This is a genomic window from Enterobacter sp. AN-K1 (assembly GCF_020971765.1).
GTDB lineage: Bacteria > Pseudomonadota > Gammaproteobacteria > Enterobacterales > Enterobacteriaceae > Enterobacter > Enterobacter hormaechei_C.
Map to the genome: position 1 here is coordinate 343,785 of NZ_CP087390.1, position 110,464 is coordinate 454,248.

The window sequence follows — 110,464 nt, forward strand, 5'->3', positions numbered from 1 at the left end:
ACGATGCGCTGGACCGGGCGTTTTACTGGCTGGAGGTGGTGGATCTGGTGGATTGCGCGAACCGTCTGGCCGGGGAAATGTCCTATGGCCAGCAACGACGCCTCGAAATCGCCCGCGCCATGTGTACCGGCCCGGAGATGATTTGTCTCGATGAACCTGCTGCCGGCCTGAACCCGGTGGAAACGCACAAGCTGAGTGAGATCATCCGGTTCCTGCGCGACCACCATGACATCACGGTTTTGCTGATCGAGCATGATATGGGGATGGTGATGGGCATTTCAGATGACATCATTGTGCTCGATCATGGCGATGTGATTGCCAGAGGTAAACCAGCTGAGATCCAGCACAATGAAAAAGTGATTGCCGCGTATCTGGGCACCGACGAAAGCGAGGTAAATCTGTGAGCGAACCGATGCTTCAGTTTCAGGATGTGGATGTTTTCTACGGGGTGATCCAGGCGTTGAAGCAGGTTTCGCTTGAGGTTAACAAACGGGAAACTGTGGCCCTGATTGGCGCTAACGGCGCGGGGAAGTCAACATTACTGATGTCTGTCTTTGGTCAGCCCCGGATCCGCAACGGGCAGATCCTCTTCTGCGGCGAGGATATCAGCCACAAATCCACCCACTATGTTGCCACCGGTGGCATCGCGCAGGCACCTGAGGGACGACGCATTTTCCCGGATATGTCTGTAGAAGAGAACCTGCTGATGGGGACAATCCCCGTCGGCAATCAGCATGCAGCGGAAGATATGCAAAGCATGTTCGACCTCTTCCCCCGCCTCAAGGAGCGACGTAACCAGCGGGCGATGACGCTCTCCGGCGGTGAACAGCAGATGCTGGCTATCGCCCGCGCGCTGATGAGCCGTCCTAAACTTCTGCTGCTGGATGAACCCAGCCTCGGCCTCGCGCCAATCGTGGTTAAACAGATTTTCCAGACGCTGCGCGAACTGGCCCGTAACGGAATGACGATTTTTCTGGTCGAGCAGAATGCGCACCACGCGCTGAAGTTGTCCGACCGCGGCTATGTGATGGTTAACGGGCAGATTCGGTTAAGCGGCAGCGGCGAGGCGTTGCTGAAGGATCCGGAGGTGAGAAAGGCGTATCTGGGTGGCGTGTGAAACGAAAAGGCTATAGTGAGAAAAACTCACAGTGATTGCGATTATTAATCGTTTTTCAAAAACGTACGCCTTCCAATATTATCCTCTCGACCTACCCGGACGGTGGGCCAATTAAAACATTCAGGCGCAAACTGAATAGTCATAATGTGAGGAACCGGGGCAAACATGACACTTGATGCTTTATTTCAGTTAATGAAAATTATATCGCCATCTGAAACCCCATCAGGTGGCGATTTAGCGAATTTTATGACCATGCTTATCTCCACCAAAAATCATTCTGACGCCCTGTTACCGTTTTCGCAGCGCGCGTATATGCTTTCAGTTGCCTATCGCGATCCCCAAAAAGCAGCTGCGTTGCTTTCATCCTGTCAGCCCGAAGCAGGCAACCCTCTCCCGCTGCTCAACTTCTCTGGCTGGCCGGACGTGCGTTACGCCACTTCTGGTGAATTACAGACGCCGGAGTCTGAGGACTATTTTAACAAGATTTCGTCTGCCGCCACGCTATTACGCGCGGCAATTATTGACGCTGAACAGCAGAAAAACACGCCAGCATTTTATATTCTGGATAAGGTGCTCAACCTGAACAGCGCTTTGCCAGAACGTTATAAAAAGATGGCAAATATATCTTATTCATAACGGTATTAATAAATCCGACTGTCATCGTATGCTAGATAATCGATATCCAGCGCCGGAACGACCGGGGTATGGTTTTGCAGCCAGGCCAGAAGATGCTGAATGCTCTCTCTTTTGAGTGAATTTTTTGGCCAGACGAGGTAGTAGCCATCCCCCGTCGCGATAGCTTCCCTGAAAGGCAGGCCCAGCAGGCCACTTTTCAGGGCATCAAGCGTGAGATGCAGGTCGGCGATAGCGATGCCGTGCCCGTTCATCGCGGCAATACTTCCCTGTTCAAGGGTATCGAACACCATACCGCTGCTCATATCGAGCCCCGGGAACAATCCTGTTCTTCGCAGCCAGCGCCGCCAGTCACGTCTGTCCGGTGAAGGATGGATCAGATCGCATTGCGGAAGCCGCTGCCGGGCCGGTTCGATAAGCGATGGAGTACAAACCGGGATAAGCCATTCATGAAATAGCAGTTGGCTTTCCGTTGTGTCACCAAAACGCCCATTGCCGAGAAGAATGGCGCAATCGTAGGGCTCAAGATTGAAATCAACGGTGTCAATGTCCATCCAGACGCTGGCAATCTCAACCTGTGGTTTTGCATGGTTGTTGCGAAAAGATCGCAGCACGTCGAGAAGCCATCTCATGGTCAGGGTGCTGGGCGCTTTTAACCGCAGCAGGTGGTTTTCACTGCGAAATACCCGGCAGGCCCATTCAATGCTCGTGAAGCTTTCGTTCAGCTGCCCGGCAAGCACTCGCCCGGCTTCAGTGACCTCCACGCGAGGACCTTGCCTTTTGAAAAGCTCGCAGTCGAACCACAGTTCAAGGGTACGAACATGTCTGCTGACCGCGCCCGGCGTAATATTGAGCGTTTCAGCGGCTTTACTGAAGGAGTTCAACCGCGCAGCAACTTCAAACGCACGCAGTGCATACAATGGCGGTAAAGACATAGCGTCCCTTAAATGAGGTGATGGCATGGGGGATCAGGATCGCGAACCTGCAAATATACACACTGCAAATCGCGCCCGCTACACGATAGCATAATGTGTATCTGTTTAATTCCGTTGAAAAGGATCGCTGTTTTATTACGTGGGAGTCAGAAATGAAGGTTGTTGATTAGCAGAATGGCAGGCACAAAAAAACCACCTTTCGGTGGTTTCACGACACTGCTTATTGCTTTGATTATTCTGCTTTTTCCCATGGTAGCCGGAGTGGGACTTGAACCCACACAGCGCGAACGCCGAGGGATTTTAAATCACGCGTGTTATCTATAGTAATCATATACATACGTTTAATTTTCACCATTAATTCATAATTTTATGATCAAATGAATCAACTGCTTACGGGTAACAAAAAATCATAATGGCGAAACTTTTTTGGTCCGCTCACCGACAATGGAGTGTTGAAGGCGGAGGTTAAAAATTCTTTCGTTCCGACCAAAACCACACAAAAAAACCAGCCGCTTATGATTGGTTATTCTTCAGTGACGCATGATAAAACTCTACCTATATTGCAGGGCAATCTGAACGTTTATGAATCCGCAGAGTCTAATAAACATGCTCACCAATTAAAGGGTCATCATGACAGCATTCATAATCACTTCTACCGTGGCAGTAGTTCTTGGGTTGATGATATTGGGTCTCATCAAAGTCGGCATTAGTACATCGAATAATCCTGATAACTTTTAATCTTTTTATCTATCAAAACTGTCTTTTAGGACAGAGAAATTCTTATCAAGGATGCAGACAGCAAGATCGCCAGTGCATTCTACGCACCACATATCTAAGTAAAATCTCTTCATCCTCAATTGCTGCTTACACTTCTCTTCTGCCGTTTGCATTTAATAACCCCAATAACCCCAAAATCATTGACACTCGATTAGCGAGGGGTTATTATAACCCCATCAAGACAACACAGAGAGCCGGAGGATGGATAGCAGGAATGCAATAGCAATGATAGAAGCCGATGGGTGGTATCTGGTGAGAGTTAAAGGCAGTCATCACCAGTTCAAACACCCAACGAAAAAGGGGCTGGTAACGGTAAAGCATCCACAGAAAGACATACCGTTACCAACACTGAAAAGCATCAAAAAACAGGCGGGGCTCTAAGCCCCCCTACTGGAGGTTTACATGTTGTACCCTGTTGCTATTGATAAAGGCGATTCATCCTTCGGCGTTCGCGTACCTGATATTCCTGGCTGCTTCTCTGGTGGTGATGATTATCAGGACGCGATCGAAAGCGTACGTGAAGCGATCGAGGCACACATCGAATTACTGGTTGAAGATGGCGAGACCGTTCCCGAAGCTACTACCGTCGAAAACTGGCTATCTGATCCGGAGTACGCCGGTGCGGTATGGGCCCTGGTTGACGTGGATATAACACGCCTGATGGGAAAAGCGGAAAAAATCAATGTGACGCTTCCCTCATTGCTGATCCGCCGTATCGATCAGTTTGTGGCCGCGCATCCAGAATACGGCAGTCGGTCTGGCTTCCTGTCTCGTGTCGCGGCAGATAAAGTAATTGGACGAGAAAAACGATAAGCCTCGAAAGAGGCTTTTAGCGAAGGTGCTCTCTTTGCATTCACAGATACAGTTAGAAAAAGTGAAAACGGGATTATCCAAATGAGTAATCAACTATCAAAATGCCATTTACGTGAGTGCTTACAAGCTGAAGTAATGAAAAGCGATAAGAAATTCAGCTGGTCCCGCGTTTTACATAAAGCATTGAAGTGCCCTGAGAGACGCTTTAATTTTTGGTGGCGAATTGCTTCTTATCTTTATAGCACTGATGTCAAATGGAAAAAACAGTTAGCCAGAAGAATTAATAGAAAGCTGGTCCAAAAATACAATACTGAGATACAGTTGCCAGCTACAATTGCACCTGGTCTTCATATAACTCACTTCACTTCAGTTGTTATAAACGGATGTGTCATTATCGGCCGTAATTTCAAAATAAGACATAATTGTACTATTGGCATTGGTGGAGGTATAAAGAATGAAGACTCAAATCCAAGGATAACAATAGGTGACAACGTTGATCTTGGAGTCGGGACCTCTATTATAGGTAACAATCTCACTATAGGCAGCAATGTTACGATAGGCGCAATGACTTTTGTGAATAAAGACATTCCAGATAACACAGTTGCCTACAATGAGAAGAAATTAATATTAAAATTCAGGCATTCCTGACTATCATGCTGGCAATACAGGCCATTCAATATCAGGCGCATTGCTGGTATCGATGCGGTTTAACGAGATTCGATATTCCCGCCACGCTAACAGGAGCGCCTCCTCTTCCTTTGTGGCTCTGCCTAAATCTACAGCATCTTTCAGGATAGAGATTGTTTCGCTTGCATCAGCTATAAGCGTAGCTTTAAGCGCCTCAGCTTCGGCATTTAGTTGCTCCTTCGTGGGCGCTGGCGGGTCTACAAGAACAGGCTGATCGTAATCATTTACAGTGATTACCATACCTTTCTGTTGACCTTCCAACAGATACAGGAACCACTTCTCTGAAATTTCAAGTAAATCATTCGGCCACGTACCCGCTAGTAAATAAGCTTGTTTATCTGATTCATGATAAAAACCAATTTCGCTCGGGCTAAAATAAATCCTCATTTCAATATCCTTTAGCAATTAACATAAACCTGCCTTCGGCGTTATGACCATATAATGTGCATCCAGTACGCGAATAAGACGGAACATAAATTGCCGAATCATCGCCAGATCCATGCCCTGCACCATTATATGTAATTACAACCCCTACACATGCATTTGGAAAAGCCGCAGGAAATGTCACATTAACATTTGTTTTGTTTGGTACGTTGATATTGCTCATAACAACCTCCATAACACCTGTTGAAGCATCTTTATGCGTCATGGCATTGGCTGATTTGGTTGCGGTATTTTTGAGGTTGTACCGTGCATCGCTTTCTGCTTTCGTGTAAGCCTGACCCGCAGGGGTATAACTCCCTTTCGGCTGAAAACGCCCGTCACTCTCGGCTTTGGTGTAAGCGCCCGTTCTAGGCATATATCCCGCATCGGATTGCGTTTTGGTGTAATAGCGGTTATCAAAATTGGCATAGCTTCCCGGATTCACCTGTCCCGGCGCGTTGAAGTTTCCTTTAGTGTCCCATTTAAAATTAACCTCTGACCCGCCACTGCCTTTCATATGCAGATGCCATGAAAGTTCATCGCCAGCAACCAGAGACCCCATCGAAAATGCCCAGGAGTTTTTACTCACAATGGTCGCTTGTTGTTTGATTGCCGGATGGTATTCACTCGTGGCGGTAGTTGAATACGCATTGAAAAATGGCGCTTTCGCTTTGTACTGTTCAGCCCAGGCAAATGGACCGCTATAACCCGCAACCATTCCTTTGCCTGCGGTAATTTCTTCGCTTGCAGTGATTGTGTTGTAAACCGATAGCGGCGTTCCTGACTGAAGTGCGCCCGTGGTGAGATTCACATACAGCGGGCGAAGTGAGTTGTAATTACCCAGCGAATCGCCAGAGTTGGTTAACATCAGATACAGCGTTGTGCCATCATTTCGCCAGAATGCACCAAAGTTACCGTAGGCGATACGCAGGCCATTCGCAGCCCTGGAAACAATTTCACCATGAGCGGAAATTGCCCCCCGGACTTCTGCTGCACCATTTAAATTGAACGATATGGAACCATTTACATTACGTTGTGAATAAAAATGGTATCCCGTCGCATCTTTAAATTCTAATACAGTTGGTCGGTCAGCATTACCCCAAAGGTTAATAATCCCATCCAGGGTTGAGGTATTTGAAGAACTGATTTCAAGCTTGCGAGTATTACCTGCACGCACATAACCATTCGCAACCACATTGCCCGTAACGGTCCCACCCGTAACAGGCAGCGCTCCAACCTCCGTCGCGGTTGGTTTTTTGGCTGTAGTATAAAACTCACACCATTCTGTCCACGTGTTATCTGCCGGGTTAAAAGATCGAAGGAAAACACGACGAGAACTGAAAGTACGATATTCCTGTACACAGGCCTCCGCTCCATTTGCACTTGTCTGGCGAACATCCAGTTCGCCGGCTTCAGGAATGGGGTAATGTCTGGCAGTAGTGGCATTGGCAGTTAATGCCTGATTAAACCGCCCGTACTGCGTACCTCTGACTGTATTCAAATCGACTGCACCAAGCGCAGATCGATATGGAACGGCACCAACTTCAGTCGCAGTGGGCTTCTGAAACTCTGTGTAAATTTTTCCCCAGTCACCAAAAACGCCTTGTGGCGTTGAGCCTGCCAGCCCGATTAACGGCGCCTGGCCGCCTTGTTTTGCAATAAGGTGCACCTGAGAGCCTGAGTCAAAGCCAAAGCTAATCAGGGCAGAATTTCCATATGTCGGCTCCGACTGCACGCCATAGAAGCCATTCCGCAGAGGTTTTCGGGCATCAGCAGCAGAAAGCAGAATGTCCGAACCATATCCCCCTAATCCCATCCAGCCTACAACCGGCACGCGGCCAGCAGTTGCATCTGTTTTTGATGTGACGACGTCTTCAGATGCGGACGTTCCCAGCGCGTCCTTGATCTCCTTAGCGGCTTCTCTGACAGCTTTCGGTGTCGCAGCCAGCGTCTCTGACGAACTGTCGGTTTCGCTACTGAGCTGCACAAGTCCTTTACGTGAGGTTGTCGCATCATAAACGCCTATGGCTTCGCGAGACCCTTTTTGTGCAGACTCTCCTCTCGCCGCTATTTCAGATAGGTTTTTATCAATGCGCAGGAACAGACCATCTCCGGTCGCTACCTTGAGCTCTACGTTTGCCGCATCAGATACTGCAAGGCGGAATTGCAGATTAACGCTGACACCGTTTTCAGGCTTTTCAATGGCGGCACAGTTCGCAACAGAATACAGTTCGCCAGCATCTGTCAGCAGGCCAACTTCCCTGACTACGAATCCACCAACGGCAACCGGAAGGACCAGCTGAGCAATAAACTGGTTCGCCTGATCAGGAGAAACCTGTAGTGCAGAAATTGCGCTGCGATATACCTCACGCACCAGCTTCGTCTGCGCAGGATCCGGTTTAACGGCCTGCCCGTTCCCGTCCCCCACAACAAAATCTTTAATAATGACGGGCTTCCCGGTTGCAGAGGATTGCGTCTCCAGCTCCTTGCCCCGGTTTGTCAGAATGCTGTAATACTTCTCAGCCATGGTTATTCTCCGGCCTCAATAACAACGTCAATCCAGGCGGTAACAGCACCGCCGGCATAATAAGTTCCCTTCGCACCCAGATCGGCGATCACATCGATAGTGGTCAACAGGCTGCGGAGGTTTTTGGCTTTATCGACCTGGCGCCGTATGCGCTGGTAAAGTGCTTCGTCAACAGCCTGTAAGCTGTAAACCTCCACGCGGAAGGTGTAGGGATCCTTGCGCGGTGTATCCTCCCACCACTCAATCACGGTGGTCGGCAGGCTGACGGCGCTCAGCGACCGCCTGACCGCCCCGGCGGTGCCCCGGTGCTGATGGACATAAGCGGCATCCTTGATCACCTGCCTTTTTTCTTCCTCAGTCCAGGCCTCCTCCCAAGAATCCACCGCAAATTCCCAGGCCAGCCATGGCAGCAAATGTGCGGGACAGGTATCAGGATTTTTCACCTTACGTACCATGTCAGTATCCAGCGCCGCGATCAGCTCTGTGCTTGTCTGCTCCTGCGCCCGTTCCGGGTGAATGGCTGAAGGTGGAAGCAGAGATCGAAATTTATCCACTCACTCCTCCTTTACGGGTCACGTTTATCGCGCTGCACCATGGGGCCTGTCCTGCTGCCGCTTCCAGATCAGCCGTCGGGCTGAGTAACTTAACTCTTGATACGCCGGGCTGCTGAAGCGCCGAGTAAATCGCGGAAAGCGGTACGATGGCATTAATACGATGGGAAAGCTGTGTGTAGCTCGTCAGCGTACTGATCGCGTTTTCCAGCACCGTCTGTGCATCCGGACCGTCTGGAATTTCAAGTTCTGCCTTAACGGTATAGCTGGCGATACTGGCACTCTTCACACTGACAAAATCGGTGAGCGGCCTGACTTCATCCGCGCTCAGTGTGTTCATGACGGTTTCAATAAGAATGAGTCCTGCCTGACCGTTCCCTGTGCGCGAGAGCACGTACACATCCACCTCGCCGGGCCGGTTATGGGTTTCAGGCCCGTAGGCGTCCGCATCCAGCACATCGTTATCCGCAGATTTGGCATGAAAGCGATAAGCGTTACGCGCGCCGGCCGTATTCAGCTGCGCCCACGAAAGCTGTATACGTTCCCGGAAAGCGTCGTCGTCTTCATAAACAGGGTCGACAGGGGGAACCGCATCCGGATCGCCGGGATTAATCACCAGACGGGAAACGTTAAAGGCCGCGCCCAGCTGGTCGAGATCGGCCCCTCTGGCACTGGCAAGGAAAACTGCGCGTACTGCGTCGTTAACCCGCTGGAACGCCAGGGTGAGCTGGTAGGCGCTGATTTCACCCTGTTTATACGCCGGGTCAGATTCCACCAGCGCATCAAATTCCGGATCCAGTTCTCGCAGGCGCGCCAGCCAGCGGGTAAAAATGTCAGCGGCATCCGGTACCACGATGGCATCCGGCACCGCCAGGGCGGACAGGTTAATTACGTCATAGCTGCTTGCCATAAATCGGTATGCCTCCGGTGCTGACAGGAAGATTGTTCTCTTTGTTAATCCCTTCGATATCCACCACACACCCCGTTTCGTCAGCAGGGAAAGAAACGACAACGCGCGTGACCTTAAGCCGGGGTTCCCAGCGTGCCAGCGCCGAGGCGGTCGCGGCGATAATGCGAAGCCTGGTCAGGTCATCACGAGGGTTATCAACCAGCGAAAACAGGTCACTGCCATAATCACGGATCAGTACACGGCTGCCGACGGGCGTGGAGAGAATATCGCTGACGGACTGGCGCAGATGATCGCTACCGGACAGGCGTTTCCCGGTCCGGCTGTTTACACCGTTCATAGTATTTTCCGTATCTGTTTGACAGATGGCTGAGAGTTATCCGAAGTAATCCGGGCCGGTCTTATCCTTGCTGCCGGATTTTTTTGAGGATTTCGCAGGCTTGCGAATATCAACCACCAGGTTGTATGTGAAACTGAAACCCGCAGGTGTCAGGGAAAACACCAGCGACTCAACCAGCCAGGCGCGATCTTCCCGTTCGCCAAAGCCGGACGTGGATACGCCAGACTCTGCCGTGAGAGGAACGTGTCTGGGTCGGCAGGGCCCCGTTACTGTCATTTTTTGTTCATTGCGGCGGGCCTGCGTTTTTTTCGCTTTGGCCTGCTGATCGGCAGTAGCTTTTACAGGCTGGGTATACGGGTTAGCCATTGAGGGACCATCATGATCAACCGTAGTGGTTTTGGTCTTCCCGTCAGCCTCATCGTAATAACGTACGCCGATTTTGCCTGAAGACTTACCACTGCTGGCGGTGGCCTTCCCTGTCGAACTGCCCCGCTCTCCTTCGCTGTAAGACCAGTTTGACACCTCTTCTGGTGTGATAATCAGAGCTGCGGTCTGTTCGCCGGACGCATTTGCCATGGCTCCCTGACGCAGAAAGAGCCAGTATCCGCCCGACGGTTTACTGACAGCATTCCATGTTCGGGCCAGGCGCGTCAGCAGATTGGCGTCCGATTCTGCCACCTGGTCAACGTGATCGATATGGATGTCGGCCAGCTCTGCGGCCACTTTTGGTACCAGTCCGTTTTCTTTCGCTACCGTTTTAACCAAATCCGCCAGTCGCAGGTTATCCCAGCTGCGTGTTTTCTGGCTGATCACATCACCCGGTTGTTTTTGCGCGTTCATTGGCGCAGCGGTGGCATAAATCTCAATACGACGTGGCGGGCCGCTGCTGGCCACGCCGGAAACCACGAACCAGCCCTTATCCACCAGATGATCATTAAAACCCAGCGCCACACGAAGACGAGCGCCTTTTGTCGGAAGGGGGAGCGTTTCCGAGAGCAGGGTGATTTTCAGCTCATCTGCTTTTGCCGTAGCACCGCCGTAATCAGTCAGCGTCAGCTCTGCCAGGCATTGTTGCAGCGCACGGGTAATATCTTTTCCTTCAGCGCTGACGCTGAAAGCGGGAGCATATTCCGGTTTAACAATCTGATCTGCCATTTTTAATCCCACAGGCTGTAAGCAGAAGCCTGAACCGGCGGAGCCAGATCCGGTAAAGTGATAAACAGACCTGAAGGATAAACGGCCCCACGGTCAGCCAGTCCAGGATTCGCTTCAAGAACCTGCGTCACAATATAAGAAAGGTTCTCTGTGCCGTAATGCGTCGCGCAGATCGCATCCAGCACATCACCGTCACGGGTTTGATATGTCATCGGCATAATGTTTCAGCGTCATCGTCCAGTTTTTGTTTCGGTGGCCGCCGCCCGGCAGGAATCGGCTGGTCGTATCTGAGAAGTCGATCACCACCCACCAGCCCAGGACATCTCCTTCACCGCTGACCAGCTGCTGAGGCTGATTCTGGTCTGCCAGGTCGAAGAGATCGTTAACAGCATCCACCCCCTTGCGAAAGAAAGCATGCGATTCCCCTTCAAGCCGGACGGTTCGCCCGGGCTTGCCGGTATACTGCAATAAATCCTGCTTCCCGATCCGCTCCTGTTCGCTCCATCGCCAGCTGGCCTCGCGGGTCAGCTGGTTGTATGCCGTGGTGTCGATCGAAAAGGCAAAATCGCCCAGCATCATCATCACCCGGGCGGCCTGAGCCCCCCGAACAGCGCTGGACTGAAACTGCCCGTAGTCTTCAAAGACAGGAATAATTTCACTCACCAGATTTGTCCTCCGTCCAGCATGCTGCTGTCACCGTTAAATACCGGACTGGTTTTAGTCACCGCGACAACTTCATCCCCGATCGCCTTTTCATCCTGACCAGGTGCGCCATGTATCTCATAATGAAATTCGAAACGACGGTTGTCGGTCAGTTGTCGGGGAGGTGGCGCTTTGTCCGCAAAATCCAGCTTCTGAAGTAAAGTTTCCCAGTAACTGCTTTCCACTTCACCTGACAGTTCTGCCGGTCTGTCTGAAACAGGATCAGGAGACTGTCGGGAGTTAATCTCAGGCGGTAAGTGCTGGACGTCTGCGCTTTTATCCCTGTAACGTTCGTTACCCCTGAATAAACCCTGCGCTTTGTCAGTCCCCGGTAACGAATCGACATCAACATTCACATCCGGGATACGCTGTGCCGGGTATTTTGAATTCCCATCAGATCTTTCCTCTGCTGCTGTCCAGTTAAGGGAAGGATAAACGTCGACATTGACCACCGTCTTATCCGGTGAGATGTTGTCTGCGGATCCCTTCGGTTTTTCCGCTGCGGGCCAGACGCTACTTTTTTCAAACGAGGGAAAGGAAGGCAGTCTGTAATTATTCCAGGCGCCGGCAGTGCTGTCGGTTGTTTCATGTCCCGGTTGCACAGACGTCTCCTGGTTCTGGTTCAGTGCTGAATCCCAGGAGAACGGCGCGCCGTTGCTTTCCGGCGCCACGTATTTATCGAGCGTACTGTTAAAGGTGTCATCGTCGTCGCGGAAAAATCCCCGGGTGTCCCGGTACGATTTTTTCACATCATCAGGCAGGTCCGGCTTTTCCTTCAGTTGCTGCTCAAACCATTCGCCCTGACCGTTGCGCTGCGCCGTCATGCGCGCAATATCAACCGAGCCGGTCATCGCCAGCGATTTGAGTACGTCCCGCTGATCGCTTCGCTCATCCGGTAAAAGCCAGGACAGTTTTTTCGCCAGCGCGTAGGCCACTTTCCCGACGAACACAATGCCCTGGCCGAACTTCAACACGCCGGGGTAAAGATCATTACGCAGGAAACTGACAATGCGTTTGATCCCGCCCCCCTTAAACCACTCCGCCATATCATCCGTCAGCCGGCGGATATCCGGTGCCAGCTCGTTTCCCAGCTGCCCAGAGATTTCCGCTACAGCGGAGGAGAAGACCGTGCGCAGGCTGGTGATGGCGCGGTTGCCCTCCATCGCCCCTTCAGCCCCCTCTTTTGTGACGAGGTTATAGCGCCGCTGCTCGTCCATCAGGTCACGGTAGCTTTTGCCGGACTGCTTCAGCAGCATCAGCAGTTTGCTGGCCTCGCCGCCAAACAGCGAATCCAGTGCAAACGACGCTTTCGACTCGTCCTGCATGCTGAGCGCACGCTCGACGATTTTTTCGAACTGCGCCATATCGCTGAGGCCCGCAAAATCCCCCGCCTTAAATCCCAGCGTTTCAAACGCATCCTGAAGGGAACCCTGCTTGCCGTTCTGCTTGTACTCTCCTGCCTTGTGAAGATACTCCTCGAACAGGTCGCCGATGTTCTCCCCGTTCATGTCGTACTGCTTCGCGAGCGTGTCCCAGGCATCAAACGTCGGGATATCGACGCCATAACTTTTCGCCACGCCGGCCCGTCGGGCCGTTTCTGCGTTGGTGGCCGCAGGTGCAATCAGGGTGCCCAGGGCGGAAGCCACCACGCCACCGCCGCCAATCGCAAGCCCGGGAGCCACCATCCCGCCCAGCTGTCCGGCCAGACCGAGCCCACGGCGAAACAGCCCTTTCCCTGCCCCCTTGAAGGCGGCCAGCCGTTGCGTTTTCTGCATCTGCTGATTCAGCTTCTGCTGTTCGGCCTCCGTTTTGCGGATTTCACGGGAGACGTCGCTGTAACGCCGTTTAAGATCGCCAAGACTTTGCCCGGCCAGCTTCGCGCGCTTAATCTCAGCCGCCAGCCTGGCCTGGTCTTTCGTCAGTTTTTCTGACTGCTTTCCGACGTCCTTCAGGCTTTTTTGCAGGCTGTTCGCTGAACGGCTCCAGGAGCTGTCGATACTGCCGCCAAAGGTAATGACGGCCTTAAGATTCTGGCTTAATCCGGCCACGATTTACCGCCTCCACTTCGTCGGTGAGAAAATCCGAAAACACACTGAACGGCATATCCAGGTATTCCGTCATGGGAAAATGCAGGCGCCGTCCCAGAAAACGTATCGCCCGCATCAGCCCTCTTTCGGTCGCTTCTCGGGCGGGAGCATAAAAACATTAAACGCGTCCAGCAGCTGGGCATAATCTGCCGCAGTCAGTTGCCAGATATCCTGTTCGCTGAGGTTGCACAGCAGCGCAATCATGCGCGCTTCTTTTTCTTCTTCACTGCCGCGGTCTTTGGAAAAGGCAATGCGGTCACGCACCAGCGGCTCGCGCAGCGTCACCTGTTCGAGCAGGCCACCGTTCTCAAAGGAAACAGGGGAATACAGTTTGATAACGCGTGTTTCACCAGGAAAAGACATGTTGATCTCCATATAAAAACGGCCCGCAGGCCGTTGTAAGATTGTTTGAAGTTAAAGCCGTACTTTTGCCGCCAGACCGGACAGAACATCCACGCCATTCACCCGGCGCGAGAAGCGCTCAGTATCTATCTCAAAGAGCTCGCGACCGTCTTTGGTCTGACGGTAATAGCTCACGGCGATTTCCACCGTGACGGCATTTTCGGACAGGCTGTCCTTGCCACGCGCGTCGGGAGTGACGGTCTGCACAAAGCCTTCGATCTCCTCGATAGTACCCAACGCGGTACCGTTAGCCAGATAGCCCTGATAGGCCGTAAAGCGCGGACGGCTGCCGCTGACAAAACCGAAGGCGGTCAGCATATCCACGTCCACACCGTAAAACTTCAGCTGACAGGTGAGTGCTTCCATGCCGTCATCAACGGGGGACGGCGCATCCTGTGCGCCGGTACGCAAATCCGTTTTGACAATGGACAATGCCGGCGGAGTAAATTCATGCGCCCCCTGTATGCGGATCCCCTGCCGGAAGAAGGTCCAGACGCGTAATGTGTTTTTTTCGCTCATGCTGCCAGCATCTCCTCAAGCGCATAGTTGTTATTCACCCGGACGCGCAGGCTGATAAGCTCAGTCGGCGATTTCGGACCAAAGTCATAGTTGATGTACAGCACGCCCGCCGCCATGCTCTCAGCGGTGTTAAGTTCTTCATCCAGCCAGGCGCGACCACCGAAAATAGCGCCGAGCCCGACCAGCTGGCGCATATAGGCGTTGATGGTGCCGATAATGTCGTCGGCATTCTCCCGGTCCAGCGGACGGTCAACGTATTCCAGCATCGTTTCCTGAATACTGTCCTCGATGACATCTGCGGTTCGGCGAACCGATTCGAAGCGCCACTGTGGATCGGTACCGCACAGACGGTTGCCCCAGTGCTTAAACCCTGCCCGGCGGATGATGGTGGAGACGTTCTGCATGTTGAGCAGGTTTGCGTCGCAGTTTTCATCGCCGAGAATAAACTCGTCGATCTGTTCCACTCCGAGGATGTTATTGATGTCCTGGTTGGATTTACTCCACCACCAGCCCTTCTCAAAGTCGATTCGGGCACGCAACCCCGCAGCAAAAGCAGAGTAAGGACGATAGACCAGCTGGCCGTCGGCATTGCTGACCTGTACGCGCGGGCGCAGCAGCTCGGTGCGGGAACCATAAGACTGTCGGCGCTGGACCACTTCTTGCAGCTTAGCCCCAGTGGCACAATCAACATACGCCACCGCCCGCAGCTTGCCGGCGACGGTTTCCAGAGCCTTGCCCACGGCATCATCCTCACTGAATCCCGGCGCGATGACGATACGGGGCTGGTACGTTGTCACCGAGCGAGCAGATGACAGCGCGCCGATCCCGATCAGTACCGCCGCACGCTGTTTCGCGGCATCGTTAACTTCAGCCACGCGTACCACCACCGTCAGGGCATTTCGCTGATCGTTGATTTCCATCAGCGCCTGTTTCAGCGTGCCTTTTTCACCGAGCCGGGAAAGCATCGAGGTACCGACAATCGCCACAGGGGTATTCAGCGGGAAAGGTTCATCCTCGCCGCCTGCCAGCTGCAACCGGAACGGTGTGACCATGCCACTCCCGCTTCCCGTTGCGGTGACTTTCACATCATCCACCGCGCCCACGGCAGTGGCCACGGCTGAAGGGGTTGCCGTCAGCTTGCCGGTTTCATCGCAGCCAAGCGTGATAGTCAGCGTTAATGCCTCCGCATTCCAGGCAGCAGAAGTCTCAATCGCTGCGGGATTTTCTTCATTCGGGATGCCGGGTACAGCCTCAACAACCACCACGTTTCCTGACCTGCCAGCAACTGTCGCGGAAAAATCCACAACATTATCCAGAATCGGGGTTCCCGTGCTCGCACTCGCCGGCGTTCCGGCAGAGGCATCAGGCGCAGTACCCACCAGGCCGATAATGGCCGTCTGGATCGTCGTGACCGCGACCGTACCGGATGTCAGTTCGATCGTTTCCACACCATGTAAATTCGCCATTTATTTTCTCCAGGCATAAAAAAACCTGCCGCGGCAGGTCACATTTTTTGATTGGGGGGATTCGTGGTTCCGCCGCCATCACCATTTTCTTTATGGTCATGGCCGTTGTAGGTTTCGCGGATCCCGCTCATTTTCCCGGTACCGTCCGAAATTTCCTGTGTTGCACCGATGTTTCCCTTCACATTCGTGTCGGAATTGATTTGCGTAACGCTCTGAACTGTTAGGGTGTCGGTGATTTCCACCGGACCATCGAGCGTTCCCTTTCCGATAATTTTGTAGGTCCCGCCCTCGACCAGCGTGATGGTCAGGGCATGCGCGGCGCGGTCATACCGGATCTCGGTACCGTCACCGTAGCGGGTGATATGTTCGCTGTCGCTGCCCTCCGGTACCGGCAGACCGCCGGTATTCCAGCCGGGAAACACCCGGCCATTATTCAGCTCACCCGCCTCCGACAGTACCGTGACCGCATCCCCGACCGCATACGGATTGGAGTCAGCCCGGTTTGCCCCGGAAAAGCCCTGGCAGAGCGGCAGCCAGGTAGTGGTGATGTCGCCCAGATCCACCCGGCACTTCGGTATACCGTCATGCTTAACGGAATGAATAACCCCGCGCCGCACAATATTCGCCAGGCGGCGCTGTAAATCGCCCTCGATATCACTCATCGGGTTTCGCCTCGTAAATCAGCTGATAATCGTCCACATGTGCCTGGCCGATATCCGGTGCCTTGCCCAGCCAGGCCGCTTTCAGCGGGGCATTCAGCTGTGCAAACGGATCCGCACCAAAGGCGGCTGACTGTGTGAAGGAGATTCGCCAGACCAGGTAATCATCCATGCGCGGATCAAACTCATCGCGTGACGCATCGATAAAGACGGCTGGCTCAAGACTGGTCAGGCCGAACTGCTGGCCGTCAATCCACTGCGTGATATCCGCCGCCGCCGTGCGCAGGAAAATTTCGGGTCGGCTGACGCCAGCGCCTGCCGCGTCCACCACAACGAACAAATCGCAGGACAGATTCACATTAAGCTGCCCCTCGTTGCCGCCGCCCTGCTCCCAGCTGTTAATGGAGAAATAGACCGCCGGGGTGGTCAGCCCTGTAAAACGGGGGACATTTTTTTCCGGGTAGGCATCGACGTCACGCACCCACGCAATTTTTTTCAGCGCGCCAGTGACAGCATCGTGATACTGCCCCAGCAGTAATGGCTCAGCCATAGTCCACCTCAGACAGAAATACGGGCTTTCACACGCCCGCGCAGATCGGTTTCAAAGTGATGCATAAAAATCTCCATCGCCTCCGCAAAGGCGTTATCCTCGATGTAGTTCAGCATCGGCTCATAAATATCGACTTCCGCTTCGCGGGTACGACGGGTGTCCGGATCGCGAATAACCACCGTCCGGCGGTTTTCACGGCGGGAGCGCGCCACTTCCCCGTTTTCAAATGTGCGCGGGGATAGCAGGCTGCCCTTTGGGGTGAATCCGGCGTTTTCTGCCTGGCGCCGCGCCTTTATATACCGCCCGGTGGATTTATCCCGCCGGGTATGGTGAGGCCTTACCCGCCCGTTAATCCTGCCTTTCAGGTCTTTTACCTTGATGGCATTGAGACCAAACCAGAGACGAAAATTATCCAGCTGTGACTGAGAAGCGCGATCAAGACGAAAGGAAAGCAGACGCCGGCGCACCAGATCCAGGCTGCGCGGCGCCAGCCCGTCTTTCAGGTCAGCCATCGCTTTTTTACGCAAGGTGGCGGCGGTACGTTTCAGCGCACGGGAATACGCTGCCCGAAACTGTTTATGGGTGGCACCGATGTGCTCCGCTATCCGCCAGATGGCATCCACATCGATATCGACGGGCAAATCCCGCCGCAGTCTGGACTCACGCGCCATATCAGCTCCACTTATTGATGTCCGGCTGCACCTTACCCGGTGCGCCATACGCCAGCGTGACGCGGGTGCGGCCTTCTTCATCAGCGCCAATGTGCGTCACACGATAAGCCGTGCCGTTGATCTCCACGCCGTGGTGTTTCTCAAGCCCCACGATATCGGCGGTCATCGCGCTGAAGGCCGGAGAGCGATCCTGAATTTGCCCCCCGCCGGGCACGTCAACCGGGACATCAGGCGTCTCGAAAATCACAGTAACAGGACGCAACTCAGCGCCGACAGACAGGACAGCAGGCACTTCTTCGGCAAATGCCCGGGATATCCGGGCATCCGCTTTTAACAGGCGTTGCCGAAAGCGGTTCATCAGTAACCAAGCCGGACCGGAACAGAATCCGCATCCGCCGCCGCCTCAGCCCAGGCCGTGCCCGCCAGAGGATTCGGAGCCGCCTCCTCACCCGCTTCCGCAGTCAGTTTACCGTCTGCCAGATAGAGCTTCTGGCCGACAGTAACCGCTTCCGCTGCTTTTGGCAGAACGAACACCCCCGTGGTATGCAGCACACCCCACAACCCTGCCGGAATGTCGTCGTGAGCAACGCCCACCAGCGCACCTGAAAGCACGGCGTCACCCGAATGAATATCTGTCGCACCGGTATTCTGAAAATCAAGGGTGTTGCCATCCTGCTGATAATTTTTCGCCATTTTTCTCTCCAGACAAAAAAGGAGCAGCACGCGCCGCCCCGTAATAAAAAACCGTCAGATGACGGTCGTTATTTTTTGGTGACTTTAACCATGCCGCGCCAGTCAAGCGGTGCCACCCCGGCATCGATGCGTACCTTGAACGCGGCACCGTCAACGGTGAAGCCCTGCTGCTGCTCAAGGTATGGCGTATCAATACCGTCCAGATACGCCACCTCAATGGTGTCGCGTCCCTGTGCAGCGGTCAGGTAGTAATCCGTCGGGCTGCTGTCATCGAGGCGAGCCTCTGAGGACACCGTCACAAAGTTCTGGATCGGGTTAACGATACCGCTGTTCGCGTCCGCGCCCGGTACGCTTGCAGATTTGATCAGCTGGTTAGCGCGGGACTCGATGGCCACTGGCGTCAGCATGTAGGCCGGGCGAATATTCAGACGGCGGTCGCCTGATTTTTGCAGCAGCATCGCCTTACGCGCCGTATCCAGGCCTTCGATACTCAGATCGGCGGAGACCAGGTTGCCATGATCGGCGTGGAACAACGGCTTGCCGTCGGACATTTTTGGGTTGCTGGTCAGAACTGCCCACACCAGATCGCCCACGGTGGCACGCGCGGCAAGGCCCATTGCCTGCGGGATACGGGTCAGCATGTCCAGGTCATCATTGATGATGGTCTGGCGGTCAATGCTGAAAAGTTCGCCGTAGGTCGCAAGCGCAATCGGCTCGCCGCGATCTTTGATGGTGACATATTTATATTCCGCCCCGGCACGGACCTTGCGAAGCGATGCAAGTGATTCCAGACCGACGCGGTGCGCGGTTTTGAAATCAGTCAGGGTGCCTTTACGGGTCCACTGTTCGAATGATTCAGTGGCCTCGTCCCAGCCCATCAGTGCCGCCTTGTGCGCCACATCCATCAGGATATTGCCGAAATCGCTGCTGCTGTGGGTAAACGCAAGGCCGACCATCGCCTGTGCTGTCCCTGCACCTGAAATACCGATCCCGCGATCCACAAGGGAAGCTCGCGCCAGTTCACGCAGGGTATAACCGTTGTAGGCGTTATCTTTTTCAGCCTGCGCATAGCCCGCGCGACTCATTACCGCAGCACGGATGGAGTCACCGACCAGATTGCCGTTTCCGGCATAAAGATGAATAGCACCCGGACCGGCACTCGGCGTAGTTCCTGCCGCCAGCGCCTGGAGGAGTCTGTCTCGGGCTTTTTCCGCCGTGCAGGAGAAGTCGGCCAGACATTCCGCCTTCAGTGTTGCGAAGGTCGGGAACGCCTCAAAAACAGCGGAAACCGTGTTCACGCGTTCAGCGTTTGCCGTCTGCATCTGCTGTTGCAGCTGCTGGGCCAGCGCAGTGATATCGATATTAGTCATCTGCTGCGCGGGCTGTTGTGGCGCTGGCGGGTTCAGGTTCGCCTGTACCGGCGCAGGCTGCTGTACCGGAGCAGGCTGCTGTGGCTGATTCACCGGAGCTTCGGCGCGCGGCGCAAAAAGAGATTTAATCTGTTCTGGCATGTTCTGGTAATCCTTCAGTTTATTTTCATTCACACAGGCCGCAGCCTGTAGTTCAGGTTCAAGCGTGTCAGCGAAACCTTTCTCCACTGCCTCGGCCCCGTTAAGCCAGGTCTCCGCTTTCAGCATCGCTTCCAGCTCCTCCTGCCCCAGTCCGGTTTTATTCATATAGGCGCTGAGCATCAGGGCTTCGTTACGATCAAGCCACGCGGCATAATCGCGCATGTCATCAGAATCCCCGGCGATCCCGCCCCACGGTTTGTGGACCATGATCCAGGCGTTTTCCGGCATGTGCACCGTGGCGCCGGGCAGGCAGACAATCATCGAGGCCATGCTGGCCGCCACCCCATCTACCCAGATATCCACTTTCGCTTTCAGCCGCGACAGGGTGTTGTAAATGGCAAATCCCTGCATGACATCGCCGCCGGGGCTGTGGATATGCAAATCCACCGCGCTGGCGTCAAACACCCCGGCTTCTTTACAGTCTGCGACGAACTGCTGGGCTGTGATGCCCCAGCCGCCGATCACGTCATAGAGGAAGATTTCGACGCGCCCGGCAGACAGCGCGCGGATTTCGTACCAGCACTGACCGTTTGCCGCATCGACACCCGCCAGGCTGGCGCGGGGGTTAATCATCATCGTCCGGCTCGCGCCGATCGTCTTTTGGTTTTGCCGTTGCATCTGGCATCGCTCCTTTGTCGTTGGCGGCGTCGGAATCAAACACCAGCCCGTGTTGACGGTTAAACTCGGTTTCACGCAGTCGCTGGCGTTTAACCTCCTGCGGGTTTTTACCCCGCGCCCGTGCCCATTCCGCTTCGGTACCAGCACCGCCACGAACAATGGCTTTCCAGGCATTAGCCTCTTTACCCGGATCAATCCAAGGCATCACCGGGCCAAGATAAAGCGCGTTATAGAGAGAATTCGGATCCACATCCGGCGGCACTTCAACGCCGCTCAGCAACGCCATCGCCAGCCATGCGCGGTAAACGGGCCGGCTGTGCTGGCCGACAAACCACTGTTGCAGGACGTTGTACCCTTCGAAGCTCTCCACCAGCTCCTGACGCTGAGAGCTGTAGGTGCCGTTATAGTCCCGGGCAATGCTGGAATAGCTGCCGCGCGTGCCTGCGGCCACGGCCCGCATCTGTCCGTTTCGGAATTCATAGAGGTGAACATTCGGGCGATTTGATTCCACCATGCCCAGGTCTTCACCCGGGCGCAGGTCGTCGTAAATCATGCCCGGGGCGATATCGTAATGACGCTGGCCGCCGGGAGGTGAAAACTCCCCGTCTTCACCAAGAGACTGCGCATCTCCGCGCTTGATATAGAACCCCAGCGCAGCGGCAATACGGGCGGCGACGCGTTCACTCTCTTCATAATCCTTGATGTCAGAAAGACGGGTAATGACTCCGTGGATCAGGCTGATACCGCGCAGCTGGTGCAGACGCTTGCGCTGCGCAAGGTGAAGCATGTTTTCAGCTGAGACGGTTTTAAGTTCAGCGCTGAACCCCGTCATATTTGCCGGGTGGTACTTGTAAACGCGGTAGCCGACGGGACGTCCCCAGTTGTTAACGATGATGCCCTGGCGAACCTGCTGGCCGGCGGTGCTGTTAAGGTTGAACGGAACAAAATCCGCCTCCAGCATTTCCAGCGAGAACGGTACGGAGGTGGAATGTTGCAGACCCGGCACATTCCCCCTGACCAGTTGCGTGAACACTTCCCCGTCACGCAGTGCTGAACGCAGCAGCAGACGTTCGGCTTCCGGGCGGGTGAACATGCCAGTCACCTCAGGACGCACGGACCATTCAGCCCAGAGCGCCGAAAGTTTCCCGGCGAAATCGGAATGAAGATTCCCCTCCAGATCGAGGGGCTGAGGCTCAACATGGATCCCGTGGGCACCAATCACCCGGTCTTCCATTTTGTCGAACAGGCCGATCACCAGATCATGGTTTTCATCAAGCCATCGGGCCTGTTCCCGCAGGGACTGACCTGCTGCAAACACAGAGGTGTCCGCCGACTGGCTTTGCTTTTTCGCCTTGTGCAACCGTGACGGATTTGCCGCTTCATACGCATTAAGCCGGAGTCGATCCCGCTCGCGTGCCGCGGCCCACCCGGGGGAAATTGCCCTCAGTGTTCTTTCAAGAATGCCCATAGAACGCCTTACAGAAAGTTAGCGAGTTTGTACGAACCACCACGGCTATTGACCGCGCGCCAGCGACGCTCCCAGTGTTCAAGCTCATCGCGGAGCGCTTTCGGATCGTGGTTAGTGATGGCGCGACCGTTAACGCCGGTGAAAGAAATACTCTTGCCGTCCAGCGAGTCCTGGTAGGCCTGGCGCACCATCACCAGCGTTCTCCAGATGTCGTCTTTCTTCACAGCCAGCCTCCTCCCCTACCGGAAGAACCCAGCCAGCTGCCGGAAAGCGTGTTTTCTTTCTCAGGCTCAGCCCTGACTTGTGGCTGAACGGTTTTGTTTTTTTTCACGGTTATCTCCCTGGGGCGTTCCCCTTCATGAATATTTGGGTTGAGATCCTGCGGCTCAGCCCATGCAGGAGGTTTTTCCCAGTCGCGAATTTTTTCGTAGCCGCGCAGAACCGCGACGGCGTGGGCATAGCAGAACAGGTCAAAGGCTTCGTTGGCGCCCTTGCCTGGCTTACGCCATTTGCCATCCACGCCGCGCTCTTCGTAGGTCAGTTCCTCGTAGAACCACTCCCCCAGCCAGTCGGGAAAATGGATATAGCCTGCTCCGGGAGTCTCACGATCAAGGTTATTGCTGAGCTGATCCTTGAGCAGGTCGGTTTGCAGCAGATACACCGGCACCTCGCCACGCGCATCAGCGCGACGGTCACTGCGTTCGGTATTATTCGGGTGAGTTTTGGTAATAATTTTCTGGCGTTTTGTGCTGTCGCCCTTGATCAGATAGACACGTTTACCCAGACCATCCCGGCGACACTGGCGCCAGAATTTATAGGCATTATCTGTCACCCCTTCCTCACCGCCGCTGTCGATGGCCATAGCCAGCACCGGCATACGCCGCGTCGGATCGGACTGAAGTACGTAAGTTTTTTCCAGCACATCGGAGACCAGCAGCTGCCAGTCCTCCGGATACGCGCCGGGGTGGACTGGCTCCGCCTCGCCATGTTCATTGCAGCGCAGGGACTGGCGGATGTTGTAGCGATCCACCAGCCAGCGTTCACCGTTTTCGCCATAACCAATTATCTGCACGACGAAACGGCGCTTTTTCCCGCCCTGAACGTCGACGGCCGCCAGCAGGAAACGCACCTTCGGCGGAACCAGGCGTTTACCGTAATCCTCCGCACGCTGCATCAGCACATCGGCGCGTCGCTGTTCGCTGGCCGAGCGCGGCAGGTATGGCAGCCCCCAGTCGGTGTTGATAACCGCCTTGAGGGTTTCTTCGCTGCCGGTAGCCTCATACTCCTGCTCAGCAGTCAGCAGTTTGTATACCAGCTGCGCCCAGGTCTGGTACGCGGCTGCGGGCCCCTCCATCCAGAACGATGCTATGCGCGAACGGCGTGGCTCACCGGAGATCTTGCCGTCCCGGTCAATACTCTGACCTTCACGCAACCAGACACCCACCCCGTTAAGCTCGCGCTTTTTATCTGCGGTGATAATGGTGCTGCAATGCGGACAAAGCAGATGAGCCGACTCACTGGCTTTTACCGGATCAGGTACATCACGGTATCCGGTCATCGCCTCCATCGCAGGCTGAAAATATTCACCACAATGCGGGCACGGCCAGTACCAGCGACGGCGATCCCCACGGTTGTACAGCGAAAGCGCGCCTGTCGTTGGTGGTGCTTCATGGGGAGATTTTCGGCGCCATTTGCTGTCGCGAATGTCCCGGCCTGGCGAACACTCCACCAGAGTCATCCCGGCGGACATAAAGGTGGTGGTACGCTTGGAAGCCAGGGTAAAACCGTCACCCTCGCCATCGATGTCCTCAGGGAAGCGGTCATAATCGGTGAGCGCTACACATTTGAAATCTGACGAGGACATGATGTTGATGGAAGGCCAGCCAATCTTGAGATAGTTCCCCGCCAGAAAAGTACGATCATGCACGTTGTTGTCGTTTCGCAACGGGCTCAGGCGTTTCGCCACTTCAGGACTGACACGAAACGTTCTCGCCAGACGTTTTTTAGAGTGCTCACGCGCTTTCTCTTCGGTCATCTGAACGACGAGCATATCGGACGGGTCACAGACAATGTTGTATACAACCCAGCCATCCACCAGGCCTATCGTTTTCCCCGTTCGTGCCGGTCCAACAAACACCACCGCATCGTATTCACGCATCGCGAGGCAGTTCATCGGCTCGATCACATAGGGAGCGACAGCAGGATCCCAAGGTACCGAGTTACCGGCTCCCATAGGTACGCGCATAAATTTTTGAACCGCCTCAGCCACAGGCATACGGCGCGGGGCTTTGAGAATGGCGGAAGCGTTACGCCTGACTTCCGCTGCCGTGGCCTGTCGCATGATTTACTCCTCTTCTGGCATATCCTCCTGTTCTGATGAGTCGGCCTGCTCAACTTTGAGGGCTATCTGGTCGCGCAGATCGTCAATAACCTGCTGCACCCTGACAACTGCGGAAGGGGTCATGGCGCAGTCTCGTTCAAGAATGTCGGGTAACGTCTCCAGCACCTGAACCATTGCTTTTGCCATGGAGGAAAATTCTCTGGTGACTTCTGACGCCGGGATCAGCTCCCCTGTTTCCTGCTGAAACTTGAGCCTTTCACGCTCCGACTGAAACCAGGCTTTACGATCGGGGGGAAGCATTTTGTCGACGTCCACCAGCTCCGACGGTGTGGTACTCGTCAGCAACTCCCTGAGGATATCGGTGATGGCATAAAGCTTAAGTTTCGGATTGCTGCCCGGGGCCGGCTGAACATTTGCAAGCTTGCTCGCGACCGTCTGGCGGTGCAGATCGGTAATGGCTGCCAGCTGCGTGATGTTCAGCCGGAAATTTTTCAGTTCGTTATCCATGATGGTGAACAAAAAATAATCATTTCGACATCCTGCAAAAGATCAGGACTGAAATATCAAGAGGTTAAACAGATGATGATGAAACCTATAAAATGCAAAAAACTAGCCGTTTCCCGCGTGTCCTCGCCCCCTCGGTGTTCAGGATCCCCAGGAGTACCTTTTAGCAATAGGATCAATTCTCGTTTAACGATATGCTCAATAGCATTGAGAACACCTAATGTGGCCAATAGCGCGAGTGTTGCAATCAATAATCGAATCACTCTAAGGAGACAGAAATGGAATCACTCATCGCCAATCTTATTGAAGAGCTATCCAAAGAAGGTAAAACACAGAAGCAGGCTTATCTTCAGATAAGTGCCATGAGAGTTGTTATTTATGCGATGTGTACTGGGCTGGATGACATAAAACGTCAGGCCATACACAACCAAATCTTTGAGGCATTTGATCAGCTGGAATTAACTGACCGCACGTCAACTGAGAGTGAAGAGCTGCGTAATGCCACTTTAAAACTACTGGGAACAGACATTCTGCGGTAATACGCATGCCAAAAGAAAGTAAGGGAATACTCTTGCGCTAATTCATTTAAGTGATAAGGTTCCAACTCTGCTGAAAAGCAAGAAGCACACAAGAATAACAAAATCCAAATCATGATTTGCCCCGCACCAGGGGCATTTTTTATGGTCGTACGAAACACAAGCCCACCAACAGGTGAGCTTTGCAACGGCTACGATCCCACCGCGTTATGCAGTACTTCCTGACGGGCAATATGCTCGTAACGAGATACCGTCTTCCCGTTCTGGTTCATCACGTAGGCGACCTCGCCAGGTTTCAGTAATACATTTTTGTCCATTCCAGATACCGCGATGCTCTGCTGCCCCGGATTAAACCCTACGCTCAACCCGCAATGAATCTCTTCACCGCCACCTGGCGAGATTACTTTTACTGTTAACATGCTTCTTCTCCTTCTTCTGGTAATAAAAAAGCCCCGCTTACGCGAGGCTGGAATTGATTTGAGTAATGACAATCAATCTTCTTTTTTGATCACCACTTCCTGCGGTCGCATCTGCTGTATCGCCCGGACGATACAGTAAGGAATTACCGCCCAGGCAACTCCCATGGCTGCTCCTGCTGCTTGCTGAGGCGCGCTGACAGCGCCGAAAACCCCAACGATACCTTGAACAAAGCCAATAGCCCCGAATACAACACAAATAGCCCAGAGGATCTTCATCAACCTAACTCCTTTTATTAAAGAACAATTAGGATAATTCCGAATACCGTTTAGTAAAGCTTTATTGCATGAATTGCCGGAACTTATCGCACCGTTTATAGCGACAACCATTATCAAGCCCACCAGCAGGTGAGCTTTGTAATGACTATCAGACCTTCAAGTCATCCGCTTTCACGGCATAAATGGGTGCGCCAGGATGCTCATCATCTTCAACGGCTGCGATATCATCTTCATCGAACCAGCTTTCCTGAGCACGACCATCTGCGGCTTTGTAGTGAACCAGATACTGATTACAGTGATTGATGCTCTCAGCGCGGGATTTGATATGGCCCATTTCGCCACTGATCGACAACTCAACAAACTGATTAAGATCGAACTTAAATTTATCCACTTCATTTCCTCTCATTGGTTGGCTTGCAGTTCGCCTGCCACGCTTTGTTATGCGCCAGGATGTCGCGCTTGGTTTGCTTATCTAGGACGTCAATATCGTGGTTTGTCACGTAGATAATCCGGGTCCACAGGCAGCCCGTATCAATCACCTCCGGGACGGGTGAAGTTTCCGCGCAACTCGCGATCAACATCGTCATCAGGCATGTGATTAACAGTCTGCTGGACATTACTGGCCTCTTTAGTGACTTCAGCTTTACGTTCTGCCGCCGCAACGGCCGCCGCTGCGTTCTCTTCGGTGCGCTGCTGCCTGGCTTTTGCCTCTGCTTTTCCGCGACCGCGAATATTCCCAGCAAAAAAACCACTGAGCGCGACGGCCACCAGCGCAGCAATACTGCCCAAAATCATTTCGATGATGCTCATAGCCACCTCAGACCAGCACTGATTTCGCCAGGTTAAACAGCGCGCGGCGTTTATCCAGCCCGTTGCGGCCTCCATTGATTAGCAGTGTCACGCGCTCCACGTCCCCAGAATGAAGCAGGCATCCGCGGGAGGCATAGAACCATGCGGCTGAGCGCGCAGCGTATTCATCCTGTTCAAGCAGCTCCGGATGAGTAACAAGGTCCAGTTTCAACGCCTGGCCACAACTGCGATAGTTGCTCAGGCCGGTAACCTGTTTCAGCCCACGGCCGCGATATTTCCAGCCATCACCGGCAACCTGATTGCCCAGGTGTTCTTTTCCCCACTCACCACCATAAACCAGATTAGCGATCGCTTTCTGGTTAGCCGGGTGAGCTGCCGTTCTGCCAAGGGCGGCGGACTGCTGTGGAGTGATGCGGTGGCTGCCGAACGTCGGCACTAAGTTTTCAGCAGCATAATTAAGATTTTCCACCACACGGGTAAATCTGGTGCTTTCATGCCCCATCTGGGCAATGAACATGGCCTGATCAAGCGGTGCGGTGATGCCGTATTCCTTCATAGCGGCGTCGATATGCGGAAACCAACGCGCTGCTAACCCGGCGCTGATACCAGCCGCCTTCTGAAATTGTGTTTGGTTCATTAGTGCCTCAGACGATCAACCAGCCGCGCCATATTTCCACGAACCTTCAGGATGGCGGCGAAGATAAGAATGTTTGCGACCACCACCAGCCAGCTGGAATCACGATAAAGGCCGAAGATGAACTGCAAGGGGATCGCGGCGTAAACCAGCACGGTTATATACGCCAGGACAGAAATAAAGGGGCGATGCCGGGCGCCATGTCGCTGGTAAAACATCAGCACGATGACGATGGCCGCACAAATAAACGCATTAAAGACTGCTGACGGGTCAATTACCATTTCCCCCTCCCCCACGTAGCCGCGAGAAAAACTTGAACACGTTGTTCAGGTCCTGGTTGTTAAGATAAGTGAGGATTTTTATACACAGGGCAGACAGAATCACTGCACCCAGTGCATCCAGCGGTTTTTCATAGTGCGAAGCTGCATTTAGCAGTGAGCCAATAAGTCCCGCCCCAAGCACCCCAACGATAAACGACGTCAGGAAATATGCTGCCAGTCGGGCGCGGGACAGGTTTGTGGCTGTCGCGACGTAGAACACCGCACCACCAAACGCCCCGAACACCACACCAAAATCTGTATGAGTAAAGACGCCGTACAGGACTGAACCCAGCAGGCCGCCGCCGAGAACAGCGCCGGTGCCGGTTAATGGATCGGACATTAAGCCCCCTCTTATTGCTGTGATCCCTCTCAGGAAATTTGAGGGGAATAAAAAAAGCCCGCTCGCGAGAGCAGGCTAAAGTGATGATTATCACAAGAAGGTAGAAAGGAGATCATCCGAAAGACAGGTAGTGACGTCCGGGTATCGAGGCCGATTCACTGATGGTTCAGGAGAACCACCTGCCAGCGGATATATCCCCTTCTTCTTTAGAGTAGCCGTAACTTCGGGAACCGAGCAAAAAAAACCTGCTGTTTAAAGCAGGCTCTCAAGGAATTATCAATTCGATATTATTGTTATCGTGGTGCCGGGTGCCTCCCGGTGAGAATTACTCCAGCAAACATTCCCGCGTCTGAGAGGTTTCCTTTTCAGGTAACTGCTGGAACGCCCCTCCGCATAGGGGGATTCACCACAATAAAAAAATAGCGCATAAATCAGAGTTGAGAAACTTCCTCGCTTAACGAATTGGACACTGGTCCGCCATCGAGGGTTCGAACCCCGAACCACAGAGGTAGAAGCTCCGTGCTCTTTCCAGTTGAGCTAATGGCGGAAAAAAAAAGACCAGCATTGGGTTGCTGGTCATGGGTCATGGGTCATGGGTCATGCAGTTGTCTCTGCGAAGTTGGTGTATCCCCACCAAGTGTTATCAGTATCGAGAGCATTATCGAACGCCAGTTTACTATAGCACCGAAGAAAAAATTCACTCTGTCAAAGGCCATCAGAAATGACCTTTTGCACAGTGTTATTTACTGGATTTAAACACGGGCCAGAGTAAAGCAATTACCCCGGCTACCAGCACGCCATCAGCAAGGATGGACATCATTTTGCTGGTGAAGTCGATGGCAACCACCAGGAACATCAATACCCCGGCGGCTACCCAGCGTAATTTCCCGATCACAGGTATTGGTCCAGTGGAAGTTGCAGCGCCTGAGCAATTTTCTTGAGCTGCTTCTCTTCTTCTTCCCCGATGCCGTCGTTGTCAGCGACATCAAGGCACAGGCAAAGAACATCAACAGCATCGTTTGTACCGGCAACGTCAGCCAGTTCGCGCAGCGCCTGAGCATTAGCAGAGCGCGGCGAAGCTTCATAGCGAGCACGGATATTGCTACTCATCTGTGCGATCTCACCAGCGAACGGTGCGAAAGCAGGCAATGCTGAAATGGTTTTTTCCAGAGTGGCGATTTCTTTCGCGTCGCATGTACCGTCGGCATACGCAATGGAGTAAGCCCCCCACACCGTAGCTTCAACCGCGTCGCGGTTTTCCATTTTCTTAACTTCAACAACAGCTTTACGTGCTTTCTTTTTGAAGATACCGAACATAGTGACTTTCCTTTTAGCGGGTGAGCCAGCGCTCAGGAATGATCAGCCCACAGAGACAGTCACACCGACCGTTCCCTATGGCTCACCCCTGAAAGGCTCTGTGGTTGAATTGCGCCGAGCGTGGCGCAGATATGAAAAAGGCCGCCTTTAGGCAGCCTCTGAAATGACAAAACCCCGTCGTAGCGAGGTTTTCGAATCTTTTTAAGTCCGTGACGTAGTAACCACTCTTAACACAGTAAACGATAAAATGCGGACCGCGTTAATGATTTTTGTTTTTTTTCATTGTAAATTGTAGTCATTATTATGCTTTATCCCTATAGGAGGGACGTCCGTGAAAGTGTTCATAAGTTGGTCAGGCCAACGGAGCAAAGTCGTTGCTGAAATATTTAGTGACTGGTTGAAGTGTGTAATCCAAGCATCACAACCATGGATATCAACAAGAGATATTGACCGTGGTGCAATTTGGTTTTCAGAAATTAATGACAAATTGAAGGATGTTTCAGTTGGAGTAGTTTGTCTTACACAAGAAAACAAAAATAAACCTTGGATTCTTTTTGAAACCGGCGCATTAGCGAAAGGTCTTACTACTAATAGAGTTTGTACTTTTTTGATAGACCTTAATCCTGAAGACTTACAAGACCCCCTTGCACAGTTCAATCATACGACACCGAACAATCATAGCGTTTGGGAACTAACAAGAACTATAAATGCCTGCCTTGTGGACAAGGCTTTAGATGAAAGGATATTACGACAAGTATTTGATACATACTGGCCTCAGTTCGAGGAAAGTTTCAATGTGGCCTTGAAGGATAACCCACCACAAGAAGTTGTTCCTCCGCGTACAGAGCAGGATATTCTGACCGAAATACTGAATAACACTCGCACTTTAAATCAGCGAGTTAGAGCACTCGAAGCCAACTCCAACGAATTTAACAATAACAAAATCAATAAAGCAAACATTACTAAGAAAGAGGTTTGGAGATTACAAAATCAATTAGAAAGTATAATTCAATCTGGTCCTTACAATGAAGATGAAATCATGGCTTCTTTAGACAATTACAATCTCCCAGAAGATTACATTAGAGACCAGATTAAATATAACATTAGTAAATTTCGTAACAAAACTCTCAAAGTAAGCATTGAATAAAATACAATTACCCCCATAAATTAATATAATAATTATGGGGGCTGTTTATCAATCCATATCTAATTTAATATCAAGCATGGAAAGGCAACCATCAATAAACCCTTCTGCCATCTGGATCTCTATGCGTATTAGCTTCTCATCCTTCTTTCTCGCTTTCGCGATTTTCCGTTTTGAGATGCCATATAGATAATGAGCAACCAAGAGCGAATGCTCATATGGTTTTCGTTTTTGAAGCCGAGCCAAACACCCTTCTATAATCAGGGCGTCGTCGTCAGTGCAAGAAAGGCGGGATTTACTTGTTTGAGGAAGAAGCCCTTTGAAACCAGCTGCGATTGGTGAGTAATCCACACCAGAACTATCGCTCGCGGCCCAACCTCCCCAACGCTCTAATACCTTCTGAATGTCACGCATGTTTTCTCCACTTTTCATGCTAATACGCCGATTGCCAGCGCACGATCTAAAAACCGAAACAGCAGCGTTAACTGGTCGCCGTATTTCGCTTCAAATGCCACGGGATCAGCGTGTAACTCGTCGTGATGCGCTCTGCACAGCGGTATCACAAACAGGTCATGCGCCTTAGTACCCACTCCACCCTGCCCGTGGCCTATCAGGTGGTGGGGGTCGTCTGCCGGGTTATTACAGCAACAGCACTGCTGCGACTTCACCCAGCGGGTGTATTTCTCGTTTTCCCAGCGTCGGCGCTTTGGCCTCAGCATGAAAGATTCCGGAGTTTCAGGATCAACCTTCACCACCACTATCTTTTTTGCCTTCTCCTGAAAGATTTGCGTAGCCGGTAATGACGGGACAATGTCGCTTTCCCTCATCACCGAACTGTGTTGTTCTGGCTTGATTCTGAGTGCTTTACTCGCCACCGATTCAGGAACAAGGTCAGCCAGATCATTACGTACCATCCACCAGCAGAACTCAGGAAGCGAAAGAGTGTGGTCAGTGCTGAAACCTAAATCAATATTTACCCTTTCCAGCAGCCATTTTACCAAGTTCTGCATGGCAATTCCTGCCAGTCTTTCAGTGGTTTGCTCACGTAAATGGTTATCACATGACCAGCAAAGACGAATGCTCCCTGGAGCGTGGCGCATTACCGTAAAGTCACTGGCATGCCAGTCAGTGTGAGGCCACTGACATTCAAATTTTCTCTCCAGCCAGGCATCAAGGCTACTCAATCCACCAGCTCGCTGAATGACCCTTTCGTTAACGAAAATAGCCTGCATGTTGGCATCGTCAGTCAGGGGCTGGTGGGCTTCAGGGATTAATCCCGATGGCAGATGCTGTATGGCTTCGGATGGTGGCTCAATAACTACCCTTCCCTGACGGAATAGCCAGAGCAGTTCTGTACCAGGGCGGAACAGAACCACCCCGGACATTGGCGCAATTTCAGGCGTCAGTATGGCTCTCACCCAATTCCCCCCATTGTTGGTTGATGCCTGGTTATCGATATTTCTACCCTTCCGCCATGCACTTTAGGTCCCCACTCCACCAGCATTCTCTGCACCTGGCTGTCATCCTCCCAAATGCCTGCGTGCGTGAGCGCGTCAAACAACGCCTTGTTGTAGTTGTCGATGTCGCGGCGGCGGGCATCTGGCGGAAAGAGAAGGATCTCCACCGCAGCTGGTGATGATGATGGTTTTGGAAGGCAACGCAGTTGCTCAATGATCGCTGCACATGCCGCGCTCTGGTATGCCCTGCCCTTCTCGCTGATAAGATGGCGGCCTTTTAACGGCCCCTTGTTCGGGGCTCGCCAGTATGTGTTTACGCTCGGTGGGAACGGGAGCACCAGTTTCATAACGTCACTCCCTGTTTTTTCAGCCAATCCACAGCGTTATCTCTGGCCTTTTCTCCACCGGATAGCAGGTCTTTGATGATCGTCACTGGATCTGCATCCCATTCCGTTTTGACGACGGTAATGCCCCTGGCTGCGCCAGGAGCAACAGTGATGTAACCCTTTTTCTTAAGTGACTTCACGTGCGCTACAGCAGCGTTCGGTGATGCGCAGCCAATTAATCCGGCAAGATCCAGCATCGTAGGTGGGAAGCCAGCCTTTTCGATATGAACCTTGATAGCTTCGAACACTTCATTCTGACGCGGCGTTAATTCGATCATGACTCGACTCCATAACGCCCGTTCAGGCGTCCGATTACGCTGTTGAACATCACCAAGCTTACGCCCATCGGTTTAACCTTCTCGTGGTACTCCTTCAGGATCGGAGGCACTACGACATTCCAGCTTGGCTTTGGCTTCTGCTTTAGGGCTTTTTTGATGGCATCGTTGCATTGACGGGCTACATCACGCACAGCGTTCTCATGCTCGGTAGATAGCTTTTTCATGCGGCGCGCTCCTGTAGTTTTTTCATGGAAACGGCAACTGCCGGTATAAGCTCAACAGCTGGTGATTCAGATTGATTTCCCCAGTGGTCCCATCCAGGCGCACCGCAACGGCTGAATAGTTCGATGCGCGGAACGTCACCATAAAGTTTTTCCAGACGGAAATGCGCCTCTGCTGGCTTCTGGCTGTGCTCACCGAGTGGACTGTAGATAACCTGCTTGATGCTGGCGCACTTGCGTTCCAGTCCATTTCCCCTGGTGGCGATCAACAGGTCTTCGGTATTGGCTCGGGTGTAGTTCCCGCCGTTCATGCGTGTCTGTGCGTTCAGCAGGTCAAGGAAGTCGTAAAAATCCTCCACACGGCCTGCCTGAAGTGCTTTGTTGATATGCTGCTCTGCCAGTGGGTTGAACTTCACCCAGGTAAAGCCCTTCATCGTGCGAACTTTAAAGCCCCACGCTTCAGCCAACTCGATAGCTTCTCGGGTGTGCGTACCGGTGAACCACATAGCCAGAACTGCATCATCGGCAGCCAAGTCCCAAACCGGCAAGCGCTTCATGTCGATAAGCTTCATCGTGCCGTAATGGTTGGTTGCAGCGCCGTTGCTGATGGTGTTCCCGTATTCCCAGGCTGGGTCGGCATAAATGAGTGAGTATTTCCCGGTCATCGCGTTACACCTCAAAAGCAAGTTGTGGCGTGAACCGATCGCGTTCTGCGTCGTAATTCAGCGAACTTGCAGAGTTAAAGGCTTCAATTCGCTCTACTAACACTGCTGCGCGTGTTTCTTTGCTGGCCGGCGCGTAAGCTGATTTATCCCACGCTTTGTCGATTCCGATGTTGCGCGCAACGTTGGTGCTGTCAGCTGACGACAGCGGGATGTAAGTGAAAATATCTTTGTTCAGCATGCGAAGGCCATGAAGCTTTGTTATCGGGTAACCGTTCTTATCGACAACGTGCTGAATCAGGTCACGAAGCTTTGCACGGCAGGCGCGTGGGCGTTTAGCGTCGTACTCTCCCATTGAACCGATACACACCCGGGGGAATTCATGACACAGGCGGATGAAGCGCTCATCAGGCTCGTTGAAGTGGTAGACCGGCGCGCCGACTACTTTGCCGTGTGGCCATTCAGAAATCAGAGCGTCATTCTCTTCGCTGGTACCGCCGATAACATCTGGAATAACAGCGAACGCGAAACGAGGATGATTCATCCACTCCTTAACGAATTCGTAATAGTCGAACCAGTTAACTGGCTGGCCCTTATCGCAGAAGCTAAATGCACCGTTATCCAGCGCGAAAGACTGGGTGACTTCGCTGGCCAGGGCTATTTGGCCGGGGTTAGCGAAGGAGATGAAAGCGTGCCTGCCTTTCCATGCTTTCAGCGCGCATGTGTCCGGTGTGATTGGTCCTCCGTGGTAGTGGATCATCAGACATTCCTCGCTCGGCCAGCAAGACACCATGCATCAGAGGGTGCTTTCACTTTCGGCGCCATGCTCAGGCAACGCTGACGCTCAATCAGTATCTTCATCCGCTGCTCTTCGTTCTTAGAGCGATTGAAGGCATCCATCAGAACTGTGGCCGCACGCTGGTAGAGCCCCTTTTCAAACAGGCCTTGAGCCTTATTCATCATCGTGGTTACAGCTGGATTCGGAGCTTCTTCCTGTTCTGATACAGCTGGTTTATCAGCCCGGTTAATTTTCAGTGCAGAACGCCCCTCGCTAACGTCACCACCCGGCGCTTCGGAAAAATACTGGTAGCACTTGCCGTTATGCTGGCGGGTTGCGCGATTCAGTTTGACCAGATGACATACACCGCGCTGAACAGCGTGAACGTTGTATTGAGGCATTGAAGCTGCGATCTGTTTGTTAGTTAACCCAGGGTTTTCAGCGATGAAAATTTGAATATCTTTCAGAAGACTCATGAGTTCGCTCCTCTGAAGCCCGCCGGGACTTTGCTGTAGTCGGTGTTCTTGAAGCTGGATTTGAAGATTCCATCCTCACGCTCCCACTTCCCGTTAACACGCGCTGGCCTGCCGGCATTCGCCCAGTTGGTAGCAGACTTCAGGTACGCTGGAAACTTTGTTGGCTGGAAAAGCGTTTGTGGGCGCAGGTAGGCCGCCATAGTTAAATCGTCGCTCCACTTGGCGTTGCAGTAGTCCACCACCAGCGACAGCTCTTCAACGGTGAAGCCCTCCCCGATTCGGGCGCGAATGTTTTGCAGCGAGGTTGTAGAAACCTGATAACGCGAACTGGTCACCTGGTTCAGATGGGTTAAAACCTGTTTAGCCTGATCGGTGATCAACACATCACCGTCTGGTTGCGGCGCAACCGGACAAATAGGGTTTTTAATATCTGTAGTATTCTCTGTTGTATTCTCTGTAAGAACATCAGTGCAATTTGACCTGATGAGAGCGGTTCGTTTTGACCCGATGGAACGTTCCACTTTGACCTCTTCCATCGGTTCATTTTGACCTGATGGAAGAGTGCATTTTGAACTCTTCGATTTGGTCACTTTGACCTCATCTAAAAGCTCACTTTCGTAGTTGATCGTGTAATAGTTCGTCATGTCGCGCTGAGACTTGTTTAACTGCTCAACTTTGAGTACGCCAAGGTTTTTCAGGCGGGTGAATGTGCGCTTCAGGGTGGATTCAGACCAGAACGGGAACTGCTCCAGCCACTGCTCATTGGTGTTGTAAATCCAGCGCACGCCGTCACGCTCCAGTCCGGAGGTGGTTTCTTTCAGCCAGTAATTAACCTGCTGCAAAGCAATGGCCTCGTTCAGCCCAATGCTGTACGCAAGGTCAGGGTTAATCACTATCGGGCGGGATGGCATTAACAGGCTCATGGTCGTCCTTTAACTCTGTAAATTTACGCTGGAATTGCTCAAGAGGGCTGAAGCACTCATGATCGTACCCTTCGCGAAGGTATATAACGCGTCGGGTCTCAGGCTCCCATCTGATGACGTGGACGGTGATGCCTCTTTGGTCTCTGAATCGCCGGTCAACTTCAGCCATTCCTCACGCCCCTTCTCGTTCATCAGTGCAAATGCCTCTACCATCGCGTTCTCAGACTGGTAGTTGTTCTGATCCGCCTGGTTGTTTAATCTCTCCACATAGCCGAACGGGGAATCTTTTCCCACCAGAGGAAGGCATCTGAATTGCTTCGCTGGTCTCAATCGGTTTAAACTGTTCATGCGTTAGTTTCTCCACTGAATACGACACGCCACGACGCCCGGAGCTGCACACTCGCGGGCGTCACTTCTTTTGGCTTTTCTTACGGCTAAATAGCGCGACAATCGCGCGGATCTCTTCTTCACGCGCTGCCAAATGACGGCGGTGATATTCGTTGATTTCTTCAGCTTCATGACGTTCGATTACTCCATCTTCGAGAGCTCTCTGGATCACGGTATCAACACGTCCACGCGCTGCTGACGTTCTCATGGCACGATCAAAAAGGTCGACACGATCAAGGTCTTCAAGTTGAGGAACGTCCACCAGCAGCGCGCCACGGCGACGGGCAAAGTAATCTGCCAGGAGGGACGTATTCGAGATGTCTTCCATGGCCTCCAGCTCGTTCACTTCAAAGAAGCGGCAGCCGTTCTTCTCGTACAGGTTGTTGTTGAACTGCGTTACTGACATGCCAAGAGCACCGGCCATAGCCTCGCGGCCTCCTGGGTACGTTTTGCACATCGCTTTAACTACTTCTTTCAGGCTTGGCTCTACCATGTTGTTTTTCCTTTGGTAGTTATGTTTACACCGCAGTTTCACTAGACTTCAGCGGTGGGAAAACATCATCGATACTCACTTCCGCGCCGAAATCATTAAGGGCAGAAACGATTGCACGGCACTGATCGATGTTCATTTTCCTTTTGCTGTTTTCGTAATGACAAACAGCCCCTTTTGTTACACCAAGTGCGCTTGCTAGGTGCCCTTGTGTAATGCCCAGATTTGTTCTGATAGCTCTAAGATTATTCATTTGACTCTCCCTTTAACAAGATAAATATACATTTTGTATCTAAAATCCACAAGCTGCATATACATTTTGTGACTCGATTTAAGGTATACAAGTTGTATTATTTTGGTATGACTATGAAATGGTACGACCTCGCTAAATCCCTGATGAAATCTCAGGGAATTACTCAAGAGCAGCTGGCAGAACATCTTGGTATAACTAAAGGTGCAGTAAGCCATTGGCTGAATGCACGCCGTGAACCTAGCCTGGGGGAGATCGCACGAATCCTAGAGTTTTTAGGAAAAAAACATTTTTCCGTTGGCGCGGGTGGTCTAATAGTTGATGAGACCCTCAAAGGGGATGTTGAGTACGTTGGGCCATATAAGGCTGGTAAAAAGTATCCGGTTTTGAGTAGCGTTAAAGCTGGGGCGTGGGGAGAAGCTGTTGAAGCTTATACCTTGAAAGATATCGATCTATGGCTTGAGTCCGATGCACATATACAGGGAGAGGCATTCTGGCTAGAAGTTGAAGGAGATTCTATGACAGCGCCAGTTGGACTGAGTATACCTGAGGGCACTTTTGTCTTATTTGACACAGGAAGAGACCCTATAAACGGCAGCTTGGTGATTGCAAAACTATCAGATACAAATGAAGCTACATTCAAAAAGTTAATCATTGATGGTGGTCAAAAATATTTAAAAGGGCTTAATCCACAATGGCCACTTATGCCAATCAACGGCAACTGTCGAATCATCGGCGTAGCAGTTGAAACCAAGTTACGGCTTCTCTAAAAATTTTTTTGATACCCAGCTTCCAAGCTGGGCTCTAAAATCTTACTGCACTACATATCTTAAGCCTTAAGCGCAATTCTTTTCATCAATTCTTCCGTTAAGAAACAAATACATAATGTTAACGCAGATTTTTTGTATACAAATCGTATTGACCGCAATGAATACGTTTTGTATATTTCAATCATCAGCAGCGAACATCGTGGTGGCAGGCATGAAGATAGAGTTGAAAGTTGACGGAAAAACTACTGCCGAGTGCAGTGATGAATCACAGTTCCTTGCATTTAATGCTGCCGTTTTTAGTGCCCTGTCAGACATGCAGCTTGCCCTTGAAGTCGAGCGAAGGGCGCGAGCAAAATCAAAAATGGCTTCCTTCAACGAGAAGTTCTTTAAAAAGGTTCCCACGGGTCACAATTAAGTGAATCCAAAAGTTTGATGGTTTGATAGGTAATAGCTTCTTCTTTAACAGTGCTTCCAGGATTTGAAAGTTGCTCGCGTAGTAAACGTATTTGGTTGTGCAAATCATCTGAGAGTGGACCCTCGTTAGCGCATATTGCAGCTGAAATGGTCTTAACCGCAGATTCAATAGCGGAGAGTCTTAACTCAATAAGATCGTTATTCATAGATTTATCTTCTTGGCTGTGTGAGAGCTCCAAGAATACCACCGAGCCTGATGTGGTGAAAAGACAGGCATCAGTTGAAGTACGGTATATGGCACATGTACCGCAGCGGTCCGGGGATTCCTTCAAGTATCCAGATCCAGCGGGTAGCCGGAATGTGCAAGCCAGGCAAATACGACAGCCAGAGACGTTTCACCAGCGTGGCGATCAGGTGTGACACCTCGGAAGAGACGAGGAGAGTGCCGATAAAATAAAAGCGCCCCAAAGGACGCTTAGCTCTTTAACAAAAATCATTCAGATGCTTTTAAAGGGGCAACCTTATTTACTGCGTAATTACTGAAAGCAAATAGGAACACGAACATACTTCCTGCGGTGATCAGGAATGCTTTGAATGTTTTCCAAAAATCATCAACTGTGGTTGATGGATTATCTAACATAGTCAAAGCGTCGAAGAAAAGAGCGCAAAAAGTGCCAATAACGATGTAAAGAAGGATCAAGAAAAAACCAGCCACTCTTGGTCGAGGTGTAGGATCTGTAAAAGAAATCAGTACTCGATTAGTTCTTTTGAAAGAAACTATCCAGATTACGAAACATACAAATGCCCAACCAAGCAAAGCGACCATTGTGTCGAGGCTAAAACTGCTCAATGTTAATTTACCCAATAAGGCAGCATATAGGATAACGCCAAACACTGAACAAATAGAACTGATCATAAGGCCGCGAATGCCTTCATAGTATTGATCATTTCCTTCAAAAGGAACTTCTAGTTTTTTCTTAGACATTACATTGACCATTAATTGTTAAATTAAATGAATGAGAGAGAACAAAAATATAATCGGTAATAAAGACAAAATCTTTAATTATATTTTTGATTTTTCGCGCTGTGCAGAGCGCATGTATAACGGAGAAACTAACCATGAAAAAAACTGAAAACGTATCTGAGTTACCACCACGTATGACCATGGAGCAGCTGATCGACGCAGCGCGTAAGGCCTCCCCTCTTCTTCCGCCAGCTTATCGCGGAATTATGTCCGAACTGGCTAACCGCCTGGACTATACCAGCGTCGCGCTTTGTGAAGCGATGGCTCAGCGTAAGGAACTGGCTGTTCAGAACGTCACCTTGCGTGAAGATGTCGCAAGCTGGGCCAAAGAGTGTGACCGCATTGTTGAACGTCTCACGAAGACCAGAACCAATATGCATTTACTGGAAGCCCAGCGAGAATTGCGTGAGCTGTCACCCATCGTCATTTCCCAAAATAACGAGGTGGCTCTCTGATGGCTAACTCATTCAAGCAAATGACCCGTGACGGGACCATCAAGCGCACAGATACCGGGATGTTCATCAGCCTTGACCAAATCCATGTGCGGGAAGGTTTCAACAAACGCGAAGATGATGAACGAACCCGCCATGCAGATGATAACCTCTTCAACTACCTGATGAACGGTGGCTCCGTTCCCCCGCTGGAGGTTATCGCCCGTGATGAAGGTGGAGTGTGGGTTGTTGAAGGCCACCGTCGGCGTCGCTGCTATGCGCGCTGTGCAGAAGCTGGTAAGCCAGTAGACCGCATCCATATCATGCCGTTCAACGGTAACGATGTTCAGCGCCTGGCGCGCATCATGACCAGTAACAACCAGCTCCCGCTATCCGATATGGAACAGGCAGCTGTTATTCAGGAGCTACATAACGCCTTTAACCAGACCACCAGCGAGATAGCAAAACTGGTGAATAAGTCTGTGGCCACCGTCGAGAAGCTGCTGCTCCTCAGCACGGCGAACCATGACGTTCAGCAGGAAGTTAAATCCGGTGCGGTGTCAGTCGATGTCGCGGTTGATCGCGTTATGGAGTATGGCGAACAGGCCGGGAAAGTTCTCCAACATGATAAAGCTGTAGCTGCTGCCCAGGGTAAATCGAAAGTCACCCGTAGCTCTATCGCGCCGGAGCTGAGCGTAAAGAACGCACGCCGTTTCGTTGAGCTGATGGCTCAGGCCACGATCAGTGATGAAGGTGTCTTCACTCTTGAAGGGGCTGCCCTGGCCGAGGCGCTGTCGATTATGGACGAACATAAAGCGATTGCCGAAGCGCGTGAAACTTACCGCCTGTCACAACCAGTCCCTGAAACTGAGATCAAAGGTAAAACTCTTTACGTCAGACTTGAAGGTACAGAGATCGGGACAGCGCAAATCTATCGCGGTAAGAACGTCATCCTTAATGGGATTGTCACCAGCCAGTCGAAGGCAGTGGCCCACTTCGTTAAGCAACACAAATTGCAGCAGGAGCAAAATCATGACAGCCAATAAACCAATGACCGGCGAACAGCTGGAAGAACTGATGACTATTGCTGTCAACATGCAACGAGACAGTGAAAAGGTGAGTGACCGCCCTGCTGCTATGTTCGCTTATGCAGTGCAGGTAGCTGTTCTGGAACTGCGTAAGGTTCGTAATGAAGCTGCTGCGCTGGCTGCGGAGAATGCGGGGCTGAAAAATGCAATCATCGCAATAAGCAAAACATCAGAAGAGTGTGAGATTAACGGTGACGAATTGAAATATGTCGTCGAGCCTTCCGAATTTGATGCGTTGACTGATTTGCTGGACGAAACACCAGCGACCGACGCTTTGCTGGCTGAAATGCGGGCGCAAGCCCACAAGGAAGGCGCTCACTTTGTTGCCAACCGAATGTTGGCTGCATGGGAGGCTGGGTTTATTGATGACACGGCGAAGAACGCAGCTGACATTGCGAGGATGATCCTTACCTCCACAGAGTTTATGGCTGATGCTCCCGAAGGCGATTTCGATCGCTCGTTCGCTGATGGCGTACTCGAAGACATCGCCGCCCAGCTTCGCAAAGGAGTGCAGTCATGAGCGTAAGTATCAAACATCCAGCAATTCGTTATCATGGCGGTAAATTCCGCTTGGCAAGCTGGATCATCAGCCATTTCCCTGAACACCGATGCTACGTTGAGCCATTTGGTGGCGGAGCGTCAGTGCTATTGAAAAAGCAGGCATCAGAAGCAGAGGTTTACAATGACCTCGACGGAGATGTAGTTAACCTTTTCCGTGTACTCAGAAATCCGGAAACGGCAAAGCAACTTATTGAGGCCTGCGCTCTTACCCCATACTCACGCGACGAGTTTAATTGCGCGTATGAAGACAGTGATAACCGGGTGGAGCAGGCCCGCCGCCTGATTGTTCGTGCAACCATGGGATTCGGCAGCGCAGGTGCAACAAAGGGTAAGACGGGGTTTCGTCTGGATACCAAGCGTAATAGTGCTACCGCACAACGCATTTGGGCGCGACAGCCTGATAACCTCGCCGCAGTGGCCAGTCGTTTTGCTGGGGTACTGATTGAGAATCGCAGTGCCATTCAATGTATGCGTGACCATGATACAGCATCTACCCTGCATTTTGTTGACCCACCTTACGTGCATGAAACCAGAGTAGAGACTGCAAAAAACAGCGCTTACCGGTTCGAAATGACCAATGAAGAACACACGGAACTTCTCAACGCGCTGAAAGAGTTACGCGGTGCGGTAATTGTTTGCGGATATAACAGCGACCTCTATAACAACGCACTTGATGGATGGAAGCGTGTATCGCGAACTACGGCAGCCAACGGCTTCGCTGGTTCAGTTCAGCGCACAGAATGCCTCTGGCTTAACCAGGCAGCACAGCAGAAGCGGGAGGCCGCCCAATGAGCACTACTCTAAAAGAATGGCTCCTGAAGACTATCGCGGAGCTTGAAGAAGAGCGCGATTCTATGCCCGGCGCAGTAAACGAAGATGCGGCCAATGCGCTTGTGGCGATGAAGATTGCTCTTGCATCGCTGATCCATGGTAAAGCCGAACAAACAAACTACCGCGCTATCGTTGAGCGGATAGCTGAAATCATTCACGGAAAGGTTACTGATATCGATCTGCTTACGGTAACAATTAAGAGCATGAAAGATAATTTGCAGAAATAAGCACCGGGTGCAGCCGGTTAAGTGGAGAGCTATACGATGAGCGGACAAAGCCAACGTTTTCTTACCCCTGATGACCTCTATCAGCTTACTGGTTATCGCCGCCCCTCCCTTCAGTGCAGAGCGCTGAAAGAAAGCGGTGTATTTTTTGTACCACGAAAAGACGGCAGGCCGGGAACTACATGGGATCATGTAACTAATCCGGCTTGCCTGAAGCTGGTAGTGAACAATCCAGAGGAAGAAGAACCAAACTTTAAGGACATGTAATGCCTAGAATCCGCAAAAACCCGGAAGATAACTGGATGCCGCCCCGCGTTCGCCGGGGCAAATCAGCCTATGAGTTCAGAACGCCAGACGGCAGAACTGTGAGATTGTGCAATCGCGATCTTACTAAGTCTCAGGTCTGGGCTGCCTATGAAAACTTCATCAACGATATCAGGGCAGGTTCCAACTTCCACGCACTTTGTGAAGAGTTCTTTAACTCGGGCGACTTTCATGAACTGGCCACCGAAACCAGAAAGGACTACAGAAAATATGGTTCAAAAGTAAATGTTGTTTTCGGGAAGATGAAGCCAGACAACATTAAGCCTGAGCATATCAGGAAGTATATGGATAAGAGAGGTGTTAAAAGCAGGGTTCAGGCGAACCGAGAGAAAGCTTTTATATCGAGGGTGTTCAGGTGGGCATATGAGCGTGGAAAAGTGAAGATGAATCCATGTCAGGGTGTGAAGCAATTTAAGGAAAAAGCCAGAACTCGCTATGTCACCGATAAGGAATACGAGGCTTTATTAAGTGTTGCTGGCACACCCGTGAAGGTAGCTATGGAGCTTGCTTATTTATGTTGTGCCAGACAAGGGGATATATTGGACCTGAAGAAAAGCCAGATTCTCAATGAAGGCATCATGATTCAGCAGAGCAAGACAGCCGTTCCTCAAATTAAGGCATGGACGGAGCGGCTTGATAAAGCAGTCAGACTTGCTGAATCTCTCCCGCTAAATACAGGAATGGTTAGTATATACCTGATCCACCAGCCCTCAGGTTTAAGATACACAAGAGATGCCTTTAATGCACAGTGGGGAAAAGCGAAAGCCATTGCCTCAGAAAAATTTCCTGAGCTTGACTTCAAATTCACTTTCCACGATTTAAAAGCAAAAGGGATATCGGATCTGGAAGGCACGCTTAACGAAAAACAGGGAATCGCTGGTCATAAAAACGCGTCACAGACAGCACGTTATGATAGAAAAATTCCTATAGTTCCGGTAGTCGGGGGGCAGTAATGCCCTCTTTTTGTGGTGAAGCCGAATGGCGAAAGAATGGCGAATGGCGAAAATTAGGCAATAAAAAACCACCTTTCGGTGGTTTACACGACACTGCTTATCATTGATTTTATTCTAGTTTTCCCATGGTAGCCGGAGTGGGACTTGAACCCACACAGCGCGAACGCCGAGGGATTTTAAATCCCTTGTGTCTACCGATTCCACCATCCGGCCAGGGAAGAAAGTGGAGGCGCGTTCCGGAGTCGAACCGGACTAGACGGATTTGCAATCCGCTACATAACCGCTTTGCTAACGCGCCTTAAATCTGTTGTCTTTCGACCTGCACCCGCAAACTGCCGATGCACTAATCTGGAGCGGGAAACGAGACTCGAACTCGCGACCCCGACCTTGGCAAGGTCGTGCTCTACCAACTGAGCTATTCCCGCATGTCATCAAGTAACTATTTAACTACTTCCTAACCACTTGATTTCATTGTCGTCCGGCTAACTGTGCCGCCGTTCGATGCGTTGCATTCTACTGATATGACGTTATGAGTCAACGTTATTTTTTGCATCTCAGGATCGTTTGCTGAAAATTAAGCCGAAACGATCACTGTTCAAGCAAATCACCGCGCGCAGCGTTCAAATATTGCAGCATTGACCACAGCGTCAGCACCGCCGCAACCCACAGCAGACCAATTCCAGCCCACTCTACCCAGGCATTGGGACGCCACAGCATCCATACCAGCGCCGCCATCTGTGCGGTGGTTTTGACTTTACCGATCCAGGACACCGCCACGCTGCTGCGTTTACCCAGCTCCGCCATCCACTCGCGCAGCGCAGAGATAATAATCTCACGGCCAATCATGGTCGCGGCAGGCAGCGTTACCCACCAGGTATGATAATGTTCCGCCACCAGCACCATCGCGATTGCCACCATCACCTTATCCGCAACCGGATCGAGGAACGCGCCAAAGCGGGTACTCTGGTTCCAGCGACGCGCCAGATAACCATCAAACCAGTCCGTAACGGCAGCGATCAGGAAAATCAGCGCACAGGCAAAAGGCGCCCAGACGACCGGCAGGTAAAATGCCAGGACGAAGAACGGAATGAGCACAACGCGAAAGAGAGTGAGCAACGTAGGGATATTAAATCGCATGATGACGGTAACTGTCTGTTGTCAGTAAAATTTAGCTCTATGTTGCTACAGAGCCCTCAATGTTTCAACGAGTAGTAGATCTTTTCTGCCAGCCCTTGCGAAATACCCGGCACTTTTGCAATTTCTTCCATACTGGCGTTGAGTAATCCTTGCAATCCGCCCATATACTTCAACAGCATCTGGCGACGTTTTGGCCCGACGCCTTCAATCGTCTCAAGGGTACTGGTATTTTTCACTTTCGCCCGTTTTTTACGGTGCCCGCTGATGGCATGATCGTGCGACTCATCGCGGATATGCTGGATCACATGCAGCGCAGGGGAATCTGGCGGCAGGCTAAAGCCCTCGCCTTCCGGCTCAAAGAACAGCGTTTCCAGGCCAGCCTTACGATCTGCCCCTTTCGCTACCCCCAGCAGCAGCGGATGGTTTTTATCCCACTCCACGTCGAGAGATTCAAATACCGCCTTCGCCTGCCCCAACTGCCCTTTCCCGCCGTCGATAAGGATAACGTCCGGGATTTTGCTCTCTTCAATCGCTTTACCATAGCGACGACGCAGCACCTGGTTCATGGCGGCATAATCGTCACCAGGCGTAATGCCGGTGATGTTATAGCGACGATACTCTGCCCGCAGCGGACCGTTGGCATCAAAGACCACACACGACGCCACGGTCTGCTCACCCATCGTATGGCTGATGTCGAAGCATTCCATGCGTTTCACTTCCGGCAGCTTGAGCAGCGTAGCAAGCGCGGTTAAACGCTGGCTGACAGTCGACTGCTGGGAAAGTTTAGTGGTCAGCGCCGTGGCGGCATTGGTTCGCGCCAGCTTCAGATAGCGCGCGCGATCGCCGCGCGGTTTCGTCTGAACATTCACCCGGCGGCCTGCCAGCTCTGAAAGCGACTCCGCCAGCAGGGTTTTATCGTCGAGCGTGAAGTCGAGCAGGATCTCCGAGGGCAGCGTACGCATCTGGCTGCCCTGCAAATAAAACTGGCCGACAAAAGTCTCCACCACTTCACCCAGCTCAGTGCCGCCCGGCACTTTCGGGAAGTAGCTGCGGCTGCCGAGCACTTTGCCCTGACGAATAAAAAGCACATGAACGCAGGCCAGACCGGCGTCAAAGGCTACGCCGATAACATCGAGGTCGTCGCCCGTATTGGAAACAAACTGCTTCTCGGTCACCCTGCGCACCGCCTGAATCTGGTCGCGGATGCGTGCGGCCTCCTCAAATTCCAGCGCCGCACTGGCTTTTTCCATACGGGCAATCAGTTGCGTCAGCACCTGATCGTCTTTCCCGGCTAAAAACAGGCGGACATATTCCACCTGCTGCGCGTATTCTTCTTCGCTCACCAGCCCTTCAACGCACGGCCCCAGGCAGCGGCCAATCTGATATTGCAGGCATGGCCGGGAGCGGTTGCGATAAACGCTATTTTCGCACTGGCGAACAGGAAAGATTTTTTGCAAAAGCGCCAGCGTTTCCCGCACGGCATAACCGTTCGGGAACGGGCCGAAATATTCACCTTTCGCATGCTTAGCGCCACGATGCATCGCCAGCCGCGGGTGCGTGTCGCCGCTCAGGAAGATAAACGGATAGGATTTGTCATCGCGCAGCAGAACGTTGTAGCGCGGCTGATACAACTTAATGTAGTTGTGCTCAAGGAGCAGCGCTTCCGTTTCCGTATGCGTTACGGTGACATCAATGTTGTGTATAAGTGCGACCAGCGCTTCGGTTTTACGGGAGGCAAGGTTGCTGCGGAAATAGCTGGAAAGGCGTTTCTTCAGATCTTTCGCCTTACCGACATAGATAACCGTACCGCCAGCATCGTACATACGGTAGACGCCTGGCTGGCTGGTGACGGTTTTCAGAAATGCTTTTGAATCGAACGCTTCACTCACTGACTTATTAACGACTCCGCATTGCACAAACCATGGCGAATGGCCAGGTGAGTCAGTTCGACATCACCGTGAATGTTCAGTTTACTGAACATTCGATAGCGATAGCTGTTGACCGTTTTCGGGCTGAGATTCAGCTGCTCTGAGATCTCATTCACCTTCTGACCTTTAGTGATCATCAGCATAATCTGCAATTCGCGCTCAGACAAACTGGCAAACGGAGATTCCGTTTTTTCCGGTTCAATCTGACTCAGAGCCATCTGTTGAGCAATATCAGAAGCAATGTAGCGCTGCCCGGCGTGTACGGTGCGAATAGCATTGACGACTTCCTGCGGCGCGGCGCCTTTACTGAGATACCCGGCAGCACCCGCCTGCATAACCCTGGCGGGCAGCGGATTTTCGGTATGGACGGTCAGCATGATAACTTTGGTATCAACGAACATGCGCGCGATTTTGCGCGTGGCTTCAAGCCCGCCAATACCGGGCATGTTCATATCCATCAGCACCACGTCTGCGGAGTTAGCGCGACACCATTTGACGGCATCTTCGCCACAGCACGCCTCGCCGGCAACTTTAATACCCTTTATATCTTCAAGAATGCGTCGTATCCCTGCGCGCACCAGTTCGTGGTCATCAACAAGAAGGACGTTGATCAAAGGAAATGTCTCCAGAATAGGGATAACGCTACTGACTGCTAATTGGGTTTATATTAACGGTTTTCCATGCAAGTTTAAAACGCTAAAAAATCGGCTATTCGATTCTGGTCTCGTTTTTGGAAATTAAGCTGTACAGTAAGTGGAAAGAAAACCCTTGCCCGCCGGGCTTTTACCGCTATTTTTTAGCATCGACATTCGAAAAGTTACTAAAACAGTTGTTAACTCAAACGAAAAAGAGCGCGCGATTTTTTGTAACAACAATTAACGAATGGCGAACCGGGGATAAACATTTAATTGTCGCTAACATATTGGACAGGGTACCTTCATAATCCGCGCCGCCCAATAATCACTGCGCGATAAGTATAAAAAACAACCACTGCATTTTTTGCCGTAGCTTGTGGTATACTCCGCCGCCATAACTTTCATCGTCGCGCTCATGCGCTGTTTTATAATGAGGAAAATAAATGAGCACACCTGAATTTGCCACTGCCGAGAATAACCAGGAACTGGCACAGGAAGTAAACTGCCTGAAGTCGCTGCTGACGCTTATGCTACAGGCGATGGGCCAGGCTGATGCTGGTCGTGTGATCATTAAAATGGAAAAACAGATCGCGCAGATGGAAGACCAGGCGGAATCCGCTGTATTTGCCAATACGGTTAAGCAAATTAAACAAGCCTACCGCCAGTAACAAAAACGGCTGGATGCAAAGCATTCAGCCGTTTTCTCGTCTGACACGCAGAACGTGATATCAGTCAGATAAGCCCCGTCGCCGCGGCATAACACGCTATCTGGATCTTATTCGGTGCGTTGAATTTCTTCTGCATATTCTTTTGATGGAAATTAACGGTATTTTCCGAGATGGAGAGAATGATGGCGATTTCTGCCGACGTCTTCCCTTCTGCGGTCCACTTCAGAATTTCCCGCTCACGCTTGCTGAATTTCATTTCAGGCGGCATCACCGTCTCATGTTCAAAGCGCAGCAGCGTAGTGAGCGCCATCTGGACCAGCATTTGTAAACGCAGCTCAATTTCTTCACTGGATATCGAGTGTGCCTGTAAGCTGGTACATGACACGGAGAGGAAACCGAGCGCATGATTTGGCATCATCAGACACTGCGTTATTCCCTTGCGTAAACCGTGGTCCCGCGCGCCGTCCCATAATTGCTGGGCATCCGTGAATAATTCATCCGTCCAGGGCAAATGTCCCTGAATGAAATTCTCCGGCTTCAGCACCGGGTCAATGGCGAAATAATTCTCGGACTGATATTGCGCCATCCATTGTTGCGGATAACTGGAATGGACGGAGGTTCGCGGGCGGGTAAATGGCACAGGGTGTCGAACACAAAGCGCATAATAATCGAATTCAAGCGCCTGCGTTTGTCGCTGAAGTTCCTGATATACCTCTTCGGCACAGGTCATTTCCTGAAACCGGAGGAAGCATTCCCGTCGCCAGGTGAAAAAGTCTATATCCCTCATACTTACTGAATGAAGCCTCTGATAAAGATAATCATTATTATGGTGAATATAACCTAACACATAAAGCATGATTATTTATATAAAATATCGGCCACAGGCAGATTATCTTTAATTTGGCGATGGCTTATCCACATCAGGCGGAATAAAAAAGCAACAGAACGGAGTTTAAGGGAGGATAATTTGCTCCAGAAGCGGCATCTGGAGCAAATTGAACGCTAAAATGCTACTGCATTAAGAATTTTTCAAGGAACTGACGGGTACGGGGCTGCTGCGGATTGGCAAACAGCGCTTTAGCTGGCCCCTGCTCAACTATTCTCCCCTGATCCATGAAAATAGCCCGATCGGCAACGTCGCGAGCGAAGCTCATTTCATGCGTCACAATCACCATCGTGCGTTTCTCCTGCGCCAGCTGTCGGATCGTGTTCAGTACTTCCCCGACCAGCTCAGGATCGAGCGCGGATGTGGGTTCGTCAAACAGGATCACATCCGGGCGCATCGCCAGCGCGCGCGCAATAGCGACACGCTGCTGCTGCCCGCCAGATAAGCGACGCGGATAGCTCGTCTCCTTCCCTGCCAGCCCAACCTTTGCCAGCAGCTCGCGGGCGCGGACCGTCGCGTCTTCCTTAGGTTCCCCCTTGACGATGACCGGCCCTTCAATAATGTTTTCCAGCACCGTGCGGTGCGGAAAGAGATTAAAGCTCTGGAACACGAAGCCGACATGCTGGCGCAGGCGGCGAATCAGCCCTTTTTGCTGGCTGATGGGTTTCCCGGTATCAATGGTGATATCACCCACGCGGATCGTCCCGCCTTCGGGCTGCTCCAGTAAATTGATGCTGCGCAGCAGCGTGGTTTTGCCTGACCCGCTCGGGCCGATAATTGCTACCACTTCGCCCTGCTCAACCTCAAGATCAATGCCATGCAGCACCGTTTGTCCATGGAATTTTTTCACCAGGTTTTTGACGTCAATTGCACTCATTTTGGATCACGCTCCTGGCGGTTAAGCTGGTTTTCAAAATAGTTTTGCAGAGCGGACAGTACCGTCGCCATCACCCAGTAAATCAGCGAGGCCGCCAGATACATGGTAAACACTTCCAGCGTGCGCGAGGTGATCAGCTGCGCCTGACGGAACAGCTCCGGCACCTGAATGGTCGCCGCAAGCGAGGTGTCTTTCACCAGGCTGATAAAGCTGTTGCTCAGCGGCGGCAGCGCCACGCGCGCCGCCTGGGGCAGGATCGCCCGGCGCAGCGTCTGCCACGGGGTCATCCCGATACTGGCCGCCGCTTCCCACTGTCCTTTATCGATGGAGGAGATCGCCGCACGCAGCGTTTCAGAGGTGTACGCCGCGGTATTCAGCGACAGGCCAATCATCGCCGCCGGGATCGGATCCAGCTCAATACCAAACTGTGGCAGCCCGTAGTAAATCATAAACAGCTGGGCGATAAGCGGCGTTCCGCGGAACACGGAGATGTAAAACCGCGCCAGCCACCGCACCGGCCAGATGTTCGACATGCGCATCAGTGCCAGCACAAACCCGAGCACCAGCCCGAAGAACATCCCGCCGATACTGAGCTGTAAAGTAAACACCGCGCCCTTAAGCAAGAACGGCAGCGAATCAATAACCAGTTGAATACTTTCTTGCATTATTATTTTTCTACCTGATTTTTAGACATGAGGATGATAGGCAAACAGCGCAGGCGCCCCGCCAGTATGAACAAACAAAATGGGTCCTTCATCCTTAAAGCGCTTGCGGGCGATGCCGTCGATCAGGCCCGCCATTGCCTTGCCGGTATAGACCGGGTCGAGCAGAATACCTTCGAGACGGGCCAGCAGCTTAACGGCCTCCATCCCTTCATCATTGGGGGTGCCATAGCCCGGCGCGAAATAGTCATCCCACAGCAGTATCTCCGCCTTCGCCTGAAGCGCAAGCTGTTCAGCCACCGCCTGTTGCAGGGTTACGACTTTCGGCTTCTGGTCTGCAACGCTTCTGGAAACCGTCACGCCAATCAGCTCGACCTCCGGCATCAGTTGCTCAAGCCCGACCGCTAAACCGGCATGGGTTCCCGCACTGCCGGACGCCACCACCACCGAGGATAAACTCACCGCGCCTTCGCACTGCTGAGCGATTTCCAGCGCGCTCTCAACATAGCCGAGGGCACCCAGCGCATTCGAGCCGCCAACCGGGATCACGTACGGACGAAAACCCTGCGCTTCCAGACGCGTCGCCAGCTCGTCGAGCTGTGCAGCCGGGTCGGTCAACGCGTCGACCATTTCAACCTGCACGTTGAACAGATCCAGCAGCAAACGGTTACCGTTAGTCAGGTAATTCTCTGCCTGCGTCCCGATCGGGTTCTCCAGCAGGGCAACGCAGTGGAGTCCCAGCTTTGCCGCCACTGCCGCCGTCTGGCGAACGTGGTTAGACTGAATTGCCCCGGCGGTGATCAGCGTGTCCGCGCCTTCGCGCAGGGCATCGGCGGCGAGAAATTCCAGCTTGCGCAGCTTATTTCCGCCCATCGCCATGGGCGTCACATCGTCACGCTTAATGAAAATATCGCGCCCCAGGTAGTCAGAAAATCGCGGCAGATACTCCAGCGGCGTGGGTGCGCCGATAAATTCCAGACGGGGAAAGCGCGTTAAATTCTGTAGTGACATGGTTCCTCCGGTCACGCAAACAATTGTTATTTCATTATGCACGCAGACGCGCGAGAAATAAAAAAGGCGCTTTTAAAAGCGCCTTTTTTTGTCAGTCAAAGACTTATTTCGTCACGTCAGCGCCGAACCACTTCTCAGAAAGCGCCTTCAGGCTGCCGTCTTTCTGCATCTCAGCAATGGCGCCGTCGATGGCTTTCAGCAGATCCTCGTTACCTTTACGCACCGCCACGCCGGACTCCTGACGGGAGAACGCATCACCCGCGACAGCCAGGGTATTGTTGGTTTTCTTCACCAGATCCAGCGCTGCCAGGCGGTCAACCAGAATGGCGTCAATACGGCCTACGCGTAGATCCTGGTATTTCGTCGGGTCATCATCGTAGGTACGGATGTCCACGCCCTGCACGTTCTGGCGCAGCCACTCTTCGTAGTTGGTGCCCAGACCGACGCCGACTTTCTTACCTTTCAGATCCGCTGCGGATTTGATACTGCCTTCGTTACCTTTCTTCACCAGCGCCTGAATACCGGACACGGTGTACGGCGTGGAGAAGTCATACTTCTTCTTACGCTCGTCAGAAATGGTTACCTGGTTAATCACCACGTCAATACGTTTGGAATCCAGTGACGCCAGCATCCCGTCCCATTTGGTGGGTTTCAGGGAGGCTTTAACGCCGAGGTGTTTTGCCAGCTCCTGCGCAAACTCCACTTCAAAACCGGTCAGTTTACCGTCGTCGCCCTGGAAGCTGAACGGAGGATAGGTTCCTTCCAGCCCAACCAGCAGCGTGCCGCGCTCTTTAACTTTGTTGAGCAGATTCTCTGCCGCGAACGTTTTCACGCTCATCCCCGCGACCAGCGCAACGGCCATCATCCCCATCAGCGCCTGACGACCCAGAAGTGCTAATTTCATAAGTACCCCGATACAGTGGAATTTTTGAGTAGTGTAGAGAAATCGCCTGCAACGTCAAAGGCGGCTGCGCTACATCTTATTCTTTTTTAATATATATCAGAAGTTGTTCCGGCGCGGACTTTCTGCTTTATGACGCCCGGCATATGGACTTTATATTGCGCGTACTTTCGCAGCGCGATGCGGTAATTATTGGTACTGGTGGCGGGCAGCCAGGGTTCCAGATTTTCATCCAGGTATCCGGTCGTCAGCAGATCGCGGGAGATATTTTGCATGGTCAAATGCTGACCCAGGCGGCGCAGGCGAACCACGTATTCACGCACGGTGCCGTGACTCATCTCCGTTTGTTCAAACAGGAATTGCTTGAAGCCGATAATATCGAAGAAGTCGCTTTGCTCTTTGCAATGGAGATCGCCACAGAAACGGCAAAGCGCTACCCACTCTTTTTGCTCTTCAAGCCAGGCGGCTTCATCCATCAGCGTGTCGAGGCGGGAAATCGCAATCTTGTTCACGATTTCACCGCGACGAACCAGCGTGATGCGGTCGAGTAATTTTTTACAGTGGGCGCAATGCGTCTGGCTGTGTTTAAAGTCTTTCAGGTAGCGGCTTAAAGGCCGTCTTTTAGATTGCTGCACCGTCATGATAACTCCTGGTTGTCAATACGTTGTGCGGCATTTCCAAGGCGAATGACTCACCTATAACTTACCCAGTTTTGTGCGCAGGCGTTTAATGGCCTGGCTGTGCAGCTGGCTCACCCGTGACTCGCCCACCTCCAGCACGGCGCCAATCTCTTTGAGATTGAGCTCTTCCTGGTAATAGAGGGTTAACACCAGTTGCTCACGTTCCGGTAAAGCTTCAATCGCTTCCATCACGCGCTGGCGTAAATTCCCTTCCAGTAAATGGTGTAACGGGTTTTCTTGCTGGTGTTCATCGGTCACCAGCTCGATGCTATCGCCATGCTCTTCGCGCCACTCATCATAAGAGAAGAGTTGGCTGTTATTGGTATCGAGCAACATCTGGCGATACTCTTCAACAGGAATGCCCAGACGCTCCGCTACTTCGGTTTCCGTCGCGTTGCGCCCCAGCTCCTGTTCCAGCTGCCCCATCGCATGCGCCACTTCGCGCGCGTTGCGGCGAACGCTGCGCGGCACCCAGTCGCGGCTGCGCAGCTCGTCCAGCATCGCACCACGAATACGCTGCACTGCGTAAGTCGTAAATGCCGTTCCTTGCAGAGCGTCGTACCGGTCAACTGCATTCAATAACCCGATACCGCCCGCCTGTAGCAGATCGTCCAGTTCCACGCTCGCCGGCAAACGCACCTGGAGGCGCAATGCTTCGTGACGCACCAGCGGAACATAACGCTGCCACAGCGAGTGTTTATCCATTACACCTTCAGCGGTATAGAGTGAATTCACGATAAACAGCCCTGCGTTAGTTGAGTTATCGGCATGATTATCCGATTCTGGAGGGGTTTTAATCGGGTGAATAGTGGGTGAAATGAGGGGTTATTTGGGGGGTTACGTATGTACGTGGACAGAAAAAACCCCGCCGAAGCGGGGTTTGAGCGTAATCAGGCGATTAGCCTTGCAGCAGAGACAGAACCTGCTGAGGAACCTGGTTAGCTTTAGCCAACACGGAGTTACCGGCTTGCTGAATGATCTGCGCTTTAGACATATTTGACACTTCGGTCGCATAGTCGGCGTCCTGGATACGGGACTGCGCTTCAGACAGGTTGGTAGTGGTGTTGTTCAGGTTGGTTACGGCAGAGCTCAGACGGTTCTGTACCGCACCCAGAGAAGAACGGAATTTATCGATGGAGCTGATAGCGTCGTCCAAGGCTTTCAGTGGGTCAGTAGTGGCAGTAGTAGCAGTCTGAGCGTCAGTGGTGATCTTACCATTCGCATCTTTGTGCGCAACCTTGCCAGAACCATTGGTGATAGAGCCATCAGTCTGAACAAAATAAGTAGCTGTATTTGTGGTGGTTAATGCAGCGTTGTTATCAACATACACATCCGCAGCACCGCTTTTAACCGCACCGGCGTTGTCAACGGCATAGCCGGTAGATGTTGTATAACCTGCAGCAGCACCGCTCTGCAGTTTGTCAGCGCTGATAGAGGCATTAGCAACATCGATAGTACCAGCCGTACCGCCTGTCAGAGTCAGGGTTTCGCCAGATGCTGTGGTAATAGAAGAAGCAATCGCAGTACCACCGCCGTTAGCCTGCAGACCAGCCAGTGTTGCAACAGGTGGGGTACCCGCGCTGTTTTTGGTCAGGTTGCCGGTAGTATCCAGATACAGAGCAGCACCATCATCTTTAGCGGTTAAAGTACCGTCTTTAGCAATGATGACGTCTTGTTTAGTTGTACCGATAGTAACGGTAGCTGAGGTAGTGTCGCCCGCAGCTGGGTTCAGGTAGCTCAGAACCTGAGCAGAGGTAGCGCCTGTTACACCGAAAGTAAACTTGTCGTTTGCTTTATCGTAGGTGTAGGTATTTGCTGCTCCTGAGAGACCATCAGCAACAGTGCCAACACTGAGGACAGTGTCACCATTTGCCAGGCTACCTAATACATCTGCAGAAGATGCAGCTTTAAATCCTGCAGAACCTGTGTACGTATTACCAGCCAGGGTAAAGCCAGCAGCGGTCATATCGGCTGCAGTTGCAACTGCGTTGGCTACGCCACCTTTACCGTTAACGTTAAAGCCGGACAGTTTCAGAGTATTAGAGTCGATTTGTTTCAGGTCGATGGTGATGGTCTGGCCATCGTTCGCGCCAACCTGAATTTTCATGGAGCCGTCTTTTGCCAGCACGTTCACGCCGTTGAACTGGGTCTGACCGGATACGCGGTCAATTTCATCCAGACGGGATTTGATTTCGTCCTGGATAGAGTCCAGGTCAGACTGGGAGTTAGTACCAGTAGAGGACTGAACGGTCAGCTCACGGATACGCTGTAAGTTGTTGTTAATCTCAGACAGTGCGCCTTCAGTGGTCTGCGCAACGGAGATACCGTCGTTGGCGTTACGTGCAGCCTGGGTCAGACCTTTGATGTTAGAGGTGAAGCGGTTAGCAATCGCCTGGCCAGCAGCGTCATCTTTTGCGCTGTTGATACGCAGACCGGATGACAGACGCTCAATGGCAGTAGACATTGAAGACTGGTTCTTGTTGATGTTGTTCTGAGTGATCAGCGAGAGGCTGTTGGTATTAATGACTTGTGCCATGATTTCGTTTCCTGTTGTTCATCAAATCTGTGGATTAGATTTGGGTTTCCACCCTTCGGCTTCATCGCCGTCAAAGGTGTTATCGTCTGGTCCAAAACAACCTTTAGAATTTTTTTCAGGATCGCATCATTTTTTTTAGCCACAGAAATACTCTTCTCCAATAGCGTTATTCTCGCCATTAAAAATTTGAACCTAACCGTAAACTTTCCTGAGTTGAGGCCGATAACCACACTATTCGTTCTACGTGTCGTTACATTAAGGAATAAATATGGCAAGTATTTCTACGTTGGGAGTCGGCTCAGGTCTACAGTTAGGAGACATTCTGGATAGTCTTACCGCTGCACAGAAGGCTCAGTTAACGCCAATCACCAAACAGCAGTCTTCCTACACAGCAAAACTCAGCGCCTACGGCACGTTGAAAAGTGCACTGGAATCCTTCCAGACGGCAAATACTGCGTTAAGTAAAGCGGACCTCTTTACCGCGACCACCACGATTAGCAGCTCAACGGCGTTTAGCGCAACCACTACCGGCAGCGCAATCGCGGGTAAATACACCATTAGTGTGTCGCAGCTCGCTCAGGCCCAAACGCTGACTACGTCAAAAACTCAAAGCGACAGCAAAACGGCGATCGCAACCGCGGACAGCAAGATCACCATTCAGCAGGGCGGCGATAAAAAACCCGTCACTATTGATATCAGCGCAGCAAACTCGTCTCTGACAGGCATCCGCGACGCAATCAATAAAGCGGATGCAGGCGTTAGCGCCAGTATTATTAACGTTGGTAACGGTGAGTATCGTCTGTCCATTACCTCTAAAGAGACTGGCGAAGACAATGCGATGACCATCAGCGTCAGCGGCGATTCGGCGCTGCAATCTTTTATGGGTTACAACGGCACGAAAGGTGATGCCAGCAACGGCATGCTAGAAAGCGTTAACGCGCAAAACGCTAAACTAAAAGTCAACAACGTCGACATAGAAAACAGCAGTAACACCATCAGCGATGCGCTGGAAGACATCACGCTGAACCTGAATGATATTACGAGCGGCAACCAGACCTTAACCATCACCAACGACACCAGCAAAGCAACCAAAGCGATAAACGACTGGGTTACCGCTTATAACTCACTGCAAGACACCTTTAGCAGCCTGACAAAATATACAGCAGTGGATGCAGGCTCAGACGCTCAGAATACCAGCAACGGCGCGTTATTAGGCGACAGTACGCTACGCACTATTCAGACTCAGTTGAGAAGCGTGCTGAATAACCCTCACACCAGTTCCAATATCAAGACCCTTGCTCAAGCTGGCATCACTACCGACCCAAGCACCGGTAAACTGGAAGTGGATGATGACAAGCTTAGCGCGGCAATGAAAAACAGCGCGGCTGGTATCAAAGACCTGCTGATCGGTGACGGGAAAACATCCGGTATCACCACCACCGTTGGAACAAACCTCACAGGTTGGCTCTCCAGCACCGGCATCATTCAGGCTGCCAAAGATGGCGTCAGTAAAACCCTGAACAATTTAACTAAGCAATATAACGCGGCCAGCGAGCGTATCGACACCATGGTAGCGCGTTATAAAGAACAGTTTACGCAATTAGACGTCATGATGAACTCGCTGAACTCTACCAGCAGTTACCTGACGCAGCAGTTCGAAAATACGTCCAGCAACAAGTAGTAAACGCTAATCAGACCCGAGGGGGATAACATGTACGGCGCAAAAGGCACGCAAGCCTACGCAAAGATAGAAGTTGAAAGCGCGGTGATGAGCGCCAGCCAGCAGCAGCTGGTTATCATGCTATTTGATGGAGCCCTCAGCGCACTGGTACGGGCACGTCTGTTCCTTGCAGACGGTAATATACAGGCAAAAGGGCTGGCGCTCTCCAAAGCGATTAATATCATCGAAAATGGCCTGAAGGTCGGATTGGATGAAGAGAGTAAAGACGAGTTAACACAAAACCTGATCGCTCTCTATGCCTATATGGTTCGTCGCCTGCTTCAGGCCAACCTTCGCAATGATGCCAGTGCCATCGAAGAGGTGGAAAATTTACTGCGCAATATTGCGGATGGCTGGAAGGAGGCAGCAGGTATACCAACTCTTGTCCAGGACGCCGTCTAATGAGTAACGCACCGCAACTTTATGCCCTTTATCAGCAACTCCTTGAGCAGAGCCAGTTGATGTTGCGACTGGCCCGGCAGGGACTATGGGATGATCTGATCATCTGTGAAACCGACTATGTTAATGCGGTGCACTCACTGGCTCGTCTCACTCAGGAAAGTGAACCTTCGATGCAGATTCAGGAGCAGCTTCGCCCGACGCTGCGGGTGATCCTGGACAACGAAGGCCAGGTAAAAACGTTGCTGCAAGCCAGAATGGATGAACTGGCGAAGCTGGTTGGGCAATCCTCCATCCAGAAAACCGTTCTCTCCACCTACGGTAACCAGGGCGGTCATGTCCTGGTTCCACAAAGTAATAGCGATATTAATTAGCCATTTAACTGGCGTTCGAGCGTTAACCGTTTCGTTCGCCAGGCATTTCTGCCAAACCTGCTCCATACTTGAGTTTCGCGACCTCATGGAGATGGTGCATGCGCAACCCAACACTTTTACAATGTTTTCACTGGTACTACCCCACCGGCGGTGAACTGTGGCGAGAAGTCACGGCATTAGCCCCCAACCTGAACGAAATCGGCATCAATATGGTCTGGTTACCGCCGGCATACAAAGGGGCATCCGGCGGCTATTCCGTCGGGTATGACTCTTATGACCTTTTCGACCTCGGTGAGTTTGACCAGAAAGGCAGCGTCGCCACCAAATACGGCGATAAAGCCCAGCTGCTGGAGGCCATCAACGCCTTAAAAAGCAACCAGATTGCGGTGCTTCTGGACGTGGTGGTCAACCATAAAATGGGGGCCGATGAAAAGGAACCCGTCCGCGTGCAGCGCGTGGATGCTCAGGATCGCACCCAAATCAGCGATGAGATCATCGAATGCGAAGCCTGGACGCGTTACACCTTCCCCGTTCGGGCCGGGCAGTATTCGCAATTCATCTGGGATTACAAATGCTTCAGCGGTATCGACCACATTGAAAACCCCAATGAGGAAGGTATCTTCAAAATCGTGAACGACTACACCGGCGAAGGCTGGAACGATCAGGTCGACGACGAGATGGGCAATTTCGATTACCTGATGGGTGAAAATATCGATTTTCGCAACCATGCGGTGACGGAGGAGATCAAATACTGGGCGCGCTGGGTGATGGAGCAAACCCACTGCGACGGCTTCCGCCTGGACGCGGTAAAACACATCCCGGCCTGGTTCTACAAAGAGTGGATTGAGCACGTCCAGGAGGTGGCCCCGCAGCCGCTGTTTATTGTGGCGGAATACTGGTCTCACGAAGTGGATAAATTGCAGCACTACATCAATCAGGTGGACGGTAAAACCATGCTGTTTGATGCGCCACTGCAAATGAAATTTCACGAAGCCTCACGCCAGGGACGCGACTACGATATGAGCCAGATTTTCACCGGTACGCTGGTGGAAGCCGATCCGTTCCATGCCGTGACCCTGGTAGCCAACCACGATACCCAACCCTTGCAGGCGCTGGAAGCCCCGGTTGAAGCCTGGTTCAAACCGCTGGCCTACGCGCTCATCCTGCTACGTGAAAACGGCGTGCCGAGCGTGTTCTACCCGGATCTTTTTGGCGCAAGCTATGACGACACCGGCGGGGATGGCGAAACGTATCACATCGATATGCCGGTGATTGAACAGCTCCACGAGCTTATTCTCGCCCGGCAGCGTTTTGCCCACGGCGTGCAGACGCTGTTTTTCGATCATCCAAACTGTATTGCGTTCAGCCGCAGCGGGACTGAGGAACACCCGGGCTGTGTTGTGGTGCTGTCGAATGGCGATGACGGCGAGAAGACGATCTGCCTCGGGGAGAATTACGGCAACAAGACCTGGCGTGATTTTTTAGGCAACCGCGAGGAAACCGTGACCACGGCGGCAGATGGCGAAGGGACGTTCTTCTGTAACGGGGGAAGCGTCAGCGTCTGGGTGATTGAGGACGCGCTGTAGTGCTGGGAAAGTGCGGCCTGATGCCCTCACCCCGACCCTCTCCCACAGGGAGAGGGAGCAAACCCTAAAAACGGCAATATGATTGCCGTTTTGCTTTTACCGCTACGGAAGCTTACTCTCCAGCGGATTCTTACTCAGGTAATCTGCGCATTCCACTGTTGGACGGTCAACCTTGTACAGTTCCATACCGTCATACTCCAGCGCCGCCCCATCACGCTCCAGCGGATAGACATCCAGCTTACGCGTCACGTTGTAATAATCATCTGAACGCAGCATGATCTTACCCGGCACCGCGATAACGCGCTGCCACTGACGGCAATCCAGCGTATCCCCCTCTGGCGTCACCACCAGCGTGGCGATCGCTTCCGGGCTCACCATCGCGCTCTGCGGCCCTTTCGACTGCCAGTAACCTGCCAGTTGCGAAGGTACCGGGTGCTTAATCACTTCCTGATAGTTATCTACCTGAACACATCCCGCTAACGTCAGCATCGCAGCCACAATTGCTACTTTTTTCATCATCTTTCCTGCATGCGAAGAAAAAAATATTGTGGCATTAAAGCCATCAGGCTGCCAGCGTAAGATAGGTATTGATTAAACCTGCATCCCCATCACTTCCTGGTATGCCGACACCAGCTTGTTACGCACCTGCAACCCCATCTGCAATGACACCGACGCTTTTTGCAGATCGGCCATCACATCGTTGAGCGCCACGCCGGGTTCGCCAAGGGTAAATCTCTCAGCCTGGGTACGGGCCGCGTTTTGCTTGTCGCTGATCCGGTCCAGCGCCGCATGTAGTTGACCGGCGAAGCTAACGCCCGGCGGCTGGTCAGCCACGCTCTGATTACGGGCGGTCATCGCCGTTGCCTGTAACTGACTGAGTACCCCTTCAATGCCCTGTATAGCCATGACTCTCCCCTGGATGGTTTTTTACGAGGTCAAGACTAACAGCTTGTCAATAAGATAATGGCGGTAAATAGCGTTAAAAAACCAGGTTATTTGACGCATAGAAAATCCCGAATCATCAAATAATGGCAGGGCCATCAGTATGGAACTTTTGTCGTGTTTGCCGACCCGGGAGTCAGTTTTGTTTCTCTACACGAATAACGTAAACCACCAGGATTTAAGAGGTGCGCAATGAGTGCGACAGCAGCATCGACAGCGCCACAGAATAAATCACTCGAGTGGATGAACCGCCTTCGCGCCAACCCTAAGATCCCGTTGATTGTGGCAGGCGCTGCCGCCATTGCGATCGTTGTCGCGATGGTCTTATGGGCAAAAAGCCCGGATTACCGCACGCTCTACAGCAACCTTTCCGACCAGGATGGCGGTGCCATCGTCACCCAGTTAACCCAGATGAACATCCCGTATCGCTTTGCCGATAACGGTGGTGCGCTTGAAGTACCGGCAGATAAAGTGCACGAGCTTCGCCTGCGTCTCGCCCAGCAGGGGCTGCCAAAAGGCGGCGCGGTTGGTTTTGAGCTGCTGGATCAGGAAAAATTCGGCATCAGTCAGTTCAGCGAGCAGGTTAACTATCAGCGCGCACTGGAAGGTGAGCTGGCCCGTACGATTGAAACCTTAGGCCCGGTGAAAAGTGCCCGCGTGCACCTGGCGATGCCTAAGCCGTCCCTGTTTGTCCGTGAACAAAAGTCCCCTTCGGCCTCTGTGACCGTTAACCTCGAACCTGGCCGTGCGCTGGATGAAGGGCAGATCAGCGCCGTCACGCACCTGGTCTCCAGTGCGGTGGCCGGTCTGCCGCCGGGTAACGTTACGCTTGTCGATCAGAGTGGTCATCTGCTGACGCAGTCCAACACCGCCGGACGCGATCTCAACGACGCTCAGCTGAAATACGCCGCGGACGTGGAAGGCCGTCTCCAGCGTCGCATTGAAGCGATTCTGGGCCCGGTGGTCGGCAGCAGCAATGTGCACGCGCAGGTCACCGCGCAGATTGATTTCTCGAATAAAGAACAGACCGAAGAGCAGTACGCCCCGAACGGGGATGCCTCCCGCGCCGTGTTACGCTCGCGTCAGATCAATGAAACGGAACAGGTCGGCGGCCAGTATCCTGGCGGTGTGCCAGGCGCGCTCTCTAACCAGCCTGCGCCTGCCAACGCCGCGCCAATCTCCACCCCGCCGGCAAACCCGCAGAACGGTCAGCAAACGAATCAGCAGACGACCTCGACCGCGAACAGTACCGGCCCGCGTAACAGCAGCCGTAACGAAACGACCAACTACGAAGTCGACCGGACTATCCGCCATACCAAACTGAACACGGGCGATATTCAGCGTCTCTCTGTTGCCGTGGTGGTGAACTACAAAACGCTGCCGGACGGTAAACCGCTGCCGCTCACGGCGGAGCAGATGAAGCAGATCGAAGATTTGACCCGCGAAGCGATGGGCTTCTCTGAAAAACGTGGCGATACCCTCAACGTTGTGAACTCACCGTTCAACCCGGTGGATGAGACCGGTGGCGAACTGCCGTTCTGGCAACAGCAGGCGTTCTTCGATCAGCTGATGTCCGCAGGCCGCTGGCTGCTGGTGCTGATTGTCGCGTGGCTGCTGTGGCGTAAGGGCGTTCGTCCTCAGCTACAGCGCCGTGCTGAAGCCGAGAAAGCCGCGCTGGAACAGAAGAACGCGCGTCCGGACGAGGAAGAAGCGGTTGAAGTTCGTCTCAGCAAAGATGAACAGATGCAGCAGCGCCGTGCTAACCAGCGTATGGGCGCAGAGGTGATGAGCCAGCGCATTCGCGAAATGTCAGATAACGATCCGCGCGTCGTCGCGCTGGTCATCCGCGGTTGGATGGGTAACGAACATGAGTAATACGCTTACAGGCACCGATAAGAGCGTCATCCTGCTGATGACCATTGGCGAAGATCGCGCGGCGGAGGTGTTTAAACACCTCTCCCAGCGAGAAGTGCAGATCCTCAGCGCGGCGATGGCCAACGTGCGCCAGATCTCCAACAAGCAGCTGACAGAAGTACTGGCGGAGTTTGAGCAGGAAGCCGAGCAGTTTGCCGCGCTCAACGTCAACGCCAACGAATACCTGCGCTCCGTGCTGGTTAAGGCGCTCGGCGAAGAGCGCGCCGCCAGCCTGCTGGAAGATATTCTCGAAACGCGCGACACCGCCAGCGGGATCGAAACGCTCAACTTTATGGAGCCGCAAAGCGCCGCCGATCTTATTCGCGACGAGCACCCGCAGATTATCGCCACCATTCTGGTCCACCTCAAACGGGGTCAGGCAGCCGATATTCTGGCGCTGTTCGACGAGCGCCTGCGCCACGACGTGATGCTGCGTATCGCCACCTTCGGCGGCGTCCAGCCAGCCGCGCTGGCGGAGCTGACCGAAGTGCTGAACAACCTGCTCGACGGCCAGAACCTCAAGCGCAGCAAAATGGGCGGCGTGAGAACGGCAGCGGAAATCATCAACCTGATGAAAACGCAGCAGGAAGAGGCGGTTATTACGGCGGTACGCGAGTTCGACGGCGAGCTGGCGCAGAAAATTATCGACGAGATGTTCCTGTTCGAAAACCTGGTCGAAGTGGACGACCGCAGTATCCAGCGCCTGCTTCAGGAGGTGGACTCCGAATCGCTGCTTATCGCCCTCAAAGGCGCCGAGCAGCCGCTGCGCGAGAAATTCCTGCGCAACATGTCCCAGCGTGCGGCCGATATCCTGCGCGACGACCTGGCCAACCGTGGCCCGGTGCGTTTGTCTCAGGTGGAAAACGAACAGAAAGCGATCCTGCTTATTGTTCGTCGTCTGGCAGAAACCGGCGAGATGGTGATTGGCAGCGGAGACGACACCTATGTCTGATGAACTGTCGTGGAAGCGCTGGACGCCTGACGACCTCTCCCCTCCCACCGCAGAGTTCACCCCTGCCGTTGTGTCGTCCGACGAGGGCGACGCCGGGGCGGGCATCCCCGAGCTGAGTGAAGAGGAACAGCGCGCCCAGATGCTGGCCCAGATGCAAATGCAGGCGCACGAGCAGGGCTTCAACGCCGGGATGAACGAAGGCCGTCAGACCGGGCACGCACAGGGTTATCAGGAAGGGCTGGCGAAAGGTTTAGAGCAGGGCATCGAGCAGGCGCGCCAGCAGCAGGCGCCGCTGCATGCCCGCATGCAGCAGCTGGTGAGCGAGTTTCAGCACACGCTGGATGCGCTCGACAGCGTGATTGCCTCGCGCCTGATGCAGATGGCGCTGGAGGCGGCCCGTCAGGTGATCGGCCAGACGCCGGTAGTGGATAACGCCGCGCTGATTAAGCAGATCCAGGCCCTGCTCCAGCAGGAGCCGCTGTTCAGCGGCAAACCGCAGCTGCGCGTTCATCCTGATGATTTGCAGCGCGTGGAAGAGAGCCTCGGCGCGACGCTGAGCCTGCACGGCTGGCGGCTGCGCGGCGATCCGTCGCTCCATCACGGAGGCTGTAAGGTCTCGGCGGATGAGGGCGATCTGGATGCCAGCGTCGCGACCCGCTGGCAGGAACTGTGCCGCCTGGCGGCACCGGGAGTCATCTGATGACCGCTCGCCTTACGCGCTGGCTTAACACGCTCGATAATTTTGAAACGAAGATGGCGCAGCTGCCATCCGTTCGTCGTTATGGACGTCTGACGCGCGCCACCGGTCTGGTCCTGGAAGCCACTGGGCTGCAACTTCCGCTCGGCGCCACCTGCGTGATTGAGCGTCAGGACGGGGGGGAGACGCGTGAAGTGGAAAGCGAAGTGGTCGGGTTCAACGGTCAGCGCCTGTTTCTGATGCCCCTTGAAGAAGTGGAAGGGATTTTGCCCGGCGCCCGCGTCTACGCGAAAAACATCAGCGGTGACGGCCTGCAAAGCGGCAAACAGCTCCCGCTCGGTCCGGCGCTGCTGGGCCGCGTGCTGGACGGAAGCGGCAAACCGCTCGATGGCCTGCCCTCCCCTGATACCACCGAAACCGGCGCGCTGATCACCCAACCCTTCAACCCGCTGCAACGCACGCCAATCGAGCACGTACTGGATACCGGCGTGCGGCCGATTAACGCCCTGCTCACCGTGGGACGCGGCCAGCGTATGGGGCTGTTTGCCGGCTCCGGCGTGGGTAAATCGGTCCTGCTCGGCATGATGGCGCGTTATACCCAGGCGGACGTTATCGTGGTTGGCCTGATTGGTGAGCGTGGTCGCGAAGTCAAAGATTTCATCGAAAACATTCTGGGTGCGGAGGGCCGCGCCCGCTCGGTGGTGATCGCCGCGCCTGCGGACGTGTCGCCGCTGCTGCGTATGCAGGGTGCCGCCTACGCCACGCGTATTGCGGAAGATTTCCGCGACCGGGGCCAGCACGTGCTGCTGATTATGGACTCCCTGACCCGCTACGCGATGGCGCAGCGTGAGATTGCGCTGGCCATCGGCGAGCCGCCCGCGACCAAAGGCTACCCGCCGTCGGTCTTCGCCAAGCTCCCGGCGTTGGTTGAGCGCGCGGGGAACGGCATCAGCGGCGGCGGCTCCATCACCGCGTTCTATACGGTACTGACCGAAGGCGATGACCAGCAGGACCCGATTGCCGACTCCGCGCGAGCGATCCTCGACGGCCATATCGTGCTGTCGCGCCGTCTGGCCGAAGCCGGGCACTATCCGGCAATTGATATTGAAGCCTCGATCAGCCGTGCGATGACGGCCTTGATCACCGAGCAACACTACGCCCGCGTGCGTAACTTCAAACAACTGCTCTCCAGCTTCCAGCGCAACCGCGATCTGGTAAGCGTCGGGGCGTACGCCAAAGGCAGCGACCCGATGCTCGATAAAGCGATTGCCCTGTGGCCGCAGCTGGAGGCATTTCTGCAACAGGGTATTTTTGAACGCGCCGACTGGGAAGATTCCCTCCAGGCACTGGAGCTGATTTTCCCGCAGGTGTAACACAGGTGGAGGGCGAAGGTCATGGCGCAGAACAGCGCGTTATCAACGCTGAAAGATCTGGCTGAAAAAGAAGTTGATGATGCCGCATTGCAGCTTGGCGCAATGCGACGCGGGTGCCAGCAGGCTGAAGAACAGTTGAAGATGTTAATCGACTATCAGCATGAATATCGCACCAACCTTAACACCGACATGACGCAGGGCATTGGTAGCCAGCGCTGGATTAACTATCAGCAGTTTATCCAGACGCTGGAAAAGGCGATTGAGCAGCATCGCCAGCAGCTTAACCAGTGGACGCAAAAAGTCGATACCGCGCTGAATTTCTGGCGCGAGAAAAAACAGCGGTTGCAGGCCTGGCAAACCTTACAGGACCGGCAGATTGCAGCCTCGACCCTGGCGGAAAACCGTCTGGATCAGAAAAAAATGGATGAGTTTGCCCAGCGCGCATCAATGAGGAAACCAGAATGATCACACTGCAACAACTGCTGATGACCGACAGCGACCCGTCCGGCGGCACGCTGACCGGAAAAGGCGCTGAGGGCGCGCAAGATTTTCTCTCTCTGCTGGCGGGCGCGTTGACCGAGACCACCGGCAAAGGCAAAGATGCCCCGCTGACGCTGGCGGACCTGAAAGCGGCGGGCAGCAAGCTGTCGACAGCGGTAAAGGAAAAAAACGGTGATACCACGCTCCAGGCCAAAATTGCCGAGCTGCTCTCCCGTCAGGAGACCCTGACTGGTGAAGATACCGCCGTCTCCCTGCAAAGCCTCGTCTCCGGCCTGAAACCCGCCGCGAATACGGATGCGCTGAAGGCGCTGACCCAGCCGGAGGCGAAAACAAACAGCGAGACCACGACTGAGGAAGAGGAGCTGGCCGGGTTAAGCGCGCTGATGGCGATGTTACCGCACCAGCAGACCACCATCCCGGTAGCGACGCAGCCTGCGAGCACCGGGGAGATCGCCCCCCGTGCCGCCCTCCCCTCTGCGCTACCCCAGACGGACAACGGCCAGCATGAGCCGCTTAGCCATGCGTTAACGGGTCAGGAAAAAATGCCGGTTCAGGACAGCGACACATCGCTGCCCGCCACGGCAGCCGTTACGCCAGCCGTCGCCGCCGTCGCGGAGAAGCAGGACGTAGCGAGCGCGGCGTCGTCTGCCGCCAGCCCAACCGCGACGCTGGCCCCGATCGTCAGTCACCTGGCGCCTTCACAGCCTGCCGCTACCGTTGCGACAGCGCCGGTGTTAAGCCAGCCGCTGGGCACGCACGAATGGCAGCAGAATCTGAGCCAGCACATCACCCTGTTCACAAAGCAGGGACAGCAGACCGCAGAGCTGCGTCTGCACCCGGAGGATCTGGGTCAGGTGCAAATTTCGCTTAAGCTGGATGACAACCAGGCGCAGTTGCAGATGGTTTCGCCCCACAGCCACGTCCGCGCGGCGCTGGAAGCGGCCCTGCCGATCCTGCGCACGCAGCTTGCGGAAAACGGCATTCAGCTTTCCCAAAGCAGCGTCAGCAGCGAGGGCTTTGCCGGGCAACAGCAGTCCTCATCCGGGCAGCAACAGCACGCTTCGCGTTCCGGCCAGCATAGCGGGTTTAACGATGAGAGCGAAGAGTTATTGCCTGCCCCTGCCGCCCTGCAATCCGCCGCGCGCGGCAGCCGTGCCGTAGACATCTTTGCCTAAACGCCAGAGGTAACGTGATTATCCCCGTCTTTTCCACGCTTTGACCTAAGCCGGACACGGGATAATCACCGTATTAAGCTGTACCGAAACAGGAAGCTCGTATCAGATGACAGACTCCGCTATCACCAAAAAAAGCAAGCGTTCCATCTGGATCCCGCTGCTGGTGTTGATTACCCTCGCGGCCTGCGCCACCGCAGGCTACAGTTACTGGCGTATGCAGCAGGAACCCTCCAGCGCGGCCGCCAAAGCTGAAGCGCCGCCTCCGCCGGCGCCGGTCTTCTACCCGCTGGATACGTTCACCGTGAACCTGGGCGATGCGGATCGCGTGCTTTACGTGGGTATTACGCTGCGTCTGAAAGATGAAGCGACCCGTGCACGCCTGAACGACTACCTGCCAGAAGTGCGTAGCCGTCTGCTGCTGCTGTTTTCTCGTCAGGATGCCTCCGCGCTCGCCACCGATGTGGGCAAGCAAAAGCTGGTCGATGCCATCAAACAGACGCTGGCGACCCCGCTGGTAAACGGCCAACCTAAGCAGGAAGTCACTGACGTTCTGTATACAGCCTTCATTCTGCGGTAACGACATGGGCGACAGTATTCTTTCTCAGGCAGAAATCGATGCGCTGCTCAACGGCGACAGCGATAAAAGTGACGAACCGAAACCGGGTCTGACCGGCGACGATAATATTCGTCCCTACGATCCCAATACCCAGCGTCGCGTGGTGCGCGAGCGTTTACAGGCGCTGGAGATCATCAACGAACGTTTCGCACGTCAATTCCGTATGGGGTTGTTTAACCTGCTGCGTCGTAGCCCGGATATCACCGTCGGTGCGATCCGCATTCAGCCGTATCATGAGTTTGCCCGCAACCTGCCGGTGCCAACCAACCTTAACCTGATCCATCTGAAACCGCTGCGCGGTACCGGCCTGGTTGTGTTCTCGCCAAGCCTGGTGTTCATCGCGGTGGATAACCTGTTCGGTGGCGATGGCCGTTTCCCGACCAAAGTGGAAGGCCGCGAGTTTACCCATACCGAACAGCGTGTGATTAACCGCATGCTGAAGCTGGCGCTGGAATCCTACAGCGACGCGTGGAAAGCGATTAACCCGCTGGAAGTGGAGTACGTGCGTTCCGAGATGCAGGTGAAGTTTACCAACATCACCACCTCCCCGAATGACATCGTCGTGAACACCCCGTTCCACGTCGAGATCGGCAACCTGACGGGCGAGTTCAACATCTGCCTGCCGTTCAGCATGATTGAACCGCTGCGCGAACTGCTGGTGAACCCGCCGCTGGAGAACTCACGTCACGAAGATCAGAACTGGCGTGAAAACCTGGTGCGTCAGGTGCAGCATTCGCAGCTGGAGCTGGTGGCCAACTTCGCCGACATCTCCATGCGGTTATCGCAGATCCTGAAATTACAACCCGGCGACGTTTTGCCGATAGATAAACCTGACCGCATTATTGCCCATGTGGATGGCGTACCCGTGCTGACAAGCCAGTACGGCACGATTAACGGCCAGTATGCGTTACGCGTTGAGCACTTGATCAACCCGATTTTGAATTCGCTGAATGAGGAACAGCCCAAATGAGTGACATGAACAATCCGTCCGATGAAAACAGCGGAGCACTGGACGATCTGTGGGCTGACGCGTTAAACGAGCAGAAAACGACGCCGACGAAAAGCGCGGCAGACGCGGTCTTTCAGCAGTTAGGCGGCGGCGACGTCAGCGGCACGTTGCAGGACATCGACCTGATTATGGACATTCCGGTCAAGCTGACCGTTGAGCTGGGTCGCACCCGCATGACCATTAAAGAGCTGCTGCGCCTGACGCAGGGTTCCGTGGTGGCGCTTGACGGTTTAGCGGGTGAGCCGCTGGATATTCTGATCAACGGCTACCTGATTGCACAGGGCGAAGTAGTGGTGGTGGCCGATAAATACGGCGTACGTATCACCGACATCATTACCCCTTCCGAACGCATGCGTCGTCTGAGTCGTTAAGTATGAAAACCCAGGCAACACTGTCCGCGCCCTCCGCCGTACCCGGCTCACCGCTGCTCCAGGTGAGCGGCGCGCTGTTCGGTATTATTGCCTTTATCCTTATCGCCGCCTGGCTGGCAAAGCGTTTCGGTCTGGCGGGGAAAACGGCCGGTACCCGCGGGTTGAAGGTCAGCGCCAGCACCCCGCTAGGACCGCGCGAGCGCGTGGTCATTGTGGAGGTGGAAGATGCACGACTGGTGCTGGGCGTGACCGCCTCCAGCATTAACGTCCTTCACACGCTCCCCCCTGCGCCTGTCACGGTGGAGGCTAACGCCCAGGCCCCTGCGGATTTCCAGTCCGTAATGAAGAGTTTGCTCAAGCGTCCCGGGAGATCCTGATGCGCCGTTTGTTATTCCTTACGCTGACAGGCCTGGGCCTGTTCGCGCCCTCTGTGTATGCGCAACTGCCGGGGCTGGTTTCCACGCCGCTGGCGAACGGTGGACAAAGCTGGTCCCTGTCCGTGCAGACGCTGGTATTCATCACCTCGCTGACCTTTATCCCGGCGATCCTGCTAATGATGACCAGCTTCACCCGCATCATCATTGTGTTTGGCCTGCTGCGCAACGCGCTCGGCACGCCGTCCGCGCCGCCCAATCAGGTACTGCTGGGTTTAGCCCTGTTCCTGACCTTTTTCATTATGTCGCCGGTGATCGACAAGATTTACACCGAGGCCTACCAGCCGTTCAGCGAAGATAAAATTTCCATGCAGGTTGCCCTGGAAAAGGGCGCGCAGCCATTACGTGAATTTATGCTTCGCCAGACGCGCGAAGCGGATCTGGCCCTGTTTGCCCGTCTCGCTAACACCGGTGAGTTACAGGGGCCGGAAGCGGTGCCGATGCGTATTCTGCTCCCGGCGTATGTGACCAGTGAGCTGAAAACGGCGTTCCAGATTGGCTTCACCATTTTCATTCCGTTCCTGATTATTGACCTGGTGATCGCCAGCGTCCTGATGGCGCTCGGGATGATGATGGTCCCGCCCGCAACCATTGCCTTGCCCTTTAAGATCATGCTGTTCGTGCTGGTCGACGGCTGGCAGCTGCTGGTCAGCTCGCTGGCGCAGAGTTTCTACAGTTGAGGAGCGCGCAATGACGCCTGAGTCGGTCATGATGATGGGCACGGAGGCGATGAAAGTCGCGATTGCCGTCGCCGCGCCCCTGCTGCTGGTTGCGCTGGTCACCGGTCTGATTATCAGTATTCTCCAGGCCGCCACGCAGATTAACGAAATGACCCTGTCGTTCATCCCGAAGATCATTGCCGTCTTCGTGGCGATTATCGTTGCCGGGCCATGGATGCTCAATTTGCTGCTGGACTATATGCGCAACCTGTTCACCAATCTGCCTTACATCATCGGCTGACGGACGATGCTGCATTTCACCAGCGATCAGTTTGTTCAGTGGCTCGGGATCTATTTCTGGCCGATGCTGCGCATCATGGCGCTGATCTCCACCGCCCCCATACTCAGTGAAAAGTCGGTGCCTAAACGCGTCAAAATTGGGCTGGGCATGGTTATCACGATTATCGTTGCCCCTACCCTGCCAGCGGTGGATATCCCGATCTTTTCCCCGAATGCGATCTGGATTGCCCTGCAACAGGTGATGATTGGCGTGGCGGTCGGGTTTACGATGCAGCTCGCCTTCGCCGCGGTACGAACGGCGGGTGAACTTATCGGTTTGCAAATGGGCCTGTCTTTCGCGACGTTCGTTGACCCGGGCAGCCACCTGAATATGCCCGTGCTGGCGCGTATTATCGACCTGCTGGCGATGCTGTTGTTTCTCTCGTTCAACGGCCACCTGTGGCTCATCTCGATGCTGGTGGACACCTTCCACACGCTGCCGATTGGCGACAACCCGGTAAACAGCAACGCGTTTCTGGCGCTGGTGCGGGCTGCCGGGCTGATCTTCCTCAACGGGCTGATGCTGGCGCTGCCGATCATTACCCTGCTGCTCACCGTTAACCTCGCATTAGGTTTACTCAACCGAATGGCTCCGCAGTTGTCGGTATTCGTCATCGGCTTTCCGGTGACTTTGACGGTTGGCCTTTTATTAATGTCATTATTGATGCCACTTATCGCCCCCTTCTGCGAGCATTTATTCAGTGAGATATTCAATCTGTTAGCGGATATTGTCAGCGAACTTCCACGCAAATAATAACCCGCAGTGTTTGCAATGTCTTTCTGAGGATATTCCTAAAAATAATCTCGAAAAACATCTACCAGGATATATCTGACGCGGTTTAAATGTTTCTAACCACCTCACAATACTTAATATTTACTTTACTTTAAGATGATTCCTGGCAAATTATACGTAACTTTACGGGATAGTGAGTTCGCCTGAAAGTCTTTGTCATGCTCACAGGTTTTATTAGATTTTTTCCATCCCGTATGGCTGTTTATGAGCTCTCAGGCAGGTGGTGAATTATCGTTACGCATTGAGTGAGGGTATGCCATGTCAACGATCATTATGGATTTATGCAGCTACACCCGGCTAGGGTTAACCGGGTACTTAGCAAGCAGAGGGGTAAGAAAGAGAGACATCAACGATGCACACACCGTTGAAGAACTCGCAGCCGCTTGTGACGCCCACAAGCCCGGCGTGGTGTTTATTAATGAGGACTGTTTCATTCACGACCCCGCTAACAGTCAGCACATTAAGCAGATCATTAATCAGCATCCTAAGACCCTGTTTATTGTTTTTATGGCGATCGCCAATATTCATTTCGATGAGTATTTGTTGGTGCGTAAAAACTTATTAATCAGTTCGAAATCGATTAAACCAGAGTCGCTTGATGATATCCTGGGCGATTATTTGAATAAAGAAGTTAAGAATGTAGGGGCGGTTAACTTACCCACCCTATCATTAAGCAGAACTGAATCAAGTATGCTAAGAATGTGGATGGCTGGACAAGGGACAATTCAGATCTCAGACCAGATGAATATCAAGGCAAAAACAGTATCGTCACACAAAGGAAATATTAAAAGGAAAATTAAAACGCATAATAAGCAAGTCATATACCATGTCGTACGCCTGACAGATAATGTGACGAATGGGATTTTCGTTAATATGCGCTAATTTGCACGGCCATGTTGTACCCTACCTTGATCTCTGGCCTGGCCAGAGATTTTGCTTTTCAGTAGCCGGAGCCGGGGAGAAGACGCCCCCGACGCCGCCCTATTCCGCCGTTTCCACAAAGATCCCATCCGGGTGCCCCAGTTCGTTGAAGAACCAGATGCCGAGCGGGTAATCTTCCAGCGACACCAGATACATTGTGCCTTCATTAAACTCTTCTATAGCCAGCACCACGCCCGGGCGGCGCGGCCCACCGTCCGTTTTGACGGTTACCCGATCGTTGACCTTCATACATTCCTCCTGTGGTTTTGAGCCAGTGTAGAACAAATTGCATTGCCTGGCATCGCCACCTGGCGCGAATGGCGTTTTTGTGTGCGGTCTATACTTAACTGTTGAGACGATTAAATGAGGAACCCGCCATGAAGACCGACAAAGAGTACAGCGACACCATTAAGCGTGAGGTTGAAGTGGATGTCGATGCCCTGCTTGCCGCCATCAATGAAATCAGTGAGTCCGAAGTTCATCGCGCGGAGGATAATTCCGACCGTGTCGTGGTCAATGGTAGGGATTACCATACCTACCGTGAACTGGCTGAAGCATTCGAGCTGGATATCCATGACTTTAGCGTCTCGGAGACGAACCGCTAAGGCGAAAAAAATCCCGGTCATGGGGATGACCGGGATCAAACTTGCTTATGCAAGAAGCACTTGTAAATTCGTTACACCAGGAAATCTGATGCAGGTAAGACATTATCCCCAACGGAATAGTCTTACAAGCATATATTCTCTTAGCGAATATTATATTTTATACATGTGAATTTTGGTTATGAGTATAAACATGCGCCGCCTGTGGGTTTGTCGGGATCGTTTCCACTTCAACGGCGCGTCAATGCCTGTTTTTTTAAGATTTATCTTAGGTGAAATCATCACCCGGGAGACGTTATGCCTTCGTTTGAGGAGACTCTGCTTGTTTTTACCGACCTCGACGGCACGCTGTTGGATTTTCACACACTCGACTGGCAGCCTGCGGCCCCCTGGCTGGAAAAGTTAATGGATGAACAGGTACCGGTCATTCTGTGCAGCAGCAAAACCGCGTCCGAGATGGATGACATCCAGCAGGAGCTGGGGCTTGGCGGGTTGCCCTATATTGCGGAAAACGGCGCGGTGATCCAGCCTGACGTACGGTGGGAAAACGCCGCACGGTTCATCTCAGAAAAGAAGCATGACGATATCCGGCAGTGTATTGCCCGGGTACGCCAGGAGATGCATCTTAAATTCACCACCTTCGATGACGTGGACGAGCGCGTGGTCGCCGAATGGACTGGGCTGAGTCGTCCCCGCTCAGTGCTTGCGCGTAAACACGAGGCTTCCGTGACGCTGATCTGGCGTGACAGTGATGAACAAATGGAACGCTTTGCCGCCGAACTCGCCCGGCAGGGGCTGAAGATTGTCCAGGGAGCACGCTTCTGGCATATCCTGGATACCTGCTGCGGCAAAGACGTGGCGGTTCACTGGCTTGTGGACCAGTATCGCCTGCACGAGGGTTCCGAACCGACGACGCTGGGCCTGGGCGACGGCCCGAATGATGCCCCGCTGCTGGACAGCGTAGGCTTTGCCGTCGTGGTGAAAGGCTTCAACCGGGAGGGCGTCAGCCTTAAGAACAACGATCCCGCCCGGGTTTATCACACTCAGCACACCGGGCCGACCGGCTGGTGCGAGGGGCTTGATTACTTTTTGACGTGATCCTGCCAGATGACCCGGTTACGCCCGCGCTGTTTCGCCTCATACAGACGCGCATCGGCGGTGGATTGCAGATTTTCGAAGTGATAATTGCCCTTCTCCTGCGCGCCAGAGACGCCAAACGACGCACTTACGCGCAGGGTGGTACTTTTCTTAATCAGGATCTCTTTGCTGTCGATACGCTCGCGGATCTGCTCTGCGACTTCCGCCGCCTCTTCAAGCGTCATGCCCGGCAGCACCACACAGAACTCTTCGCCCCCGACGCGTCCGGCAATATCTTTAGTCCGGAGGGTGCTGGCAATCAGACCCGCGGCATGGGACAACACCTTATCACCCGCCTGATGCCCGAACCGATCATTGATGCTCTTGAAGCAATCAAGATCGATCTGAATGACCGAGAAAGGCAGCGACTGCTGTTCACACTGCTTCGCCAGCATTTTCGCCTGCTCGAACAGCGACCCACGATTATTCAGCCGGGTCAGAGGGTCGTGCCAGGCCTGCCATTGCAGCGAGTTCTGCATCGAATACATATTACTGACCATGCGCCGGATCACCAGCCATGAGATGAGCAGCATCGCGGTGAACAGCGCCCAAAGCAATGCCAGCACAATGCTGATGCTGCCGAAATCACCGCGCACCCCTTCATCCAGGGTGTGCACGCGCAGGACGATGCCATCAAAATGGTCGAGACGCTCCCAGCTCACAAAACGACTCCCCAGGCGAATGCCACCTTCGGAATCCGATTCTATCGCGTGCGCTATCTGCGCTAATTCGCGCGCGTCAAAATGATTAACGTCCGCAGCCGGTGATTCAGACGTTGCAAGCTGAGTAAGCCGACTGTCATACAGTTGGTATTCCCCTTCCGGGTTATCGCCCACGGCTTCCACCAGCAGGCGACGCAGGGTGGCAAAGGTGAAATCCATCGCCACCACGCCATACCAGACGTGATTGTAATAAACCGGCACGCTGGCGGTGATCAGCGGCTTTTTGCCGACAAAGGTGGAAGGCGGCGAGATAAACCAGCGCACGGCACGCGCACGGTTTTCACGCTCGGACTGTTGGGTAAACCAGGGCTGAGTGACCAGATGGTAATAGCGCTGCACGATATCGCTGGAATTTCCCGGCGTATCCGTTTCCAGAAAGAATCCGGCGCGAGAGACATAAATCACGCGCTCTTCGTTGCGGGAAGGGCTGGATGCCAGACGCAGCAAATACCCCACTTCAAGCGCGGCGGACAGTTCATTATCAAGGTACTCATCATCACGGTTCAGAAGGGTCGTCTTTTCAACGAAGGCATCCGAAACACCGTTGATCGGTAACGTGCGCTGTTTATCAACCGCAATTTGCCAGCTGGGGGACGTGCGCAAATGCGCAAAACGCTTTACCGCATCATGCAGCACGCCAAACGCCAGCGGCGTTTCCAGCGCATCACGCATGCTGTGGCGAAAAAACAATATCTTATCGACGCTGAACTGAAGCTGTCTGTCCAGCGCACTGGCAACCGTTTCCAGATGGTTACGCTGGCTGGAGATATAAGCATCTTCCAGTACCACAACCTCGCGCCAGGTCAGGAGGGTGGAAAAGATCAGGACAACGATAAAACAGAAGTTAACAATCAAACGGGGATTGCTACGCTTATGCAGCCACTGCAAAAAAGATTGTTTTACAACAAAGGTATCGTGCTGCACACACACTCCCTGATTGTCGCTCACCATCCGATATGATAAGTCTTCTGCCAGTAAAAACGCCCGGCAAGGCCGGGCGTTGTGTGATTAAGCCTTGTCGCGTTTTTGCCTTTTATTAGCAGGCTGAAGCTCGTCTTCGCGAAAAGCCTCCCGCTTAATGCCGTATCCATCATGCCACCGACACTCCACCATTCCGCTGGAATACCCGGTGACGATCATACCTGGACCACCATTTTTGGGCTTAACTTCATCACTGATCAAAAAGACCATACCTGCCTCCTGTATCAGGGTGAAACGTTTTCAATTTAGACGAGGAATGGTCTTTTTGCATCCGGGGTCAGCAATAATTAATGCGATTTCCCGCGTACTTTTTCAACCAGCTTAACAACGGCTACCACAATCAGACCGACGATAAAGCCCAGTACGAGGTTAAGCAGTGTGGGCAGGATCGCAGCAACTACCGCTCCCTGGCCTGACGCAAAATGTTCAATCATGTGATGCAGCGAAGCAACACCGTGCACGATAATTCCGCCGCCGACCAGGAACATCGCCAGGGTTCCCACCACCGACAAGGTTTTCATCAGCCACGGCGCCAGCACCAGCAGGCTTTTCCCAATGCCGCGCGCAATTGCGCTGGATTTTTTTTCCAGCCAGAAGCCGATATCGTCCAGCTTGACGATCAGCCCGACCAGGCCATAAACCCCTATCGTCACGAGGATCGCAATGCCGGACAGGATCAGCACCTGGTTCATCAGAGGGGCATCTGAGACGATCCCCAGCGTAATCGCCACAATCTCGGCTGAGAGGATGAAGTCCGTGCGGATCGCGCCTTTGACCTTATCGCGTTCAAACGTTTTTGGATCCTGTGCGGCCAGCGCTTCCAGACGCTGCTGGCGCATTTCCGGGGTGTCTTTCTCTTTGCGTGCAGCGAACATATGCAACACTTTTTCGGCACCCTCGAAGCACAGGAACGCCCCGCCAATCATCAGCAGGGGCGTAATGGCCCAGGGTATAAAGGCGCTAATCAGCAGCGCCAGCGGAACGAGGATCACCTTGTTAATAAAGGACCCTTTCGCAACGCCCCACACCACCGGCAACTCACGGTTCGCCCGCACGCCGCTGACCTGCTGCGCGTTAAGCGACAAATCATCTCCCAGTACCCCGGCGGTCTTTTTCGCCGCCAGTTTTCCCATAACCGAAATGTCATCCAGCAAGGTGGCGATGTCGTCCAGTAATGTTAATAAGCTACTTCCTGCCAAAATCTCTTTCCTTCTTTTTTTGCTAATTAAGTGAATAGTATGGAACAAAACTCACCGCCCGGAAACTGGCACCTCGCGTCAACAAAAATTTCACATCAACAACACAATTAAAGCACTCGCCAGGCTGATAGTTTTGGCGTTAACTATGAGCGAACTTTTTATTTCGTCGTGAGGGACTATGCGTTTCCGGCATTTATTACCGCTCATTGGAGCACTCTTTTCCCTGTATATCATCTGGGGGTCCACCTATTTTGTCATTCGTATAGGCGTGGAAAGCTGGCCCCCGCTGATGATGGCCGGTATTCGTTTCCTTACGGCCGGCGTGCTGCTGATGGCGTTTTTATTGCTGCGCGGCCACAGACTACCGCCGCGGCGTCCCCTGCTTAACGCCGCCCTGATTGGCCTGCTGCTGCTGGCGGTGGGCAATGGCGCGGTAACCGTCGCCGAACACCAGAACGTGCCGTCGGGCATCGCCGCAGTGGTCGTCGCAACCGTGCCGCTGTTTACGCTCTGCTTTAGTCGCCTCTTCGGGATCCGCACCCGTAAGCTCGAATGGCTGGGCATCGCGATTGGGCTTGTGGGTATCATCCTGCTGAACAGCGGCGGTAACCTGAGCGGGAACCCCTGGGCTGCCGTTCTGATCATGATCGGCTCCATGAGCTGGGCCTTCGGCTCGGTCTACGGTTCACGCATCGAGCTGCCCTCCGGGATGATGGCAGGTGCGATTGAGATGCTCGCGGCGGGCATTGTGCTGCTGATGGCCTCCGCGTTGACGGGTGAAAAACTGACGGCGATGCCAGACCTTTCAGGTTTCCTGGCCGTCGGGTATCTGGCGCTGTTTGGCTCGATTATCGCCATCAACGCCTATATGTACCTGATTCGCAACGTCTCACCGGCGGTTGCCACCAGCTACGCCTACGTTAACCCGGTGGTTGCCGTGCTGCTGGGTACCGGTTTTGCGGGCGAAGTGCTGTCGACGATTGAATGGCTGGCGCTGGGTGTGATTGTCTTTGCCGTGGTACTGGTCACGCTGGGTAAATATTTGCTGCCCGCGAAACCGATTGTCACGAGGTGTGAGGTGGAGAAACCGTGATCGGATGAATGCCCTGGGTATCGATCTGCGCGGCCTGACCGCCGCCGCAGATCCACTCTTCCAGCCGCTCCGTCAGTTCCACGTCATTCAGCTTCATTCTTCCACGCAGCGCGCACTCCCAGACAATCAGCACCCGCCAGCCCTGAGCGTAAAGCTGAGAAACATCGCGTTTATCACGCTCGACGTTTCTGCCAATCTTCTCCAGCCAGAAGTCGGTGCGTGTCGCCGGGACTTTAAACAGATAGCAGTCGTGATGATGCCAGAAACAGCCGTGGGTAAAGATGATGCACTGGTACGCGTCGATGACGAAATCAGGACGCCCGGCAAGCGTGGCATCCTGAACCCTGAATTCAAACCCGACGGCGGTCAGGAGGCCCGCGATCCGTTTTTCAATCGCGGTATCACGCGTGCCGATGGCACGCATGTTTTTACTGCGCGTGGCCTTATTGTGAACGTCCGCCATTGACGGCCTCGCTCTGACGAAGCTGAACGGCCTTGCTGATGCGTGAGGCCAGCAGTTTAGCTACCGCGGCAAAGGCGGGCACCACCACCGAGTTGCCAAACTGACGATAGGCCTGGGTATCCGACACCGGGATGCGAAAACTGTAGCCCTGCGGCGTCTCAAAGCCCATTAAGCGGGCGCACTCGCGCGGCGTTAAGCGCCGCGGTCGGTGCTGTTGGTTCTGGGGATCGTCAAAATCTTTTTCGCCCAGCGCCTTATCCCAGCCGCGATCGATAAGAATTTCCGCGCCATCTTTGTAATAGCGCGCCGACAGCGTACGCGTCACGCTGTCAGGATTAAGCGGATTGACCATGCCAAACCCAAAGCCATTGCCTTTGGCCTGATGCTTTTTGGCATAGCGATAGAGGTATTTCCACAGCACCGGGGTCAGAATGAATTTCGCATCGACGGCGGGCTCCAGCAGATCGGCTACCGTCGGGCGGCGCACCGGATACAGCGAAGGCAAATCACGCAGCGTAAAATCGCCTTTCAGATTGAGATCGCGGCGGAAGCCCACCAGCACGATGCGTTCCCGGTGCTGTGGCAGGAAGTGTTTGCCGTCGATAATTTTCGGATCGTCCGGCCCCATGTCCTCTGCATCCGCCACGTCATAACCCAGTTCATCCAGCGTTTGCATGATAATGCGGAAGGTTTTGCCGCCGTCATGACTCTTTAAATTCTTGACGTTCTCCAGCACAAAAATTGCCGGGCGGCGGGCATCAATGATCCGGGCAACATCAAAGAACAGTGTGCCCTGCGTATCGCAGGCAAAGCCGTGTGCGCGTCCCAGCGCGTTCTTCTTCGACACGCCAGCCAGCGAGAACGGCTGACACGGAAAGCCCGCCAGCAGCACATCGTGCGCCGGAATGGTATTGCGAATGTGTTCGGCGGCCTCTTCATCGCTGACGCCTGTTTTGTGGCTCAGCGTGACATCCCGAATATCCGCGTTGAACTGGTGCGCGTCGGGATCGCAATACCAGTTGGCTTTATAGGTACGGACGGCATGTTTGTTCCATTCACTGGTGAATACACACTGCCCGCCAATAGCTTCAAAGCCATGGCGAATGCCGCCGATACCGGCAAAGAGATCGATAAAGCGAAAGGCATAATTTGGATGCGCAGCAGGCGGACGCGGCAGCAAATTTTGCAGATAGCGGAACTCACCGTCGCTCAGGCGATGCCCTGCCCTGTCGCTTATCAGCAGCCGCTTGAGTATCGCCGGGCTCCAGTGGCTCTCGCCATGGGCCACCAGCTGGTTTGCCAGCGTTTTAGCATCATACATTTCCAGCAGCTGACGCAGGAGTGCCTGCACGGCTGCCGTTGATTTCTCAACCCGCTCAGGCGCGGGCACAGTCACTGATCGATTTTCCTGCATTCTCTTAACCGGACAATAAAGACAGAAAACAGAGTACCACAGTTCAGGATCGCACACTGCGACGGAAATGGGTCAATATCTGGCTGTCGGTTCCGAGGTAATCGCCCTGTAATTCGGCACTCAGCTTCGCCATAAACTGGATCAGAAAATCGGCATTGTGACGCGCAAGTTCGCGCCCCCGCGCGGTTTGCATGGTGTCAGGCAGGCGCAGGAGTTTGGTCTGAAAGTGGTCGAGCGCGAAGGCTTTATCATCCAGCGCTCGTGTTCCGGCGAACGGGTCGTCGGCATCAAACAGCGCGGCGCCCAGCGCACCGGAGACGGCAAAGACGCGCGCCAGGCCGATAGCGCCTAACGCCTCCAGCCGGTCGGCATCCTGCACAATTTTGGCCTCCAGGCTTTGCGGCGCGATACCGGCACTGAAGCTGTGCGCTTCAATAGCATGCTCAACGGCTGCATAACGATCCGGCGGAAAATCAGGAAAGTCGCGACTGAGGATCTCGCGCGTTTTTCGCGCTGCCAGCCTCGAGGAGTGGCTACGTTCCGGGTGATTTTTCGGCAGGCTGACAATGTCATGGAAGTAGCATGCGGTCAGCACAACCAGCGGATCGCTATCCTCGTCAGCCATAATACCCTGCGCCGTCATCCAGACGCGGCGAAAATGGGCGATATCGTGCGCCGTATCATCAGTAAAATGATTTTCGTCGAGCCAGCGCTCAAAACGGTGTTGCCACTGCGCAAGTTCCATCATCCTGTCCTGTTGCTCAAAAGTGAGTGAATTATAATACACCCGAATTAAAACCATTTATAAATAGAATTACGAAATACTTAATAATAATTACCCGCTATATTTTCAATGAATTAATTCATATGAAAAATAAAGAGATAAAAAGAAATATTTTGTAATATTTTTACCACTTTAATTACATTTATTTTTGAACCTAAATAATAATCCATAGAATAGTATCAGCCATGTAGTTACGGAGGGTAATTACATATATTCAGACAATTTATATTTAAAGGGAATATATAATGAAAAGAAAAGTTCTGGCAATTCTTGTACCCGCGTTATTAATGGCTGGCGCAGTAAATGCGGCGGAAATGTATAACAAGAATGGCAACAAAGTTGACCTGTACGGTAAGGTTGATGCGCGTCATACCTTCTCCGACAACCCTGGCGACGACGGCGATGAAACCTATGTACAGGTGGGTTTCAAAGGCGAAACGCAGATCACGAACGACCTGACAGGTTATGGCCAGTGGGAATATAAAACCTACGCTAACGACACCGAAGGCGCAGGGGATAAATCTTTCAACCGTCTGGCATTCGCTGGCCTGAAATATGGCGACTACGGCTCATTTGATTACGGCCGTAATTACGGCGTCGTGTATGACGTTGAAGCCTGGACCGATATGCTGCCGGTATTTGGTGGAGATTCTTACACCTGGACCGATAACTTCATGAACGGTCGTGCTAACGGTCTGGCGACCTATCGTAATAACGATTTCTTCGGTCTGGTCGACGGCCTGAACTTTGCGCTGCAATACCAGGGTAATAATGAAGGTGGCAACGCAAACGAAAATCAGGAAGGCACCAAAAACGGCCATGATGATGTTCGTTTCCAGAACGGCGACGGCTTCGGTATGTCTACCACCTATGACTTCGATTTCGGCCTGACGCTGGGTGCGGCTTATTCTTCCTCTGACCGTACTAACGACCAGGTCGCTTACGGCGCTGGCACCTATAACCGCTTCAGCAAATATGCTGGCGGTGAACGTGCGGAAGCGTGGACAATCGGTGCTAAATACGATGCTAATGATGTCTACCTGGCCATGATGTATGCGGAAACCCGTAACATGACTCCGTACGGCAACGATGGCATCGCCAACAAAACACAGAACTTTGAAGCCGTAGCGCAGTACCAGTTTGACTTCGGTCTGCGTCCATCCCTGGCGTGGGTCTATTCTAAAGGCATCGATTTGGGCGGTAACGATTATCACCCAGGCAATGGCTATGACTATGTAGACCAGGATCTGGTTAACTACATCGACGTGGGCATGACCTACAGCTTCAACAAAAACTTCTCCACCTACGTTGATTATAAAATCAACCTGCTGGACGAAGATGATGCCTTCTACAATGACAACGGTATTGCTACCGATGACATCGTTGGCGTAGGCATGACCTACCAGTTCTAATTCCCATCAATATTAAAGCCCGCGATGCGGGCTTTTTTTATTTGACGCTGAAATCTTACGGCGCTTCCTGCAAGGCCAGGCGAACAAACCCGTTATTCTGCGCCAGCAATTCGTGCGCTTTCCAGGCATCCAGCCCCGTCAGCACCATCAGTACCGCCGTTTTGCACTGGTGGTTGCAGCTTTCCAGCGCGGCCTTCGCCTGCGCCCGGCTACATCCCCCCGCTTCCATCACAATGGCAATTTGTCGTTCGGCCCATCTGGTATTGCTTGCCTCCAGATCAACGCGCAGGTTGCTGTACACCCGTCCGGAACGTACCGCCAGACCGGTGGTGATCATATGCAGGATCATGCTTTGCGCAATGCCTGCTTTAGCGTTGGTATACCCGGCCACCACGTCCGCGCCCAGTTCGGGGGCAATGACCATGCTCGCCAGCTGCGCCGCTTCACTTTGCGCATCCTCCGTAATGATCGCAACCGTTGAGCCCAGAGACCACGCATGACGCATCGCGCCCCATACCCATGGGGTTTTGCCGCTGACGGACAGCGCCAGCATCATGTCATGCTCGCCAAATTCTATCGTCTGAAGGTCGGCAACGCCGCGCGCGTAGCTACCGGCGTGATCGCCTGCTGTCATCACAATGACGGGATGTTTTCCCGGCGCAAACGCTTCTGCCGCCTGTTCAGCCACGCGTCCGGACGCGCCCGCGCCGGTCAGTACCAGACGTCCGCCGTGGCTAAGCGTCGCCGCCGCGTTATCCACCACGCGGGCCAGCATACTTAAGTGAGGGGTAAGTGCAGAAGAGATTTGCGCGTCATCCTGGTGTATGACGTTAAGCATATCCAGCGTCGATAATCTGTCGATGTTCGTGGTGCTGGCGTGCCGTCTTTCCCTGGCCGTACCGGTAAGCATAATGCTCATAAACTGCCTCCTTATTATGAGTACCCTCACACTATAAAGTGTTTTATATAGGTCACCTGAGAGGAGGCTCACGAAACGCCTCTCTTTACATGGCTTTATGAAACGCCCGTCATCAGCGATAATTAGCCCTTTCTTATTCATCGCGGAGTGTTAATGAGCGATTTGCAGCCCTTCCCCCCGACGCGCAAGCGCCCTATGAAGCTGAATACGCTGGTTACGCTGATGGTGTGCGCGATTATCGGCTCAGTGCTGCTGGTGGTCTTCGCGCTGTACTCTGTGCAGATCACCCGCGCCACGCGCGATGACGTGAAAGATACCGCGCTGGGTATCGCCCGGACGCTGGCCGACAGCCCGGAGATCAAGCGTGGCCTGATGGAATCGCCGCAGGCTGGCATCATCCAGCCGATTGCCGAGGCGGTGACGAAGCGCAACGACCTGCTGTTTACCGTGGTCACCGACCTGCGTGGGATCCGCTATTCCCATCCAAACGAAGCGCTGTTAGGTTTGCATTTTATTGGCGACGATCTGACGCCCGCCCTGGAAGGGAAAGAGAATGTCTCCGTTAACCGCGGCGCGCTCGCGGAAGCGCTGCGCGTCTTTACGCCAGTGTATGACGACCAGCACGACCAGATCGGCGTGGTGGTGGTGGGTATTTCGCTGAATAAAGTTGAAGATCAGATTGCCCGCGGGCGGCTCAACGCCGTGTGGACCATCTTATTCAGCGTTCTGATGAGCTCAGTGGCGATATGGGGTCTGGTCCGGGTTCTGAAACGTATCCTCTTTGGGCTGGAGCCTTACGAAATCTCAGCTCTCTTTGAGCAGCGCCAGGCCATGTTGCAGTCCCTGCGCGAAGGCGTGATGGCCGTGGATATGCACGGGCGCGTGACGATGATTAACCACACCGCCAGAGAAATATTACTCCTGACCTCAGGCCAGCACTCCGAAAGCAGCAGTGAACCGCTGCTGGCCAGCCTGCGCGAAGTATCCAGGACCGGCATTGCCCGCCAGGATCAGGAGATCGGCTGTAACGGGCGGCTGCTGCTGTGCAACATGGTCCCCGTGAAAAGCCAGAATCAGGTGATCGGGGCGATCAGCACGTTCCGCGATAAGACCGAAATCAGCCAGTTAATGCAGCGTATTGATGGCATGGTCAGCTACGTTGATGCCCTGCGCTCCCATACGCATGAGTTTATGAACAAGCTGCACGTGATCCTCGGCCTGCTGCACATGAAGCGCTACGATAAGCTGGAGGAGTACATCATCCAGACCGCGCAGAATTATCAGACGGATATCGGCGCAATACAGCGCAAAGTTAAATCGCCGGTCATTGCGGGCTTCCTGCTGGGTAAAATTAACCGCGCTAAAGAGGCCGGAGTGACCCTGACGCTGGCGGAGGAGAGTCAGCTTCCCGACACCGCCAATGAAGAGCAGGTTGCGGTGCTGATCACCGTGCTGGGCAATTTAATCGAAAATGCCCTGGATGCGATGGAAGGCCAGCCGGAAGGCGAGATTGGCCTGCTGCTGCACTATCAGAACGGCTGGCTGAGCGGTGAGGTCAGCGATGACGGTCCCGGCATTGATCCCGAGCGGCTGGAGGCTATTTTTACAAAGGGCTACTCAACAAAAGGTGAAAACCGCGGCGTTGGGCTGTTCCTTGCGCGTCAGCAGATCCAGAATCTGGGCGGAGATATTACCGTCGAGTCGGAGCCTGGCGTATTTACCCAATTTTTTGTTCAGATCCCCTGGGATAGCGAGAGGAATATCGCGTGATAAATGTGTTAATTGTCGATGATGACGCCATGGTAGCCGACCTCAACCGTCTGTATGTTAACCGCGTTGAGGGTTTTAGCTGCTGCGGCGTCGCTTCCACGCTCAACCAGGCCGAGGCGTTGATCGCCAACCCAGGCCAGCCGATCGATCTGGTGCTGCTGGATGTCTATATGCAGCAGGATAACGGGCTGGATCTGCTGCCCATCATCCGCGCTTCGGGCCGCCCGATTGACGTCATCATGATCTCGTCGGCCTCCGACGCCGCAACGATCCAGACCTCAATGCACTATGGCGTGGTGGATTACCTGATTAAACCGTTCCAGTTCCCGCGTTTTGAAGAGGCGCTGAACGGCTGGAAGGCAAAGCGCAGCCTGATGGGATCGCATCAGTATTATGAACAGGCCGACGTCGACAGGCTGATCCACGGCGGCGCGCCGGAGCTGGCCGACAGCAAAAAATTACCGAAAGGCCTGACGCCGCAGACGCTGCGCACCATTTGCCAGTGGATCGACAGCCATCCGGAGATAGAGTTTTCCACCGACGATCTGGCGAATGCGGTCAACATTTCCCGCGTCTCCTGCCGCAAATACCTGATCTGGCTGGCGCAAATTAATATCCTGTTCACCAGCATCCACTACGGCGCTACCGGCCGGCCGGTATATCGCTACCGTTTGCAGCCGGAACAGGTCGGCCTACTCAAACAGTACTGCCAGTAATTCGGTAGCTGTCGTCCAGAAGGGTAAAACGGAAGTGGTGCATCGAGGAGATCACCACTTCTTTTGTTTTGGTGACAAAGATGGCTTCAATATCGGGGCGCGAACGCAGCGCGGCGCAGCCCTTTTCCACGCCCATGCCGTAGATCAGCGTGGTCCAGATATCGCCGTCGAGGGAGTCTGGCGAAATAATCGTCACGCTGTCCAGTTCGTTATCCAGCGGGTAGCCGGTGCGTGGGTCAAGTATGTGGTGATAACGTTTGCCGTTCAGCTCGAAGTAGCGCTCATAGGTGCCTGACGTCACCACCGACCGGTTTTCGACCGTCATTGCGCCAATCAGCGCGTCACCGGCGAACGGTTTTTTCAGGCCGACGCGCCAGCCGCCCTCCGGCGAGCCTAACGTCTGGACGTTGCCGCCAAGGTTGATCAGCCCAAGTTCAACGCCCTCTTTATGCAGGTAATCCCGCACCCTGTCGGCGATATAGCCTTTAGCAATGGCCCCCAGATCGATCTCCATTCCCTGGCGAGTAAGGAACACGCTGCTGTTGGCTTCATCCAGCACCACGTCCGCAGGATGCGTGATGCCCAGCAAGGCGGCGATCTCGTCCGCGGGCGGTACCACGTCCCCCTTAAAGCCAATTTTCCAGCGCTTCACCAGCGGGCCGATCGCCAGGTTAAAGGCGCTGTCTTTAAGCAGGCTAGCCGCTTTCGCGCAGCGGATCAGCTCGAACACCGGGCGACTGACGGCAACCGGATGCTGACCGGCCGCATGGTTGATGTCCATTACCTGGGAGTGCGCTCGGTTAACGGTGAGCAAATCTTCGTACCGTTTGATCAGGCGAAACACGCGAGAGGCAAGCGCTTCGTCATGGGAAAAGAGTTTCAGGAGGATGGGCGATCCCATCAGAACGGCGGAGTAGCTGTAAACGCGATGGCTATCAGGCATTTCATGAGTCCTCAGATGTAGCCCCGGCAGGCACCGCGCCGCCGGGGAAACAGGAGCCTTACCGTGTTTTCGAACGCATAGCCGCCTGATGTCCTGCAAGCGTACCAAAAATAATGATATCTGCCACCGCGTTACCGCCGATGCGGTTACCGCCATGGATGCCCCCGACAACCTCACCCGCAGCAAACGCTCCCGGCAATACGTTGTGGTTGCTGTCCAGCACGCAGGTTTCTGTGTTAATGGTCACGCCGCCCATGGTGTGGTGAACGCCCGGTGCAATCTGAATGGCGTAGAACGGCCCTTCGTTGATTGGCGCACGCAGCGCGGTGGTGCGACCGAAATCATCGTCGTGCTGTTTCTCCACAAAGCCGTTGTAGCGTTCCAGCGTTGCCAGGAACTGATGGTGATCCATCCCCAGCGCTTCCGCCAGGGCTTTTGGCGAGCTGGCGCTGGTAACAAACCCTTTCGCGATGTACTCATCCGCGGCTTTGTTTTTGGCGCGAACATGCTCGTCAAAGACGATATAAGCGTATTTCTCCGGCAGCGCGATGATTGACGCCGAGACTTTATCGCGGGTCTCCATTTCGTTAAAGAATCGGTTCCCCTGTTGATTGACCAGAATCGCCCCGCCGCCGCGGATGGATTCGGAAATCAGATACGACGTTTTCTGCTCAACGGTTGGGTGGATCTGAATTTCGCCCATATCCACGGTGCCCGCACCGATACGCTCCAGCAGCGCGATACCGCCTCCGGTCGCCCCTTTGTGGTTGGTGGTAACGAACCCTGCCAGATCCGGACGGTATTTCACCACCATCTGGCTGTTGGCGCTGAAGCCGCCCGTTGCCACAATCACGCTTTTGGTTGCCACGGTGAGGGTTTCGTTCTCTTCGGTGGTCAGACGCACGCCGGTCACTTCGCCATTTTCGAAAATGATGTCGCTCACGGAGGTATCCAGCATCACCTCGATGTTGCGCTTGTTGACGTTACGCACCAGGCCGCTGATCAGATACCCGCCCACTGCGGAACCGTCTTTCGGACGGTGCGTACGGTCGATGCTCATCCCGCCGGTGGTGGTAATGTCGTTCAGCATAATGCCGCGCGTGGCCAGCCATTCGATAGCCTGCGGCGCGTTCTCGACAAAGCGACGCAGCAGTTCAGGGTCGTTCTTGTTGCCACCGCCTTTCAGACTTTCCTGGTAGAACAGCTCTTTGCTGTCCTGAATACCTTTCACGCGCTGGAAGCGGGTCTCCGCCGCGTTCATCCCGGCCGAGGCTTTAATGGTGTTCCCGCCGATGGTGGGCATTTTCTCGACGATCAGCACGCTCGCGCCTTCGTCATGCGCCTGAATCGCCGCCGCCAGACCGGCGCCGCCGCTGCCGACCACCACCACATCCACGCTTTTAGTCTCATTCGGGTCAGCGCCCTCTTCTGCCGCCAGCGCTTTGCTGGATTTCAGAATCGCCTTCGAGACCGCTTTTTTCACCGCCTCGCTCTGGCTGGTCGCGCCCGTAATCGCGTCCACGTGCGGGGTGTTGGCATCCAGAATACGGGTACGGATCTCTTCGAAGCTGGTGACAAACTCGACGTCTTCACTCGGGCCGGAGGCCAGTTCGATATCGGCGATGCGGTCGGTTTCGAGGCTGACGTTAATCACCAGCTCGTTAGCATCGTCCTGCACTTTTTCAATAAAGGTGCCCGGTTTGAATTTCGATTCGCCCATGCTCATGTCGCGGATCATCGCTTCCACCAGCGAGAAGCGCCACAGCGGTTCCGGGATGCTCAGTTCTTCGCGTCGGGTGCTGTCCATAAACAGCTCCAGGCTTTCGCCCGCCGCGATGCGATCGGTCCAGTCCGGATAGGCGATGGTGGCGCGGCCAACGGCAATCAGGTCGTAACCGTGATCCAGCGCTTCATTCACATCCGTGGCATTTACCACGCCGCCAACGCCCATCACCGGTACCTGCGCCAGCGTGTCAGAGCGCATGGCGCAGTATTTTTCGATAAGTGGCGTCGGGTCCTGAGTATCGACGATAGAAGGACGCAGGGCGGCGCCAACGGAGAAGTGGAGATAATCTACCCCGCGCGCGGCCAGTTTTTCCAGCAGATACAGGGTGTCTTCGAAGCGAATGCCCGGGACTTCAAGCTCTTCCGGAGAGAAACGGTAGCCAATGATAAACGCGTCGTCCGCGTACTGGCGCACCATCTTGTGGGTAATGTCCAGCACCGCCAGCGGGAATTTCGCGCGGTTTTCGCGGCTGCCGCCCCACTCGTCGTCGCGCTGGTTAGAGTTCGGGGAGAAGAACTGCTGGATCAGATAGGTATTCGCCCCGTGGATTTCGACGCCGTCGAACCCGGCCTGAATTGCGCGGCGCACGGCTTCGCCGAACTTGCCGATCATGCCTTCTACCTCTTCCGCGGTCAGGGCAACCGGCGTGGCGGCACCGTCACGCGGCGCGGCAACGGCGCTTGGGCCAACCGGCGTGCGGCCCCCAATCAGTTTTGGGTCGACCATGCGGCCGCCGTGGTAGATTTGCAGCAGGGCTTTGGAGCCTTTTGACTTAATGGCGTCAGCGATTTTTGCCAGCCCGGCGATTTTCTCGTCGTTATCAATACCAATTGCGCCCGGGAACGCCAGGCCGAGATCGTCAACAAAACAGCACTCAACGATGATGGTGCCGATGCTGCCCGCGCGGGCGCGGTAGTACTCCACCAGCTCGCTGGTCACGGTGCCATCGTAATAACCGGTACAGGTTGTCATCGGGGCCATTAACAAACGGTTTTTCAGTTCAGTACCATTCGGTAATGTGAAGGGGCTTAAAATACGTTCGTTAGTGCTCATAATAGAAACTCCAAACTTTAAAAATTAAGAATTCGTTATCGGGATGATTTTTTATTTCGTGTTTTTTGCCGATGTCATGATAGTAATATAAAGCTTTTTTTAGTTTCTAAAGTCATTACGTTAGTTAATAAACTATTTAATCCCTTCGATAACATTAATAACACATTGGTGTTAGCAGGAATGTTTCACTCGTTCACAAGAATTTAAAAAAAGTTAAATTATAAAAGGTCAAACCAATACACCAAATCTAGCAAAAAACCCTATAAAACAACGATAAACAAAAACACCAGAATTTAAATGTTATAGTTTTGATACATAAAATGCGTAAAATTAGCGAATAACCACACTACTCAGAGTGGTTATTATAAAAAATATAAAAATAGCCATTCAGTTCCGTTTTTTTGATCGCGATCAATAGTTATGGCATTCAAAAGAGCAATATAAAAACATCATCATTTTTTATTTAGCGCAAACCAAAATGCGTTAAATCGCTATTAGTGAAAACACAAATCCGCACCTTAAATAACTAAAAAAAGCAAAAAGGATATTTCAATCGAATTTGTGTTTTCGCCGGGCGACGAATTTTTGACAACTTAAGACGTGAAACTATGAATACAAAAACTGCTGTAACGCCTCCTGCGGCGAATCTGGCATCAAATGGAACAGCAAAACGACTGCTGATGATGGCTTTGCCCGTCATTGTTGCCGTCCTGCTGTTGTTTGTCCCCGTTCCGGAAGGGCTGCCGCCTTATGCGTGGCACTACTTCGCCATCTTTGTCGGCGTCATCGTCGGCTTAATTTTCGAACCGCTGCCGGGCGCCGTGATCGGTCTTACCGGCGTCGTGGCGATTGCGCTGTGCAGCCAGTGGGTACTCTTTAGCCCGGAACAGCTGGCTGACCCAAAATTCAAGCTGGCGGGCGCCTCCTTTAAATGGGCGGTCAGCGGGTTTGGTAACTCCACCGTCTGGCTGATTTTCGGTGCCTTTATGTTCGCCGCAGGCTACGACAAAACCCGCTTCGGCCGCCGTCTGGCGCTGATTCTGGTGAAGTACCTGGGCCGTCGCAGCCTGACGCTCGGTTACGCCATTACGTTTGCGGACCTGCTGCTGGCCCCGTTCACTCCGTCCAACACCGCGCGCAGCGGCGGGACCATCTACCCGATCATCGCCAACCTGCCGCCGCTGTACGGTTCAAAACCCAATGACCCAAGCGCGCGCAAAATCGGTTCGTATCTGATGTGGGTAGCCATCACCGCGGCCTGTATCACCAGCTCGATGTTCCTTTCCGCTTTGGCACCTAACCTGCTGGCGCTGGCGCTGGTAAAAAGCACGGTCGGAATTGATATCTCCTGGGGGACCTGGTTCCTCGCCTTCCTGCCGCTGGGCATCCTGCTGATCCTGACCATGCCGCTGCTGGCCTACTGGTTCTACCCGCCGGAAGTAAAAGTGAATAACGAAGTACCGCTGTGGGCGACCCGTGAACTGGAAAAACTGGGCAAACTGTCGCGCAATGAGATCCTGCTGCTGGTGTTCGTGTGCTGTGCGCTGCTGATGTGGATCTTCGCCGCGGCGTGGATTGAACCGGCCATGGCTGCCCTGCTGATCGTTGGCCTGATGCTGTGGACCGGCGTGCTGGAGTGGAACGATATCACCGGTAACAAAGCCGCGTGGAATACCTTCGTCTGGTTCGCCACCCTGGTGGCGCTGGCGGATGGCCTCTCCTCCACCGGTTTTATCAGCTGGCTGGGTAAAGAAGGCGGCCTGCTGATGAGCGGTATTTCTCCGGGTGTCGCCACCATCGTGCTGCTGCTGGCGTTCTACCTGCTGCACTACCTGTTCGCCAGCACCACCGCGCACACCACGGCGCTGCTGCCTGCGATGCTGACCATCGCCTCCACCATTCCGGGCATGAATATGGAAGTGTTCGTTCTGCTGATGGTGACCTCGCTGGGCGTGATGGGGATCATTACCCCCTACGGTACGGGTCCAAGCCCGATTTACTACGGTAGCGGCTACCTGCCAACCAAAGACTACTGGCGCCTCGGCACCATCTTCGGCGCCATCTGCCTGGCAGCTCTGCTGCTGATTGGCTACCCGTGGATGTCCATGATGTTCTGATTCCTGACCGCCGGGCTAACCCTCCGGCGGTTTTATTTTTGTGGAGCAATACGCTATGTCAAACAAACCGTTTATCTACCAAAACCCCTTCCCTCTTGCGCACGATGACACCGAATACTATCTGCTGACCAAAGAGCACGTTTCCGTTGCCGAGTTCGACGGTCAGGAAGTCCTGAAAGTCGAGCCAGAGGCGTTGACCCTGCTGGCACAGCAGGCCTTCCACGACGCGGCATTTATGCTGCGCACCTCTCACCAGAAGCAGGTTGCGGCTATTCTGAGCGACCCGGAAGCCAGCGAGAACGATAAGTACGTTGCCCTGCAATTCCTGCGCAACTCCGAAATTGCGGCGAAAGGCGTGCTGCCCACCTGTCAGGATACCGGTACGGCAATCATTATGGGTAAGAAAGGCCAGCGCGTCTGGACCGGCGGCGGTGACGAAGCGGCGCTGAGTCAGGGCGTGTATAACACCTATATTGAAGACAACCTGCGCTACTCGCAGAATGCGGCGCTGGATATGTATAAAGAGGTGAACACCGGCACCAACCTGCCCGCGCAGATCGACCTCTACAGCGTTGATGGTGACGAGTATAAATTCCTGTGCATGGCGAAAGGCGGCGGTTCCGCCAATAAAACTTATCTGTATCAGGAAACCAAAGCGCTGATCACCCCGGCGAAGCTGAAAAATTATCTGGTTGAGAAGATGCGAACTCTGGGTACCGCGGCCTGCCCGCCTTACCATATCGCCTTCGTTATCGGCGGCACCTCAGCGGAAGCCACGCTGAAAACCGTCAAGCTCGCCTCTGCGCGCTACTACGATGGCCTGCCAACCGAAGGCAATGCGCACGGCCAGGCGTTCCGCGACGTCCAGCTTGAGCAGGAACTGCTTCAGGAAGCGCAAAACCTCGGCCTTGGCGCGCAGTTCGGCGGGAAATACTTCGCGCACGATATTCGCGTGATCCGTCTGCCGCGCCACGGCGCCTCCTGCCCGATCGGCATGGGGGTCTCCTGCTCCGCTGACCGCAACATCAAGGCGAAGATTAACCGCGAGGGGATCTGGATTGAGAAGCTGGAGCACAATCCGGGCCAGTACATTCCTGAATCCCTGCGCCAGCAGGGAGAAGGCGACGTGGTAAGCATTGATCTGAACAAGCCGATGCCCGACATTCTGGCGCAGCTTTCCTCGCACCCGGTATCCACCCGCCTGTCGCTGAGCGGCACCATCATCGTGGCGCGCGATATCGCCCACGCGAAGCTGAAAGAGCTGCTCGACAACGGGGAAGAACTGCCGCAGTACGTTAAAGATCACCCGATTTACTACGCAGGCCCGGCGAAAACGCCAGAAGGTTACGCGTCTGGCTCCTTAGGCCCAACCACCGCCGGGCGTATGGACTCCTACGTAGACTTACTGCAATCCCACGGTGCGAGCATGATCATGCTGGCCAAAGGTAACCGCAGCCAGCAGGTCACCGACGCCTGCCATAAGCACGGCGGCTTTTACCTCGGCAGCATCGGCGGCCCGGCGGCGGTGCTGGCGCAAAACAGCATCAAGAGCCTGGAGTGCGTGGCGTATCCTGAACTGGGAATGGAAGCCATCTGGAAAATTGAAGTAGAAAACTTCCCGGCGTTTATCCTGGTGGATGACAAAGGCAACGACTTCTTCCAGCAGATCCAGAATAAACAGTGCAAAGGGTGCTCACAGCGCTGAACGTTTCCATAACGCCGGAAGCAGCGACAGCGTATCGTTGATCAACCCGCGCTTGTCGCTGCCCGGCTTCCAGATAGTGACCATCGTCTGGCTTATCCCCTGGCTGCCCACTTCGGTGGGCAGCCTTTTTACATTTTTCCACTGCGTTGCCTGAAGATGGGTCGGCAAAAACCCCCAGCCGCAGCCCTGTTCCAGCAGGCCGCGCAGCATCTCCAGTTCGTTAGTGAAAAGCGTGTGCCCTGAAATTTGCAGGCGACGGGCAACCGGCTCGTCTGACGCGGGATGCATAATCACCTGTGGAATCAGAGAGAGATCGAGCAGCGACACCGGCGACGCAACCTCCGCAAAAAGCGCCGTTGCGGCGTAAAAATCCATTTCGATCGCCCCCAGCGCCCGCCACTCCATCTCATTGCCCACGCTGCGGTTGCGCGCCTGGCAGATCCCCAGATCGGCCTGACCGTTTGCCAGCATCGCTTCCGCCTCATCGCGCGATGCGCTGGTCAGGCTCAGGCGGATCTTTTTCGTCGCCAGCGTGGCAATCAGCGCCTGTAAAAAAGCTCTGGGGGTGAACGGATCGTAAGCGAGGGCAATGTCCTGCGTCGCGCTGTCCGGTACCGATCTGGCAAACGCCTCAAACGCTTTGACCTGGCGCATCAGCAGGTGCGCCTGCCGCTGAAGCTGCTCCCCCTCCGGCGTCAGGCGCAGGCTGCGCCCCTCCCGCAGGAACAGAGCATAGCCCAGCCCATCCTCAAGGAAATCGATCAGATCCCGCAGGGTAGTACGATCTTTGCCGAGTTTACTGGCCGCCTTCATCAGGCTGCCGTGTTCAGCGACGGCAGTGAACGCCTCAAGCTGGGCAAAGGAATAGATCAGTGATGCCACGCCATTCTCCACGCAATTTTTACGGGGGATTTTCCCCCATAACGCGTTTTTTATTATAGGCCGCAGGTTCTTAAACTGAAGTCCTTCCTGAGCCAAACGAGATAAATATGAAAATCAAAACAAACCGCACGCTGCTCGCGGCGCTGGTTGTCAGCAGCCTGCTCTCGCCCGCTGTTATGGCGGCCTGCAACGGTACCGACCTCACCACCTGTCCGGCGCCTTTCGACGCCAGACTCCCGGACGCACATACCATGCTCACCTGGAGCCAGGCCGATCGCGTGGTGGGCTTTCGCAATGACTACCGCAACTACGCGGGGGACGTGTTCCGCCACGGCAACGCTACGCCGCTGCTGCCCGCAGAAAAACCGCTCACCGATGCCCGCTATCAGGTGAAGGGTAAGAGTTACACTCTTCAGGATTACCTGAAACGCCAGAACGTCAGCGGCATGCTGGTGCTGAAAAATGGCAAAGTGGCCTATAAATATCTGGGTGAAGGCAATACCGACTCCACGCTCTGGACGTCGCGTTCCGTGGGCAAATCGGTGGTCTCCGCGCTGGTGGGTGTCGCAATTAAAGAAGGGAAAATCCACTCCCTGGACGACCTGGTCACCCAATACGAACCGGATTTAAAAGGCACCGCCTGGGACGGCGTGACGCTGAAACAGCTCATCACCCATACCTCCGGCGTGGCGTGGAACGAAGACTACACCAACCCAAAATCAGACTTCGCCCGGCTTACCGAATGCGAAGCGAAGCCGGGCACCTACAACTGCGTGCGCACCATGGTGAAGGGGTTACACCGTGAACACCCGGCGGGCGAAAACTGGTCCTATTCCTCGGGTGGCGCCTGGCTGTTAGGCGATGTGCTTGAGCGCGCCACCGGCATGACGCTCGCGGCGTATCTGGAGAAGACCATCTGGCAGCCGTACGGCATGGCGAGCGACGGCGTGTGGCATGCCTACAGCAAAGGCCAGCACGACGTGGGTGCGCATGGGTTCAACGCCACGCTGGAAGACTGGGGGCGTTTCGGGGAGTTTATCCTGCATAACGGTACGCTGCCGGACGGGAAGCAGATCCTCCCCGAGGGCTGGGTGAAACAGTCCTCAGCCTGGACACAGGCCAAAGGATCGGTGTCCGACGCGCATCCGAAGGGGTTATACGGCTACCAGTGGTGGAACAACGAAGTACCAGCCACCGCCACACACGTGGAGCCGAAAGTCGAAAATTCGCTGAAGGATTCCCTGTGGGCGCTGGGTATTTTTGGTCAGATGATCATGGTTAATCAGAAAGAAAATCTGGTTATCGTCCAGTGGTCCACCTGGCCGCAGGCAGAGCCGTCATTCAGCGCCCAGCCGCTGGAAGCGTCGCTGATGTTTAGCGCGATTGCGAACGCGCTGCGCTGATAATCCCAAGCCAGGCCCCGCCTGGCTTCTCACCTGCGCGATGTCACAAAACCGATATATCAGCAACTTAGCGAAATCGAGTAAATAAAAGATCACCGAAATGTTAAGTTATTGTTGAATATGTAAATACTGGTCAACGCTTTGTCATTAATGCACCACACGCATCAGTCCATGCGCTATTTGCGCTTATTAATTTCCACTTCCTGATCCAGTTTTCAGAAACAGACGAGCATAACGTCACTATAAAACTGGAGATAATCATGGTTTCCTCAACCTCACCTGCAACGCTTCGTGCCAAAGCGGGCGCGATTTTCCGCGTCACGTCGGGCAACTTTCTTGAGCAATTCGACTTCTTTCTGTTCGGCTTTTATGCCACCTACATCGCCCATACTTTTTTTCCGGCAAGCAGTGAATTTGCGTCCCTGATGATGACCTTCGCCGTCTTTGGCGCGGGCTTCCTGATGCGTCCGATCGGGGCCATTGTGCTGGGGGCTTACATTGATAAAGTGGGTCGCCGTAAAGGACTGATCGTCACCCTGTCAATTATGGCCGCCGGAACCTTCCTGATCGTGCTGATCCCTTCTTATCAGAGCATTGGCCTGTGGGCGCCGCTGCTGGTGCTGACCGGCCGCCTGTTGCAGGGTTTTTCGGCAGGCGCCGAGCTGGGCGGGGTTTCGGTTTATCTGGCGGAGATCGCCACGCCGGGCCGCAAGGGTTTCTACACCAGCTGGCAGTCGGGTAGCCAGCAGGTCGCCATTATGATCGCGGCGGCGATGGGCTTCGCCCTGAATGTGGTGCTGGAAGAGAGTGCCATTCGCGAATGGGGGTGGCGTATTCCGTTCCTGTTTGGCTGTCTGATTGTGCCGTTTATCTTTTTCCTGCGCCGCAAGCTCGAAGAGACCGAGGAATTCAGCGCCCGTCGCCACCATCTGGCAATGCGTCAGGTCTTCACAACGCTGCTCGCCAACTGGCCGGTAGTCGTCGCGGGCATGCTGATGGTGGCGATGACCACCACCGCGTTTTACCTGATTACCGTTTACGCGCCGACCTTCGGTAAAAAAGTCCTGATGCTTAGCGCGTCGGACAGTCTTCTGGTCACGCTGCTGGTGGCGGTGTCCAACTTCATCTGGCTGCCGGTGGGCGGCGCGCTGTCGGATCGCTTCGGGCGTAAACCGGTGCTGATCGCCATGACGCTGCTGGCGCTGGCGACCAGCTATCCGGCACTGACGATGCTGGCCGCAGCCCCGAGCTTCTCAATGATGCTGACCGTGCTGCTGTGGCTCTCTTTCCTCTACGGCCTGTATAACGGCGCGATGATCCCGGCCCTGACGGAGATCATGCCAGCAGAGGTGCGCGTGGCGGGCTTCTCACTGGCTTACAGCCTGGCAACGGCGGTCTTTGGCGGTTTCACGCCGGTGATTTCGACTGCCTTAATTGAGTACACCGGCGACAAAGCCTCTCCGGGCTACTGGATGAGCTTTGCCGCCGTTTGCGCCCTGCTGGCAACGCTTTATCTCTATCGTCGTCGCACGTTAATCCTGCAAACTGCCGTTAAGGAGTGATCCCTCATGCTTACATTCAGAACGGTGATTGCCGCCCTGACCTTCGCCACCCTCAGCGCGGGCGCGCTTGCGCAGGATGTGACGGTGATGATTTCTGGCGGCTTCAAAGCGGCGCTGGAGAAGCTGACGCCGCAGTACGAAGCGCAAAGCGGTGACAGGCTCATTGTGATCTCCGGCCCGTCGATGGGCAAAACGCCGCAGGCCATTCCGGCCCGGCTCGCCCGGGGCGAAAAAGCGGACGTGGTGATTATGGTGGGCGATGCGCTGGCGAAACTGGAACAGGATCGCAGGACGGCGGCGGGCTCTCGCGTGGAGCTGGCGGATTCGCCCGTCGGGATGGTTGTCAAAGCGGGCGCGCCGGTGCCGGATATCAGTACGGTGCCTGCCCTGCGGCAAACGCTGCTGAAGGCGCATTCCATAGCTTATTCCGACAGCGCCAGCGGCCGGTATGTAGAGAGCCAGCTGTTCCGTAAGCTGGGCATCGACGGCCAGGTCCACGATAAAGCGCACCGGGTTGAGCGCATCCCGGTGGCGTCTGAAGTGGCAAAAGGGAAATACGATCTCGGCTTTCAGCAGGTGAGCGAGCTTCTGCCGGTCCCGGGGGTGACGTTTGTCGGTAAGTTGCCTGACGACATGCAGTACATTACCCGTTTCGCCGGAGCCGTAACGCAGAAGGCTGACCATCCCGAACAGGGAAAAGCGCTGCTGGCCTTTCTCTCTTCGCCACAGGCCGCCAGCGTCATTACGGCAACGGGCTTAACGCCCGTCAGTGCACCTCGCGATACTGCTCGGTAATCAGCGTTTCGAGTTCGGCAGCAATATAGGACTGGATCCGCCCGCGGCGGCGGATCAGCCCCACGGTTCGCCTGACCTCAGGCTCGGTTAAAGGTACCGACGTCAGCAGCGAATGCTCTGCGCGGGGCATTGACATGGCGGGAACGGCCGCAATGCCGATCCCGGCTTCAACCATCCCCAGCATGGTCGTCACGTGCCGCGTTTCGCAGATGCTGGGGCGCTCAGGCCGAATATGCCCGACCCGCTGGTCGAGAAGATTGCGGTTGCCGGAGGTCTTATCCAGACCGATATAATCCTGCTGATAAAAAGCCTGCCACGTCAGGCTTTTTCTTTTTGCAAGCGGGCTGTCGCGCCGGCAGGCAGCCACGTAGACATCCTCCACCAGCGGGACAAACTCGATGTCGGGCTGCAAACTCCGGGCAAAGCAGATACCAAAATCCGCCTGTCCGCGGGTGACGGCCTCGATAACATTTCCGGCGCTGCTGTCGATCAGTTTTATGCGCACGCGGGGGTAACGGGACTGAAAGCGGCGGATAACATCCGGCATAAAGTAACAGGCGGCGGACGGCACCGTCGCCACGGTGATTAGCCCCGTACGCTCCTCGCTGGCCTTATCGATATCCGAAAGCATGGACTCCACATCAGCAAGCAGCTGTCCGCATCGGTCGGCAAAGGTCTGTCCATACAGGGTCAGCGTGACGCGCCGGGTGGTTCTGTCGAACAGTTTTGTCCCCAGTGCCGCCTCCAGCTTTTCAATTCTGCGACTCAACGCCGACTGGGAAAGGCAGATAGACTCCGCCGCAAGACGGAAATTGCCATATTCCAGTAAAGCGCGGAAGGCATAGAGATCGTTGAGGTCAAAATTGACGGGCATACTGACGGGATCCTTAAGCACAGTAGGGTAAGAAGAGATTTATCATAGTCGCGCACGACATACTTCACAAAATGAAGGGGATACCCCTAAAGCGCTATCAACCTGACGGCACATAGTGATAGTTTATGCGGGCTGGATTCCTCTTAAACAGGCTGCCAGTCTGCATGCAGCCGAAGAGGAGTGTCATACTGCTTAACAGAGTATGTTGGCATGCTAACAGCCCCTGACCTTTCCATTTTGTTCACGTGCGAGTAACGAGCAAAGCGATGATTAAGTGGCCCTGGAAAACGAACGACGCTGGTCGAAATATGGCGCTGCCCTGGGATGAGGCTCTGGCGATCCCCGTGCTGGCGAATCTCTTGCCTGAAGAGCAATCAAAGCTGATTCAGCTGGCCGAGCGTTTTTTACAGCAAAAACGGCTGGTACCGCTACAGGGCTTCGAACTGGATCCGCTTAAAAATTCCCGCATCGCCCTGCTCTTCTGCTTGCCGGTGCTGGAGCTGGGTATCGAATGGCTGGATGGCTTCCACGAAGTGCTGATCTACCCGGCGCCGTTTATCGTCGATGATGAGTGGGAGGATGACATCGGGCTGGTGCACAACCAGCGTATGGTGCAGTCCGGGCAAAGCTGGCAGCAAGGGCCAATCATCCTCAACTGGCTGGATATTCAGGACTCGTTCGATGCCTCGGGCTTCAACCTGATCATTCACGAAGTGGCGCATAAGCTGGATACCCGCAACGGCGATCGCGCCAGCGGCGTGCCGCTGATCCCGCTGCGTGAAGTCGCGGGATGGGAGCACGACCTGCACGCGGCGATGGAAAACATTCAGGATGAGATAGACCTGGTGGGTGAAAGCGCGGCCAGCATTGATGCCTATGCCGCGACCGATCCCGCCGAGTGTTTTGCGGTACTGTCCGAGTATTTCTTTAGCGCACCTGAGCTTTTCGCTCCGCGCTTCCCGGCGCTGTGGCAGCGTTTTTGCCAGTTTTATCAGCAGGATCCGCTTCAGCGTCTGCGGCAAAGTGAGGACGCAGCCAGCACATCCTCTCATCCGTTCCACTAATGTTCAGCAGAGGTACGATCGGTCGATCGTACCCACACGCTCACCGCGAGAAACAGCAGCGCCATTCCCCATGCGGCAGTAATCAAAAACTGCTCACCGTAAAAGCGCGTCACCACGGGTACCAGCAGCGCGCTGGCCCCGTACCCCAGCGTATGGCTGGTGGCGATCACCCCTGCGCCTTTGCCCGTCGTCAGCCGATCGTTGAGCAAAAGCTGGTATCCCGGCGTTGCCATGGCGGCCCCCAGCGAAGTGATGACAATTCCCACGTAGAACAGGGCTAAACTGGCGAGACACATCAGCCCAAGACCCGCCACCATCAAGACCGCGGCAATTAAGAGTAAAACTCTCGGGGTAAAATGCTGCGGGCGTACCACCAGAAACTGCGCCGCCAGGGTCGCCAGCGCGGCCAGACTCAGCAGCAGCGCGACATGATGGCTGATTTGCACGGCATCGCCATTAAATAACGGGTGAAGATGCGGCGATAAACCAAGCTGCATCAGGCTGACCAGCGCCGCCAGCAGCAGTGCCAGCACCAGGAAAGGCAGCATGGAGGCCTGTAACCGCGTCGACTGGTGCGCCACCGGCGGCAGCGGGGGATCGGCGGCTTCGCGCAGCACCAGCAGCAGCGCGATAAACGGCGCCACCGCCATCAGCCAGAGCGGTGCGACCGGGCTGACGCTGAGCATCAGCGCGGCCAGGGGCGGTCCCAGCAGACGCCCGCAGCTAAGGCCAGAGCTTATCGTCGCCAGCGCCGCCATCCTTTTATCCAGCCCCGCGCGTTGAATGGCCCACGTCTGGGCCGCAGGCACCAGCCCTGATACCGTCAGGCCGTACAGCATGCGCGACAGCACCAGGCCTGCCATTCCCCAGAGAGCATTCAGCGCGCCGTTCGCCATCGCCCAGACCACCAGCGCCATCACGACAAAGCTCGCCAGATAGCCTCCCAGCGAGGCCAGCATAACGATCTTACAGCCGTGCCGCTCGCTCTGGCGTCCCCACCAGGGCGATGCGGGTAAAAAGAGCATCGAGCCGAACATCAGCAGCCCGGCCCAGACGGAGAGCGACAGTCCGGTCAGGGAGACCAGCTGCGGCAGCATAACCAGCAAACCGTTTTGCCCAATACCTAATAAACCGGCGCCCAGTGCCAGGGGCCAGTTAGCTTTAGGGGTCACAACGTCAGTGAGATTCTCAGTACGGGTGCGCATAAAATTGTGAAGATAATGTCAATAAATGTGTGGAAATTATGAAGTTTATGAAAACAAATATTGCAAAAATAGTTGCCACTGTAAACAGAATGAATATCATAACGAGAATTATTATCAGTCATGGAATGAGGTACAACTATGCGTACTCTGCCCCGCTCCGCCGGTACAGATGTTGCGGCCCAGTGTTTTTTGAACGCGCTGCTGCGCGAAACGAAGGACTGGCATTATCTTCCCGCAACCCGTGCGGATGAGTTATCACAGATTCATATCCCGCTCTCCCCAACCCAGGCCATTCGGGTTCCGGTACGCTATTTCTCCCCCACGCAGCATCACCAGTATCGTTTTCCGGCAACGCTGATTCAGGCCGACAGCGACGGCGGTGACACGGTCACATTTCATCAACTGATTGATTTCATTCTTCAAAAAGAGACGATAAAAGGCGATCTGGATGCCGATACGCTGGCTCGCTTTAAGCAGCGCGTCCTGGAAAGCCATACGCACACCTGGCAGGCCATTGATTTACGCCACAACTGGGCAAACCTGCGCGATAAGCCGCTGACGTTTGCCGAAGCGGAACAGGCGCTGCTGGTCGGCCATGCTTTTCATCCTGCCCCAAAGTCGCACGAGCCGTTCAACGAGGCCGAGGCGCGTCGCTATCTGCCGGATTTCGCCTCCCGCTTCCCGCTGCGCTGGTTTGCGGTTGAGCATGAGCTGATTACCGGCGACAGCCTGAATGTCTCCCTGCGGGAACGTCTGCTGCGCTTTGCAGCGCAGAGCGCGCCGGCCCTTCTCGGTCATTTCACCGACACCTGCTGGCTGCTGCCGATGCACCCGTGGCAGGCCGACTATCTGCTGGAGCAGGACTGGTGCCAGCGTCTGGTAGAAAAAAGCGCCCTGCGCGATCTGGGCGAAGCCGGTGCGCAATGGCTGCCCACCAGCTCTTCCCGCTCGCTGTACAGTGAAACCAACAGCGACATGATTAAGTTTTCCCTGAGCGTGCGCCTGACCAACTCCGTGCGCACGCTGTCGGTGAAAGAGGTTAAGCGCGGCATGCGCCTGGCACGGCTGGCGAAAACGGCACGCTGGCAGGAACTTCAGGCGCGCTACCCGACCATGCGCGTGATGCAGGAGGACGGCTGGGCGGGGCTGCGCGATGAGCACGGCGTCGTTCAGGAAGAGAGCCTGATGGCCCTGCGCGTCAACCTGCTGTTCGATACCCCTGAAACGCAAACCAACGTGCTGGTGAGCCTGACCCAGGCCGCGCCGGACGGCGGCGACAGCCTGCTCGCCGCGGCGGTGCGTCGTCTGAGCCAGCGTCTGGATCTCCCGCTCGCCCAGGCCGCGCGCTGCTGGCTGGACGCTTACTGCGACCGGGTATTGCTTCCGCTGTTCAGCGCCGAGGCGGACTACGGTCTGGTCCTGCTGGCGCACCAGCAAAATATCCTCGTTGAGATGCAGCAGGATTTCCCCGTTGGGCTGATCTACCGCGACTGCCAGGGCAGCGCCTGGACCGAAGGGGCCGACGCGTGGCTGAAAGAGGCAGGTGAAACCGAAGTGGAAAACCGCTTCGGTGAGAGCCAGCTGCTGCGCTACTTCCCTTATTACCTGCTGCTGAACTCTACCCTTGCCGTCACCGCCGCGCTCGCCGCTGCCGGTTTCGACAGCGAAGAGAACCTGATGTCCCGCGTGCGTGACGCGCTGGCCGAACTGCGCACCACGGCGAAGCAGACCCGCTGCCTCGATTATGTGCTCAACAGCCCGACCTGGAACTGCAAAGGCAACTTCTTCTGCTACCTGCACGATCGCAACGAAAACACCATCGTCGATCCGGCGGTGATCTATTTCGACTTTAGCAACCCGTTTTATAAGGAGAAGGCGTGATGGCAAACGCGAATATCGTCCATTCCGGCTACGGCTTTCGCTGCACGGTCACGGAACAAAACCTGCCGCTGACGCTGGGTCTCGACGGCAGCGCGGTCCTTGAGCGGCTGACCGGGCTCCCGGACGGCTGGCTGGTGGACGCCCTCGACCAGCTGTTTGTTGCCGCGCCCGCCCTGACCGGCATTACCCTGCCGTGGGCAGCCTGGCAGGATGAACCTCAGGCGCAGGCGCTGTTTAGCCTCGTTCACGGGGATTATCTGGCGCGTGAAAACTTCTGGCAGCTGCCGCTGTGGCTGAAAGGCGAACGTCCGCAGGCGAGCGGCGGAATGCAGTTTGACGAAAGCCGTCAGCTGTACTTCCCGCTGCGCCCTCACCGCCCGCAGAGCGAGGTGTACCGCCGTTACGATCCGCAGATTAAGCGCACCCTGAGCTTCCGCGTGGCGGACGTGGCGTTGGACGGCGAGCGTTTTACCCGCTGGATGAACAACCCGCGCGTAAATGCCTTCTGGGAGATGGCCGGTCCGCAGGCCGAGCAGGAGAACTACCTGCGTCGCCAGCTCGACTCGACTTATTGTTACCCGGTGATCGGCTGCTTTGACGATCAGCCGTTCGGCTATTTTGAACTCTACTGGGCGGCAGAAGACCGCATTGGCCGCCACTACCGCTGGCAGCCGTTTGACCGCGGGCTGCACATGCTGGTGGGTGAAGAAAACTGGCGCGGGGCGCAATACATCCGCAGCTGGCTGCGCGGCCTGAGCCACTATCTGTATCTCGATGAACCGCGCACCACGCGCATTGTCGCCGAGCCGCGCTTCGACAACCAGCGTCTGTTCCGCCATCTGGCGTCCGCCGGTTTCGACACGGTGAAAGAGTTCGACTTCCCGCACAAACGCTCCCGTCTGATCATGAGCGAGCGTCATCACTTCTTCCACGAGGTGGAACTGTGAACGCACTCTGGCAGAAAGTGAACCGCGAGATGGTGGCGAAGATCCTCGCCGAACTGGAATATGAACGCACCCTGCGCGCCGAGCCGGTTTCGGCGGACAACTGGCGCATCAGTATGGGCAACGCGTGCTGGCAGTTTCGCGCCACGCGTGGGATATGGGGCTGGCTGCATATTGACCCTGATACCCTGACCACCACCAGCGGCGCGGCGGTCGAAGCGGAAAACGCGCTGCTGCAACTGGCCACCGTGCTGGAGATGAGCGACGCGCAAACGGCGGAGCACATGGAAGATCTCTACGCCACGCTGCGGGGTGACATGCAGCTGTTGCAGGCGCGTGAAACGCTGGATGCCGATGCGCTGATCCACCTCGACCCGGACGAACTACAGTGCCTGATGCGCGGTCACCCGAAGTTTATTTTCAACAAGGGACGCCGCGGCTGGGGGCTGGATGCCCTGCGCCTGTACGCGCCGGAATATCGCGGGCGTTTCCGCCTGCACTGGGTCGCCGTGCAGCGCGAGCGTCTGGTCTGGAGCAGCGACGCCGATTGCGATATTAACGCCCTGCTCTCCAGCGCCATGGACGATGCCGAGCGCGAGCGGTTCGACGCCCGCTGGCAGGAGCTGGATCTGGACGACAGCTGGCTGCCGGTGCCGCTGCACCCGTGGCAGTGGCAGCAAAAAATTGCCATTCATTTCCTGGCGCAGCTCGCGCGCGGTGAGATGGTAGAGCTGGGTGAGTTCGGCGATGAGTATCTGGCGCAGCAGTCCCTGCGCACGCTGACCAACGCCAGCCGTTGCGCGCCGTATGACATCAAGCTGCCGCTGACTATCTACAACACCTCCTGCTATCGCGGTATTCCGGGCAAGTATATCGCCGCCGGTCCGCTGGCCTCGCGCTGGCTACAGCAGCAGTTCGCCAGCGATGCCACGCTGATTCACTCCGGGGCGCAGGTGCTTGGCGAACCCGCAGCCGGATATCTGTCGCATCCGGGTTATGCCGCATTGCCTGAGGCGCCGTACCGCTATCAGGAGATGCTGGGGGTGATCTGGCGCGAGAACCCATCCTGCTATTTACAGGATGGCGAACAGGCGGTGCTGATGGCGGCGCTGATGGAAACCGATAACCAGGGGCGCCCGCTGATTGACGCGTGGATCAAACGCTCGGGGTTAACCGCTGACGCATGGCTGGAAAAGCTGTTTGAGGCGACGGTGATCCCCTTCTATCACCTGCTCTGTCGCTACGGGGTGGCGCTCATCGCCCACGGCCAGAACGTCACGCTGGTGATGAAAGATTACGTTCCGCAGCGCATTTTGCTGAAGGATTTCCAGGGCGACATGCGCCTGGTGGATGAAGATTTCCCGCAGATGCAGAGCCTGCCGGAGCAGGTAAAAGCGGTGACGGCGCGCCTCAGCGCGGATTACATCATCCACGACCTGCAAACCGGCAACTTTGTCACGGTACTGCGCTTTATATCCCGCCTCACCCTGCAATGCGGCGTGAGCGAAACCCGCTTCTATCAGATCCTGGCGCTGGTGTTACGTCGCTATATGGCCGCCCATCCGGATCTTACGGCGCGCTTCGCGAAGTTCGACCTGTTTAAGCCGCAGATTATTCGCGTGATCCTCAACCCGGTCAAACTGACCTTCTCTGAACACGACGGCGGCAGCCGCATGCTGCCGAACTACGTCTGCGATCTTGATAACCCTCTTTTTCTGGTCTCCCGGGAGTCAGCGCAATGAAAACCTATGATTTCATCGGCATTGGTATCGGTCCGTTCAACCTCAGTATTGCCGCGCTGGCAGAGGGGCTGGACGGTTTTAGCTCGCTGTTTCTTGAACGCAAGCCGCACTTCTCCTGGCACCCGGGGATGATGGTGCCGGACTGCCATATGCAGACCAGCTTCCTGAAGGATCTGGTCAGCGCCGTGGAGCCTACCAACCGCCACAGCTTTCTGAACTATCTGGTACAGCGCAAAAAGTTCTACCGTTTCCTCACCACCGAGCAGCGCACCGTGTCGCGCGAGGAGTTTGCCGACTACCTGTGCTGGGCGGCGGATAACCTCACTAACCTGGCCTTCAGCCAGCAGGTACAGCAGGTCAGCTTTGATGAGCAAAACGGCCTGTTTGAGGTCGTGACCCAGCGGGATCGCTTCCTGGCGCGCCACGTCTGCGTGGGGATTGGGAAGCAGATCAATCTCCCAGACTGCGTCACCGCGCAGGACGACACCTGCTTCCACGCCAGCGAAATGATGCTGCGCACGCCGGATTTAGCGGGCAAGCGCGTCACCGTCGTCGGCGGCGGCCAGAGCGGTGCGGATCTGTTTTTAAATATCTTCCGTGGGGAATGGGGGCAGCCGCTGAGCCTCAACTGGGTGTCGCGCCGCAACAACTACAACGCGCTGGATGAAGCCGCGTTTGCCAATGAGTATTTCACGCCGGAGTACGTGGACAGCTTCTCGACCCTTGGTGACGACGCCCGACGTCAGATGTTGCAGGAGCAGAAGATGACCTCCGACGGGATCACCACGGAGTCGCTGCTGGCCATCTATCGCGCCATGTATCACCGCTTCGAAGTGCTGCGCGAAAAACCCTGGGCGCATCTGATGCCGTCCCGCTCGGTGACGGCGCTGACGCGCCAGGAAACCGGACATCGCCTCAGCATCCAGCATCACCTGGACGGCGGGCGCGAACAGCTGGAGAGCGACGTGGTGATTTTCGCCACCGGCTACCGCGCCGTGCAGCCCGCGTTTCTCGCCCCGCTCTCTTCCCGACTGCGTCTGGATGAGAATGAAGCCTTCTGCATCAACAACGATTTCACCCTTGAATGGGACGGCCCGCAGAGCAACCGCCTGTTTGCCGTCAATGCCGGGATGCACCGTCTCGGTATTGCCGAACCCCAGCTCAGCCTGATGGCCTGGCGCGCGGCGCGAATTTTGAATCGCGCTCACGATGACGAGCCGTTTGAGCTGGCAACCACCCCCGGCGTGATCCACTGGCGGAGCACCACCAGCCCGGAGAGCAGCCAGGTTTTTAAATCATTAATGAAGACCACCGAGTACTGACACACACATTCAGGATCAACATAACAATGAAACGTTCTCATCTTTGGGTTTTAAATCCGTGCTTGCTTGCCATGCTTTCTACCTCTGCGTGGGCGGAAGAACAAAAGGAAGAAGATATTGTGGTCTCCGCCAGCCGGGCACATCGCAGCGTGGCAGAGATGGCGCAAACCACCTGGGTTATTGAGCGGGCGGAAATTGAGCAGCAGGTTCAGGGCGGGAAAGAGATTAAAGACGTGCTGGCCCAGCTGATCCCCGGCATGGACGTCAGCAGCCAGGGACGTACCAACTACGGCATGAACCTGCGCGGCCGCTCCATGATGGTGATGGTGGACGGCGTACGTCTGAACTCTTCCCGCAGCGACAGCCGCCAGCTCGACTCTATCGATCCGTTCAACATTGACCGCATCGAAGTGATCTCTGGCGCCACCTCGCTGTACGGCGGCGGCAGCACCGGCGGTCTGGTGAACATCGTCACCAAAAAAGGCCAGCCGGAGACCGAAGTGGAGTTCCAGACCGGGGCAAAAAGCGGGTTTAACAGCCATAACGACCATGATGAGAACGTATCGGCAGCCGTGAGCGGCGGCAATGACAACGCCTCTGGCCGTCTGTCGGTCTCCTATCAGCGCTACGGCGGCTGGTATGACGGCAACGGCAACGAGGTGATTATCGATAACACCCAGACCGGCTTGCAGTATTCCGACCGTATCGACGTGATGGGGACAGGCACCATCAACATCGACGATCATCAGCAGCTCCAGTTAACCACGCAGTACTACAAGAGCGAATCCGACGGCAAGCACGGCCTGTTCCTTGGGGAGAATTTCGCTGCGGTCACGGGCGATGCCAAAGCCTACAACAAAGATAACCTGAACTCTGACCGTATCCCGGGCACAGAGCGTCACCTGATCAACCTGCAATACTCGAACACCGACTTCTGGGGCCAGGATCTGGTTGCGCAGATTTACTACCGTGACGAGAGCCTGACCTACTACCCGTTCCCGACGCTGAGCAAAGGCGCGGTGACCAGCATTGGCGCTTCCCAGCAGAAAACCGATTTTTACGGCGGCAAGCTGACGCTGAACAGCAAGCCGATAGACGACCTGACCCTCACCTGGGGTGTGGATGCCGACCACGAAACGTTCGATGCCAACCAGCAGTTCTTCGACTTAAGCAAAGCGGCGGCGAGCGGCGGCATGGAGCTGGACAATGCCTACAACGTGGGCCGTTATCCGGGTTACAGCATTACCAACCTCGCGCCGTTCCTGCAAGCCAGCTATGACATTGACGCCATCACCCTCAGCGGCGGCGTGCGTTACCAGTACACCGAAAACAAGGTGGACGATTTTGTCGGCTACGCCCAGCAGCAGGCAATCGCCACGGGCAAAGCGACCTCCGCTGACGCGGTGCCGGGCGGGAAAACCGACTACAACAACTTCCTGTTTAACGCTGGGATCCTTGGACGTCTTACCGAACAGCAGCAGCTGTGGTTTAACTTCTCCCAGGGCTTCGAGATCCCGGACCTGGCGAAGTACTACGGCTCCGGCACCTATCAGCTGGTCGATGGTCACTATCGCCTGCAAAACAGCGTCAACGTGAACGACTCAACGCTGGACGGTATTAAGGTCAATGCTTACGAGCTGGGCTGGCGCTTCACCGGCGATAACCTGCGTACCCAGGTGGCGGCCTACTACTCGCTCTCGGATAAAACCATCACCATCAACAAGAGCGACATGACCATCAACCTGGAGGACGATAAACGTCGTATCTATGGGGTTGAAGGCCAGGTGGACTATTTCTTCACCGACAGCGACTGGAGCACCGGGGCGAACTTTAACGCCATCAAGTCCGAAACGCGTGAAAACGGGAAATGGGAGAAGCTGACGGTCGACAGCGCCAGCCCGTCTAAAGCCAGCGCATGGGTTAACTGGGCGCCGGGCGACTGGGCCCTGCGCGTGCAGAGCACACAAACCTTCGACGTGTCTGACGCCGACGGTAAGAAGATTGATGGCTATAACACCGTTGATTTCCTGGGCAGCTACGCCCTGCCGGTGGGCAAAGTCAGCTTCAGCGTGGAAAACCTGCTGGACAAAGACTACACCACCGCCTGGGGCCAGCGCGCACCGGGGCTGTATAGCCCAACCTACGGCGCACCGGGTCTTTATACTTATAAAGGCCGTGGACGTACGTTTGGCCTGAACTACTCCGTTCTGTTCTGATCCTGCGCGCCGCCTGCGGGCGGCGCATTTTGCTGTGCAATTTGAAAGCAAATTTGCTATTAAATCATCGGTTTGCTGAAATTCTCGGCAAACGAATAAAAACGGTGTTTTCCCCTTTGACAAGGCGCACGCAGGTCGATAATATGCGCCTCGTTCACACGATTCCTCTGTAGTTCAGTCGGTAGAACGGCGGACTGTTAATCCGTATGTCACTGGTTCGAGTCCAGTCAGAGGAGCCAAATTTGAAAAGCCTGCTTTTAAAGCAGGCTTTTTGCTTTTCAGCGCATGAGAAATGCAGGACGGCGCCCGTTGCCGTTTTAGTGTTTACCCCCACCTCCTCACCTGTCCCTGTTATATATTCCACTAATAAATAGAATCATTAATATTAATAACACATAACTATCATTCATCAAATATCGATCGGCAAAAACTATTAATTACATTCCGTGTGATATTCATCACAAAACGGGATTGCTCAACGTTTATTATTTACCGCATAGCAAAAGCAAATCGACAGACCAGGAAAAATAATCTCATCAAGAGTTAAAGTTTTTTACTTATATACCCTATGGAGGTAATTGCTTTGCCATGGAAAGACCCATCATCAAATGCATTTTTTAGCTGGCTTTACATAATATTATTTGGCGCGTGGGGAGGACTTGTCAGATATCTCCTTGACGTTAAGTCAGGCCAGTCGGGAAGAAGTTTATTTTCTGCGTTAGCACAAATTATTGTATCAGGATTTACCGGTGTACTTGCTGGGTTGATGTCACAAAGCCTTGGTTCAGTATTTCATACTTCACTTGCAGTCAGCGGTATATCAGGTGCAATGGGTGTTGTTGCTCTTAATTATTACTGGAAGAAAATCTCTGGAGATAGTAATGATAAATCATGAATTTAGTAGAAAGACTGAAAAGAATCTTAAAGGAGTACATAAAGATCTTTCGGAGGTGATGAGAAAAGCATTGAAATTATCGCCTGTTGACTTCGGTATTTCTGAAGGGGTAAGAAACCAAAAACGACAGCTTGAGCTATTAGCATTAGGAAAATCATTAACGTCTAAAAGCAGGCATTTAACGGGGCACGCCGTCGATGTATTCGCGGTCATCAACGGTACCGTTTCATGGGATTTTAAACATTATCAGACAATTGCAACGGCTGTTTTTCAGGCCGCTAAGGAGCTATCTGTTGATGTTGAGTGGGGTGGCAACTGGACGGAAAT

The 110,464-nt window shown here is 54.2% G+C and carries 128 protein-coding genes, 5 tRNA genes and 1 pseudogene (2 of these 134 only partly in view); 57 read left to right on the forward strand and 77 right to left on the reverse strand.

Annotated elements, in window-relative coordinates; genetic code table 11:
- The 3 genes from LOC22_RS01625 to LOC22_RS01635 all read left to right on the forward strand — a co-directional run.
- Positions 1-404: the end of an ABC transporter ATP-binding protein gene (locus LOC22_RS01625; protein WP_015570244.1), read on the forward strand. 472 nt of this gene lie to the left of the window's left edge; 404 of the gene's 876 nt are visible here — the last part of the coding sequence; the start codon falls outside the window, past its left edge; its stop codon occupies positions 402-404.
- Positions 401-1,117, forward strand: coding sequence for an ABC transporter ATP-binding protein (locus LOC22_RS01630; RefSeq protein ID WP_032619512.1), 717 nt, complete (start codon positions 401-403; stop codon positions 1,115-1,117). Before LOC22_RS01625 ends, LOC22_RS01630 begins: the two co-directional genes overlap by 4 nt.
- Before the next feature lie 165 nt (positions 1,118-1,282).
- Positions 1,283-1,753: a hypothetical protein gene (locus tag LOC22_RS01635; protein ID WP_017384432.1), complete on the forward strand. Its 471-nt coding sequence runs from the start codon at positions 1,283-1,285 to the stop codon at positions 1,751-1,753.
- 5 nt (positions 1,754-1,758) lie between these two features.
- Here LOC22_RS01635 and LOC22_RS01640 read toward each other — a convergent pair whose 3' ends face one another.
- Complete coding sequence (locus LOC22_RS01640) at positions 1,759-2,685, reverse strand: LysR substrate-binding domain-containing protein (protein WP_017384433.1); 927 nt, start codon at positions 2,683-2,685, stop codon at positions 1,759-1,761.
- A gap of 678 nt (positions 2,686-3,363) precedes the next feature.
- On the opposite strand from LOC22_RS01640, the gene LOC22_RS22300 reads away from it, so the two are divergent.
- The 4 genes from LOC22_RS22300 (at position 3,364) to LOC22_RS01655 (ending at position 4,923) form a co-directional block, all read left to right on the forward strand.
- Positions 3,364-3,423 (forward strand): YnaM/YnfT family protein, encoded by a 60-nt coding sequence (locus LOC22_RS22300; protein ID WP_413464787.1) that lies wholly within the window; start codon positions 3,364-3,366, stop codon positions 3,421-3,423.
- A gap of 240 nt (positions 3,424-3,663) precedes the next feature.
- Positions 3,664-3,843 (forward strand): type II toxin-antitoxin system HicA family toxin, encoded by a 180-nt coding sequence (locus LOC22_RS01645; protein ID WP_012906750.1) that lies wholly within the window; start codon positions 3,664-3,666, stop codon positions 3,841-3,843.
- 21 nt (positions 3,844-3,864) lie between these two features.
- Positions 3,865-4,275: a type II toxin-antitoxin system HicB family antitoxin gene (locus LOC22_RS01650; protein WP_045895535.1), complete on the forward strand. Its 411-nt coding sequence runs from the start codon at positions 3,865-3,867 to the stop codon at positions 4,273-4,275.
- 81 nt (positions 4,276-4,356) lie between these two features.
- The gene (locus tag LOC22_RS01655) at positions 4,357-4,923 is read left to right on the forward strand and encodes a serine acetyltransferase (RefSeq protein ID WP_230239290.1); all 567 of its coding nucleotides are present in this window, start codon (positions 4,357-4,359) and stop codon (positions 4,921-4,923) included.
- Positions 4,924-4,926: 3 nt separating this feature from the next.
- Here the strand turns inward: LOC22_RS01655 and LOC22_RS01660 are convergent, their stop codons facing one another.
- The 22 genes from LOC22_RS01660 to LOC22_RS01765 form a co-directional block, all read right to left on the reverse strand.
- On the reverse strand, positions 4,927-5,349 hold the full coding sequence (locus tag LOC22_RS01660; protein WP_230239291.1) for a tail fiber assembly protein: 423 nt from the start codon (positions 5,347-5,349) through the stop codon (positions 4,927-4,929).
- Between the two features lies 1 nt (position 5,350).
- A complete protein-coding gene (locus LOC22_RS01665; protein ID WP_230239292.1) occupies positions 5,351-7,912 on the reverse strand; it encodes a phage tail protein in 2,562 nt (853 codons plus the stop codon).
- Between the two features lie 2 nt (positions 7,913-7,914).
- Positions 7,915-8,466, reverse strand: a complete 552-nt coding sequence (locus LOC22_RS01670; RefSeq protein ID WP_230239293.1) for a phage tail protein I — start codon at positions 8,464-8,466, stop codon at positions 7,915-7,917.
- Complete coding sequence (locus LOC22_RS01675) at positions 8,459-9,373, reverse strand: baseplate J/gp47 family protein (RefSeq protein WP_230239294.1); 915 nt, start codon at positions 9,371-9,373, stop codon at positions 8,459-8,461. The genes LOC22_RS01670 and LOC22_RS01675 overlap by 8 nt, the downstream gene beginning before the upstream one ends.
- Positions 9,357-9,710, reverse strand: a complete 354-nt coding sequence (locus LOC22_RS01680; RefSeq protein ID WP_023299874.1) for a GPW/gp25 family protein — start codon at positions 9,708-9,710, stop codon at positions 9,357-9,359. Before LOC22_RS01680 ends, LOC22_RS01675 begins: the two co-directional genes overlap by 17 nt.
- Positions 9,711-9,746: 36 nt before the next feature.
- Positions 9,747-10,865: a contractile injection system protein, VgrG/Pvc8 family gene (locus LOC22_RS01685; protein ID WP_230239295.1), complete on the reverse strand. Its 1,119-nt coding sequence runs from the start codon at positions 10,863-10,865 to the stop codon at positions 9,747-9,749.
- A gap of 2 nt (positions 10,866-10,867) precedes the next feature.
- The gene (locus tag LOC22_RS01690; RefSeq protein WP_045340847.1) at positions 10,868-11,077 is read right to left on the reverse strand and encodes a tail protein X; all 210 of its coding nucleotides are present in this window, start codon (positions 11,075-11,077) and stop codon (positions 10,868-10,870) included.
- Positions 11,058-11,519, reverse strand: a complete 462-nt coding sequence (locus LOC22_RS01695; RefSeq protein ID WP_369794028.1) for a phage tail protein — start codon at positions 11,517-11,519, stop codon at positions 11,058-11,060. Before LOC22_RS01695 ends, LOC22_RS01690 begins: the two co-directional genes overlap by 20 nt.
- A 5-nt stretch (positions 11,520-11,524) precedes the next feature.
- On the reverse strand, positions 11,525-13,615 hold the full coding sequence (locus LOC22_RS01700) for a hypothetical protein (protein ID WP_230239296.1): 2,091 nt from the start codon (positions 13,613-13,615) through the stop codon (positions 11,525-11,527).
- 114 nt (positions 13,616-13,729) lie between these two features.
- The gene (locus LOC22_RS01705) at positions 13,730-14,017 is read right to left on the reverse strand and encodes a phage tail assembly protein (RefSeq protein ID WP_023299869.1); all 288 of its coding nucleotides are present in this window, start codon (positions 14,015-14,017) and stop codon (positions 13,730-13,732) included.
- 51 nt (positions 14,018-14,068) lie between these two features.
- The gene (locus tag LOC22_RS01710; RefSeq protein ID WP_023299868.1) at positions 14,069-14,575 is read right to left on the reverse strand and encodes a phage major tail tube protein; all 507 of its coding nucleotides are present in this window, start codon (positions 14,573-14,575) and stop codon (positions 14,069-14,071) included.
- Positions 14,572-16,041, reverse strand: coding sequence for a phage tail sheath family protein (locus LOC22_RS01715; protein ID WP_230239297.1), 1,470 nt, complete (start codon positions 16,039-16,041; stop codon positions 14,572-14,574). Before LOC22_RS01715 ends, LOC22_RS01710 begins: the two co-directional genes overlap by 4 nt.
- 38 nt (positions 16,042-16,079) lie before the next feature.
- Positions 16,080-16,703, reverse strand: a complete 624-nt coding sequence (locus LOC22_RS01720) for a phage baseplate assembly protein V (protein ID WP_230239298.1) — start codon at positions 16,701-16,703, stop codon at positions 16,080-16,082.
- Complete coding sequence (locus LOC22_RS01725; RefSeq protein WP_230239299.1) at positions 16,696-17,250, reverse strand: hypothetical protein; 555 nt, start codon at positions 17,248-17,250, stop codon at positions 16,696-16,698. Before LOC22_RS01725 ends, LOC22_RS01720 begins: the two co-directional genes overlap by 8 nt.
- An 8-nt stretch (positions 17,251-17,258) precedes the next feature.
- Positions 17,259-17,921, reverse strand: coding sequence for a hypothetical protein (locus tag LOC22_RS01730; protein ID WP_023299864.1), 663 nt, complete (start codon positions 17,919-17,921; stop codon positions 17,259-17,261).
- A gap of 1 nt (position 17,922) precedes the next feature.
- A complete protein-coding gene (locus LOC22_RS01735; protein ID WP_023303463.1) occupies positions 17,923-18,279 on the reverse strand; it encodes a hypothetical protein in 357 nt (118 codons plus the stop codon).
- Positions 18,279-18,614, reverse strand: a complete 336-nt coding sequence (locus LOC22_RS01740) for a DUF2190 family protein (protein WP_032658106.1) — start codon at positions 18,612-18,614, stop codon at positions 18,279-18,281. The genes LOC22_RS01735 and LOC22_RS01740 overlap by 1 nt, the downstream gene beginning before the upstream one ends.
- A gap of 68 nt (positions 18,615-18,682) precedes the next feature.
- Positions 18,683-20,803: a ClpP-like prohead protease/major capsid protein fusion protein gene (locus LOC22_RS01745; protein WP_023303461.1), complete on the reverse strand. Its 2,121-nt coding sequence runs from the start codon at positions 20,801-20,803 to the stop codon at positions 18,683-18,685.
- A complete protein-coding gene (locus LOC22_RS01750) occupies positions 20,751-22,271 on the reverse strand; it encodes a phage portal protein (protein WP_230239300.1) in 1,521 nt (506 codons plus the stop codon). Before LOC22_RS01750 ends, LOC22_RS01745 begins: the two co-directional genes overlap by 53 nt.
- A gap of 8 nt (positions 22,272-22,279) precedes the next feature.
- Positions 22,280-22,495 (reverse strand): hypothetical protein, encoded by a 216-nt coding sequence (locus LOC22_RS01755; RefSeq protein ID WP_230239301.1) that lies wholly within the window; start codon positions 22,493-22,495, stop codon positions 22,280-22,282.
- On the reverse strand, positions 22,492-24,612 hold the full coding sequence (locus LOC22_RS01760) for a phage terminase large subunit family protein (RefSeq protein ID WP_230239302.1): 2,121 nt from the start codon (positions 24,610-24,612) through the stop codon (positions 22,492-22,494). The genes LOC22_RS01755 and LOC22_RS01760 overlap by 4 nt, the downstream gene beginning before the upstream one ends.
- A 3-nt stretch (positions 24,613-24,615) precedes the next feature.
- Complete coding sequence (locus LOC22_RS01765) at positions 24,616-25,119, reverse strand: DUF1441 family protein (RefSeq protein WP_045345282.1); 504 nt, start codon at positions 25,117-25,119, stop codon at positions 24,616-24,618.
- A 275-nt stretch (positions 25,120-25,394) separates the two neighbouring features.
- Here LOC22_RS01765 and LOC22_RS01770 point away from each other — a divergent pair, with 275 nt between their 5' ends.
- Positions 25,395-25,655: a sigma-S stabilization anti-adapter protein IraP gene (locus tag LOC22_RS01770; protein WP_032619488.1), complete on the forward strand. Its 261-nt coding sequence runs from the start codon at positions 25,395-25,397 to the stop codon at positions 25,653-25,655.
- 188 nt (positions 25,656-25,843) lie between these two features.
- Here LOC22_RS01770 and LOC22_RS01775 read toward each other — a convergent pair whose 3' ends face one another.
- The 11 genes from LOC22_RS01775 to LOC22_RS01825 form a co-directional block, all read right to left on the reverse strand.
- Positions 25,844-26,071, reverse strand: coding sequence for a hypothetical protein (locus LOC22_RS01775; protein ID WP_032619487.1), 228 nt, complete (start codon positions 26,069-26,071; stop codon positions 25,844-25,846).
- 72 nt (positions 26,072-26,143) lie between these two features.
- On the reverse strand, positions 26,144-26,347 hold the full coding sequence (locus LOC22_RS01780) for a hypothetical protein (RefSeq protein WP_020690713.1): 204 nt from the start codon (positions 26,345-26,347) through the stop codon (positions 26,144-26,146).
- A gap of 148 nt (positions 26,348-26,495) precedes the next feature.
- A complete protein-coding gene (locus LOC22_RS01785) occupies positions 26,496-26,738 on the reverse strand; it encodes a hypothetical protein (protein WP_224019210.1) in 243 nt (80 codons plus the stop codon).
- A 1-nt stretch (position 26,739) separates the two neighbouring features.
- Positions 26,740-26,928, reverse strand: coding sequence for a hypothetical protein (locus LOC22_RS01790; RefSeq protein WP_044489028.1), 189 nt, complete (start codon positions 26,926-26,928; stop codon positions 26,740-26,742).
- Positions 26,879-27,157: a hypothetical protein gene (locus LOC22_RS01795; protein WP_032634681.1), complete on the reverse strand. Its 279-nt coding sequence runs from the start codon at positions 27,155-27,157 to the stop codon at positions 26,879-26,881. Before LOC22_RS01795 ends, LOC22_RS01790 begins: the two co-directional genes overlap by 50 nt.
- Positions 27,158-27,164: 7 nt before the next feature.
- Positions 27,165-27,794, reverse strand: coding sequence for a glycoside hydrolase family 19 protein (locus tag LOC22_RS01800; protein WP_032634683.1), 630 nt, complete (start codon positions 27,792-27,794; stop codon positions 27,165-27,167).
- Positions 27,794-28,072 (reverse strand): phage holin family protein, encoded by a 279-nt coding sequence (locus LOC22_RS01805; RefSeq protein WP_017384386.1) that lies wholly within the window; start codon positions 28,070-28,072, stop codon positions 27,794-27,796. The genes LOC22_RS01800 and LOC22_RS01805 overlap by 1 nt, the downstream gene beginning before the upstream one ends.
- Entirely contained in the window at positions 28,062-28,451 is a 390-nt protein-coding gene (locus LOC22_RS01810; protein ID WP_017384387.1) for a phage holin family protein, read from the reverse strand. The genes LOC22_RS01805 and LOC22_RS01810 overlap by 11 nt, the downstream gene beginning before the upstream one ends.
- Before the next feature lie 470 nt (positions 28,452-28,921).
- Positions 28,922-28,998 (reverse strand) — tRNA-Arg (locus tag LOC22_RS01815).
- A 192-nt stretch (positions 28,999-29,190) separates the two neighbouring features.
- Positions 29,191-29,346 (reverse strand): DUF3927 family protein, encoded by a 156-nt coding sequence (locus LOC22_RS01820; RefSeq protein ID WP_023296243.1) that lies wholly within the window; start codon positions 29,344-29,346, stop codon positions 29,191-29,193.
- Complete coding sequence (locus LOC22_RS01825; RefSeq protein WP_015570939.1) at positions 29,343-29,768, reverse strand: tellurite resistance TerB family protein; 426 nt, start codon at positions 29,766-29,768, stop codon at positions 29,343-29,345. The genes LOC22_RS01820 and LOC22_RS01825 overlap by 4 nt, the downstream gene beginning before the upstream one ends.
- A gap of 331 nt (positions 29,769-30,099) precedes the next feature.
- Between LOC22_RS01825 and LOC22_RS01830 the strand changes: the two genes are divergently transcribed.
- Entirely contained in the window at positions 30,100-30,915 is an 816-nt protein-coding gene (locus LOC22_RS01830) for a TIR domain-containing protein (RefSeq protein WP_045617010.1), read from the forward strand.
- 48 nt (positions 30,916-30,963) lie between these two features.
- Here LOC22_RS01830 and LOC22_RS01835 read toward each other — a convergent pair whose 3' ends face one another.
- The 12 genes from LOC22_RS01835 to LOC22_RS01890 form a co-directional block, all read right to left on the reverse strand.
- Positions 30,964-31,326 carry an antiterminator Q family protein gene (locus LOC22_RS01835; protein ID WP_045617012.1) on the reverse strand — a complete coding sequence of 121 codons (363 nt, stop codon included), beginning with the start codon at positions 31,324-31,326 and terminating at the stop codon, positions 30,964-30,966.
- Positions 31,327-31,340: 14 nt separating this feature from the next.
- Complete coding sequence (locus LOC22_RS01840) at positions 31,341-32,330, reverse strand: DUF968 domain-containing protein (RefSeq protein ID WP_230239303.1); 990 nt, start codon at positions 32,328-32,330, stop codon at positions 31,341-31,343.
- Entirely contained in the window at positions 32,327-32,716 is a 390-nt protein-coding gene (locus LOC22_RS01845; protein ID WP_022650833.1) for a RusA family crossover junction endodeoxyribonuclease, read from the reverse strand. Before LOC22_RS01845 ends, LOC22_RS01840 begins: the two co-directional genes overlap by 4 nt.
- Entirely contained in the window at positions 32,713-33,033 is a 321-nt protein-coding gene (locus LOC22_RS01850) for a LexA family transcriptional regulator (RefSeq protein ID WP_230239304.1), read from the reverse strand. The genes LOC22_RS01845 and LOC22_RS01850 overlap by 4 nt, the downstream gene beginning before the upstream one ends.
- Entirely contained in the window at positions 33,030-33,257 is a 228-nt protein-coding gene (locus tag LOC22_RS01855; RefSeq protein ID WP_022650831.1) for a hypothetical protein, read from the reverse strand. Before LOC22_RS01855 ends, LOC22_RS01850 begins: the two co-directional genes overlap by 4 nt.
- Positions 33,254-33,919 carry an MT-A70 family methyltransferase gene (locus tag LOC22_RS01860; RefSeq protein ID WP_230239305.1) on the reverse strand — a complete coding sequence of 222 codons (666 nt, stop codon included), beginning with the start codon at positions 33,917-33,919 and terminating at the stop codon, positions 33,254-33,256. Before LOC22_RS01860 ends, LOC22_RS01855 begins: the two co-directional genes overlap by 4 nt.
- 4 nt (positions 33,920-33,923) lie before the next feature.
- Entirely contained in the window at positions 33,924-34,676 is a 753-nt protein-coding gene (locus LOC22_RS01865; protein WP_045349430.1) for a hypothetical protein, read from the reverse strand.
- A complete protein-coding gene (locus LOC22_RS01870; protein ID WP_045349431.1) occupies positions 34,676-35,170 on the reverse strand; it encodes a hypothetical protein in 495 nt (164 codons plus the stop codon). Before LOC22_RS01870 ends, LOC22_RS01865 begins: the two co-directional genes overlap by 1 nt.
- Positions 35,167-36,093, reverse strand: coding sequence for a conserved phage C-terminal domain-containing protein (locus tag LOC22_RS01875; protein WP_023315872.1), 927 nt, complete (start codon positions 36,091-36,093; stop codon positions 35,167-35,169). The genes LOC22_RS01870 and LOC22_RS01875 overlap by 4 nt, the downstream gene beginning before the upstream one ends.
- Positions 36,056-36,262 carry a DUF4222 domain-containing protein gene (locus LOC22_RS01880; protein WP_072031544.1) on the reverse strand — a complete coding sequence of 69 codons (207 nt, stop codon included), beginning with the start codon at positions 36,260-36,262 and terminating at the stop codon, positions 36,056-36,058. The genes LOC22_RS01875 and LOC22_RS01880 overlap by 38 nt, the downstream gene beginning before the upstream one ends.
- A 240-nt stretch (positions 36,263-36,502) precedes the next feature.
- The gene (locus LOC22_RS01885) at positions 36,503-36,973 is read right to left on the reverse strand and encodes a YmfL family putative regulatory protein (RefSeq protein WP_230239306.1); all 471 of its coding nucleotides are present in this window, start codon (positions 36,971-36,973) and stop codon (positions 36,503-36,505) included.
- Between the two features lie 25 nt (positions 36,974-36,998).
- Complete coding sequence (locus LOC22_RS01890) at positions 36,999-37,223, reverse strand: helix-turn-helix transcriptional regulator (RefSeq protein ID WP_039268812.1); 225 nt, start codon at positions 37,221-37,223, stop codon at positions 36,999-37,001.
- 107 nt (positions 37,224-37,330) lie between these two features.
- Here LOC22_RS01890 and LOC22_RS01895 point away from each other — a divergent pair, with 107 nt between their 5' ends.
- On the forward strand, positions 37,331-37,990 hold the full coding sequence (locus LOC22_RS01895) for a LexA family protein (protein WP_126542869.1): 660 nt from the start codon (positions 37,331-37,333) through the stop codon (positions 37,988-37,990).
- A gap of 115 nt (positions 37,991-38,105) precedes the next feature.
- On the forward strand, positions 38,106-38,405 hold the full coding sequence (locus LOC22_RS01900) for a hypothetical protein (RefSeq protein ID WP_230239307.1): 300 nt from the start codon (positions 38,106-38,108) through the stop codon (positions 38,403-38,405).
- Here LOC22_RS01900 and LOC22_RS01905 read toward each other — a convergent pair.
- Positions 38,377-38,610 carry a hypothetical protein gene (locus tag LOC22_RS01905; RefSeq protein WP_214606512.1) on the reverse strand — a complete coding sequence of 78 codons (234 nt, stop codon included), beginning with the start codon at positions 38,608-38,610 and terminating at the stop codon, positions 38,377-38,379. The two genes, LOC22_RS01900 and LOC22_RS01905, sit on opposite strands and share 29 nt — an antisense overlap.
- Before the next feature lie 287 nt (positions 38,611-38,897).
- Positions 38,898-39,389 carry a hypothetical protein gene (locus LOC22_RS01910; RefSeq protein WP_230239308.1) on the reverse strand — a complete coding sequence of 164 codons (492 nt, stop codon included), beginning with the start codon at positions 39,387-39,389 and terminating at the stop codon, positions 38,898-38,900.
- Positions 39,390-39,523: 134 nt separating this feature from the next.
- Here LOC22_RS01910 and LOC22_RS01915 point away from each other — a divergent pair, with 134 nt between their 5' ends.
- Genes LOC22_RS01915 through LOC22_RS01945 form a run of 7 tightly spaced genes read left to right on the forward strand, consistent with a single transcriptional unit; the run spans position 39,524 to position 43,840 of the window.
- Complete coding sequence (locus tag LOC22_RS01915; protein ID WP_230239309.1) at positions 39,524-39,883, forward strand: hypothetical protein; 360 nt, start codon at positions 39,524-39,526, stop codon at positions 39,881-39,883.
- Positions 39,883-40,905: a chromosome partitioning protein ParB gene (locus tag LOC22_RS01920; RefSeq protein WP_230239310.1), complete on the forward strand. Its 1,023-nt coding sequence runs from the start codon at positions 39,883-39,885 to the stop codon at positions 40,903-40,905. Before LOC22_RS01915 ends, LOC22_RS01920 begins: the two co-directional genes overlap by 1 nt.
- On the forward strand, positions 40,892-41,467 hold the full coding sequence (locus tag LOC22_RS01925) for an ead/Ea22-like family protein (protein WP_413464785.1): 576 nt from the start codon (positions 40,892-40,894) through the stop codon (positions 41,465-41,467). Before LOC22_RS01920 ends, LOC22_RS01925 begins: the two co-directional genes overlap by 14 nt.
- Positions 41,464-42,300: a DNA adenine methylase gene (locus LOC22_RS01930; protein WP_154051606.1), complete on the forward strand. Its 837-nt coding sequence runs from the start codon at positions 41,464-41,466 to the stop codon at positions 42,298-42,300. Before LOC22_RS01925 ends, LOC22_RS01930 begins: the two co-directional genes overlap by 4 nt.
- Positions 42,297-42,566: a hypothetical protein gene (locus LOC22_RS01935; RefSeq protein WP_180252143.1), complete on the forward strand. Its 270-nt coding sequence runs from the start codon at positions 42,297-42,299 to the stop codon at positions 42,564-42,566. The genes LOC22_RS01930 and LOC22_RS01935 overlap by 4 nt, the downstream gene beginning before the upstream one ends.
- 36 nt (positions 42,567-42,602) lie before the next feature.
- A complete protein-coding gene (locus LOC22_RS01940) occupies positions 42,603-42,830 on the forward strand; it encodes a DUF4224 domain-containing protein (RefSeq protein ID WP_230239311.1) in 228 nt (75 codons plus the stop codon).
- The gene (locus tag LOC22_RS01945) at positions 42,830-43,840 is read left to right on the forward strand and encodes a phage integrase central domain-containing protein (protein WP_100397595.1); all 1,011 of its coding nucleotides are present in this window, start codon (positions 42,830-42,832) and stop codon (positions 43,838-43,840) included. The genes LOC22_RS01940 and LOC22_RS01945 overlap by 1 nt, the downstream gene beginning before the upstream one ends.
- 126 nt (positions 43,841-43,966) lie before the next feature.
- On the opposite strand, the gene LOC22_RS01950 is transcribed toward LOC22_RS01945, so the two are convergent.
- From LOC22_RS01950 to uvrY, 6 genes are all read right to left on the reverse strand, one after another.
- Positions 43,967-44,053, reverse strand: a tRNA-Leu gene (locus LOC22_RS01950).
- Positions 44,054-44,064: 11 nt separating this feature from the next.
- Positions 44,065-44,138 (reverse strand) — tRNA-Cys (locus LOC22_RS01955).
- A 51-nt stretch (positions 44,139-44,189) separates the two neighbouring features.
- Positions 44,190-44,265, reverse strand: a tRNA-Gly gene (locus LOC22_RS01960).
- Between the two features lie 163 nt (positions 44,266-44,428).
- The gene (pgsA, locus tag LOC22_RS01965) at positions 44,429-44,977 is read right to left on the reverse strand and encodes a CDP-diacylglycerol--glycerol-3-phosphate 3-phosphatidyltransferase (RefSeq protein WP_003859652.1); all 549 of its coding nucleotides are present in this window, start codon (positions 44,975-44,977) and stop codon (positions 44,429-44,431) included.
- 56 nt (positions 44,978-45,033) lie between these two features.
- Positions 45,034-46,866, reverse strand: a complete 1,833-nt coding sequence (gene uvrC, locus LOC22_RS01970; RefSeq protein WP_017384477.1) for an excinuclease ABC subunit UvrC — start codon at positions 46,864-46,866, stop codon at positions 45,034-45,036.
- Positions 46,863-47,519, reverse strand: a complete 657-nt coding sequence (uvrY, locus tag LOC22_RS01975) for a UvrY/SirA/GacA family response regulator transcription factor (RefSeq protein ID WP_017384478.1) — start codon at positions 47,517-47,519, stop codon at positions 46,863-46,865. The genes uvrC and uvrY overlap by 4 nt, the downstream gene beginning before the upstream one ends.
- Positions 47,520-47,983: 464 nt before the next feature.
- Between uvrY and LOC22_RS01980 the strand changes: the two genes are divergently transcribed.
- Complete coding sequence (locus LOC22_RS01980; RefSeq protein ID WP_003859644.1) at positions 47,984-48,208, forward strand: DUF2594 family protein; 225 nt, start codon at positions 47,984-47,986, stop codon at positions 48,206-48,208.
- Positions 48,209-48,272: 64 nt separating this feature from the next.
- Here the strand turns inward: LOC22_RS01980 and sdiA are convergent, their stop codons facing one another.
- The 8 genes from sdiA to LOC22_RS02020 form a co-directional block, all read right to left on the reverse strand.
- Positions 48,273-48,995, reverse strand: coding sequence for a transcriptional regulator SdiA (gene sdiA / locus LOC22_RS01985; RefSeq protein WP_045333304.1), 723 nt, complete (start codon positions 48,993-48,995; stop codon positions 48,273-48,275).
- A 223-nt stretch (positions 48,996-49,218) separates the two neighbouring features.
- Positions 49,219-49,971: an L-cystine ABC transporter ATP-binding protein TcyN gene (gene tcyN / locus LOC22_RS01990; RefSeq protein WP_003859634.1), complete on the reverse strand. Its 753-nt coding sequence runs from the start codon at positions 49,969-49,971 to the stop codon at positions 49,219-49,221.
- Positions 49,968-50,636 (reverse strand): cystine ABC transporter permease, encoded by a 669-nt coding sequence (gene tcyL, locus LOC22_RS01995; protein WP_003859632.1) that lies wholly within the window; start codon positions 50,634-50,636, stop codon positions 49,968-49,970. The genes tcyN and tcyL overlap by 4 nt, the downstream gene beginning before the upstream one ends.
- Before the next feature lie 21 nt (positions 50,637-50,657).
- Complete coding sequence (gene dcyD / locus LOC22_RS02000; RefSeq protein WP_017693220.1) at positions 50,658-51,644, reverse strand: D-cysteine desulfhydrase; 987 nt, start codon at positions 51,642-51,644, stop codon at positions 50,658-50,660.
- 103 nt (positions 51,645-51,747) lie between these two features.
- Positions 51,748-52,548 carry a cystine ABC transporter substrate-binding protein gene (gene tcyJ / locus LOC22_RS02005; protein ID WP_003859627.1) on the reverse strand — a complete coding sequence of 267 codons (801 nt, stop codon included), beginning with the start codon at positions 52,546-52,548 and terminating at the stop codon, positions 51,748-51,750.
- Between the two features lie 86 nt (positions 52,549-52,634).
- A complete protein-coding gene (fliZ, locus tag LOC22_RS02010) occupies positions 52,635-53,186 on the reverse strand; it encodes a flagella biosynthesis regulatory protein FliZ (RefSeq protein WP_063136633.1) in 552 nt (183 codons plus the stop codon).
- A 54-nt stretch (positions 53,187-53,240) separates the two neighbouring features.
- Positions 53,241-53,960: an RNA polymerase sigma factor FliA gene (locus LOC22_RS02015; protein ID WP_003859623.1), complete on the reverse strand. Its 720-nt coding sequence runs from the start codon at positions 53,958-53,960 to the stop codon at positions 53,241-53,243.
- Positions 53,961-54,123: 163 nt separating this feature from the next.
- On the reverse strand, positions 54,124-55,761 hold the full coding sequence (locus tag LOC22_RS02020; RefSeq protein WP_040117810.1) for a FliC/FljB family flagellin: 1,638 nt from the start codon (positions 55,759-55,761) through the stop codon (positions 54,124-54,126).
- Positions 55,762-56,029: 268 nt separating this feature from the next.
- Here LOC22_RS02020 and fliD point away from each other — a divergent pair, with 268 nt between their 5' ends.
- From fliD to amyA, 4 genes are all read left to right on the forward strand, one after another.
- Entirely contained in the window at positions 56,030-57,442 is a 1,413-nt protein-coding gene (fliD, locus tag LOC22_RS02025) for a flagellar filament capping protein FliD (RefSeq protein WP_006811146.1), read from the forward strand.
- A 30-nt stretch (positions 57,443-57,472) separates the two neighbouring features.
- Complete coding sequence (gene fliS / locus LOC22_RS02030) at positions 57,473-57,883, forward strand: flagellar export chaperone FliS (protein WP_006811147.1); 411 nt, start codon at positions 57,473-57,475, stop codon at positions 57,881-57,883.
- A complete protein-coding gene (gene fliT, locus LOC22_RS02035) occupies positions 57,883-58,254 on the forward strand; it encodes a flagella biosynthesis regulatory protein FliT (protein WP_006811148.1) in 372 nt (123 codons plus the stop codon). The genes fliS and fliT overlap by 1 nt, the downstream gene beginning before the upstream one ends.
- A 98-nt stretch (positions 58,255-58,352) precedes the next feature.
- Complete coding sequence (amyA, locus tag LOC22_RS02040; protein ID WP_230239312.1) at positions 58,353-59,840, forward strand: alpha-amylase; 1,488 nt, start codon at positions 58,353-58,355, stop codon at positions 59,838-59,840.
- Positions 59,841-59,942: 102 nt separating this feature from the next.
- Here the strand turns inward: amyA and yedD are convergent, their stop codons facing one another.
- Together yedD and fliE are read right to left on the reverse strand one after the other, a co-directional pair.
- Entirely contained in the window at positions 59,943-60,356 is a 414-nt protein-coding gene (gene yedD / locus LOC22_RS02045; RefSeq protein WP_003859613.1) for a lipoprotein YedD, read from the reverse strand.
- Between the two features lie 75 nt (positions 60,357-60,431).
- On the reverse strand, positions 60,432-60,746 hold the full coding sequence (gene fliE, locus LOC22_RS02050; RefSeq protein WP_003859612.1) for a flagellar hook-basal body complex protein FliE: 315 nt from the start codon (positions 60,744-60,746) through the stop codon (positions 60,432-60,434).
- Positions 60,747-60,974: 228 nt separating this feature from the next.
- Here fliE and fliF point away from each other — a divergent pair, with 228 nt between their 5' ends.
- From fliF to rcsA, 14 genes and pseudogenes are all read left to right on the forward strand, one after another.
- Positions 60,975-62,657, forward strand: a complete 1,683-nt coding sequence (gene fliF, locus LOC22_RS02055; RefSeq protein WP_017383346.1) for a flagellar basal-body MS-ring/collar protein FliF — start codon at positions 60,975-60,977, stop codon at positions 62,655-62,657.
- Positions 62,650-63,648 carry a flagellar motor switch protein FliG gene (gene fliG / locus LOC22_RS02060; RefSeq protein WP_003859608.1) on the forward strand — a complete coding sequence of 333 codons (999 nt, stop codon included), beginning with the start codon at positions 62,650-62,652 and terminating at the stop codon, positions 63,646-63,648. The genes fliF and fliG overlap by 8 nt, the downstream gene beginning before the upstream one ends.
- On the forward strand, positions 63,641-64,348 hold the full coding sequence (fliH, locus tag LOC22_RS02065) for a flagellar assembly protein FliH (protein ID WP_032648798.1): 708 nt from the start codon (positions 63,641-63,643) through the stop codon (positions 64,346-64,348). The genes fliG and fliH overlap by 8 nt, the downstream gene beginning before the upstream one ends.
- Positions 64,348-65,718 carry a flagellar protein export ATPase FliI gene (fliI, locus tag LOC22_RS02070; protein WP_017693144.1) on the forward strand — a complete coding sequence of 457 codons (1,371 nt, stop codon included), beginning with the start codon at positions 64,348-64,350 and terminating at the stop codon, positions 65,716-65,718. The genes fliH and fliI overlap by 1 nt, the downstream gene beginning before the upstream one ends.
- 21 nt (positions 65,719-65,739) lie before the next feature.
- Positions 65,740-66,183: a flagellar export protein FliJ gene (gene fliJ, locus LOC22_RS02075; RefSeq protein WP_006811155.1), complete on the forward strand. Its 444-nt coding sequence runs from the start codon at positions 65,740-65,742 to the stop codon at positions 66,181-66,183.
- A complete protein-coding gene (gene fliK / locus LOC22_RS02080; protein WP_230239313.1) occupies positions 66,180-67,394 on the forward strand; it encodes a flagellar hook length control protein FliK in 1,215 nt (404 codons plus the stop codon). Before fliJ ends, fliK begins: the two co-directional genes overlap by 4 nt.
- Before the next feature lie 106 nt (positions 67,395-67,500).
- Positions 67,501-67,971: a flagellar basal body-associated protein FliL gene (gene fliL, locus LOC22_RS02085; protein WP_003859598.1), complete on the forward strand. Its 471-nt coding sequence runs from the start codon at positions 67,501-67,503 to the stop codon at positions 67,969-67,971.
- A gap of 4 nt (positions 67,972-67,975) precedes the next feature.
- Positions 67,976-68,980 (forward strand): flagellar motor switch protein FliM, encoded by a 1,005-nt coding sequence (fliM, locus tag LOC22_RS02090; RefSeq protein ID WP_003859594.1) that lies wholly within the window; start codon positions 67,976-67,978, stop codon positions 68,978-68,980.
- Complete coding sequence (fliN, locus tag LOC22_RS02095; protein ID WP_003859592.1) at positions 68,977-69,390, forward strand: flagellar motor switch protein FliN; 414 nt, start codon at positions 68,977-68,979, stop codon at positions 69,388-69,390. Before fliM ends, fliN begins: the two co-directional genes overlap by 4 nt.
- Positions 69,391-69,392: 2 nt before the next feature.
- Positions 69,393-69,767: a flagellar biosynthetic protein FliO gene (fliO, locus tag LOC22_RS02100; RefSeq protein WP_015572438.1), complete on the forward strand. Its 375-nt coding sequence runs from the start codon at positions 69,393-69,395 to the stop codon at positions 69,765-69,767.
- The gene (gene fliP, locus LOC22_RS02105) at positions 69,767-70,504 is read left to right on the forward strand and encodes a flagellar type III secretion system pore protein FliP (protein WP_015572437.1); all 738 of its coding nucleotides are present in this window, start codon (positions 69,767-69,769) and stop codon (positions 70,502-70,504) included. Before fliO ends, fliP begins: the two co-directional genes overlap by 1 nt.
- A 10-nt stretch (positions 70,505-70,514) precedes the next feature.
- Positions 70,515-70,784 (forward strand): flagellar biosynthesis protein FliQ, encoded by a 270-nt coding sequence (gene fliQ, locus LOC22_RS02110; protein ID WP_003859587.1) that lies wholly within the window; start codon positions 70,515-70,517, stop codon positions 70,782-70,784.
- A 6-nt stretch (positions 70,785-70,790) separates the two neighbouring features.
- Positions 70,791-71,583: pseudogene (gene fliR, locus LOC22_RS02115) on the forward strand (flagellar biosynthetic protein FliR); the annotation flags it as partial.
- A 290-nt stretch (positions 71,584-71,873) separates the two neighbouring features.
- A complete protein-coding gene (gene rcsA, locus LOC22_RS02120; protein ID WP_017383340.1) occupies positions 71,874-72,497 on the forward strand; it encodes a transcriptional regulator RcsA in 624 nt (207 codons plus the stop codon).
- 99 nt (positions 72,498-72,596) lie between these two features.
- Here rcsA and dsrB read toward each other — a convergent pair whose 3' ends face one another.
- On the reverse strand, positions 72,597-72,785 hold the full coding sequence (dsrB, locus tag LOC22_RS02125) for a protein DsrB (RefSeq protein ID WP_003859583.1): 189 nt from the start codon (positions 72,783-72,785) through the stop codon (positions 72,597-72,599).
- Between the two features lie 128 nt (positions 72,786-72,913).
- Between dsrB and yodD the strand changes: the two genes are divergently transcribed.
- Together yodD and LOC22_RS02135 are read left to right on the forward strand one after the other, a co-directional pair.
- Positions 72,914-73,141, forward strand: a complete 228-nt coding sequence (gene yodD / locus LOC22_RS02130; RefSeq protein WP_017383339.1) for a YodD family peroxide/acid resistance protein — start codon at positions 72,914-72,916, stop codon at positions 73,139-73,141.
- A 294-nt stretch (positions 73,142-73,435) separates the two neighbouring features.
- A complete protein-coding gene (locus tag LOC22_RS02135) occupies positions 73,436-74,236 on the forward strand; it encodes a mannosyl-3-phosphoglycerate phosphatase-related protein (RefSeq protein WP_017383338.1) in 801 nt (266 codons plus the stop codon).
- Here the strand turns inward: LOC22_RS02135 and dgcQ are convergent.
- The 3 genes from dgcQ to LOC22_RS02150 form a co-directional block, all read right to left on the reverse strand.
- Positions 74,221-75,921 (reverse strand): cellulose biosynthesis regulator diguanylate cyclase DgcQ, encoded by a 1,701-nt coding sequence (gene dgcQ, locus LOC22_RS02140; protein ID WP_040117814.1) that lies wholly within the window; start codon positions 75,919-75,921, stop codon positions 74,221-74,223. The genes LOC22_RS02135 and dgcQ overlap by 16 nt on opposite strands.
- Positions 75,922-76,005: 84 nt before the next feature.
- The gene (locus LOC22_RS02145; protein WP_003859574.1) at positions 76,006-76,188 is read right to left on the reverse strand and encodes a YodC family protein; all 183 of its coding nucleotides are present in this window, start codon (positions 76,186-76,188) and stop codon (positions 76,006-76,008) included.
- 77 nt (positions 76,189-76,265) lie between these two features.
- Entirely contained in the window at positions 76,266-77,177 is a 912-nt protein-coding gene (locus LOC22_RS02150) for a DUF808 domain-containing protein (RefSeq protein ID WP_017383336.1), read from the reverse strand.
- Between the two features lie 178 nt (positions 77,178-77,355).
- Here LOC22_RS02150 and yedA point away from each other — a divergent pair, with 178 nt between their 5' ends.
- Entirely contained in the window at positions 77,356-78,270 is a 915-nt protein-coding gene (gene yedA, locus LOC22_RS02155) for a drug/metabolite exporter YedA (RefSeq protein ID WP_015572432.1), read from the forward strand.
- On the opposite strand, the gene LOC22_RS02160 is transcribed toward yedA, so the two are convergent.
- From LOC22_RS02160 to LOC22_RS02170, 3 genes are read right to left on the reverse strand one after another with little or no spacing between them, the layout of a single operon-like run.
- Positions 78,242-78,733, reverse strand: a complete 492-nt coding sequence (locus tag LOC22_RS02160; protein ID WP_017693140.1) for a very short patch repair endonuclease — start codon at positions 78,731-78,733, stop codon at positions 78,242-78,244. The genes yedA and LOC22_RS02160 overlap by 29 nt on opposite strands.
- Positions 78,714-80,147 carry a DNA cytosine methyltransferase gene (locus LOC22_RS02165; RefSeq protein WP_110293041.1) on the reverse strand — a complete coding sequence of 478 codons (1,434 nt, stop codon included), beginning with the start codon at positions 80,145-80,147 and terminating at the stop codon, positions 78,714-78,716. The genes LOC22_RS02160 and LOC22_RS02165 overlap by 20 nt, the downstream gene beginning before the upstream one ends.
- Before the next feature lie 43 nt (positions 80,148-80,190).
- Positions 80,191-80,892: a phosphohydrolase gene (locus tag LOC22_RS02170; RefSeq protein ID WP_023303930.1), complete on the reverse strand. Its 702-nt coding sequence runs from the start codon at positions 80,890-80,892 to the stop codon at positions 80,191-80,193.
- 284 nt (positions 80,893-81,176) lie between these two features.
- On the opposite strand from LOC22_RS02170, the gene ompC reads away from it, so the two are divergent.
- Entirely contained in the window at positions 81,177-82,343 is a 1,167-nt protein-coding gene (ompC, locus tag LOC22_RS02175; protein WP_023303931.1) for a porin OmpC, read from the forward strand.
- A gap of 55 nt (positions 82,344-82,398) precedes the next feature.
- On the opposite strand, the gene LOC22_RS02180 is transcribed toward ompC, so the two are convergent.
- Positions 82,399-83,262: an N-acetylmuramic acid 6-phosphate etherase gene (locus LOC22_RS02180; protein ID WP_047735592.1), complete on the reverse strand. Its 864-nt coding sequence runs from the start codon at positions 83,260-83,262 to the stop codon at positions 82,399-82,401.
- A gap of 153 nt (positions 83,263-83,415) precedes the next feature.
- On the opposite strand from LOC22_RS02180, the gene LOC22_RS02185 reads away from it, so the two are divergent.
- Both LOC22_RS02185 and dcuR read left to right on the forward strand, forming a co-directional pair.
- Complete coding sequence (locus LOC22_RS02185; RefSeq protein ID WP_032619380.1) at positions 83,416-85,032, forward strand: sensor histidine kinase; 1,617 nt, start codon at positions 83,416-83,418, stop codon at positions 85,030-85,032.
- Entirely contained in the window at positions 85,029-85,748 is a 720-nt protein-coding gene (gene dcuR / locus LOC22_RS02190) for a two-component system response regulator DcuR (protein WP_003859556.1), read from the forward strand. The genes LOC22_RS02185 and dcuR overlap by 4 nt, the downstream gene beginning before the upstream one ends.
- Here dcuR and LOC22_RS02195 read toward each other — a convergent pair.
- Entirely contained in the window at positions 85,729-86,691 is a 963-nt protein-coding gene (locus LOC22_RS02195; RefSeq protein WP_230239314.1) for an FAD:protein FMN transferase, read from the reverse strand. The two genes, dcuR and LOC22_RS02195, sit on opposite strands and share 20 nt — an antisense overlap.
- Positions 86,692-86,749: 58 nt before the next feature.
- A complete protein-coding gene (locus LOC22_RS02200) occupies positions 86,750-89,530 on the reverse strand; it encodes a flavocytochrome c (RefSeq protein WP_230239315.1) in 2,781 nt (926 codons plus the stop codon).
- Positions 89,531-90,138: 608 nt separating this feature from the next.
- Between LOC22_RS02200 and LOC22_RS02205 the strand changes: the two genes are divergently transcribed.
- Both LOC22_RS02205 and fumA read left to right on the forward strand, forming a co-directional pair.
- Positions 90,139-91,647, forward strand: coding sequence for an anion permease (locus tag LOC22_RS02205; protein ID WP_230239316.1), 1,509 nt, complete (start codon positions 90,139-90,141; stop codon positions 91,645-91,647).
- Positions 91,648-91,702: 55 nt separating this feature from the next.
- The gene (gene fumA, locus LOC22_RS02210; protein ID WP_045333373.1) at positions 91,703-93,352 is read left to right on the forward strand and encodes a class I fumarate hydratase FumA; all 1,650 of its coding nucleotides are present in this window, start codon (positions 91,703-91,705) and stop codon (positions 93,350-93,352) included.
- Here fumA and LOC22_RS02215 read toward each other — a convergent pair.
- A complete protein-coding gene (locus LOC22_RS02215) occupies positions 93,341-94,246 on the reverse strand; it encodes a LysR family transcriptional regulator (RefSeq protein ID WP_172754709.1) in 906 nt (301 codons plus the stop codon). The genes fumA and LOC22_RS02215 overlap by 12 nt on opposite strands.
- Before the next feature lie 95 nt (positions 94,247-94,341).
- On the opposite strand from LOC22_RS02215, the gene LOC22_RS02220 reads away from it, so the two are divergent.
- From LOC22_RS02220 to LOC22_RS02230, 3 genes are all read left to right on the forward strand, one after another.
- Positions 94,342-95,637: a serine hydrolase domain-containing protein gene (locus LOC22_RS02220; RefSeq protein WP_172754710.1), complete on the forward strand. Its 1,296-nt coding sequence runs from the start codon at positions 94,342-94,344 to the stop codon at positions 95,635-95,637.
- A gap of 260 nt (positions 95,638-95,897) precedes the next feature.
- The gene (locus LOC22_RS02225; RefSeq protein ID WP_017693129.1) at positions 95,898-97,199 is read left to right on the forward strand and encodes an MFS transporter; all 1,302 of its coding nucleotides are present in this window, start codon (positions 95,898-95,900) and stop codon (positions 97,197-97,199) included.
- 6 nt (positions 97,200-97,205) lie between these two features.
- Positions 97,206-97,994, forward strand: coding sequence for a substrate-binding domain-containing protein (locus LOC22_RS02230; protein ID WP_047063120.1), 789 nt, complete (start codon positions 97,206-97,208; stop codon positions 97,992-97,994).
- Here LOC22_RS02230 and LOC22_RS02235 read toward each other — a convergent pair.
- The gene (locus tag LOC22_RS02235; RefSeq protein WP_003859540.1) at positions 97,966-98,868 is read right to left on the reverse strand and encodes a LysR family transcriptional regulator; all 903 of its coding nucleotides are present in this window, start codon (positions 98,866-98,868) and stop codon (positions 97,966-97,968) included. The two genes, LOC22_RS02230 and LOC22_RS02235, sit on opposite strands and share 29 nt — an antisense overlap.
- 266 nt (positions 98,869-99,134) lie before the next feature.
- Between LOC22_RS02235 and mtfA the strand changes: the two genes are divergently transcribed.
- Positions 99,135-99,932 (forward strand): DgsA anti-repressor MtfA, encoded by a 798-nt coding sequence (gene mtfA / locus LOC22_RS02240; protein ID WP_003859539.1) that lies wholly within the window; start codon positions 99,135-99,137, stop codon positions 99,930-99,932.
- On the opposite strand, the gene LOC22_RS02245 is transcribed toward mtfA, so the two are convergent.
- Positions 99,929-101,137: an MFS transporter gene (locus tag LOC22_RS02245; protein ID WP_023294970.1), complete on the reverse strand. Its 1,209-nt coding sequence runs from the start codon at positions 101,135-101,137 to the stop codon at positions 99,929-99,931. The two genes, mtfA and LOC22_RS02245, sit on opposite strands and share 4 nt — an antisense overlap.
- 138 nt (positions 101,138-101,275) lie before the next feature.
- Here LOC22_RS02245 and LOC22_RS02250 point away from each other — a divergent pair, with 138 nt between their 5' ends.
- From LOC22_RS02250 to LOC22_RS02285, 8 genes are all read left to right on the forward strand, one after another.
- Entirely contained in the window at positions 101,276-103,018 is a 1,743-nt protein-coding gene (locus LOC22_RS02250) for an IucA/IucC family protein (protein WP_230239317.1), read from the forward strand.
- Complete coding sequence (locus LOC22_RS02255) at positions 103,018-103,965, forward strand: GNAT family N-acetyltransferase (protein WP_039270475.1); 948 nt, start codon at positions 103,018-103,020, stop codon at positions 103,963-103,965. The genes LOC22_RS02250 and LOC22_RS02255 overlap by 1 nt, the downstream gene beginning before the upstream one ends.
- Complete coding sequence (iucC, locus tag LOC22_RS02260) at positions 103,962-105,704, forward strand: IucA/IucC family protein (RefSeq protein ID WP_163313612.1); 1,743 nt, start codon at positions 103,962-103,964, stop codon at positions 105,702-105,704. Before LOC22_RS02255 ends, iucC begins: the two co-directional genes overlap by 4 nt.
- A complete protein-coding gene (locus tag LOC22_RS02265; protein WP_017383315.1) occupies positions 105,701-107,026 on the forward strand; it encodes a lysine N(6)-hydroxylase/L-ornithine N(5)-oxygenase family protein in 1,326 nt (441 codons plus the stop codon). The genes iucC and LOC22_RS02265 overlap by 4 nt, the downstream gene beginning before the upstream one ends.
- A gap of 26 nt (positions 107,027-107,052) precedes the next feature.
- Positions 107,053-109,242 (forward strand): TonB-dependent siderophore receptor, encoded by a 2,190-nt coding sequence (locus LOC22_RS02270; protein WP_230239318.1) that lies wholly within the window; start codon positions 107,053-107,055, stop codon positions 109,240-109,242.
- Between the two features lie 163 nt (positions 109,243-109,405).
- Positions 109,406-109,481 (forward strand) — tRNA-Asn (locus tag LOC22_RS02275).
- A gap of 329 nt (positions 109,482-109,810) precedes the next feature.
- Positions 109,811-110,137 carry a phage holin family protein gene (locus LOC22_RS02280; protein WP_017693121.1) on the forward strand — a complete coding sequence of 109 codons (327 nt, stop codon included), beginning with the start codon at positions 109,811-109,813 and terminating at the stop codon, positions 110,135-110,137.
- A protein-coding gene (locus LOC22_RS02285; RefSeq protein ID WP_017693120.1) for a M15 family metallopeptidase crosses the window boundary here: on the forward strand, positions 110,124-110,464 show its 5' portion. It continues 49 nt past the right edge of the window; only the first 341 of its 390 coding nucleotides appear in the window; the start codon lies at positions 110,124-110,126; its stop codon lies off the right edge, out of view. The genes LOC22_RS02280 and LOC22_RS02285 overlap by 14 nt, the downstream gene beginning before the upstream one ends.

Excerpts from the sequence above, each read along its gene's own strand:
- LOC22_RS01635 (WP_017384432.1), top strand. The coding sequence starts at position 1,283 with ATGACACTTGATGCTTTATTTCAGTTAATGAAAATTATATCGCCATCT.
- LOC22_RS01640 (WP_017384433.1), bottom strand. The coding sequence starts at position 2,685 with ATGTCTTTACCGCCATTGTATGCACTGCGTGCGTTTGAAGTTGCTGCG.
- LOC22_RS01645 (WP_012906750.1), top strand. The coding sequence starts at position 3,664 with ATGGATAGCAGGAATGCAATAGCAATGATAGAAGCCGATGGGTGGTAT.
- LOC22_RS01650 (WP_045895535.1), top strand. The coding sequence starts at position 3,865 with ATGTTGTACCCTGTTGCTATTGATAAAGGCGATTCATCCTTCGGCGTT.
- LOC22_RS01655 (WP_230239290.1), top strand. The coding sequence starts at position 4,357 with ATGAGTAATCAACTATCAAAATGCCATTTACGTGAGTGCTTACAAGCT.
- LOC22_RS01660 (WP_230239291.1), bottom strand. The coding sequence starts at position 5,349 with ATGAGGATTTATTTTAGCCCGAGCGAAATTGGTTTTTATCATGAATCA.
- LOC22_RS01665 (WP_230239292.1), bottom strand. The coding sequence starts at position 7,912 with ATGGCTGAGAAGTATTACAGCATTCTGACAAACCGGGGCAAGGAGCTG.
- LOC22_RS01675 (WP_230239294.1), bottom strand. The coding sequence starts at position 9,373 with ATGGCAAGCAGCTATGACGTAATTAACCTGTCCGCCCTGGCGGTGCCG.
- LOC22_RS01680 (WP_023299874.1), bottom strand. The coding sequence starts at position 9,710 with ATGAACGGTGTAAACAGCCGGACCGGGAAACGCCTGTCCGGTAGCGAT.
- LOC22_RS01685 (WP_230239295.1), bottom strand. The coding sequence starts at position 10,865 with ATGGCAGATCAGATTGTTAAACCGGAATATGCTCCCGCTTTCAGCGTC.
- LOC22_RS01690 (WP_045340847.1), bottom strand. The coding sequence starts at position 11,077 with ATGACATATCAAACCCGTGACGGTGATGTGCTGGATGCGATCTGCGCG.
- LOC22_RS01705 (WP_023299869.1), bottom strand. The coding sequence starts at position 14,017 with ATGTCTTTTCCTGGTGAAACACGCGTTATCAAACTGTATTCCCCTGTT.
- LOC22_RS01710 (WP_023299868.1), bottom strand. The coding sequence starts at position 14,575 with ATGAGCGAAAAAAACACATTACGCGTCTGGACCTTCTTCCGGCAGGGG.
- LOC22_RS01715 (WP_230239297.1), bottom strand. The coding sequence starts at position 16,041 with ATGGCGAATTTACATGGTGTGGAAACGATCGAACTGACATCCGGTACG.
- LOC22_RS01720 (WP_230239298.1), bottom strand. The coding sequence starts at position 16,703 with ATGAGTGATATCGAGGGCGATTTACAGCGCCGCCTGGCGAATATTGTG.
- LOC22_RS01725 (WP_230239299.1), bottom strand. The coding sequence starts at position 17,250 with ATGGCTGAGCCATTACTGCTGGGGCAGTATCACGATGCTGTCACTGGC.
- LOC22_RS01730 (WP_023299864.1), bottom strand. The coding sequence starts at position 17,921 with ATGGCGCGTGAGTCCAGACTGCGGCGGGATTTGCCCGTCGATATCGAT.
- LOC22_RS01735 (WP_023303463.1), bottom strand. The coding sequence starts at position 18,279 with ATGAACCGCTTTCGGCAACGCCTGTTAAAAGCGGATGCCCGGATATCC.
- LOC22_RS01740 (WP_032658106.1), bottom strand. The coding sequence starts at position 18,614 with ATGGCGAAAAATTATCAGCAGGATGGCAACACCCTTGATTTTCAGAAT.
- LOC22_RS01745 (WP_023303461.1), bottom strand. The coding sequence starts at position 20,803 with ATGCAACGGCAAAACCAAAAGACGATCGGCGCGAGCCGGACGATGATG.
- LOC22_RS01750 (WP_230239300.1), bottom strand. The coding sequence starts at position 22,271 with ATGGGCATTCTTGAAAGAACACTGAGGGCAATTTCCCCCGGGTGGGCC.
- LOC22_RS01760 (WP_230239302.1), bottom strand. The coding sequence starts at position 24,612 with ATGCGACAGGCCACGGCAGCGGAAGTCAGGCGTAACGCTTCCGCCATT.
- LOC22_RS01765 (WP_045345282.1), bottom strand. The coding sequence starts at position 25,119 with ATGGATAACGAACTGAAAAATTTCCGGCTGAACATCACGCAGCTGGCA.
- LOC22_RS01770 (WP_032619488.1), top strand. The coding sequence starts at position 25,395 with ATGGAATCACTCATCGCCAATCTTATTGAAGAGCTATCCAAAGAAGGT.
- LOC22_RS01775 (WP_032619487.1), bottom strand. The coding sequence starts at position 26,071 with ATGTTAACAGTAAAAGTAATCTCGCCAGGTGGCGGTGAAGAGATTCAT.
- LOC22_RS01780 (WP_020690713.1), bottom strand. The coding sequence starts at position 26,347 with ATGAAGATCCTCTGGGCTATTTGTGTTGTATTCGGGGCTATTGGCTTT.
- LOC22_RS01790 (WP_044489028.1), bottom strand. The coding sequence starts at position 26,928 with ATGTTGATCGCGAGTTGCGCGGAAACTTCACCCGTCCCGGAGGTGATT.
- LOC22_RS01795 (WP_032634681.1), bottom strand. The coding sequence starts at position 27,157 with ATGAGCATCATCGAAATGATTTTGGGCAGTATTGCTGCGCTGGTGGCC.
- LOC22_RS01800 (WP_032634683.1), bottom strand. The coding sequence starts at position 27,794 with ATGAACCAAACACAATTTCAGAAGGCGGCTGGTATCAGCGCCGGGTTA.
- LOC22_RS01805 (WP_017384386.1), bottom strand. The coding sequence starts at position 28,072 with ATGGTAATTGACCCGTCAGCAGTCTTTAATGCGTTTATTTGTGCGGCC.
- LOC22_RS01810 (WP_017384387.1), bottom strand. The coding sequence starts at position 28,451 with ATGTCCGATCCATTAACCGGCACCGGCGCTGTTCTCGGCGGCGGCCTG.
- LOC22_RS01825 (WP_015570939.1), bottom strand. The coding sequence starts at position 29,768 with ATGTTCGGTATCTTCAAAAAGAAAGCACGTAAAGCTGTTGTTGAAGTT.
- LOC22_RS01835 (WP_045617012.1), bottom strand. The coding sequence starts at position 31,326 with ATGCGTGACATTCAGAAGGTATTAGAGCGTTGGGGAGGTTGGGCCGCG.
- LOC22_RS01845 (WP_022650833.1), bottom strand. The coding sequence starts at position 32,716 with ATGAAACTGGTGCTCCCGTTCCCACCGAGCGTAAACACATACTGGCGA.
- LOC22_RS01850 (WP_230239304.1), bottom strand. The coding sequence starts at position 33,033 with ATGATCGAATTAACGCCGCGTCAGAATGAAGTGTTCGAAGCTATCAAG.
- LOC22_RS01855 (WP_022650831.1), bottom strand. The coding sequence starts at position 33,257 with ATGAAAAAGCTATCTACCGAGCATGAGAACGCTGTGCGTGATGTAGCC.
- LOC22_RS01860 (WP_230239305.1), bottom strand. The coding sequence starts at position 33,919 with ATGACCGGGAAATACTCACTCATTTATGCCGACCCAGCCTGGGAATAC.
- LOC22_RS01865 (WP_045349430.1), bottom strand. The coding sequence starts at position 34,676 with ATGATCCACTACCACGGAGGACCAATCACACCGGACACATGCGCGCTG.
- LOC22_RS01870 (WP_045349431.1), bottom strand. The coding sequence starts at position 35,170 with ATGAGTCTTCTGAAAGATATTCAAATTTTCATCGCTGAAAACCCTGGG.
- LOC22_RS01875 (WP_023315872.1), bottom strand. The coding sequence starts at position 36,093 with ATGAGCCTGTTAATGCCATCCCGCCCGATAGTGATTAACCCTGACCTT.
- LOC22_RS01880 (WP_072031544.1), bottom strand. The coding sequence starts at position 36,262 with ATGGCTGAAGTTGACCGGCGATTCAGAGACCAAAGAGGCATCACCGTC.
- LOC22_RS01885 (WP_230239306.1), bottom strand. The coding sequence starts at position 36,973 with ATGGTAGAGCCAAGCCTGAAAGAAGTAGTTAAAGCGATGTGCAAAACG.
- LOC22_RS01890 (WP_039268812.1), bottom strand. The coding sequence starts at position 37,223 with ATGAATAATCTTAGAGCTATCAGAACAAATCTGGGCATTACACAAGGG.
- LOC22_RS01895 (WP_126542869.1), top strand. The coding sequence starts at position 37,331 with ATGACTATGAAATGGTACGACCTCGCTAAATCCCTGATGAAATCTCAG.
- LOC22_RS01900 (WP_230239307.1), top strand. The coding sequence starts at position 38,106 with ATGTTAACGCAGATTTTTTGTATACAAATCGTATTGACCGCAATGAAT.
- LOC22_RS01905 (WP_214606512.1), bottom strand. The coding sequence starts at position 38,610 with ATGAATAACGATCTTATTGAGTTAAGACTCTCCGCTATTGAATCTGCG.
- LOC22_RS01910 (WP_230239308.1), bottom strand. The coding sequence starts at position 39,389 with ATGTCTAAGAAAAAACTAGAAGTTCCTTTTGAAGGAAATGATCAATAC.
- LOC22_RS01915 (WP_230239309.1), top strand. The coding sequence starts at position 39,524 with ATGAAAAAAACTGAAAACGTATCTGAGTTACCACCACGTATGACCATG.
- LOC22_RS01920 (WP_230239310.1), top strand. The coding sequence starts at position 39,883 with ATGGCTAACTCATTCAAGCAAATGACCCGTGACGGGACCATCAAGCGC.
- LOC22_RS01925 (WP_413464785.1), top strand. The coding sequence starts at position 40,892 with ATGACAGCCAATAAACCAATGACCGGCGAACAGCTGGAAGAACTGATG.
- LOC22_RS01930 (WP_154051606.1), top strand. The coding sequence starts at position 41,464 with ATGAGCGTAAGTATCAAACATCCAGCAATTCGTTATCATGGCGGTAAA.
- LOC22_RS01935 (WP_180252143.1), top strand. The coding sequence starts at position 42,297 with ATGAGCACTACTCTAAAAGAATGGCTCCTGAAGACTATCGCGGAGCTT.
- LOC22_RS01940 (WP_230239311.1), top strand. The coding sequence starts at position 42,603 with ATGAGCGGACAAAGCCAACGTTTTCTTACCCCTGATGACCTCTATCAG.
- LOC22_RS01945 (WP_100397595.1), top strand. The coding sequence starts at position 42,830 with ATGCCTAGAATCCGCAAAAACCCGGAAGATAACTGGATGCCGCCCCGC.
- pgsA (WP_003859652.1), bottom strand. The coding sequence starts at position 44,977 with ATGCGATTTAATATCCCTACGTTGCTCACTCTCTTTCGCGTTGTGCTC.
- LOC22_RS01980 (WP_003859644.1), top strand. The coding sequence starts at position 47,984 with ATGAGCACACCTGAATTTGCCACTGCCGAGAATAACCAGGAACTGGCA.
- sdiA (WP_045333304.1), bottom strand. The coding sequence starts at position 48,995 with ATGAGGGATATAGACTTTTTCACCTGGCGACGGGAATGCTTCCTCCGG.
- tcyN (WP_003859634.1), bottom strand. The coding sequence starts at position 49,971 with ATGAGTGCAATTGACGTCAAAAACCTGGTGAAAAAATTCCATGGACAA.
- tcyL (WP_003859632.1), bottom strand. The coding sequence starts at position 50,636 with ATGCAAGAAAGTATTCAACTGGTTATTGATTCGCTGCCGTTCTTGCTT.
- dcyD (WP_017693220.1), bottom strand. The coding sequence starts at position 51,644 with ATGTCACTACAGAATTTAACGCGCTTTCCCCGTCTGGAATTTATCGGC.
- tcyJ (WP_003859627.1), bottom strand. The coding sequence starts at position 52,548 with ATGAAATTAGCACTTCTGGGTCGTCAGGCGCTGATGGGGATGATGGCC.
- fliZ (WP_063136633.1), bottom strand. The coding sequence starts at position 53,186 with ATGACGGTGCAGCAATCTAAAAGACGGCCTTTAAGCCGCTACCTGAAA.
- LOC22_RS02020 (WP_040117810.1), bottom strand. The coding sequence starts at position 55,761 with ATGGCACAAGTCATTAATACCAACAGCCTCTCGCTGATCACTCAGAAC.
- fliD (WP_006811146.1), top strand. The coding sequence starts at position 56,030 with ATGGCAAGTATTTCTACGTTGGGAGTCGGCTCAGGTCTACAGTTAGGA.
- fliS (WP_006811147.1), top strand. The coding sequence starts at position 57,473 with ATGTACGGCGCAAAAGGCACGCAAGCCTACGCAAAGATAGAAGTTGAA.
- fliT (WP_006811148.1), top strand. The coding sequence starts at position 57,883 with ATGAGTAACGCACCGCAACTTTATGCCCTTTATCAGCAACTCCTTGAG.
- amyA (WP_230239312.1), top strand. The coding sequence starts at position 58,353 with ATGCGCAACCCAACACTTTTACAATGTTTTCACTGGTACTACCCCACC.
- yedD (WP_003859613.1), bottom strand. The coding sequence starts at position 60,356 with ATGAAAAAAGTAGCAATTGTGGCTGCGATGCTGACGTTAGCGGGATGT.
- fliE (WP_003859612.1), bottom strand. The coding sequence starts at position 60,746 with ATGGCTATACAGGGCATTGAAGGGGTACTCAGTCAGTTACAGGCAACG.
- fliF (WP_017383346.1), top strand. The coding sequence starts at position 60,975 with ATGAGTGCGACAGCAGCATCGACAGCGCCACAGAATAAATCACTCGAG.
- fliG (WP_003859608.1), top strand. The coding sequence starts at position 62,650 with ATGAGTAATACGCTTACAGGCACCGATAAGAGCGTCATCCTGCTGATG.
- fliH (WP_032648798.1), top strand. The coding sequence starts at position 63,641 with ATGTCTGATGAACTGTCGTGGAAGCGCTGGACGCCTGACGACCTCTCC.
- fliI (WP_017693144.1), top strand. The coding sequence starts at position 64,348 with ATGACCGCTCGCCTTACGCGCTGGCTTAACACGCTCGATAATTTTGAA.
- fliJ (WP_006811155.1), top strand. The coding sequence starts at position 65,740 with ATGGCGCAGAACAGCGCGTTATCAACGCTGAAAGATCTGGCTGAAAAA.
- fliK (WP_230239313.1), top strand. The coding sequence starts at position 66,180 with ATGATCACACTGCAACAACTGCTGATGACCGACAGCGACCCGTCCGGC.
- fliL (WP_003859598.1), top strand. The coding sequence starts at position 67,501 with ATGACAGACTCCGCTATCACCAAAAAAAGCAAGCGTTCCATCTGGATC.
- fliM (WP_003859594.1), top strand. The coding sequence starts at position 67,976 with ATGGGCGACAGTATTCTTTCTCAGGCAGAAATCGATGCGCTGCTCAAC.
- fliN (WP_003859592.1), top strand. The coding sequence starts at position 68,977 with ATGAGTGACATGAACAATCCGTCCGATGAAAACAGCGGAGCACTGGAC.
- fliO (WP_015572438.1), top strand. The coding sequence starts at position 69,393 with ATGAAAACCCAGGCAACACTGTCCGCGCCCTCCGCCGTACCCGGCTCA.
- fliP (WP_015572437.1), top strand. The coding sequence starts at position 69,767 with ATGCGCCGTTTGTTATTCCTTACGCTGACAGGCCTGGGCCTGTTCGCG.
- fliQ (WP_003859587.1), top strand. The coding sequence starts at position 70,515 with ATGACGCCTGAGTCGGTCATGATGATGGGCACGGAGGCGATGAAAGTC.
- rcsA (WP_017383340.1), top strand. The coding sequence starts at position 71,874 with ATGTCAACGATCATTATGGATTTATGCAGCTACACCCGGCTAGGGTTA.
- dsrB (WP_003859583.1), bottom strand. The coding sequence starts at position 72,785 with ATGAAGGTCAACGATCGGGTAACCGTCAAAACGGACGGTGGGCCGCGC.
- yodD (WP_017383339.1), top strand. The coding sequence starts at position 72,914 with ATGAAGACCGACAAAGAGTACAGCGACACCATTAAGCGTGAGGTTGAA.
- LOC22_RS02135 (WP_017383338.1), top strand. The coding sequence starts at position 73,436 with ATGCCTTCGTTTGAGGAGACTCTGCTTGTTTTTACCGACCTCGACGGC.
- LOC22_RS02145 (WP_003859574.1), bottom strand. The coding sequence starts at position 76,188 with ATGGTCTTTTTGATCAGTGATGAAGTTAAGCCCAAAAATGGTGGTCCA.
- yedA (WP_015572432.1), top strand. The coding sequence starts at position 77,356 with ATGCGTTTCCGGCATTTATTACCGCTCATTGGAGCACTCTTTTCCCTG.
- LOC22_RS02160 (WP_017693140.1), bottom strand. The coding sequence starts at position 78,733 with ATGGCGGACGTTCACAATAAGGCCACGCGCAGTAAAAACATGCGTGCC.
- LOC22_RS02165 (WP_110293041.1), bottom strand. The coding sequence starts at position 80,147 with ATGCAGGAAAATCGATCAGTGACTGTGCCCGCGCCTGAGCGGGTTGAG.
- LOC22_RS02170 (WP_023303930.1), bottom strand. The coding sequence starts at position 80,892 with ATGGAACTTGCGCAGTGGCAACACCGTTTTGAGCGCTGGCTCGACGAA.
- ompC (WP_023303931.1), top strand. The coding sequence starts at position 81,177 with ATGAAAAGAAAAGTTCTGGCAATTCTTGTACCCGCGTTATTAATGGCT.
- LOC22_RS02180 (WP_047735592.1), bottom strand. The coding sequence starts at position 83,262 with ATGAGCATTATGCTTACCGGTACGGCCAGGGAAAGACGGCACGCCAGC.
- LOC22_RS02185 (WP_032619380.1), top strand. The coding sequence starts at position 83,416 with ATGAGCGATTTGCAGCCCTTCCCCCCGACGCGCAAGCGCCCTATGAAG.
- LOC22_RS02195 (WP_230239314.1), bottom strand. The coding sequence starts at position 86,691 with ATGCCTGATAGCCATCGCGTTTACAGCTACTCCGCCGTTCTGATGGGA.
- LOC22_RS02200 (WP_230239315.1), bottom strand. The coding sequence starts at position 89,530 with ATGAGCACTAACGAACGTATTTTAAGCCCCTTCACATTACCGAATGGT.
- LOC22_RS02205 (WP_230239316.1), top strand. The coding sequence starts at position 90,139 with ATGAATACAAAAACTGCTGTAACGCCTCCTGCGGCGAATCTGGCATCA.
- fumA (WP_045333373.1), top strand. The coding sequence starts at position 91,703 with ATGTCAAACAAACCGTTTATCTACCAAAACCCCTTCCCTCTTGCGCAC.
- LOC22_RS02220 (WP_172754710.1), top strand. The coding sequence starts at position 94,342 with ATGAAAATCAAAACAAACCGCACGCTGCTCGCGGCGCTGGTTGTCAGC.
- LOC22_RS02225 (WP_017693129.1), top strand. The coding sequence starts at position 95,898 with ATGGTTTCCTCAACCTCACCTGCAACGCTTCGTGCCAAAGCGGGCGCG.
- LOC22_RS02230 (WP_047063120.1), top strand. The coding sequence starts at position 97,206 with ATGCTTACATTCAGAACGGTGATTGCCGCCCTGACCTTCGCCACCCTC.
- LOC22_RS02235 (WP_003859540.1), bottom strand. The coding sequence starts at position 98,868 with ATGCCCGTCAATTTTGACCTCAACGATCTCTATGCCTTCCGCGCTTTA.
- mtfA (WP_003859539.1), top strand. The coding sequence starts at position 99,135 with ATGATTAAGTGGCCCTGGAAAACGAACGACGCTGGTCGAAATATGGCG.
- LOC22_RS02245 (WP_023294970.1), bottom strand. The coding sequence starts at position 101,137 with ATGCGCACCCGTACTGAGAATCTCACTGACGTTGTGACCCCTAAAGCT.
- LOC22_RS02250 (WP_230239317.1), top strand. The coding sequence starts at position 101,276 with ATGCGTACTCTGCCCCGCTCCGCCGGTACAGATGTTGCGGCCCAGTGT.
- LOC22_RS02255 (WP_039270475.1), top strand. The coding sequence starts at position 103,018 with ATGGCAAACGCGAATATCGTCCATTCCGGCTACGGCTTTCGCTGCACG.
- LOC22_RS02265 (WP_017383315.1), top strand. The coding sequence starts at position 105,701 with ATGAAAACCTATGATTTCATCGGCATTGGTATCGGTCCGTTCAACCTC.
- LOC22_RS02270 (WP_230239318.1), top strand. The coding sequence starts at position 107,053 with ATGAAACGTTCTCATCTTTGGGTTTTAAATCCGTGCTTGCTTGCCATG.
- LOC22_RS02280 (WP_017693121.1), top strand. The coding sequence starts at position 109,811 with ATGGAGGTAATTGCTTTGCCATGGAAAGACCCATCATCAAATGCATTT.